Origin of the sequence: Candidatus Vagococcus giribetii (assembly GCF_017316185.1) — a bacterium.
In the GTDB taxonomy this organism is placed as follows: Bacteria; Bacillota; Bacilli; order Lactobacillales; family Vagococcaceae; genus Vagococcus; species Vagococcus giribetii.
In genome coordinates, this window is record NZ_JAFLVX010000007.1 from 1 (window position 1) to 94,661 (window position 94,661).

The window sequence follows — 94,661 nt, forward strand, 5'->3', positions numbered from 1 at the left end:
AAAGTTAAAACAGGTTGGATCAAATCGGTTGATTTTAACTAATTTTTTAGTTTAGGGTAGTTGTAGAATTAATTCGCCAATTGAGACATTATTATATGTGACAGATATTTATTTTGTTTACCCTTATTACTGATAAGAAAGAGAATAAATGAAAGATATACCTAATTACCTCGATAATATGTTTATAGAGGAACAGTTATACACGAGTATTTAAAATAGTTTATTTAGCTTGCTACAAAAAAATTAAAACCTGTTAGTAAGGAAGGCTTTAAGAAAGTAGTGTATATACTTTATCTAAGTGGCTAACTTAAAATTTGCAAATTAGAATAAAAAAATAGAAAGTAATAATTTATTACCTTCTATTTTTTTTATTTTAAANNATTTTAAAGAGTCCGCTGTCTCTTGTTTAAATTTTGTTTACGGTATAAAATAGACAACGATGATAGAAAAATCACTTGAGAATAGTGGTTTTAAAAGAAAGGATTGTTATTTGTTTGAAACAGAAGCTTAAAAAAATAAAAAATAGCCTATTCAAACGCTTTAAAAAAAGCAAATATTATTTTCCAATATTAAAAAAAATGTACACTGTAATGCGCATTGTACTACCAATTGATAAGAATTTAATTGTTTTTGAGAGTAATGTTGGAAAATCAATAGGGGATAGTCCTAAGGCTATATATGATAAATTACAAGAACTTGACTTACCTTATAAATATGTTTGGATTTATAATGGTTCAGACCCAATTTTTAATAATAATACTAAAACAGTTATACGACTGGGATTTAAATATTACTATTATTTAGCTAAAGCAGGTTATTGGGTAAATAATCAAAACTTTCCAACATATTTAGTAAAGAGAAAAAAAACAGTTTATTTACAAACTTGGCATGGTACTCCTTTAAAGAAAATGCAAAATGATTTAGACATTATTATTGGTAGAGATGCTACTTATCTAGAACGAGTCAACTTTGCTGTTAGTCAATGGGACTATTTAATCTCTCCAAGTAAATATGCTACTGAACATTTTAAAACAGCATTTAATTATCATAAAGAAGTTTTAGAAGTTGGTTATCCAAGAAATGACATATTTTATCAGGAAGAATCAATTCTTGAATTTACTAAAAATAAAGTTAGAAAAAGTCTGGGATTAGAAGGTGAATTTAGAAAAATTATCCTTTATGCACCAACTTTTAGAGATGATTCACTATCAAAATTTAATTTAGAATTAAATTTTGATCAGTTTACAGAAGAATTGGCCGATGAATATTTACTACTTGTTAGAGGTCATATGGCAACGGGGCAAAAAATTCAAATTCCTAAAAAATTTGAAGGAGATATATTGAACGTCTCTTCTTATCCAAATATTCAAGAATTATATTTGATTTCAGATTTGTGTGTTACTGATTATTCATCAGTTATGTTTGATTTTGCAAACACAAAAAGACCTGTACTTTTCTTTACATATGATTTAGATCATTATAAAGATAATCTTCGCGGATTTTATATGGATTTCATGGAAGAGGCTCCAGGTACTTTAGCAAAAACAACAGAGGAGCTCATAGAAGCAATAAAGAAATTAGAAAATAAACCGTTATCAGATAAGTATCAAAGGTTTTTTGATAAGTATTGTTATTTAGAAGATGGTAGAGCAGCTGAAAGAGTAATAGAAAAGGTGTTTGTTCCTGATTTAGCAAAAGTGAAACGTCTAGTGAAACCTAATGATATTCAAGAAGAAGCAAATGTAAATATTGATATGTCAGTAATAAACGATTCTTTTAGTATAGACATAGATAAAAGTAATAAATTGATTTTATGTAATGATACGCTTTCAATTTCTCTTCCTAATACTGGGAGTAGCTATGTGTTAAGTGAAAATGAACTTAATAATATATTCTCAGAAGATCAGGGGCAAGCAGTATTTATGATGGAGGGTCAAAAAGATTTTAATGTAGACAAATTTTTGTCAGAATCAATACTGTCTTTATCACTAAAAAATGATGTTTATTATTTATCAGTTAATCAGAAAAATAGACTAGTTGTGGATAAGAATCAAAGTCCTAATCTTACGGGGTATTATTTAAAGCATCGGGTCTTAAAAAATGAAATTACAGATGGTTATATTATATTTAATTTTGAAGCGATAACATTACAGAGTAAAAAGATTTGTATTAATCAAGTTTTGTGGGATAAACAAAGTAGAATTTTAAAAAAAGAAATGCTAGAAGAAGTTTTAACAGAAGAAATAAGTTCAGGTGTATATAAGCATACAGGGCAAGCGATTTTTGATAGAGGCGATTTATTAAATCTGTCTGAAGAAACAGAGATTTGTGAAGAAGAAATACTAGAGCTTTGTTTTGGTATTGAAATTATTGAAAAAAATAGTCAGCAAATTATTATCTGTGATCAATTTTGGTTAGATAAGGAAAATACGTATTCTGAAAAAATTGATCTTAATAATTTATATTGTCTGTCACTATTTTCTCCTGACGAACTAGGAAAGGCTATTTTAAAATTATCTTTTGTTTCAAAAAGTTTTTATAATAATCAAATTATAAATAATTCAGTAAATTTATCTAGCTATCTTTCTGATGTTAGCGAAATAGATGAAGTTCAAACGTTTTTCTATAAAATGAACTATTTAGGGCTTGCAAAACTGAAGCCTAATATTATATCAGCGATTGTTAAAAATGATAAGTTTGTACTGAAAAAACCACTAGTATTGGGTTCTTTGTATTTGAAAAATAAAGACTTAGAAAAAGAAATTTTGGTAAATGAAGTCGGTGATTATGAAATTAGTAAGAAAGATATTAATAGTGTGATTGGTATGTCAAACTCAATATCATTAGTTGATAGTAATCGACAACCTATTTCTGTAGATTTTTATAATCAATTATCAGGAGAGAATAGATTAGAATTATCAGGTTTAAAAAATAGTTATTATCTGTATAAAGGAATTGCTAATAATTTAAGAATCAGTAAAAACGTTCTTCCTTCGTATAAGAGCTATTATATAAACCATTCAACTGAAAAAATAACTTCAGATGGAACATTTTTTTCTATAGAGCTGACTGTCCGAACTCAGTTTTATGCGTTGGAGAGTGTTTTGGGAAGAGTTAAATTGAGAGGAACGAAAGTGTTTTCGGAAGTCAATGGTGAAGTTATTTCTACTAAACATCAAGTAAATGGATATGTTATTAATAAAGTCCGTTTAATATTCTCTGCAGAAAATATTTTTTCTGTAGCACGAAATGTAGAGAGTCGTTTATATAATTATGATATATTTGATTTTATGTTTTCTTTTACTTATCAGAATCAATCCGTGGATCCATTTGTTCTATATTTGAAGTTTGGCGATATAGTTGAAGAGACACTTCATTTACATTCTGATAATATGTTTTTATTCTTTTACCCAACACTTAGTGGTAATCTATCAGCAAAAATGACACTTATCAGTGAAGAAGTTTATGAATACTACATAAAACAAATAGATAGACACTCTAACTTCCCAGGAAATAAAAAATTAGTAGTATTAGTCACAGAGTATCCTCATAAAGCACAAGATACGGGATTAGCCTATTTTAAATATTTAGTAGATAATCATTCAAATAAGCTTGATGTATATTATCTAATTAGCACCATTACAAAAGATATCGACAATTTGGAAGGTTATATGGATAACGTGGTTTACTATAAATCTAAGGAACATATTGACGTTTTTCTAAATGCTGATATTTTAGCAAGTAGTCATGGAACTAACTATGCTTGTCCTGTAGTTGATAAAGTATCAAAAGTTATACTTCAAGAAAAATTTAAAGTTTTCTTACAACATGGAATATTAGGTGTCAGAGATATGACCCATTTATATGGAAAAAATGAAGATAATCCATTTACAAACTTGTTTGTGACAAGTTCAGAACGTGAAAGAAAAATGATAATTGAAGAATTTGGATATAAATCTAATGAAGTTGTATTATCAGGGCTACCTCGTTTCGATCGATTGTTTGAAAATTTAAATAAAAATAAAAGTAAATTAGATACAGTAATAATAATGCCTTCCTGGAGAGAGGGACTGGACAATAAAACTCTTGATGAATTCAAACAATCGCTCTTTTTTAAATCCTTTAATGAATTATTGACTAGTGAAGAATTAAAAAATTTAGCAGAGAAAAATAAAATAGCATTTAAATTTTATTTACATACTAATTTCCAAAAGTATACTTCATGTTTTACTTCTGATTTCATTGAAATATTAACTGAGGGGAAACAAACTGTACAAGATCTTCTTATTGAAAGTGATTGTTTGATTACAGATTATTCAAGTGTAGGCTTAGACTTTGCTTTAATGGAAAAGCCAATAATTTATTATCAATTTGATAGTGAAATAAAAAATTCAAGAAATGTATTAAATCATCATTTTTTCCCGGGTGAGATTAAACGAACAGTTCATGATATAGTAACAGAATTTGAATATCTTGTTAAACATCCTAAGATGAGAGAGCAACATCTTTCTAAACTAGATGATTTGTACTTATATCGTGATACACATGCAAATGATAGAATTTATGAGGCAATGATTAGAGAGTACAAGAACTATAAATAAAAGAATATTTAGTAATGTTTTTTTAGACTGATATACTTAAATAAGTTATCAGTCTTTTTTTAGGAATATAGGAAACTACATCCCTAAAAACAAGTAAATTATTAAAATATATCCTAGAAACAATAGGTTGTTTAAATAGTGAAATCAGTATAATATAAATAAGTTAGTAGTAATTATATAGGAGGCCTTTTTATGAAAAATCGAGATTATATCATACTCGTAAGTCAGTCTATTTTTTTTACAATAGGACTGTTATTTATCTTTGATGATAGTAAACCTTTTGAAGTAGCTTTTAAAAATAGCATGATGAAGAGTGGAGTATTATCAACAGTATTATTTTTAAGTTTTTTTTATATCTTATATACTAAAAAAACATTTTTTTATGAGATAAAGCTGTCTTTCATCCAGTGGTTAATTAGTTTATTCTTAGCATTTAATCAGCTTTTCAGAGTATCTTTACAATCAACTCAAAATTTAGATGTGATATTTAAATCAATACCAAATGTAATTGTAAGCCTAATAATTTTGTATACCTTTACTTTTATATTTAATACTATTCAAGGAGTCATTGAGAAGTTATTACAAAGAGAATATAGTCCGTTGGAATCCGAATCTAAAATAATGAATAAGTTTTATAAGAACCCTTTTCTATTCTCATTTATACTTATTATTATTTGTTGGATACCAATAATATTAATCAATTATCCTAGTATTTTAGTGGTAGATGCTTTTAGACAAATGCGCCAGTACTATGGTGAGGTTCCAATTGCTAATGCGCATCCACCAATTCATACAATAATGTTTGGTCTAAGTATTGATTTAGGTCGAAAACTTGGTTCAGCGGATTTGGGTTTGTTTTTAAGTAATGTTCCTCAGATTTTATTAACTGCAACTGGGTTTTCTTTAACAAGTGTAACATTAAAGCGATTGAGGGTTCCTAAATTTATACTATATATTAATCTCATTATTGGGTGTTTTAGCCCAGCTATTTTAGGAATGTTGATGGTCAGTACAAAGGATTTACTTTTTTCAAGTTCAGTTTTAGTTCTTTATAATATTGTAGTTCTTTATCTAATTATTGAAAATAAAAAAGTTAAAGATAGAGTATTCTACGGTATATTCTTTATTATTATGTCAACGCTAGTGATACTATTCAGAAAAAATGGAATTTTCATGATTTATCCAATACTTTTAATTTTTATGATTAAAACAATAATCAGTACTGTTAGTGTAATAAAAAATAAAGGTAAAGATAAGACAAGCATACTGATTTCATTGGGGGTTACTGTGATTCTGTTTATTCCGATTTTTCTTTCTCAAAAAATAGATAACGCACTGGAAATGAAGTATTCGATGGAAGAAGATGTGAAAAAAAGTGAGATGCTCTCAATTCCATTTCAGCAAACTGCACGCTATGTAAAAAAATATCCTGAAGAAGTTACTAGCTCTGAAGAGAAAGTTATTAGAAAAGTACTAGATTACGAGAACCTCGAAAAACTTTATGTACCACACGTCTCAGACAATGTGAAACGAACAAACCCGAGAGATACAACAAAGGAAGAATTTAGAGAGTACTTTATAACTTGGTATAAAATGTTTTTAAAACATCCAGAAGTATATGTTGAAGCTACAGCAAGTCAGAATTATTATATGTTTAGTTTTGAAAATCTGAATAATTATTATATGTATCTAGAAAATGGATATTATAAAAAGAAAAATGTTCCAGAGGGAGAGAAATATCAAGAGATAATGTCTAAATTAGGGATAACTCATAGAGATAATAAAATGGGAATTCAGGCTAATTTAGTTAGAGTATATAAAATGATTGATAGTATACCTATTTTGAATTTTATTAGTAATTTTTCTGTTTGGATTGTACTGTTATTATTAATGTTTGGTATTTCAATAAAGAAAAAATGTTATCAAACTTTACTATTAACAATTCCAATGATAATGCTTTTAGCAACGATATTTGCAGGTCCCATAATAAGAGGGTATGTGAGATATGGATTACCATTTATTTTAGTAGGCCCACTTTTAATAGGCATGTTATTTTTCGAAACGAATAAAGAGAAAAATAAAATAATTTTGTAAGTGTTATTAATGTTTAAGTCGTTTACTATAGTGTAATCATATATCTATAAATCATGAAATGAAGCTATTAATAAATTCATTTCATGGTTTTTAATTTTTTAGTGAATCATTCGATAGAAAAGACTATCTATTATAGAAATATTAGTTCTCCTTGTGAGAGATTAAGGTTTTATATAAATTCACTTTGAGTAAATATCATGCTATAATTAACAATGTTTTGATAACAAGTAACTTTAGATAATTATGAAATAGTTAAGGAGAATATTATGGCTTTTAACCAACAACATGAAGTTGATCGTAGAAGAACATTTGCGATTATTTCCCATCCGGATGCTGGGAAAACAACAATTACTGAGCAATTACTTTTATTCGGTGGAGCTATTCGTAGCGCGGGTACTGTAAAGGGTAAAAAAACAGGAAATTTTGCCAAGTCTGACTGGATGGATATTGAGAAACAAAGAGGGATTTCTGTTACCAGTTCAGTGATGCAATTTGATTTTGATGACAAACGAGTTAATATTTTAGATACACCTGGACATGAGGATTTTTCTGAAGATACGTATCGTACCCTGATGGCAGTGGATAGTGCTGTTATGGTGGTTGATAGTGCTAAAGGGATTGAGGCACAAACTAAGAAATTATTCCAAGTTTGTCGTATGCGCGGGATTCCAATTTTCACCTTCATTAATAAATTAGATAGAGATGGTCGTGAGCCATTAGATTTATTAGAAGAGTTAGAAGAAGTATTAGAGATTGATTCATATCCAATGAACTGGCCGATTGGTATGGGAAAAGGATTTGAAGGCTTATATGATATTTTCAACAAACGTGTTGAAGTTCATCGTCCAGAACGATTCGATGGTGAGAGATTCTTACCATTGAATGAAGAGATGTCCTTAGAGATGGATCATCCTTTAAAACAACTATCGATTTTTGATCAAGTTCAAGAAGATGTAGAATTATTACTAGAAGCAGGAAATGAGTTTTCAGAGGAAAAAATTGCTAAAGGTGAATTAACACCAGTTTTTTTTGGATCGGCTTTAACAAACTTTGGTGTAGAGACTTTCTTAGAAACATTTTTACAATTTGCACCTGCTCCTTCAGCTCATAAAACAAAAAATGAGGAAGAAGTTAGTCCTTACAGTGAAGATTTTTCAGGCTTTGTCTTTAAAATCCAAGCCAATATGAATCCAGCTCACCGTGACCGTATTGCTTTTGTTCGTATTTGTTCAGGTTCTTTTGAGCGTGGTATGGACGTGAAATTATCTCGTGATGGCAAAAAAATTAAACTAAATAATTCGACGCAGTTTATGGCGGATTCTCGTGAACAAGTTGAAGAAGCTGTTGCTGGAGATATTATTGGTTTGTATGATACTGGAAACTATCAAATAGGAGACACGATTTACACAGGTAAAGATAAAATCGAATTTGAAGATTTACCATCATTTACACCTGAATTATTTATGCGAGTAACAGCTAAAAACGTTATGAAGCAAAAATCATTCTATAAAGGATTAAATCAGCTAGTTCAAGAGGGTGCTATTCAGCTTTATAAAACCTATTTAACAGAAGATTTCATTATCGGCGCTGTTGGACAATTACAGTTTGAGGTGTTTAAACACCGTATGCAAGGTGAGTACAACACAGAAGTGATTATGGAACCAATGGGTACTAAAATCGCTCGTTGGATTGAACCAGAGCAACTAGATGAAAAGATGAGTTCAAGTCGAAATATTTTAGCAAAAGACCGTTTCGACCAACCATTATTCTTATTTGAAAATCAATTTGCAATGCGTTGGTTTGCTGATAAGTATCCAGAAGTTACGTTGAAAAGTTTGTTATAAAAAGCTTTATCTCAATGTAGGTTTAATTGATAGAATGGTTAAACAAATTTTAAAAGGCAACGAAGGTCGATCGACTTTAGTTGCCTTTTTTTCTATTTTGTTAATGCTATCTTATAATATGTAATTTTGAAAACAAGCAAAACAACAAGAAACCCTGTTGAAAAATAGCTTGATTTATCAACAGGATTTAGTGTATAGCCAAAAAAGGTTATACTGGTTCCACTTTTAATGAATTAAAAAGGATTAATGAATCAATTTTAGATTCACTAATCCTTAGTTTGTTAATGTATAATTCATGGTTTATATTTGTTTATAAACTGAAGGAGAGAGTAGTTTATTGATTTGTGGCATTAAATATTGATCAAATAAAATTGCCATAATAAGACTAGAAATAAAACTAATTGTAATAAAAGTAAAGAAATGAGAATTAACACCTAGATGAGTAAGAAGCATCATAGGGATTCGTTGAAGTGTATAAATACTAAATATGTGAGTTCCCAAGAAATGTAGAAAAGAATTATTCAAGCTAACTTTCATTGTGAATAATAAAATAAAAATCATAAAACAGCCCATCCAAATAGTATAATATTTAATATTATTAAATATTTCTGGTCTGGTTAAAACTGAAAGTAGTAATGTTACAGCAAGTATACTTAAATAAATAATATTGTTTTTTAAGTATTTTTCAATTTTTTTATATATCAGTGAGTAAAAAATACCAAAAGGATAGCAAATAATAGTATTGTATGTATATGCAGGTCTATCAATCCTCATAGAAATATAAACAACACCTATTGTTAGTAGTGTAAGTAAAAATAAAGATAACCAATTATTCTTGAGTGATTTGAAGCAGATAAGTGTGAAGAAATATAATATTATAATAGCTGTAATATACCAATTACTATTACCAATCGAACCCAATGTTGTCAAAGCAAATAAAAAGTTTTTGAGAGTTATTGTGTTACCAATAATCATATTAGTTAACAAAAATAAAAATACGGCAATGTCAACTTGTATAAATAATGTGATTATTTTTTTGGGAAATGTATTGAGGTAGTTATGTCCTTTTCGTTTAATACTTTCCATTACACCAAACCCAGAATAAAACAAAAAAGTTACAACAATTGCTTGATTTAGAAATGATGAAATGAAAAGAAAGGTGTCATGATATGGTCCTGATAAATTCATATAACTTTTGGCGTGAGACAAAAAAACAAGAAAAACAAAAATACCATTGATAGTTGTTGTTTGCTTTTTGTCTAAATAATTTGTAAAAATAGAGTCATTATCTATAAATTTAGCGTTTGCAAAAATAGAGATGACCAATAATAAGAATATAATTGACATGGTGAGATTCCTTTCGAGAAGTCTAAATGGTTTATTTGTTAGTAAAAATTTAAGACTAAAGATTACTTTTAGTTTAAATGATTAAGTATAATTAACTATTACATTATAGATTAGAGGAACAAGTGTAATCAAGATGGATTTCTTTAAAATATTGTTTTTTTTCAATATTTTTTGATATAGATGAAAAAGTATTCAGAGAAAAAGATTCGTACCTCTGATGGTGGCAAGAAAAATAGCCATGAGTAAATACATTTTAAGAATGTATACTCATGGCTATTAAAAATCGTAACCTCTTTTAAATTAGTCTTTTTAAACTACAGTTTTCTTTTTCACTGGTACCAACATTGAAATTTCAACGAGGCCTTTGCTTCGAATGATATCTAGATCTGAGCTATCAATGCCTCGACTGAGAATGACATTTAATACATGATCTACTTCAAAATCTTTTACTTCACGTGTCTTGTTCACAATAACAACCTCAATATGAGTATCGGCGATACTATGAACTACCAATGTCTTCCCTAAAGAGTAGACTTTGACATAGTTAGCATCTGTATTTTCCAATTGCTTAGAGACAAGCCTTGCATAGCTGTTAGTCACATCGATTAATTTCATTCTAATCACCTCTCCCTGTTATTTTCATAGACTCCTTCTATACTTCTATTATACCATAAAAAAACTGTTGTTAGTGAGATAACGCTTTTTCTTTTCTCTTTTAATACTAATTGATTTTTAATGTTTAATACAAATATAATATTGAGTAGGAAACAGGATTATTTACTTGAAACTACTATTTGATTTTCTTCTAAAGTAGCGACTAGATTTTTTTCAGTAGGGTTGTCTAGGTAGAAGTCTGCAATACCGTCTTCAATTTGTTCTTGGATCACTCTTCTCAAAGGACGAGCCCCCATTTTAGGGTCGTATCCAAGTTCAACTAATTTTTCTTTAACTTCCTTAGTTGCTTCAATATGAATGTCCTGATCTTTAAGCAAATGATTGACTTCGTTAAGCATAAGAGAAACGATACTTAGTAAGTTTTCTTTAGATAAAGGTTTGAATTCGATAATACCATCGAAGCGGTTAAGGAATTCAGGTTTAAAGAAGTTGGTTAATTGGCCTAAGACCGACTGACTTGAGCCATCTAAAGTAGCACCAAAGCCAACATTAGCCTCTATAGCACCAGTACCAGCGTTACTAGTCATAATGATTAAGGTATCTTTAAAGCTTACAGTGCGTCCTTTAGCATCTGTTAAACGACCATCTTCTAGAATTTGTAAAAACATATGCAAGACATCAGGGTGAGCTTTTTCAATTTCATCTAGAAGAACTAAGCTGTAAGGTTTTCTACGCACACGTTCTGTTAATTGACCAGCTTCTTCATAGCCTACATAGCCAGGAGGAGAACCGATTAATTTTGAGACACTATGTTTTTCCATATACTCACTCATATCAAAGCGAATCATGGCTTCTTTATCTCCAAATAATTCAAAAGCTAATTGTTTAGCTAACTCGGTTTTACCGACACCTGTTGGCCCTACAAATAGGAAAGAACCAATTGGACGATTCTTGTTATTTAAGCCAATTCGGTTACGCCTGATAGCACGAGAAACTTTATCAACAGCATCATCTTGTCCAATGACATGTTGCTTGATGTCGGTATCTAAATGTTTCATTTGTGTTTGTTCTTTTTCTTTTAACTCACCCACTGGAATCCCTGTCATTATTTCAACAACTTGTTCCATGTCCTCAATCGTCACAACAGGCATGTCTTCATCAGCCACTTGTTTTTCTTTTAAGTTGGTTAGATTTTTGACTTGGTCACGGTAGTAGGCAGCTTTTTCAAAGTTTTCCTCATTTGAGGCAAGTTCTTTTTGCTTTTCAGCTTCTGCTAGTCGTTCTTCAATGACTTTTGGATCTAATGATTGAATCGTTAGATTTTTCTTGGAACCTGTTTCATCGAGTAAGTCGATCGCTTTGTCAGGTAAGAAACGATCTTGGATAAAGCGGCTAGAAAGTTTGACAGCACCAAGAATGGCTTCTTCTGTATAAGTTACATGATGGAAGTCTTCGTAGCGTTTTTGAATTCCTTTTAGAATAGTCACTGTTTCTTCTTCAGTTGGTTCTTCTACTCGTACAGGTTGCATACGTCTTTCAAGAGCCGCATCTTTTTCGATGATACGATACTCAGAAAGGGTAGTGGCACCAACCATCTGTAATTCACCTCGAGCAAGAGCTGGTTTTAAGATATTACCAGCATCCATATTGCCATCTCCAGCACTTCCAGCACCAACAATTTCATGGACCTCATCAATAAAGAGGATGATTTGTGGATTTTCTTTTAACTCAGTGATGAGTTGTTGCATTCTTTCTTCAAATTGTCCTCTGATGCCTGTACCTTGAACTAAAGAAGCTACATCAAGACGAATGACTTCTTTGTTGATTAGTTTTTGAGGAACATTACCTTCAACAATTCTTAAGGCTAGACCTTCAATGACAGCTGTTTTACCCACACCAGGCTCACCAATGAGTACAGGGTTATTTTTAGTTCGCCTGTTTAATATTTCAATCACACGAGTAGTTTCTTCATCACGTCCAATGACTGGATCAATGTTTCCATTACGAGCTTCTTCAGTTAGGTTTTCACCAAACTCTTGTAAAAGAGATTGATGTGATTGATTTGGAGGCATAGGCGGTCCTATGCGACCTGTTTGTGTATTAGGAATTTGAGGGTCTTGTGTTTGTCTATTGTTTTGTTCTTGTAATTGGCGGAATAAATCATTAAGGGATCCAAACCCAAAAGGATCTTGACTCATGCGTTCTCTGTGTGCCATGTCTTCTTGCTGTTTGATTTGACGATAGCATTGTTGGCACAAGTCAATTTGTTTTTTCTGACCTTGAACACTTGTGTATAGATGAATAGTTGCTTCATTTGTTTGACAATTTTGGCAAAGCATAGATTCACGCTCCTTTGTTTTTTTATAAAGGTCGAGATTTATTGTTGACCTTTTCTGACCTTAGTTTATTATAACGCATTCTCATATTTACTTTCAAGAAATTACTCTTTTCTTCTATTAAATGTCAAGGATAGAAAAATAGACAAAAAATGATATACTATTAACATCAATTAAGAAGAAAGGAGGATTACCTAGCATGAATTCCTATACAGAAAAAATAGAAAGTTTATTATCAGAAGAAATCACAGAGTTAGTCGTTGAGAAAGACGAATTTTATCAATTTAGAGAAGCCTGGGTAGCCCATCCCAAAAAGAATATGATTGTGGGAGAAGCTAGTTTGGGTGGAAAAGTTATCTACCGAAAAGATAAGCAAAATTTATAAGAAAGTTTGTTATGATAACGATTTCTCAAAGGAAATAAGTTGTTTCTAGATTTAAAACATGGTATTCTTTATCATTGAAAGGGTTATTTTTTTTAAACGTAATATTGTTTTAAAAAAGGTAAACTCTCAAAATCAAATTCGATTACAGAGGAGAATGATTTATTATGGAAAAAAAAGATTTTCATGTAGTAGCAGATACAGGTATTCACGCACGTCCAGCAACTTTATTAGTTCAAACTGCAAGTAAATTTAGCTCAGACATCAACTTAGAATACAAAGGTAAATCTGTAAACTTAAAATCAATCATGGGCGTTATGTCTTTAGGTGTTGGCCAAGGTGCTGATGTAAGTATTACAGCTGAAGGTGCTGACGCAGTGGAAGCTATCGCAGCAATCGAAGAAACAATGAAAAAAGAAGGTTTATCAGAATAATGACAAAGCAATTAAAAGGTATTGCCGTAAGTGATGGTATTGCAGTTGCAAAAGCTTATCTTTTAGTTGAGCCAGACCTTTCATTTGAAAAAAAATCAATTGAAAACGTCGATCAAGAAGTTGCTCGTCTTGCTGATGCCCTAACACAATCAACAGCTGAGTTACAAGCAATTCGTGATAAAGCTGCTAAAAGTTTAGGTGAAGAAGAAGCGCAAGTGTTTGATGCTCATTTAATGGTACTTTCAGATCCAGAATTAATTGGTTCTGTTGAAGGAAACATTAAAGATAACAATGTTAACGCAGAATCAGCATTAAAAGAAGTAACAGATATGTTTATCGGTATGTTCGAAAGCATGGTGGATAATCCTTACATGCAAGAAAGAGCTGCTGATATTAAAGACGTAACAAAACGCATTATGAGTCATTTAGTAGGCGTTAAATTACCAGATTTATCAATGATTAACGAAGAAGTTATCATTGTTGCTGAAGATTTAACACCAAGTGATACAGCTCAGTTAGACCGTAACTTTGTCCGTGCCTTTGTAACAAACATTGGTGGACGTACATCTCACTCAGCTATCATGGCTCGTTCATTAGAAATCCCAGCAGTTGTAGGAACTAAAAATATCACAGAAGCAGTATCTGAAGGCGACATATTGGCTTTAGATGGTAGTTCAGGTGAGGTTATTGTTAATCCTACTGCTGAAGAAATTGCTGAATTCGAAAGTAAAGCGAAGGCTTTCGCTGAATTAAAAGCAGAATGGGAAAAATTAAAAAATGCTCAAACAGTAACAGCTGATGGCAAACATTTCGAATTAGCAGCTAACATTGGAACACCTAAGGATTTAGAAGGTGTTAATGGAAATGGTGGAGAAGCAGTTGGTTTATACCGTACTGAATTCCTATACATGGATTCACCAGACTTCCCAAGTGAAGATGATCAATTCGAAGCTTATAAAGCTGTTTTAGAAGGTATGAATGGTAAACCAGTTGTGGTTCGTACAATGGATATCGGTGGAGACAAAGAGTTACCATACTTGAAGTTCCCTGAAGAAATGAACCCATTCTTAGGTTACCGTGCTATTCGTATCTGTTTAGCAGAAGATGCTATGTTCCGTACACAATTACGTGCACTTTTACGTGCATCAGTTTATGGTAACTTACGTATCATGTTCCCAATGATTGCTACATTACAAGAATTCCGTGATGCTAAAGCAATGTTATTAGAAGAAAAAGCTAAATTAGTTTCTGAAGGTGTTGAAATTTCAGAAGATATCCAAGTAGGTATTATGATTGAAATTCCAGCAGCAGCAGTTATTGCTGACAGATTTGCTAAAGAAGTGGACTTCTTCAGTATCGGAACAAATGACTTAATTCAATACACAATGGCTGCAGACCGTATGAACGAACGCGTTTCTTACCTTTACCAACCATATAACCCTGCAATTTTACGTTTAATTAAAAACGTAATCGACTCAGCTCATGCTGAAGGTAAATGGGCTGGTATGTGTGGTGAGATGGCTGGTGATCAAACAGCTGTTCCATTATTAGTAGGTTTAGGCTTAGACGAATTTTCAATGAGTGCAACAAGTATTTTACGTACTAGAAGCTTAATGAAACGTCTTGATTCAGCTAAAATGGCTGAATTAGCTAACAAAGCAATCTCTGAATGCGATACAGCAGAAGAAGTTGTGGCATTAGTAGAAGCTTATACAGCTGAATAAAAAAGTTTGGAGAGGTTGACTTAATTTTAGTCAACCTTTCTTTTTGTTTTTTAATGGTGAGGAATATGTTATAATTAAAACTTGTAAACTCGGACTCTAGTAGGAGGAATTCCTCTGTTGTTTCGAGTATAGTGATAAACAAGGAGTGAAATAATGCTGAAGATTAACATGTTTTCTTCCGCTGACAAAGTGAAAGGCCAAGGAGTAGGCAGTGCCTATAACGAATTGGTTAAGATGTTGAAAGATAAATTTCCAGAAGAGTTTGAGATAAATATTAATCAATATAGTCAGTCAGACATCTCTCATTACCATACAGTTGATCCTTTTTTTTATGTATCAACTTTCTTTAAGAAAAGAAGAGGCGTTCGAATCGGTTATGTTCATTTTTTACCAGAAACATTAGAAGGTAGTATCTCACTTTTTGGTCCTTTTCAAGCCATATTCAACCGTTACTTGATTTCATTTTATAAGAGAATGGATCAATTAGTTGTAGTCAATCCTTCTTTTATTGAAAAGTTAGGTGAAGCAGGAATTGATACTAGCAAAGTAACTTACATTCCTAACTTTGTATCAAAAGATGTGTTTTATGAAGCAGAAGAATCTGATAAAATAAAATGGAAAAAAGAAGCAGGATTTAAAGAAGACGAGCTAATTGTCTTAGGATCAGGACAAATTCAACAACGAAAAGGTCTAGATGATTTTATTAAATTAGCCGAAGATAACCCCGATATCCAATTTGTTTGGGCAGGTGGTTTTTCATTTGGAAAAATTACAGATGGGTATGATCGCTATAAAAAAGTCTATGATAATCCACCTAAGAATTTGATGTTTACAGGAATTGTTGAGAGAAGCGAGTTAGTTAAATACTATAATTTAGCTGATTTATTTTTATTACCTTCTTTTAACGAGTTGTTTCCAATGTCTATCTTGGAAGGCTTTAATTGTGGAACACCTATTATGTTAAGGGATTTAGAGTTGTACCACTCTATTATTGAAGGTAGTTATATAAGCACACAAGACGTGGCAGATATGCAAGAAGCTTTAACTAAAATAAACAGAGACCGAGAGTTGCTGACACCTTTTAAAGAAAAATCTAGAAAACTAGGTCAGTATTATTCAGAAGAAAATGTGTCTCAACTTTGGTATGATTATTACCATCAAAATAGCCATAAATAAAAGGAGGCGAAGGTTGTGAAGATTGGTTTTTTTACAGATACCTATTTTCCACAAGTAAGTGGTGTTTCAACATCTATTAGAACATTAAAAGAAGAACTTGAAGCACTGGGACATGACGTTTATATCTTCACAACAACTGACCCCAATGTTAAAGAGTTAGAAAATCGTATTATTCGGATGCCAAGTATTCCTTTTATCTCATTTAAAGAGCGTCGTGTCATCATTAGAGGCATGTTGTATGCTTATTATGTGGCAAAAGATTTAGAGCTTGATATTATTCATACTCATACCGAGTTTGGTTTAGGCTTTTTAGGGAAACAAGTAGCTAAAGCTTTACGTGTTCCTTGTATTCATACATATCACACGATGTATGAGGATTATTTACACTATATTGCTAATGGAAAGTTGATTCGACCTATTCATGTGAAGCAGTTTTCTAAAGTGTATACGGCTCATTTGTCGGCTATTGTTTGCCCAAGTCAGCGAGTAGTGGATAAATTAACAGAGTACGATATCGAAGTACCTAAGTATATTATTCCAACAGGTATCGATATTTCAAAATTTAAAGCAGTGGAACAAACAGAAATTGAAGCAATAAAAAATCGTTTTGAGATAACGGATGAGCATTTGTTTTTACTTTCTGTTAGCCGTATTTCTTATGAAAAAAATATTCAAACTATTTTACAAGGGATGCCAGAAGTGATTCAAGAGTTACCTCAGGCTCGTTTAGTGATAGTTGGGGACGGTCCTTACAAAAAAGACTTAGAAGAATTAGTTGAGTCTATGAATCTGAGTGATTATGTCTATTTTTCAGGGGAGATTCCAAATGAAGATATATCAGCCATTTATCAGGCAGCAGATATTTTTGTGAGTGCTTCTGATTCAGAGACTCAAGGTTTGACTTACACAGAAGCAATGGCCGCTAAAACACAAGTGGTGGCAAAAGGGAATGCGTACTTAGATCCTTTGTTTGATGATTTAAGTTTAGGGCTGACCTATCCATCCAATGATGATTTTGCCCAAAGCTTGATTACTTATGCCAAAGAGAAACATCCGACGAATGAGGCTATTTTAAAAGAAAAGCTTTTTGAAATATCAAGTGTTGCCTTTGGACAGAATGTAGAACGTCTTTATGAAAAAATAATCAGTACCTATGTTGAAGTGCCAGAAGAAGAGTTGGCAGAGAACGAAGAGGACGAAGATGGTTTAAGTTCTTTGAGAATTTTTAGAAAATAAAGTATGAGGTAGTCTATGAATAAAAAAAATAGTATCTCCTTGGTAGTTGTTTTTTTACTTGGCTTTTTAGTAATTTGGAATGAATTACGCCAAGTAAATCTCAATGAATTTTTACTCGAAGTTACTAAGGTGAATTGGTATTGGATTGGTGTGGCGATTTTACTCATGCTAGTTCATTGGGGGATTGAAGCTAAAATCACTCAAACCTTTTTAAAGAAAACAAACCCAGAATATTCCATGAAAAATGCTTACCGGATTCCATTAATTCAACATCTGTTTAACGCGATTACGCCTTTTTCAACAGGAGGCCAGCCGGCTCAAATAGTGGCTCTTGGTACTTCAGGTGTTGATTATGGTGTAGCAGCTTCCGTTTCGTTGATGAAATTTGTGGTCTATCAAGTATGGGTAGTGATTAATTTTGTGGTGTGTCTAGTTTTTGGCTTTCAGTGGGTATCTACTAACTTCCATAAATTATCTTATCTGATTGTGTTAGGTTTTATCGTTCATTTTATCGTTGTTTTTTGTTTGCTACTAGTCATGTTTTGGCATAGTTTAGCACAAAAAATAGTAACGGGGACCTTTAATTTATTAAGAAAAATTAAGTTAGGGAGACGATTAGTCAAATACGAACCGACCGTTATGGAAAAGTTGGAAAACTTTTACGAACAAAGCCATGCCATGAAACAGGCACCAAAATTAATGGTGAAGACGAGTTTGCTAACGATATTACAATTAATCGTTTATTATGTTGTACCTTATTTTGTGTTACTAGCTCTTCATATTGAGGATGTTAATGTCTTTAAAGTTATTGTGTTTCATGCCTTTATTATTATGATTATTTCACTATTCCCAATACCTGGAGGCACAGGTGGTGCTGAATATAGCTTTAGTTTATTGTTTGGCACTTTTGTAAGTGTTCCAGGAAAATTAGTATTAGCCATTTTCCTTTGGCGAATTGTGACCTATTACTTAGGAATAGTCCTAGGACTTGTTGCCTTAATGGTAAAACCAACTAAAGAAATCAAAGAGCTTAGCTAAGAAGAGATTCTAAAAGTTAAGCTCTTTCTTATTGCCCTTCTTTTGTCTATAATGGATATATGACAAAAGAAGAGGTGAACCAAATGAAAAAAATAGGTTTTATTGGAACAGGTGTTATGGGTTCTTCTGTAGTGAAGCATTTATTAAAAGCAGATTATGAGGTAGTCGTGTATAACCGAACCAAAGCAAAAACAGATGAATTGGTTCAACTAGGAGCAGTGTGGCAAGAAACACCTAAAAAAGTGACTGAAGCCAGTGAACTTATTTTTACCATGGTAGGATTTCCTGAAGATGTGGAACAAACTTATTTTGGTGAAGAAGGTATTTTTGCAGCAGATGTGACTGGTAAAATAATGATTGATATGACGACTAGTACGCCGTCTTTAGCTAAAAAAATTGCTGACCGAGCTAAATTTAGCCGTGGGTTTGCGCTTGATGCACCCGTATCAGGTGGAGATTTAGGAGCTAAAAACGGAACGTTAACCACAATGGTTGGTGGTGACGAGGAAATTTTTGAGGAAGTTAAAGACATACTAGCTGTTTTTAGCAGCAAAGTTAACTTACAAGGAAAAGCAGGTAGTGGTCAACACACAAAAATGGCCAATCAAATCATGATTGCTGGAACTATGACTGGTATGACGGAATTATTAGTTTATGCAAAAGCAGCTAAATTAGATATTGAAAAGGTGCTAGATACAGTGGGTGGCGGTAGTGCTGCTAACTGGTCATTAACTAATTATGCCCCTCGAATCTTAAAAGAAGATTACACGCCAGGCTTTTTTGTGAAACATTTTGTTAAAGATTTAAATATTGCCCTAACAGAAGCAGAGAAAATGGGTATCGAACTTCCTGCAACAAAAGAAGCAAGAGACCTATATAATCAGTTAATGACGCAAGGTTTTGAAAATGATGGCACCCAAGCTCTCATTAAACTATGGTGGTCGTAAAAAAATATTTGAAAGTTTATTGAAAAAAATAAGTTTTTTGAATGCATGTTAGTCGTCTTTCTGTTACAATAAAGCAGAAGAAATTTGAAGGAGGCTAGCTCTATGAAAAATTCTAAACTATCGGCAATTATTAAACGTTTGAGCGCCATGGTAGAGGCAAACGATTCAGAGGTACAAGTTCGTCGTTTCGAACATGAAGGACAAGAGCGATGCATCGTAACATTTGACAGCAGTACTGAAATGTTCGAGTTAACAGAATCTGGTTCTCAACAAGTGTATCAATTTGATGACATTGATTTAGTAGCATTGGAAATTTTCGAATTATTACAAGATTAATGTGTATGATAAAAGAGAAGGGATGACTTAGGTGTCCCTTCTCTTTTTATATAGAGAGGATGGAGTGACTAAATGATCGAATTACCAGAATTATTTGAAAGACATATGACTTTAGGCAAACAAGCAGTTAAAGACGGCAACTTAGAAGAGGCCAGAAGTCATTTTGAAGATGCATACGGATTAAAAGATGATATGGAAGCTAATGTTTCTTTGGTTAACGTCTTAGTTGCTTTGAAGGAATACCAAGAAGCATATGATATCTTAAAAGAGAAAAAAAAAGTTTATTTAGAAGAAACGTCTTATCAAGGTATTTATTTTCAAGTACTCCTACATCTAAAGCTATTTTTAGATATAGAAAAACTATTTGTCAGCTATCAAGGTGAGGATTATGAGACACTAAAAAAAGACTATACCCTTGTAAGAGACTATCAGCTACTAACTAATAAAGAGTTTTATACTGAGCTAGTGACTTCTTTAAAATCCTTAGAAATAGGTCCTGTTGGAAGAGAGCGTGTTCTCTTAAACAAACTTAACTATTTACCTAAAAAAGAAGCAGTTGATGTGATTAAAGAGTTGCTACTGAGAGAAGACGTATCGATATTCATACGTTCAGGACTTCTGCAACACTTAGTTCAGTTAGAGTTATCAGAGCCGGTAATGATTTTGACAATCAAAGGTGAAAAGAAAGAAGTGATTCCTAAGGAGTTACCTCTTATGAAAGAGCTGTACCAGGATAATCAAGTCGTAAGTGGTTTACGTGCTTACTTTGAGCAAAATAATCCAAGCCTAATAGAAGAAATCGAAAAGATGTTAAAACTCTATCTTGGTTGTTTGTACCCGTTTAGTAATGACTTAATGAAACCAGAAGAAGAATGGTTGAATCTTTATAAGCTGAAATACGGTAATTTAAATAACGCAGACATCTCAAAAGAGGTTCTTTGGTTACAAGAAAAACTGGATAAAGAAGTATCTAGTTTATTATCTAATGGGTAAAGGAAGTCATTGAAAAAATGTTTACATTTTTAGGTCTTTAGTGTAAGATTGAAAGGTATGTTAAGGAATTAAAAAAATGACAAATAGATAATGTGGAGGTACATATTAATGTCTGCAAAATGGGAAAAAACAGGAACTAACGAAGGTACTTTAACTTTTGAAATCGCTGAAGAAAAAATCCAAGAAGGATTAACAGCTGCATTTAACAAAGTGAAAAAAGATATTAGCGCACCAGGATTCCGTAAAGGAAAAATTAACCGCCAAATGTTTAACAAAATGTACGGAGAAGAAGCATTATATGAAGATGCTTTAAATCACGTATTACCAGAAACATATAGTGCTGCAATCGATGAAGCTGGAATTGAGCCTGTTGCTCAACCAAACATTGATGTTAAAAGCATGGAAAAAGGTCAAGCATGGGTAATCACTGCTGAAGTAACTGTAAAACCTGAAGTAAAATTAGGTGAATACAAAAACTTAACAGTTCCTGCTCAAGACCGTGAAGTAACTGATGCTGATGTTGAAGCTAACTTAGCTTCAAAACAAGCTAGCCAAGCTGAATTAGTTATTAAAGAAGACGCTGCTGTAAACGGCGACACTGTTGTTATTGACTTTGAAGGATTCAAAGGCGAAGAAGCATTTGAAGGTGGAAAAGGTGAAAACTATTCATTAGAATTAGGATCAGCTTCATTCATTCCAGGATTCGAAGATCAATTAGTAGGAACAAAAGCTGGAGACGCTGTAGAAGTTAAAGTAACTTTCCCAGAAGAATACCAAGCTGAAGATTTAGCTGGACAAGATGCTATCTTTAAAGTAACTGTTCACGAAGTTAAATCAAAAGAATTACCAGAATTAGACGATGAGTTTGCTAAAGATGTTGACGATTCAGTTGAAACTTTAGACGAATTAAAAGCTAAAATTAAAGAAGAATTAACAGCAGCTAAAGAAGAAGCAGCTAAAAACGCTATCGAAGAAGCAGCTATTGCTAAAGCAGTAGAAAACGCTGAAATCGTTGAATTACCACACGTAATGGTTCATGACGAAGTACACCGTGGCATGAACGAATTCTTAGGTAACATGCAACGCCAAGGTATTTCTCCTGAGTTATACTACCAAATGACTGGTACAACTGAGCAAGATTTACATGTACAATTCGAAGGTGAAGCAGAAACAAGAACTAAAACTAACTTAGTGATTGAAGCAATCGTTGCTGCTGAAAACTACGAAGTAACTGACAAAGATATTGATGCTGAAATCAAAGATTTAGCAGCACAATACAACATGGACGAAAGTGCTGTACGTGGCGCTTTAAACAATGACATGTTAGCTCATGACATTAAAATGAAACGTGCTGTAGATGCAATCGTTTCATCTGCTAAAGAAGAAGCTTAATTTTAAGAATGTAAAGAGGTTGTGACAGAAGTGTTCAGCTTCAAGAAACAAAATGGAAATCATGAGAATCGCTTTTCGAATTTTTGCGAGTTCCCTTTATTTTTCGAAGCAGCTACTTCTGCAATACTGTTTATTCTAAAAAAAGGAGGCTGACTCATCAGAGTTAGTCTCCTTTTATTTTGTAAGGGAATATTAAGGAAACACCTTTTTTAATGCATAGAATAAATTGTTATGTTAGAATATACGGGATGACAACAAAAGGCTGATAAATAAGCTTTTGTTCAACAGGAGGGAAGTCTATGTACGACAATACAGATGAGAATAACGATGTGCGTTGTTCCTTTTGTGGCAAATCACAAGATGAAGTAAAAAAATTAGTAGCAGGCCCTGGCGTTTATATTTGTAATGAGTGTATTGATTTATGTAAAGAAATCATCGATGAAGAAATTCAAGAAGAAATCTCATCAGATTTAATTAATGTCTTAAAACCTAAAGAAATTTTAGAGATTTTAAATGAATACGTTATTGGTCAAGAGCGTGCGAAGCGTGTGTTGGCTGTAGCTGTTTATAACCATTACAAACGTGTCCAACAAATAGCTTTAAATGAAGAAGAAGATATTCAAGATGAAGTAGAACTTCAAAAAAGTAATATTTGTTTAATTGGACCAACAGGATCAGGTAAAACATTCTTAGCCCAAACACTAGCTAAAACATTAAATGTGCCATTTGCGATTGCAGATGCAACTAGTTTAACAGAAGCGGGTTATGTAGGGGAAGATGTGGAAAACATTCTGTTAAAACTACTACAAGCAGCTGATTACAATGTAGAAAAGGCCCAACGTGGTATTATCTACATCGATGAAATTGATAAAATTGCTCGTAAAAGTGAAAACGTGTCAATTACTCGTGACGTTTCAGGTGAAGGTGTTCAGCAAGCTTTACTAAAAATTCTTGAAGGAACAGTTGCTAGTGTGCCACCTCAGGGAGGACGTAAACATCCGCAACAAGAATTAATTCAAATTGATACAACAGAAATTCTTTTCATTGTTGGAGGAGCCTTTGCAGGAATTGAAAACATTGTTAAAGAACGTTTAGGTGAAAAAATCATTGGATTTGGTACAACGAATAAAAAACGTGACGAAGAAATCAGTATTATGTCACAAATTATTCCAGAAGATTTACTGAAATTTGGGTTAATTCCTGAGTTTATCGGTCGATTACCTGTCATTGCTTCATTAGAAAAATTAACTGAAGCAGATTTAGTTCGTATCTTAACTGAGCCTAAAAATGCCTTAACCAAACAATACAAGAAACTCTTGTCATTAGATGAAGTAGCTTTAGAGTTTACACCAGGAGCTCTTAATTCAATTGCTAACCAAGCCATTGAAAGAGACACTGGAGCTCGTGGGTTACGTTCGATTATTGAGCATGTGATGATGAATGTGATGTATGAAATCCCAACTCGTGAAGATGTGGAAAAAGTTGTTATCACAAAAGAGGCAGTTATTGGCGAAGGTCAACCAGAATTACAAATTAAAAAAGTTAGTTAATAACTATTAGCCAAAAATCCTACTCATAATTGAGTAGGATTTTTTGTTATGACTGAAAAAAAGGTTACCTTGTTGTTATAAAGTTTACTTTGTTTTGACAAAAAAGAAGACCCATGTAAAAAAAATCAATAAAAAAGAGATGTTTACCAAACTTTTACAAAGAACAGACATTATTTTTTACAATGACTTGTTACACTCTGTTTGTAATCAAAACAAACAAAGGAGATTTTCACAACTATGAAAAAAATATTATTGTCATTAACTACTGTCGGAGTTTTATTTACATTAGCAGCATGTGGTGGAGGTAATGGCACAAAAGATTCTGCTTCTTCAACAGGCGAAAGCAAAAAAGAATCAGGAGCTAAAACAGAACAAGTTTCAATTACTGCGGTAGGATCAACTGCGATTCAACCATTAGCAGAAAAAGTAGCAGAAATTTACATGACAGATAATCCTAACTACTCAATCACAGTTCAAGGTGGCGGTAGCGGTACTGGTCTGACTCAAGTATCAACAGGAGCTGTGGATATTGGTAACTCAGATGTGTACGCAGAAGAAAAAGATGGTATTGATTCAAGTAAAATAGATGATCACAAAATTGCAGTGATTGGTATTGCTCCTGTTGTTAACAAGGAAGCAGGCGTTAAAGATATCACTAGCCAACAATTAAAAGATATTTTCACTGGTAAAGTGACTAACTGGAAAGAAGTAGGCGGTAAAGATTTAGAGATTCAATTAATCAACCGTGCTGAAGGTAGTGGAACTCGTGCAACATTTGAAACATGGGCATTAGATGGCGAGAAAGCTGCTAAAGGTCAAGAACAAGATTCATCTGGAACAGTTAAAAAAATCGTTGCTGAAACACCAGGAGCTATTAGTTACTTAGCATTCTCTTACATTGATGATTCATTAACAGGATTAAGCATTGATGGCGTAGAACCAAAATACGAAAATGTTGTAGATAACAAATGGAAAATCTGGGCTTATGAGCATATGTACACTCAAAAAGACGCTAAAAAAGAAGTATTAGATTTTGTTGAGTACATGAAGAGCAAAGACGTTCAAGAAAATGTCATCAAAGAATTAGGTTATGTGGCTATCAGTGACATGAAAGTTGAACGTGATATGAAAGGAAACATTAAATAGTTTAAGGCATTTAAAAGCGTGTCCATTCTATGGTATAGTGTAAACAATTAACAAATGCTTGAGAAAGGGCGTGCTTTTTTATGAAAAAAATCCTAGTAGTGGATGATGAACCATCTATTACCACACTCTTAAAATATAATCTTGAAAAAGAAAACTTTGAAGTTGATGTTTGTCATGACGGGGAGGCTGCTATTGAGGCAGCCTTAACCAATGCCTATGATTTCATTATTCTTGATTTGATGTTACCGAAAGTAAATGGTTTTGATGTGACGAAAAAACTTCGTAAAGAAAAAAATGTGACACCTATTTTAATGCTAACAGCAAAAGACGAAACAGTCGATAAGATTATTGGTCTAGAAATAGGCGCAGATGATTATTTAACGAAACCCTTTAGTCCAAGAGAACTCATTGCACGTATTCGTGCCGTAGAAAGACGATTAGACCTAACTGGTGACAAAATTCCCGAATCAGCACCGATTGAAACAATTGAAGTCGGTGATTTGATTGCTTACCCGAAAGATTATCGTGTGACAAAAAATGGTGAAGAGTTAAACTTTACGAAAAAAGAATTTGAGTTATTGATTTATTTGATGGAACGTCAAAATCGGATTATCAGTCGAGATGAATTGATGACGTCAATTTGGCAAGATGATATGTATCACCTTTCAAGGACTGTGGATATTCATATTTCTCATTTGAGAGAAAAAATTGAAGATGATCCTAAAAAACCACAATATATTAAAACAGTGAGAGGATTTGGCTATAAATTTCAGGAGTTAGAAGAATGAAACAAGTATCAAAAAAACTAACACCTAAAATTATAGTTGCTTTAGTCATAAGCTTATTAGTAGGTGGGGGCATTTATACCACCTACTTTTTTAAACAGGAAGTGCTAAATCAGCAAAGAGAAAAGTTAAGTAGTGAAATTGATGTACTAATACCTTATCTTTTTGATGAAGGAGAACTGGTGCTAAATCCAGAAAAAATTGACGATAGTGTCAAAAATACGGGACGTTTGACTATTTTAGATAAAACAGGACAAATAAGATATGATAGCTCCCATAAAGAATTAGCCAAAGGAACCAGAGAAAAGCGCTCTGAAATTAAACAAATATTAGATGATGGGCAAACAGAAGGTTACGCTGTTCGTGACAGTACTACAGTCAATGAAAAGATGATTTATGTCGCTAAAGGCGTTTATTATCAAAACGAACTAGTCGGGATACTAAGGCTTTCTGAAAAATATGCAGGTGTTTCACAGCATTTAAAACAATTTCAACGTTATGTTCTGATTGCTTTAATCCTAGTGAGTATTGTGATATTGAGTTTATATTTTTACATTTTAAGACAAAGTAAAAAACCAATTCAGTTTATTCTCCCCATTTTACGAAATGCTATTAAAAACCCAGATGAAAAACAAACCGTTGTCGACGCACCAAGTGAATGGCAGGAGTTGTATCAAACCGTGTACGAATTAATGGATGAAACAAATTTACTTTATTACAAACAGTTACAAAATGAAGAAAAGCTTGCCTTTCTATTTGAAAACTTGGATATTGGTATTTTTATACTAAATGAAGAGTTAGAGTTGGTGTTAGCTAATGGTGTGACAGAACAATTGTTTAATTCCCCAAAACAATCGAAGCACTATAAAAATTGGTTCAATCACAAAAAAATGAGTCGCTTGATTCAAGAAGCTGCTGAAACAAAAGAACAAGTTCAAGGGGATATTCACATAAAGCATCCTAAAAATCATGATTTAAATGTGATTATTCGCATACTTGATTCTAATGTAACAGAGTATGTTGGTATCATTTATGATGTGACTGACATGAAGCAAATTGAGCAAGTCCATGAAGATTTTATTAGTAATATTTCCCATGAATTAAAAACTCCCACAACGTCAATAATAGGTTTTGCTGAAACCTTGTTAGCTGGAGCAAAAGATGATCCCAATGCTTCAGAGGAATTCATACAAATTATTGAGAGTGAAGGTAAGCGTTTATTGAGTTTAATCCAAAACATTATGATGTTACTCAAAACAGAAAAAGATATCTATTTGTTAGATACAGTGGTGAGTAACCCGGTTAATGTGGTGGAAGAAGAGCTAGAACGCTACCTGTACAAAATAACTGAAAAAGACATTCAAGTAACTTTTGATAGTTCCCTCACTCATCAAACAGAATTACCTGGAAATGCTTTTCAGTTAATTGTCAAAAATTTATTAGAGAATGCAGTAGAATACACGGGCAATGGCGATTCGATTTTCATTTACTTAAAAGAAATGGATGGAGATCTTGTCCTAACTGTGGAAGACACTGGTATTGGTATTTCTGAGGAAGATCGCAAGCGAATATTTGAACGTTTTTATCGTGTGAGTCAGTCTCGTCAGAGAAACACAGGTGGATCTGGATTAGGTCTATCAATTGTTCAACACTATACAGAAATTCTAGGTGGAACAGTAAAATTAACCAGTGATTTAGGCGAAGGAACTACAGTGATTGTTAGAATACCAATGAAAACGAAAGTAGATTGATGTCCCTCCATCAATCTACTTTTTTTAATTTTATTGTTGACAAATGTAAACAATGGAGTTAAACTACATTTGTAGTCTACAAGTGTAGTTTAATAAAGGAGGTAGTTATCATGAAACAATCAATGGAAATTATTACAGATGCAGAGTGGGAAATCATGCGTGTTGTCTGGGCATTAGGTGAAACCACAAGTTCAGAAATTATTGATGTATTAGAAAATAAAATGGACTGGAAACCCTCCACTGTTAAAACATTACTTTCACGTTTAGTGACGAAACATTATTTAGAAACAAGAAAAGAAGGCAAGCAATTTATCTACTATGCCCTTGTCAAAGAAGAAATAGCAGTTAATGGAGCGCAAAAAGAATTATTTGATAAAATCTGTCACAGAAAAATTGGTGGTTTGTTAATTCAAGCCATGACAGATCACGACTTATCACAAGCAGATATCGAAATAATGGAGTCTATACTAGCAAAGAAGAAAAAAACAGCGCCTGAAGAAGTACCTTGTAATTGTTTAAAAGGTCAATGTAGGTGTCAGGGATAAGGAGGAGAGACTAATGAGTGAATCAAAATTATTTGACATTGAAGGTATGAGTTGTAGCTCATGTGCGAGTCGTGTGGAAAAAGCAGTCCAAGAAGTGTCGATTGTCGAAAAGGCGAGTGTGAACTTTGCGACTGAAAAACTGCAGGTTACCTTTAAAGAAGGTGAAGAAGATGACAAGCGTTTAGCAGAAGTAGTCAAAGAAGCTGGTTACAACCTAATTTTGCCGACTACAATGACTTCTTTTGATATTGGTGGTATGACGTGTTCAACATGTGCGAGTCGTGTAGAAAAAGCAGTAGCAGAAATGAACGGCGTGACACAATCTCAGGTCAACTTTGGAACGGAAACGTTAGAAGTCGCTTTTGATAAATCATTAACTTCAACAAGAGATATTATTGAGAAAGTCAAAGAGACTGGTTATGAGGCGACTTTAGTAGCGGGCAATGAAGAACAAGCAGAAGAAAGAAAAGAACGCCATATTGAACAAATGTGGGCACGTTTTTGGCAATCAGCCCTCTTTACAGTCCCTTTATTGTATATTGCTATGGCAGATATGGTGGGATTACCTTTACCAGAGATGATTCACCCAATGGTTTATCCAGAGCGATTTGCTGTATTGCAACTTGTTTTAACACTTCCTGTTCTTGTGATAGGACGCTCTTTTTTTACTGTTGGATTTAAATCTCTCGTAAAAGGTCATCCTAATATGGATTCTTTAGTCGCATTGGGAACAAGTGCTGCTGTTTTGTATAGTTTATACGGAACGGTTCAGGTGTTTTTAGGCCAACCCCATTTTGCGATGAATCTCTACTATGAATCAGCCGGTGTCATTTTAACTTTGATTACACTTGGTAAGTATTTTGAAGCTGTTTCAAAAGGCAAAACATCAGCAGCTATTAAGAAGCTCATGACTTTGGCTCCTAAAACAGCTCGGGTAATGAAAGGAAATCAAGAAGTAGAAGTCGGATTAGATGAAGTTAAGGTTGGAGATATCATCTTGGTTAAACCTGGTGAAAAAATTCCAGTAGATGGTCAAGTTATTGTGGGTAGCAGCTCAGTAGATGAGTCCATGTTAACAGGAGAAAGTTTGCCAGTCACAAAATCAGTGGGAGACGAAGTGGTGGGAGCAAGTTTAAATAAGAATGGCTCTTTTCAATTTAAAGTAACAAAAGTTGGAGGAGACACGACTTTATCCCAAATTATTAAGTTAGTAGAAGAAGCTCAAGGTTCAAAAGCACCAATTGCTAAACTTGCTGACAAAGTCTCAGGAATCTTTGTTCCCATTGTTATGACTTTAGCCTTATTTTCTGGCTTGGCGTGGTATTTTTTAGGCCAAGAATCAGCCGTTTTTGCAATGAGTATTACGATTTCAGTTCTTGTGATTGCTTGTCCCTGTGCCTTAGGATTAGCAACGCCTACAGCAATTATGGTAGGAACAGGTAAGGGGGCAGAAAATGGTGTGTTGATTAAAAGTGGTGACGCCCTTGAAACAGCCTACCAACTAGATACGATTATCTTGGATAAAACGGGAACCATTACAGAGGGAAAACCAGTGGTAACGGATATATTAGTTGCTAAAGGTGTGTCTGAGGAAGAATTGTTACTATTAGCTGCTTCTGCTGAAAGTCATTCGGAGCATCCACTAGGTGAAGCTATGGTTCAATTAGCTAAAGAAAAAGAATTAAAGCTGTTAGAAACAAGCTCGTTTAACAACATTCCAGGGCACGGTATTGAGGTAGTGATTGATAATAGACAACTAATGATTGGTAATAAAGAATTAATGAATCAAAAAGAGATTGATTTATTAACCTTTGAAGAACAAGCAAATACAATCGCTGAAGCTGGTAAAACACCAATGTATGTGGCAAGAGAGTCTGACATTTTAGGAATTATTGCTGTGGCAGATACGATTAAGTCTACAAGTAAAGAAGCCATAAACAAACTTCAACGTATGGGGTTAGAGGTAGTGATGTTGACTGGAGATAATCAACGAACTGCTCAAGCTATAGGGAATGAGTTAGGACTAAGCCACATCTTAAGTGACGTGTTACCAGAAGACAAAGCCAGAGAAGTTAAAAAGATACAAAAAGAAGGTAAGAAGGTTGCTATGGTAGGAGACGGGATTAATGATGCGCCTGCTCTTGCTCAAGCTGATGTAGGACTTGCAATTGGATCAGGGACTGATGTTGCTATGGAGTCAGCGGATATTGTGTTGATGCGTAGTGATTTAATGGATGTTCCGACAGCTATTGAATTAAGTCGCTCAACTATCAAAAACATTAAAGAGAATCTCTTTTGGGCATTTTTATACAATGCCTTAGGAATTCCTGTTGCTATGGGTGTGCTACATCTTTTTGGTGGGCCACTCCTTAATCCGATGATAGCCGCAGCAGCCATGAGTTTTAGCTCTGTTTCAGTGTTACTAAATGCTTTAAGATTAAAAAGATTTAAACCAAGTAAATAAAAAATTAGGGTGGGTCAAAAGTCGTTTTGCTCTGAGTAACTGGAGGAATTAAGGGGCATTCGGCTTTTTATCCCCTGACTAATAAAGAAAATTAAGTGAAAAAAATGGCTGATTCGGATAGAATCAGCCATTACTTATTTAAAAAAGAATAAGGTTAGCGAGAAAAAAAGAGTGATAAATGTTGGTACTAAGTTGGTTACTACTGTTTACTTAATAGTTGAGCTTTTTGTTATGCAACTGTGTCAAATTTGAAAATTAACAGATGTTTCTTCTTTCAATTTTTGTTGGTACTTTAACAATTAAAGAACTTTTTCTTGAAAAATGGAATGCATAAACTCGCTAACCTTATTGGTAACTAGTAAGGAGAACCAAATTCCCACTTCCTTTACATTCTTACTGCCTAGATACATATAAACTTAAAACATTTAGTTGATTGATTAATCTGTGTTAACGTTGGAAATTTATATGCTCCTTACACATTATTTATACCATGATTCTAATAATAATGCAAGCGTTTACATCTAGGCGGAGAACTATTATAATAAAGGATACAAAAAAAGAAGCTAATCGAAATTAGCTTCTAAAAGTTCTTAATACCAACCGTTGTTCATCCAAAATGATTGAGCATTTTCCCATGAACCGTAACGATCTGCTACGTATTGATCTGCAACACGTTCTTGATTTTCTGGAGAGTAGTCTCCGTTTAAATAACTAGATGATAATTGGTAACGACCAATGTATTGACCGTTTGTTGCTGAATAGCTACCACTAGATTCTCTTTGAGCAATCCACTCTTTAGCACTAGATGAATTTCCAGTGTATGAAGAAGTTTCTGCGGGAGCTGAGTAAGTTTCTTGGTTAGCAGGTTCAGTGTAAGTTTCTTCTTGGTAAGTAGGCTCAACGTAGTTAGTTGGTGCAGCTACAGCTTGACCATCTGTTTTAATGTTTAATTCTTGTCCAACATGAATTAAGTCAATGTTTTTAATGTTGTTATCTTTAGCGATTGAGTTGATTAGGCTGTTGTCTCCTGTAATGCTTTGAGAGATAGTTGATAAAGTATCTCCAGATTTAACAGTATATAAAGTGTCCGCAAGTACAGTTGTTCCAAAAATGCCAAAGCCTAAAGCCATAGTAGTTCCTAGTAATATTTTCTGTAGTGATTTCATAAAAATAAAAATCTCCTTCTGTTTTAAAAAATTTTCGTCTCATCTGACGACAGAACATACTTTACCATCGATAAATATTTCGTAGGTAAAGAAATTTGTTTAATTTGATTACAGAGAAAGCTTTTTTGTAACATTGTGTCTCAATTAGAAATATTTAATGTAAGTGAAATGTTTTTCTGAAAACGCTAGGCAAGTTTTGGGTATTAAGTTACACCAAGATAATAAATGTATGATAAAATCAGTTATAACAAATAAATAGATTGAGATTTAAAGAGTGTTTTTATTTTTCGTATATTATAATAAAAATAAAAACAAATGATTTTAAGTGAATCAGTTATTCATTTATTACAAGGGTTACTAAGATTAGGGGAAAAGACATCAGTTTGTAGCGTAAAAAGATATGTTTTTTTGTGAAATCAGGCAAAAAAAGGGATATTTTTTTACTTTTTATGAGATAAATAGTGGGAAGGGGCTGTATTTTATGTTAGTAGATTCAAATTTACCTGTAGATCGTGATCGATTAAAGAATCGATTGATTCGTTTAGTCAAAGAAGATGAGGATATTTTGGGTTGTTTCTTTAGTGGATCAATTGGAACAAAGACAGAGGACAATTATTCTGACATCGATGCCCGAATTATTGTTAAAGACGGGATTAATTTAAAGAGAAAACAAGTTGGGATTATTCGTTCTATTGGTCAGTACTTGTTTATTGAAAAATTGGAAGAGAGAAGCTCAATTATTCATTATGATACGTTTATTAAGTTGGATTTATTTATCTACACAGTAGATGAACTAGAACCGAGTATTTGGATGAAGGAAATTAATATTGTTAAAGACTTTGGTTTATTAGAAGAACTATGCGAAAAGTCACAAAGATTAAGTTATTCTATTACTCAACGGGAGTTCGACCAATTACTTCACAGTTATTATGCGGATTACTTTGAACTGTATCGCTGTTGGAAGCGAGAGGAGTATAATTATTTAGAGCATTTAACTCTATCTATGAAGCATTGTTTGGTATCAATGTGGTATGTATCTAAAGGGTATGCACCAAATCCAGAGATGGACTGGGCTAAATACGAAGGACGAAAGACTAAATTATCCCATCTAGAAACGAATTTCATCTTGTCTTTCACACCTTGTCGTGTTGAAGACTTAGAGGAGTTCACTAAAAAAATCGAAATATTGGTTTTTGAAGCAGCAGAAAAGATTGCTACGTATAATCGTTTGTCTTTCTCTCAAGAAACCTTTAAAAAAGTGCATCGACGCATTTCATTTAGTCAAGAAGATGGAGATATTGAAATAAAAGAATAAAGAAAAGGGGGCTAGCATTTAGGCTAGCCTTCTTTTTTGCTTCATATGAAAGAGATTTGTACGGAGCAAATGTCTTTCAATCTTTTTATTTTTCTTTTTTGAAAAATCATAGTACAATATCACTAACAAAAAGTAAGAGGTGTAAGAAATGACAAACAAGCAATCAATTTCTCTAGGAGCAGTGACATTAAACGTTAATGATTTACGTAAACAAACAGAATTTTATCAAGAGGTAATTGGACTACATATAATAGAAGAAAGTCATCAAAAAGTATCTTTAGGAATTAAAGATACAAACACTATATTAGTTAAGTTAGAGCAGTTAGAGCCACTAAAACAAAGACAACAAGAAGCAGGTCTTTATCACTTAGCTTTTCTTTTATCGACAAGAAGTGACTTAGGTGGTGTCTTACGTCATTTAATCGAAATCAAAGCGCCAATTGAAGGAGCTGCTAATCATGGATATAGTGAAGCGTTGTATTTACATGACGTTGAAGGTAATGGCATAGAAATATACCGTGACAAGGATAGAAGTGAGTGGGACATAACATCAAGTGGTCGTATTATTGGCATCACAGAAGAGATGGATGTACAAGGTGTTTTGGCGGCTCGTTTAACGAGCTTAAACAAATTACCAGAAGGAACGGTTATGGGGCATGTCCACTTAACAGGTAGTGATTTTTTAGCTAATGAAACATTTTATAGAGATGTATTAGGGTTTGATTTAACAGATGATTTAGGAGGTCACGCTCGTTTCTTTGCTAAAGATGGTTATCATCATCAGATTGGTGTGAATAATTGGTTAGGTGACACCATTAGAAAAAGAGGCGAAAAGAGTCTAGGTATTAGTCAATATGAGATTATCTGGTATAATGTTTCAGATTTTGTTGAAACAAAGGCTCGTCTTGTTGAATCAGGGCAAACTATTGAAGAAAAATCAGATAACGAGTTCAAAATTAAGGATTCTAATGGTATTATAATACATATGGAGTTAAAAAAATAAGAACATAAGCGCCAACTTATGTTCTTAAATCTGTTACTTATTGAATACTTCTTGGGCAAGAAGATTTAAGTAATTCCATGGACGGTCGAAGTGAGGCTGGAAGAAGAAATCACTTAAGGCTAAATCTTCGACTGTCATTTTGTTTTGAATAGCTAAGGATAACGTATTTGCGGACTGAGTGATGTCATATTTAGACATTAACTGAGCTCCAAGGATACGTTTTGTTTGTTTGTCGTAAACAAGTTGCATCATGACTTTTTCTGTTGTGGGCATAAACTCAGGACGGTAATTGTCTTCCAGGTAAACGAAGTCAGCATCAATCGATTGGCTTAAGGCACTTTCAATTGTCATACCAGTTGAACCAATTTTCCAACCAAATAGATAAAGGCCAGACGTTCCTTGAGTTCCTCTATAAGCTAAGCGATCCTCTTTAATATTGGCACCAACTAGTAAACCTTGTCTAACAGCATTTGTTGCTAAGGGAATATAGCTAACAGAGTCAGTTGGATTGTAATGAACCACAGCGCTATCTCCTGCTGCAAAAATATCAGGGTTACTTGTTTTCATGTATTTATCGACAATAATAGCACCGTTTGGTAACATATCTACTTTATCTTTTAACAGTTCTGTTGAAGGTCTAAAACCAACACACATAATAACTAAGTCAGCTTCAAAAGTTTGACTTGGTGTATGAACATGAGTCACATTTCCTTCAGTATCCGCATCAAATGAGGCAACATTTTCGCCTAAAGCTAGTGTTACGCCTCGATTGACTAAGTCTTCTTCTAATTTATCTGTAAAGGATTGATCGAGGTATTTATTTAAAATACGTGGGAGACCATCAATTAGAGTGACATCTTTTCCAGATTCTACAAAGGCTTCAACTAACTCAATCCCAATATAGCCACCACCTACAACAACAACTTTGTTAGCTGTTTGAGATTTATTAATAATCTCATTGGCTTGATTGAAATTTTTACATAGTTGAATATTGTTTGATTCAATACCTGAGATAGGGGGAACAATTGGCCAAGAGCCTGTTGTCATAACTAATTTGTCATAAGTATTTGTTTCAATTTCTCCTGTTTGAAGATTTTTAGCTTGAACGGTTTTGTTCTCAGTATCAATGGCTATCACATCATGCTCCATTTTAAGTACTGCACCTAGAGACGCTAACTCTGTAGGGTTTGAATAAAAAAGATCGTTGGCATTTTTGACAACACCACCAACATAAAGGGCAATCCCGCAAGATAGAAACGACACGTTATCATTTCTTTCGTAAACAAGAACTTCTACATCCGACTCTTGTTTCAAAATATTTTTAACGGCTGATGTTCCTGCATGGGTACACCCGACTACGATGACTTTCATATTATTATCTTCCTCTCAAATGATTTATATCACAAATGATACATCAGTGATACCCATTGAATATAACAAAAGAGAAAAGCTTAATCGAACCTTATGCTTGTGAGTTACATTTAAAAAAAGAGGGTTTTTGATAAGATTTTTATCATGTTTGTGAAATAAATATTCAATGATTTCAAGGTATTGGTTCACTACTGAACGAAAAAATGCTTGTGAAAGGAATAATTTTCTTTTGTCATTTTTTATTTTATTTGACCTAGAAGGTGAAAATAACTGTTGAAAGGCTTAAACTAAGATATAATGAAAACGTAATAATTTATTCTTAAAATAGTTTGAAGGTAGGCGTTAGAATGCGGTATTTGATTGATAATTTTAAAAAAACTTGGGAGTTTATTCGAGAGACAAAATCATCTTATGTTGATATTTTATTGATGCATGGATTTTTAATGTTTTTCTTAACACCATTTCTTGTTAGTGCTACTCAGTTTATTCTCAGACAAGGTGGGATAGCGTATATTTCATACGATAACTTAGGTATGATTTTTAGTCAGCACCCCTTTGTCTTTTTAGGTCTTATTGGGATGTTGTTACTATTAGTAACATCAGTTTTCTTTGAATTTACTTTTTTATTACTGAGTGTGTATTTTATTAAGATAAAAAAGAAAATATCATTGAAGCAGTTGTTAAAGGGTACGTTGTTACAACTTAAAAAAATTCGTTTTGGTACATTGCTATTTTTCTTATTTTATTTCTTTTTAGTGCTACCTCTAAGTGGTATTAAGTTCAACTCTGAATTACTAGCAAAATTTCAAATCCCAGTCTTTATTTTAGATGTGATTTTTGAAAATCGGGTAGCGTTTATTGCACTATTTGTTTTGTTTTATTTGATATTGATCTACATAGCCATTCGTTTGATTTTTGCACTACCAGAAATGATTTTAAAGGATAAACCTTTTAAAGAATCTGTTAAGTTTTCTTGGCAAGAAACAAAAGGTAGTTTCTTAAGAATACTTAGTCAATTTGTGATTGTCATGGGAACTTTTGCCATTGTGTCAGGGTTATCGACAACAGTGATAATTTTAGTTCAAGATTTAATTGAAACAAGTGCACCTAAATATGCATTAGGTTCAGCTATTTTTCTAATGACTGCTCTACAAGTGGTATGGCTGATTAACTTAATTTTTTCAACTGTGGGAATTTTCTTTGTAACAATTGATAATTTAGGCGTAAGAAACTTCTTACCAGCTACTTTATCTTGGTATAAAGAAGAAACACCAAAGGAGCAAGCAAACTGGCAGAAACATCTTAAAAGTACTGGATTAGTAGTATTAATCATTGGACTAGTAGTGGTTGTAGGAACTTCTAATGCCGAGTTCTTAAGTAACCCAGCCTCAGTTAAACCAATTACAGTGTCGCATCGCGGAGTAGATAATAAAAATGGTGCTCAAAATACGATAGATTCTTTAATTAAGACAAGCACAGATACTCATCCTGACTACATAGAGATGGACGTCCAAGAAACAAAAGACCAACAATTTGTTGTGTTCCATGACTTTAATATGAAGAATTTAACGGGTGAAAATGTTAAACCAAATCAACTAACTCTTGATGAGTTAACAACTTTTACTGTTAAAGAAAATGGAAAAGAAGAACCTGTTGCCTCTTTTGATGATTACTTAGCTAAAGCCAACGAACTTAATCAAAAATTATTGATTGAAATTAAGCCTACTAAAGATGACTCACCTGAGATGATTGATAACTTTATTAAAAAATATGGTGATGATATCATTGAACATGGACACACTATCCAGTCTCTATCTTTTGATATTGTGGCTGAGCTGAAAGAGAAAAAGCCTGAGTTTGTTGTGGGGTATATTATGCCGTTTAGTGTTGTAGGACCACCTGAAGGAGATATGGATTTCTTTACTTTAGAGTACACAACCTTAAATTCAAACTTTATCGACTCAGCTAATGCCCAAGGAAAAGCAGTATATGCTTGGACGCCAAATGATGAAGATACTATGTCTCGTATGATGTTTTATGGAATTGATGGTATGATTACGGACCAAATGACTATTCTAAATAAAACAGTCAAGGACAATGAAAATATTACCTATTCAGATAAATTATTGTATTTTGTCATTGGAATTGGGTAGTTTAAACGAAATTATGAATGAGAAATGAATGCTGTGAGTGTTCATTTCTTCTTTTTTTTGTTAAGATAGGAAAGACTAAATATAGAAAGTGGCGATAATATGAAAGTACATCATGCCGAAATCGTGATTAGTGCCGTACAACCAGAACAATACCCAAAGACACAATTGCCTGAAATTGCTTTAGCTGGACGTTCTAATGTGGGTAAATCATCATTTATTAATACCTTAATCAATCGAAAGAACTTGGCTAGAACTTCTGGAAAACCGGGGAAAACCCAAACATTAAACTTCTACTTAATTGAAGATGCCTTACATTTTGTAGATGTACCAGGTTACGGATATGCGAAAGTTTCAAAAACAGAGCGTGCTAAATGGGGAGAAATGATTGAAACTTATATCACTCAAAGAGAACAGCTGAAAGCAGTTATATCTCTAGTTGATATGAGACATGATCCTTCAGCAGAAGATATCCAAATGTATGAATTTTTAAAATACTATAATATCCCTGTTATTGTAGTGGCAACAAAAGCTGATAAGATTAAGGGAAATCAATGGAACAAACATGAATCAGCTATTAAAAAGAAATTAAACTTTGACCCGAACGATGCGTTTATTGTCTTTTCATCTGAAACAAAAGAAGGAAAAGATAAAGCGTGGGCAGCTATTGAAAAATATTTATAAACTTAAAAACACTTAGTGAATTTCTTTATTTACTAAGTGTTTTCGTCTGTAAAAGTTNNTTATGATAAAAAAATGAGGTTTTTTTTATTTAAATCTTACTTTAAATGAAAATAGCATAACAATAGGTCGTAAACCCTTTGTTTATAAAGTGTGTTATATTAAAAAAATGTTATTTTAAACAAATTAGAAAAAAACACGATTGAAACATGACATAAAGTTGTATATAATCAAAAATGTGTTAAAAAGACACAGTTTTTATTCCGAATGTATTTTTTTGTCGGAAATTATTTTTATAAAAAACCAATAAACTGGTAAACGAATAACAAAAATAAAATAAAAACGGTTATTTTATTTTCGTTATTAGAACATCATGTTCTCTTTACGAAAAGTATAAACAAGCTATAATAAGTGTTTGTTCATAAAGTGTTCTTTTTTCGTAGATGTTTACCCAACAGAAAGGAAGAAGGAATATGAAGAAAATGAAGCACATTATGAAAGATGAGGAAGGTTTAACTTTAGTCGAGTTATTAGCAGTAGTTGTTATTATGGCGATTATCGCAGGTATTGCAGCCGTGTCTATTTCAAAAGTAATCCAAAGAACTCGTGAAGATGCTCAAGTGAGTAACGTTCAACAAATGTTAGCCTCAGCGAATTTATATGATATTCAAACAGAGGGTGGACTTCAAGGAAATGAGACATTGAGCAGTTTGAAGAAAGAAGGAACGATAAAATCAACTTCTTTTGCAACAAATCCTGAAAAAATCAAATTTAGCAAAGATGACCACGGGGTTATTTCGGTGGAAGTTGGGGAAGGAACTTTATTAGCTGGTAAGGAATCTAATAAAGAAGAGACATTTAATGAGGAAGAGTCAGCTTCAATTAAACGAACAGACTTATATCCTAAAGGCAATGACGAGTCAAAAGAATAAAAAAGATAAAAAAGAGAGGGCATAACATATGAAAAAAATGAAACGAATCATGAAAGATGAAGAAGGTTTAACTTTAGTTGAGTTATTAGCAGTAGTGGTAATTATGGCGATTATTGCCGGTATTGCAGCCGTGTCAATATCAAAAGTAATCCAAAGAACCCGTGAAGATGCTCAGGTGAGTAACGTCCAACAAATGTTAGCTTCAGCCAACCTGTATGATATCCAAGAAGAAAAAGGTATACCTAAAGAAGGAATTGCTTTAAATAAATTGAAAGAGAGTGGAAATATTAAGTCAACTTCATTTGCTGAAGAAACAGGTTTAACAGGTATTACGTTTACCAAAAACGAAGAAGGTGTTATTACTATTCACCTAGCTGCTAAAACTTTAAAAGCAGGTAAAGAAGATAATAAGCAAGCTGATTTTTCAGAAGAAGATTCTGCTTCAATCAAGAGAGAAGATTTGTTCGAAAAAAAAGGAACATCTACTGAGGGCGGAAAATAATTAATTAATTAATAATGAAATGAGGGTTTGGGGAGTTTCTGTAAAAAGACTACCAAGCCCTTCTTTTTTCAAATAGAAATGAGGGAATCGATGAGTATTAGTACAGCAGATTATATGTTAGTTTATGGATTATTGTTTATTTTAGGGAGTTGTTTAGGGTCATTTTTTATTTTAGTTGGTTCAAGAACAGCTAAAAAGCAGTCAATTGTCACGCCAGCGTCACATTGTTCATCATGTCAGACACCGTTGAAAATATATGAACTCATTCCAGTTTTTTCTTGGCTTTTTTTAAGAGGCAAGTGTCGTACGTGTCAAACTAAAATCCCTGTCAGTTATATATTATTAGAAGCTCTATCAGGGCTTGTTATGATGACTTCATGCTACTTATTAGCTTGGTCAACTGAGACCATTGTCGCCATGACATTTTACTATTTACTACTGACGATAACAATAAGTGACATAGAAGAACATAAAATCCCAAATGCTGTTCTTTTACCTTTCTTTATTATCGGCTTATTTGAAAGATTGTTAATATCTCCTACTTCAAATTGGTTTTTTAACCCTTTATTAGGCGTTATTTTCGGATTTGGTGTTATGTTCTTATTGGCCTACTTCAGTAAAGGAGGCATGGGTGGTGGTGATATTAAGCTACTAGCCGTCATCGGAGTCTTTGTCGGTCCAATCGGTGCTTTAATTACCTTATTTTTAGCAGCGTTCATGGGATTGTTCTATGCGATTTTTTCAGGAGCAGCCATGAAAAAAGGAACAAAAATTCCTTTTGGCCCTTTTCTAGCAATTGGAGCTTGGCTAGTTTACTTTTATTTTTCCAACCAATTAGCTACTCTACTAACATTATTTTAGGAACTACTAAGGAGGACATATGAACAAATTTATCGGATTAGATATTAAAAAAAATGCCATACGTTTTGCGTCTGTGAATAAAGCAGGTGAGCAAATTGTGGTGGATCAGTTTAATGAAACAGTTCTTGATGGTAATTTTTATAAACCAACAATTACGAATGAGAATTTTCTACAAAAAGAATTAATGACGTTATTCAAAGATAATCGAATCAAGCAGTGTCCAACAGTATACAGTGATTTTGGATTTAACTTGTTGATTAAAACAACGAAAATCGTCGAAGCATTGAATATGGACAAGGTTAGAGAAGCTATTTTTATGGAACTTGGCTCAAGTATTCAAGTTCCATTTAACGATATTACTTTTGATATATTGTCGGCTAAACCGACGGAAAAGCGTGAAAAAAGTGATGAATCAGATGCTAAAATGAAAAAAAGAAAAGCAAAAGAGATTGATAAGCGTGAGCAAGAAGTCAACGTAGTTATAACGAATGAGACGGATTTGATTTATGTTGGAGATGCCATTGAAACAACTAAGAATATTCCTTATGGAGTAGATATGTCAGCTCTTAGCTATCATCGCTTGTTTTCACACTTTTCCATGCAAAAGGTAAAACGAAATATGTATTTATTATTAGAGCTAAATTGTGGTGAAGCAATTGTTACAGTGATGAACAAAGGGGTGCCAATCTTCACTCAGTATGCGGAGTACAATCCTGATCATTGGCGTGTCAATATCGAAAATCAAGATCAATCTAATTGGTCCAATCAATGGACTTATGATGAAGTGTATGAGAAAAACAAATTGTTATCACTTATTGACAACATCAACCGGATAATAAATACCTTTTCGAATGTATCAAGTGGCTCAGGAATTAAGTATACCTTGTTAGTAGGAGATAATCCTTTAGTTGAAGAAGGCATTGCTTCCTTCTTATCTGAACATATTGATGTACCTGTGATTACACCTGAGTTAGCTATTGTCAATCAGAAGGGACAACAATTGCCTAAACGCTATTACAAAGCAGTAGGACTTTCTATGAAAAAAGAGGAATTCAAATGATCAATTTATTACCAAAAAAATACATTAAGAATAAAGCACCTCTAGCGATTGGTATTATTACAAGTATTTTATTTATTCTTGGCTTAGTCATTTTTAGTGTTCAGCTTTTTTTCTTATCTGGACAAATCAAACAGGCAGAAAAGACATTGGTCTTTGAAAAGCAGCAAACAGCTAAGTTAACTAATCAAGTAAATAAATTAGAAAAATCTCGTTCTTTATCCATCAAGGAAGAATTAATGGGAATTAAAGCCTCTCAATACGATGTGAACAAGATCATGAATACTTTTTCAAAGACTATGACAGATCATAAAATTAATGTCCTTAGTTACCAACTTGATTTCTTATCAGTTGATGGCTTAGATACAGATGGTGACTCACGAGAGTTTAATGAAGAAGGCAAAGAAATCATGAAAATTGATTTTGCTACAGAAGAAAGTAGCTTGGCAAAACTAGGTCAGTGTATAGAGGCATTCAGAGATGTTGAGTGGATTGACGATGCTAAGTTTGTGACAACATCAAGTAATGATTTGTATAATTCAACCTTGTACATGAATTTATTAGTGGAAAATCTTCCAACATTAGGAGGAAAGTAAATGTATGAAATTCGTTTTTTAAAGAAGCATAAAATTCTACTGGCTAGTATTATTGCTGGGGTATTAATTATTTTCCTATACGCCCAACTAGGTGTTCTAGGGAAACGTTATGAGCTAAAAAAAGAGTTACACGCTGACATCAGTCAGGAACAATTAGTTAGTGCGACTCTTAAAAAGAATAAAAAGAACCTTGAAAAAATGCCTGAATTAGTGAAGTCAAATGAGATTAAAGGATTTACCACCTCAGATGAAATCGCAAAAGAATTAACGACAATTGAAAAAAAATTCCAAGCAGTTAATGTAGACGTGATTAGTTTAACCATGGCTGAAGAGGATTACTTTAGAGATGAAAAAAGAAGTAACGAAGTTATTAGAAGAAAAGTAGTCACAATGGACGTGACAGCAGACACAGATAAGGATTTAGAAGCCTTTATTAAAGATATTGAGTCTAACAAACAACGTGTGGCTAAAATTAAATCAGTTGATTATAAAGCAAGCTCAGGAATTAACGAAGTTGCTGCAGCAACGATAGAGTTTTATATGTATTATGTTCAAATGGAAGACTAAAAAATAACAGACAGGATGGTGAAATGATGGAACGCAAGACAAGAAGAAAAGTAACTTTTGAAAAATTTTTCCTACAAATGGTTAATTTACCTAAAGAGGCCATTGAAAAAGCGAAGAAAATGAGTACTTTAGATAAGACTCAAGAAGAAGTGTTAATTGAGTTAAATTATATCACTGAAACTCAATTTGCAGAATTAGTAGCAATCTACACAGGTTTAGAACTACTTGATTTAGAACGTTTTGAACCAGCATCAGAAGCTCTTAGTTTAATTGAAAAAAATGTTGCTCAACAACATATGATTTTTCCTATTGAAGCCACTGATGACATGATAAAAGTAGCTATGTTTAATCCTTTAAATAGTACAGTCCTAAATGATATTCGTTTATTAACTCAGCGAAAAGTTGAACCCGTGATTGCTATACGTGAAGACATTAAAAAAGCTATTTTAGAGCATTATTCGACATCGAAAAAACTAGAAGATGCCGTTGAAATCAAAGGGAAAGCTGCGGTTACAAAAAAAGCTTCTATGATTGTCACCGATACAACGAGTTCCTCAGATGATGCACCTGTGGTTAAATTAGTTAACTCTATTATTGAAGAGGCCGCTGAACGAAAAGCAAGTGACATTCATTTTGATCCTTTAGATGATGAGATGTTAGTTCGAATCCGAATCGATGGCTCTCTAGTTGAATTAATGCGCATTAACTTATCGATTATGCCAATGGTTGTTTCTAGAATTAAAATTATGTCTGATTTAAACATTTCAGAAAGTCGTTTACCTCAAGATGGACGAGTGAGAATTCAAACGAAATCACATTTGCTTGATCTCCGGATCTCGTGCTTACCAACAATCCACGGGGAAAAGATTGTTATGCGTGTCATTGATTTATCTGGCGGGACGACTGATTTAAGTGATTTAGGTTTTTCTGATAACAACTTATCTGTTTTGAAAAAAAATATTCACGCGCCTTACGGACTTGTGCTAGTAACAGGACCAACAGGATCAGGAAAAACATCGACACTTTATTCTATTTTAAATGACGTTAATGACCCTGGAACGAATATTATTACTGTAGAAGACCCAGTGGAGCAGCAATTAGATGGTATCAATCAGGTTCAAGTTAACCAACAAATTGATTTAACTTTTGCTTCAGGTTTACGCTCGATTTTGAGACAGGATCCAAACATTGTTATGGTGGGGGAAATTCGTGATGCTGAAACAGCGGAGATGGCGATTCAAGCTTCCTTAACAGGGCATTTAGTATTGAGTACCCTTCATACCAACGATTCGATTTCTTCTATTATTCGTTTAATTGATATGGGAGTAGCCCCCTTTTTAGTATCAACAGCTCTTTCTTCAGTTGTTGCCCAACGATTAGTTAGACGTGTGTGTAAACATTGTGGGACTGAAGTGGAGCTAACGCAAAAAGAAAAAGAATTGTTTATGCGACATGACAGAGAATGTGAGACACAATTTGTTGGAAAAGGGTGTAATTACTGTAATTACACAGGCTTTGATGGCAGATTAGCGATTCAAGAAGTCTTGAAATTATCCAATGACTTGAGAGCTTTGATTTCAAATGAAATGGAGTTAGGAAAATTAAGAGAAGTCGCTATTAACAAAGGATTTAGTACCATGCTTGTAGATGGCTTGAGAAAAGTTGAAGCAGGTGACACTACTGTATCAGAAATTTTACATGCCGTAAAAGAAGTATAAAACCAAACAAGAAATGAGATGGAGGAATAGTATGAATGATGAATTAGCCTCTCTTTTAGAAGAATTAGAAAAAACCACATTGGAAGATTATTCAGTACCGAGTACTTCAAATGAGCCAGTCATCAAAGAGGACACACCAGTCCAAGATGAGGTCAGATATGTCAATTTAGAACAAGCTATATTGCCACAAAAAGGTGTAGACGACATCTTAATTAGAGCCATAAAAAAAGGAGCATCTGATGTTCACTTTGTTGTGCATAAATCTCCTGTGTACCGGATTCACGGAGAGTTGATTGATGACATTGAATTACCTGTTTTAACAGAAGATGATTGTATTCGTTACTCAAAAGAACTTTGTAATCAAGAACAATGGCAAACTTTTGAATCAGTAGGTGAGATTGACTTATCTTATGACATTAAAAATATGAGCCGTTTTAGGGTAAATGTTTTTAGACAACGCCAAGGTGTATCGATTGCGATTCGAATCATTCCGCAAAAAATACCAGAGTTGTCGTCCTTAAATCTACCACTTGTGTTAGAAGATATCATTGATAACCATCAAGGGTTGATCTTAGTTACTGGTCCAACAGGCTCTGGAAAGTCAACAACCATGGCTTCTATGTTGCAACATTTATGTCAGCACCGAAAAAAACACATTATAACTTTAGAAGATCCCATTGAGTATGTGTACGAAACAACAGGAAGTGTCATCAATCAACGCGAAATTGGTCATGACACACAAAACTTCCAAAATGCCTTTAGAGCATCTTTAAGGCAAGACCCAGATATTATTTTAGTTGGGGAATTGCGTGATTTTGAGACTATCTCGATTGCCTTGACTGCTGCTGAGACTGGACATTTAGTCCTAGGCACACTTCATACATCAAGTGCAGCAAGTTCTGTAGAGCGAATCATTGATGTGTTTCCTTCAATTCAGCAAGATCAAGTGAGAACACAATTAGCCGGAGCTTTAGTAGGTGTCATTTCACAACGTTTATTACCTAAAAGAGGCAATCAAGGTCGTGTGGCTATGACGGAAATTTTAATCAATGACAAGTCTGTTGCTAACTTAATTCGAACAGGTAAAACCCATCAAATTGATAATGTGTTACAGACAGGCCGAGATAAAGGCATGCATTCGATGGAATACTCGATTCAAAAAGCTTTAGAAAAACAACTAGTCGACTATAGTGCTGCCGAGTTGTTACTGAAGGGAGACTAGATAAGAGTGCCATTATATTATTATGAAACAAAAGACATGCATGGGAATTTCAAAAAAGGAAAAACTCGTGGTCAGTCTGTTGAAGAAGTAACAGACAAATTAAAAAGTAAGAAACTACGTGTAGTGAGTGTTGTTGAAGCACCAGAAACACTAGCCAATAAAGAAATCAAGTTGTTTAAAGAAAAAATAAAAAGCGATGCTTTAGTCAAGTACTTACAACAGCTTTCTATGTTAATCAATGCAGGAATTGGTATTTTAGAAGCTCACCGAATGTTGATTGAGGGAACGGAAGATAAAACCTTGAAAAAAGCTATCACAACTGTGACAGAAGGCTTAGAAGAAGGCCAAGCTTTTTCTGTTGCTTTAGAAGCACAAGGGGATTTATTTCCTCAGCTGATGATTAGCTTAATACGAGCAGCTGAATTGTCAGGTTCACTAGATGAGAGCTTGAAAAAATTAGCAACTTACTATGAAAAAAGAAATAAATCACGAAAGAAAATTATTTCAGCACTGATTTATCCCGCTATTTTATTACTGCTTTCATTAGGGGTTTCAGTTTTTCTGATGATTAGTATTGTGCCGATGTTTATTGAGTTATTTGAAGGATTTGATGCAGAGTTACCAAAAATCACACAAATTACAATGGCCATTAGTGATACGATTACTGAGAGATGGTGGTTATTGCTACTAGTTGGTATTGGTCTGTATGTTCTTTATAAAACAGCCATGAGAGTCCCAAGTCTTAGATACAAACAAGATGAGATTAATTTAAAAATGCCCTTATTTGGTCCTTTAGTTGCAATGGACAGCTTATCGTCTATTTTTAGTACGATGGCCAGTCTATTATCCAGTTCAGTTAAGTTTTCGAATGCTCTTGATTTATCTAGTGAAATTGTCTCAAATCAGGTGATGAAAAAAATCTTGATTGATTCAAAAATGACGATTGAACGTGGGGGAGCTTTAAGTGAGAGTTTTGAAGCTAGTCCGTATGTACCAATTCATACGAGTCAAATGATGCGAGTGGGAGAAACCACGGGGAATTTAGATGTCATGCTACAAAAGTTAAGTGATATTTATGAGGAAGAAGTGGATATGGTAGCAGAACGTTTAAAAACTATTTTAGAGCCAATGATTATTATTGTAATTGCGGTTTTAATTGGTTTTATCGTTGCGGCGATTATGATTCCAATGTTTTCAATGTATGATGCGATACAAGGGTAAACAAGTTAGACGAATACGCATCATTGGGGGAGCAGGTAGTGGTAAAACAACTTTGAGTAGAGAATTAAGCGAACTACTTCATCTACCAGTTATCTCTTTAGATCACTCGGCTAAAAAAGTCAAAAAAATGTCTACTCCTCAAGCCAAAAGCTATCTGTCAGAAAAATTATCTGAAGAAGCCTGGATTGTTGAAGGCGTACAGTCTTCAACTAAATACAAGCAAACAATTGTAGAGACAGACTTAGTTATTTTTTTAGATTATTCTTTGAGACTTAGAAGAAAGAGACTAATTAAGCGCTATGTGGCACTTAATTTTACTAAAACAAAATCTAAAAGAAATTGCACCTTAAAACAACTATATGTCTTATGCCAATGGAATCGGCAATTTGACGAAAAAAAACAAGATTTAAATCAAGTCCTTACTGAGAGTCAAGGCAATGTATTACGAGTGACAAATGAAAAAGATGTTTCTAGGGTATTAACAACAATCAATCAATTATTAAGAGAGGAAGTCGGTATGATGGATTTAACGAAATTAAATTTCTTTAATCGCAAAGCAGGAGAAAAGTATAAATATGAGTATAACTATGATGAAGATTACGATTATGACTATGATTATGATTACGACTATGATGAGATTGTCCCAACGCCACCAAAGTCAGAAGCAGTAGAATCAACTATGCCTATTATCGAGAAAAAAGTGTCTGTTGTTTCAACAAAAGAAGCAACGACTTCATTAGAAAAAGAAAATGAGCAGTTAAAACAAGAAGTGGCAGAGCAAAATGAATACATTAAAAAAATCATGTTAATCAAAAATAAAAGTGATTCAGCACTAGAGCAATTAAGAACTCATCTTGAAAGTGTGAGACAAACAAACGCTGACTTACAAGAAGAAGTAAGACAATTAGAAGAAGATAAAGCTAGTTTAAATCAAGAGTTGACTAATGAGAAAAATAAACCAGCTAAAGAAGTAGTTGCAAAAGAAACAACAACTCAATCAGAGGCAACAGGGAAAGCGGATTTTAATCAAGTTCTACTCCTTAAACACTTAAAAAATAGTCAAGAACAAGTGAAACAATTGGAAGAGCGATTAGGAAAAGTTGAACAAGAAATAGATGGATTGGATTTGAAATCAAATACAACTATTGTGAGAAAAAAAAGTTCAAAACAAAATAAGGTTAGCTAAACCTTAAAGGAGCTGAGAAAAATAGGTAAGAAAATCATTCAAAATGAGGACGGAATGGGGCTAATTGAAGTTATCGCATCTGTTGTCATGCTAGGTATCTTACTTCCAGGTGTTGCTTATCTATTTGTTTTCTCCCAAAGTGTTTTAAGAAGCAATCAAGCAAGGAGCGAGGGGATTCAAGTGGCTGAAGACATTAAACAAGTCCTTGAATACCGTTCGCAAACTCAAGATATTGCTGATTTAAATCGCTTAGCCATTGTAGAAATCAATGACAGTGTTACTTTAGATGAGGCGACACAAATGAGAAGAGATCATCTGATTATAGACAATACAGGTATTCAGTATGAGTCGAAAAATCTTCCACTGTATGGTGAAGTTCCAATTGAAGAAACAGATGGAGACAAGGGTGAGTTTTTACGAAAAATTAGTTACACAAAAGAAAAAGCATTGCCGGAGTCTCTTAATACAAGGGAAAATCAACTGTATATGGGTAATTATCTGACATGGAGTAAAGAAAAAAAAACGTATGAACCAACACCTTACTTAGTCAGAATTGATGTAGAAGATAGAGATAAACGAATCGAGGAAGCAGTGAATTTAGAGATTGGTGTTTGGGATGAACGAACAGGGTCTAAGTTGTACTCAACTGTTTATAAATGGGCGGTTAAATTTTAAAGAAGTAAGATAGAGGTGTGAATCAATGATGAAACGAATAATCTCTAATGAAGAAGGTATTACCTTAGTTGAGTTGGTCGCAGGACTAGCTTTACTAGGGTTAATTTTGATTCCTCTTGGAACCTTGCTTTCTTTTGCAGGAGATTCTGTGAAACTTCAAAGAGAACAAGCAGACATTCAAAGTACGGCTAACTTGATGGTTGCCCAGATGATAGCTATCTCTCAAAAAGAGGGGTTGTATGAACAAGCAGGGTACAGTGATTACGGGACACCAGCCTGGGAGCAAAAACACATTGTCAAAGTCAATGGTAGTGGTACGAATAAAGTGGAAGTCACAGATATTTTGGATAAAGATAACCAACGAAAAAAAACATATCAAATAAAGAATCCCAAAGTGAGTATTCATGTGGATCAGAAAAAAAATATCCATGACAATAGAAAGAATAACCAACTTCTTTCAAATTCACGGGATACTTTTACCATTCAAGAGTCTGTCGAGATTACCTTTAAAAAAGAGGGAAAAGAGGTATTCTCGCAACAAGTTGAGTTGGATTATCGAGATGAGAAAAAAGCAGTTGGTGAGATAGGAGGCGAGGGCTATTGGTAAAAAACTGGATAAAGGATGAAAAAGGATTTACCATGGTTCAAACCTTAGCGACATTAATGTTGATTAGTTTATTAGGACTAGGTTTAATTCTTTTAGGATTTCAAGTTTCTGAACAAATTACTGTCACTCAAGCCATTAGTCAACAAAAAAATTATAAAACCTTCGCTACTCAGGAAGCTAAAATAACTTTAGATAAAGAATTAGAACAGGTCTTTTCAGAAGAAAACCTGAAAAAAAATCCATTAGGCATGAATGATGGCATGTTAAGAAAGCTTATGACTGATTTTGTTAGGAACCATGAAGTATTAAATGAAGAAAAGTTTAAAAAGACTGGATCAGCTAGCTATAAAAACACCTTGAGTTCTTTCACTATCGAAAACATGGGAGCTTTAGTACCAGGTGAAGAAGAGGAACAAGGTTGGGAAGGACAAAGTCAAAGCTCAGTTAGTACAAATTATTATAACTACCGAGTAAGAATTCCTGTCAAAACAACCATTACTGAAAAAGAAAAAGAAACAACGTTAACAAGTGATTATTGCTATGAAGTTCAGTGGGAATCTAAAAAAGAAGGGGATTTAGTCTTAGAGACAGATATTTGGGGCAATATGTATTACCAAATCAATCGTCCTGGAGGTATTCAAAACTTATCAGCAGATACGGTGATGAGGAGAATGGCAAACATCTATCACATACAAGATGAAACCCCAGATTACCTGATTCCTTTTCCAGTTAAAGATGCTAATAATAAGGTGTTAAATGGAACCTTTGGGATTGAATCTCCTTTTGTAGCTGATGTGACAGATGGAAAAAGTGTGCTTAATAATGATGTCTCTCGATTGCAATTTGAAGGATCTCTTCTATTAGAAAATGGCTTTGATTTATCTGGAAACAAGAGTGATGCTCAACTGGTTACGAAGAATTTACTAGGATTAACCAATGCCTCAAATGGGATTAACGGCATAAGTCAAAGTGCTATTAAAAATCTATCCATAGATGCTAGAACTGGGTTATACATAAGTTTGGATCCGGAAAGTCGCTCTAGAGATGGTTCGGGAAAAAAAATAACGATTAACAATGACGGTCAATCACTTATAGAAACAACTAATTTAGTCATTAATCAAACCATTGATAGTAATAATCCTGATGTGGGAACGTATATCACAAGTGGTGAGATTCAGGTGGGGCCAACTCGAAATGAAACCACTGATTACCGTGAATATAAAGGAACTGCTGATACTAAAAATTTACAACGTCATGATTGGCATCAATACCAACAAGGAAATGCCATTATTAGTAATTCAAAAGTGGTATTGGACTCACAAACTAGTCGTAGCTCAGGTGTATCTGTTAATGTAGCAAATAATTTCATGTTAACAAATGCAGGCATGAGTGCTGATTTGGTAGAAGATAGTTTTTCTTACTTCCAAGACGAAGGTCGAGAGAAAATTAAGAAGCCTTCTGAATTGGTTTTACAAGGAAGAAATACTCATTTTAATGTAGAAGGATACAGCTATCTTGATGCTCCAAAAAGAAATCAACGTCCCTTGACAGGAGATGGCAATAACGAAAAACACATTTATATTACTAATCAAGGACTGAATAAAATCACCTTAAAAGACGGTAGCCAAATGGAATTAGGATTTACTGGGATAGAGACATTTACTTTAGAAAGTGGTCGAGATACGGTTTTTTCAGTGAAATTACTACCGGGTTTAGCTCTGTTTAATCCTTATTTTTTAGAGCAATCAGTGAGAAATAATCATCTAAATGGAAAAGTTGTGTTAGAAACGTACAACAAAGAAGATGCATCAAAACTAGCAGCTGAATTAGCCAGTAAACAAATTCCCTATAATGTCGTTAATTCTGTTAGCGGCAATTACAGTAATTGTGACAATGGTGTTGTAACTATTGTTGAAAATAGATCAGGTAACGTCCAAACACAGTATCAATATGTGACAAGGCAATTTAGCTATCTAACAGATGTGAAATACAAGTAAGAAGGAGGCCGTATGAAGAAAAAAATAATACTTTATTTAAGTGCTTTTTCTGTAGCAATCTTTTTTCTTTTAAGTTCTGGCTATTTTGTAAAAGCAAATAACATATTTGAGATTAACATTAAAAAAAATGGGCATACAAAGTTAAGTGTTTTGGAAGGAAAACAAACATTTTATACTTTATTGATGCCAAATAATTTACCAGACACGTGGCAAGCTAAAGTAGAAGCTGATGAAAGTTTAGGGGTATCACCTGATTTACTAGAAAATCTAAATGAGTTTGTTAAAGTAGAATCTCATCAGATGATAGATGGAAAAGATGTTATTACTTTTTCAAGTTCACAAGAGACTATTGAGCTTGGCATAACGGCGACTCAAAAAGCGCCTATGAATTTAGTTTTGACAATTGAAACAGAAAGTGGTGACTATTCTCATGAATTAATGATTACACCAACGGATAGTTCCCTTTTATCAGAAAGAAGTTCCATAGAGAAGATACCTCAAATTCCAGCAGAAGCTTTGGATATTGATTTATTTGACTATTTTGGTATTGTAGGTGACGCTAGTGTATCAAGTGAGTTTCCAAATACATTAATCCCAGTGCCTGATGCGACGTTTCAAAAGGGAGCTATGTGGAGCCAAAATAAAATTAATTTAAAACGTGATTTTTCAATGGAGATGTTTGTCTATTTACATGAGATGGAAGGTAATGGATTAGCAGATGGTATTACCGTCACGTTGCATAATGATCCTCGTGGTGTCAAAGCGATTGGTGGGGCAGGAGCAGGGATTGGAGCGTATCCAATCAATGGACGTAATTCAAGTGCAGAAGAAAAGAAATACATTGAAAATGCGATTTCAGCCGAATTTGATCCTCATCTAAATGAGGGGACTTTAGATGATTATGATAGTCATCCAAACATTGATGGCAAACCCCATATTGCAGTTGTGCGACCAAAGCCACAAGAAGAGATGCGTCAAGAAATATCTAGGTCTCATGCTGAATTTGGCATGCCTATTACTCATATTGATTTTGATGTACCTCACTGGAATGTGGTAACCACTTATTGGACAGCTTCTGAAGAAAAATTGAGAATCGGTTTTGAAGAACTTCAACCAAATGGTAGTTATGTTGAAACAGCTGTGATTGAGTCTCATCTTGAAAATCATGAGGAACTTTTTGGTGGCGATTATGTACACTGGGGAGCAACAGGTTCAACAGGTGAAAATAAAGGTGCTTACTATATTGCTATGAAAAAAATGCCTGAGATTGATTTAGGAGAACCAGTGACAGACGTGATTAATTTATCTAATAATGAAAAATTTGGTGATGTTGGTAGTAATAGTGAGACTGTTGTTGAAGAGGGAGATGAAGTTGAATACCGCTTAACTCATGTAATCGATGGAAACAACACTATTGCGAAATTAAAAAATTACCGAATTGAAGATGAATTACCTAAAGGCGTTACCTACATACCAAACAGCACAACTTATACACATTATAATATCGATACTGGTGAGCTTCTTGGTAAAGGGAAAATATCAGATGACTATTGGAATAAGAATAAGCTAGATTATGTGATGGAAGAAGAAGTCAAAGAAGATTCTGAGATAGTGATTCACTATCAAGCAGAGTTTAACTCATCCTCATATAAAAAAGAAGAGCTTCCTAATAGTTGGGCCTATACGACGACCAATGGTTTTGGACAAAAGTCAACAGAAGCAACTTTAATAAAAGAACGAACAAAGTATGAAATAACAGAACAATTTGTGGACAATGAAACAGGAGCAGAACTAAAAAAAGAAGAAGAGAGTCTAGTAGATATCAGTAAAAGTGGCAAAACCTGGTTTAAAAGAGAGCCAGAGTACATTGAAGGTTATGAATTAGAAAAATACACGTATCAGACGAAAGACGATATCAAAGAAGTTGAAGTGACAGGTGACGATCTGATTAACTTTGAGCTTACAGATGATACTGAAATCGTGTATTATTACCGTTTAGCGGATTTCTCTCCGCGGATTAACTTAAGAACAAAAAACAATAAGTTATTAATTCACTATAGAAATGTTGATCAACTACATGTTTTTATGAACGATGAGATGTACAAAATCATTGATGTTGAGACAAAAATGAGTGATGAAACACTTACCCTTCCTTTAAGAGTGGATAGTGATCGAACTAAAATCTCAGTTCAAGGAAAACTTGAAGGAGACAATGTGGTCAATGCAAGTTTGAATCGAGATAAAAAATAAAAAAATGATTCCATTTAGTTGGAATCATTTTTTTTATCGTCTTTAAAAGTGACAGTTGCTTGATTAATATCAACTTTGAATTGAGTACTAGTGTTTATTGCTTTATCGTTTTCTTTTTTGTCAGGATCAATGGCAAATTCTTCAAATAATTTTTCTAAACTATCTTTCTTTTTAAATGTTAAGCCCATGTTGAACACATCCTTATTTTTTTAATATCATACCACATGTTACTGGTTTTTATAAATGTATTGATTAGGTTTATTTCGGTAAGCCTCAAATGCAGTTTCTTCTCCTAAAACCCAATCGGCTAAAGTCTTCCCAATGACAGGACCAGTGGTTAAGCCAGAAGAACCAAGCCCACTCGCAACATATAAGTTGTCTAAATCTTGAACTTCACCAAAGAAAGGAGAAAAATCCGATGTATAAGCTCTTGTTCCTACTCTAATTTGGTGAATATCTTCTTGGCTAATAGCAGATAAACTGGCTTCTGCTTGTTCTTTTAGGTTGTTAAGGAGTGCCTCATCAGGCTTTAAATCATATCCACTGTCGTTCTCATGAGTGGCTCCAATTAATATTTTTCCATTGTCAAAAGGGATAATATCAGTTTCACCAACAGGCATAATCACTGGCCAATTGGTTGTATCAATAGACGTTTGAAGTTCAATGAGTTGTCCCTTTTGAGGTCTAACATCAACAAAAAAATCGAGAGGACGAAGTAAATCACCTACCCAAGCACCACAGGCTAAAATCAATTGATCAAAGCTATGAATCAATCCATTTGCGTGGATTTGCCACTGGTTGTTGTCATAGCTAATGCGAGTCACTTGTTGGTTTAAATAAGTATTGCCCATTTTCTCAAGTTGATTGATGAGAGAAGTTACCAATTTAGCGCCGTCAATTTTAGCTCCTCCTGAAACAAATAGGGCATCATCATCAAGTAAGAGATTGGGAATGACATCTTTAACTTCTTTTTCAGTAAGAGGAAGGATATTACCTATTTCTGGAGCGTCTACTTTTCGCTCAGTTGCTAGCTTTGTTAGTTTACTTAATAAGCTAGGTGTTTTTTTATAGAGAATGGTACCTGTTTGTTGGTAAATGTCGTGAACTGGCTCGTACTGGCTTAAGTCAGCCATCAGAGTTTGATAAAATTTAGCTCCTTCTTTTGCTAAAAAATACCACTCTTTATTACGACGTTGTGATAACCAAGGTGAGATGATCCCTGCCGCCGCAGATGTGGCTTGTCCTGTTCCTTCATCAAAAAGGGTTACATTTTGGTGGTTTTTAGATAGGTAGAAAGCGGCTGTTGAGCCAACAATTCCACCACCTATGACTGCGATTTTTTTTGTCATTAGTTATAGCCTCATTTAATTTATTAGTCATTATAGTATAGCAAAAAAACTAGTGAGCACCAAGGCACACTAGTTTTTCTCTGGAGGATAGACATCCTCGTAGGGTTCTACATGGACATCTATATCAAAAATACCAAAAGTTTCTTTTAGATGTTTTTCCATCTTATCTACAATGTCATGACTTTCTCTTACGGTTAGTTCTGGATTCATCTTAACAGTCACATCTAGAAAAATATTAGCACCCAGAGTTCTTGCTCTTAGAACAGGAACAACACGAATATCAGGTATCTTTAAAATTTCTTCTTTATAAGCAACTAGCTTTTCCTTATCAAAACCATCAGATAGGTAGAAGGTACTCTCTTTAAAAATATCAAAGGCTGTTTTTAAGATAATCAAAGCAATAACAAGAGCCGTCACCGTATCTAGCCAAGCTAGATGAAAAGAAGCTGTAAAAACAGCAATAGCAGCACCAAGACTTGTTAGCATATCGCTAAAATTATCTTTTGATACGGCTGTAAGAGAACTACTATTGTATTTCTCACCTAGTTTTTTATTGTAAAGATAAACTAAATACATGACAACTGCAGAAAAGATACCTACAACAGCTGCGATGGGTTCAGGTTGTTGAATATTTTTATGAATGAGAGACTCAACAGCATTTTTTAACACTTCAAACCCAACAAAAAACATAACAAATGAGGTAAGAAGACTCGCAACGTTTTCGGCTTTCCAATGACCGTAGCGGTGCTCATTATCAGCAGGTTTGCGTGATAAACGTAATCCAACAAAAATAGCTACTGAGGCGATGGTGTCAGTGAAGTTATTTAAACCATCTGCAGAAAGAGCTTTTGAATGAGCATAACTACCTATTCCTAGTTTTAAAATCGCCAGGATAACATAGGCAACGATACTGACAATGGCACCTTTTTCAGCTTGTTTTAATTCAGCACTTCTTTTTGACATGACTTATTCGACTCCTTTTTTATAACTGAATGAAAGTATAACAGAGGAAAAGGGATTTAGAAAAGAGGGAAAATAATTATTAAGCTCTCCTAAAAATCCTCTAAGGGCAACAGTAAAGATCACATAAAAAAGGAATCAAAGATACGCATAATCTTTGATTCCTTTTAGTTTTATTTAGACTTTAGAATGAATTGGGACACCATTGATGTTGTTGACCGTTGATAAGTCAATTCTTTCATCATAAGAAGAATCAGTCCCCACAATCGAGAAGTTCAAGTAAAGATCTTCTCCTTGATATACTAATTCAAAAAAGTCGATATCTGTATAAACGTAGCGTTTTGTGTTGTTGTAAACAACTATTAAGGTACCTTTCTCCATATATAGGGGAGACATAAGTAACTGATTGGTCACGTCTGTTAAAGATAATTTTTTTCTAGGCATATAGTCTTCACTCCTTTTCAAATAGTTTAGCATAATCTCTAAAGAGTAAAAAGAAAAACTAGAATAATTTAATAAACATATTTGGTTATTTTATCGAATTGCTAAAAGGATAGCTTTTCTATCTTATCAAAAGCTTCTTTTAAGACATCTAAGTTTTGAGTGGCCGCTAGACGAATGTAGTTGTCACCAGCATCTCCAAAAGCTTTTCCTGGAATGACTAAAACTTGTTGTTCTTCTAATAGTTTTAAAGAAAAATCCATTGATGTTAAGCCTGATTTAGAAATATTGATAAAGGCATACATACTTCCCTTTACAGGATGGATAGAAAGAAAGGGAATAGACTGAACGCGTTGCTCAATATACTCTAAACGTTCTTTAAAGACAGAGACTACCTCAGGGACTAGAGTTTCATAGTGATTAAGTCCAAAAATACCAGCTCGTTGTGAAGGACTTGGAGCAGAAAAAGTAATGTCTTCATTAAGTAGCTTACAAGCAGAATTAATATAATCAGGTGAAATCATATAACCAATTCGCCAACCTGTCATAGCAAAAGCTTTTGAAAAACTACTAAACGTAATCGTATGATCGGGGGCATAAGTTGCCATTGGAACAAAATTATCGTAAAAACTAAAAGCTTCATAGACTTCGTCAGAAAGAATGAAGAAATCATGTTTGATAGCTAAATCAGCAATTTGCTTTAGGGTATCATTTGAAAATACAGCACCAGTAGGGTTGTTTGGTGAATTAATAATCAAGGCCTTTGTTTTTGGCGTAATTGCTTGTTTAAGAATATCGATGTTGATTTGAAAGCCATCTTCTTCATAAGTTGGAATGGTGACAGGTGTGCCACCTGCCTCGATGACTTGTGTTTTATAGCAAGAGAAGAAGGGTTCGTGAATAATCACTTCGTCTTCTTTATCTAATAATACTTGTAGTGTTAGATACATACCTTGAAGAGCCCCAACTGTTGCTCTAACTTGATTGGGCTTAAAAGTTAAGGCATATTGTCTTTGGTAAAAATCAAGGACACTATTAATGAATTCAGGGCTTCCGTCTGATGCTGTGTAGTGTGTGTGACCTGCTTTAACATCATTGAAAGCAGCCTCGATAATGCGTTGGTTAGTGATTAAATCAGGATCACCAATGGAAAGATCAAGTAAACCATTCATTTGACTTGCCATTGTTGTAAAATCCATTAGGATATTTTCTTCAGGTTGTTGATAGAATGTAGATAAGTAAGTTGAATTCATAGGGTTCCTCCTTCAATTAATACTAAAAAACAAAGGTCTAACACCTTTGTTTTTTAGTATTATAACACTTTACTTAAGAAGTCTTGTGTTCTTGGGTTTTGTGGGTTTGAAAATATATCTTCAGGCGTTCCTTCTTCTTGAACAATCCCTTCAGCCATAAAAACCACTCGATCTGCTACTTCTTTAGCAAATCCCATCTCATGGGTCACAACTACCATAGTCATCCCTTTTTTGGCTAAATCTTTCATAACTGTTAAGACTTCACCAACCATTTCAGGGTCTAGAGCAGATGTGGGCTCATCAAAAAGCATTACATCTGGACTCATAGCTAGAGCACGAGCAATAGCCACACGTTGTTGTTGCCCACCAGATAATTGAGAGGGAAAACTATCTGCTTTATCTTTTAAGCCTACGCTATCTAATAAATCAAGAGCTGTTTTTTCAGCTGTAGCAGGGTCTTCACCTTTCACTTTAATGGGACTAATGGTTAAGTTTTCTAAAACGGATTTGTGTGGGAACAAGTTAAAACTTTGGAACACCATTCCCATTTTTTGACGAAGTTGATTGATATCTGTTTTAGGATCCGTTAAATCTGTCCCTTCAAAATCAATCACACCAGTTGTTGGTGTTTCTAGTAAGTTCAAACATCTTAAAAAGGTACTCTTTCCACTTCCAGAAGGACCGATGACAACGACCACTTCACCTTGATTAATGGTCATGTCGATTCCTTTTAAGACAGTATTTTTATTAAATGTTTTGGTTAATCCTTTGATATTAATCATTGGCAGCCATTCTCCTTTCAGCAACACCTAAAAGTCTAGACAGTGAAAACGTTAAGACGAAATAAATAAGTGAAGTAATCATTATTGGTAGGAATGGCTTAAAGCTAGCACCTTGTACCACACCAGATTGGAACATTAATTCGGATACTCCGATAACAGAAACAACAGAAGATTCTTTAATAACAGTCACAAATTCATTTCCTAGAGCAGGTAAAATATTTTTAATTGCTTGAGGGAAGATGATGTGACGCATAGCTTGTGTATGATTCATACCAAGAGATCTGGCAGCTTCCATTTGACCTGTGTTAACAGCATTGATACCTGCACGAACAATTTCTGCCACATAAGCCCCACTGTTTAATATAAGGGCTAAACAACTTGCTGACATAGCGCTCAACTCAAGACCAATCACATTTGAACCAAAGAAGACTAAGAAAATTTGAACGAGTAAAGGAGTTCCTCTGACATATTCGATGTAAACAACAGCAATTCCTTTTAATAATTTATTAGAAGATAATTTCATAAGAGCAAGAATTGCACCAAAAATCGCACCAAAGAATACACCAACTAAAGCAAGGAAGACTGTATAAACAGTTCCCTTTAAGTAATAAGGGGCATATTTTTTAAAGAATGATTCCTCAGTAAACATTAATTCATAAGCATCTTCTTTGTAACCAGACATCAAATCTTGGTCTAATACTTCATTGATTGATTTGTTAATAGCATCAGCAAATTCAGTTGAATCTTTAGGAATTGCAACAGCTGTTTGTTTTGTCCCATCTTCAAATTTAATATCTGAAAAAGCTAATTTAGGGTTTTGAGATAGGTAAGCTTCAGCAACAGGTCCTTCAATGACTGCTGCTTCTACTTTTTTATTTTGCAATTGTAAGACAATGTCAGGCATACGCTGTAAAGAGACCGTATCAGCGTGTAATTCATTTGTTGCTAATTCTTCTTGAGTACTTTGTTTTTGAGCACTTACTTTTAAGCCTTCTAGACTGTTAATGTCGTTGTATTTATCCGCATCTTCTTTTCGAACCACTACTTTTTGTTCAACAGTCATGTATGGGTCTGAAAAATCTACTTCTTTCAAACGCTCAGGGGTAGGGGACATACCAGAAATAATCATATCGATTTTCCCTGTTTTTAAGGCACCAATTAGAGCGTCAAATCCGTATTCTTCAATTTTTAATGTCACACCCATGTCATCTGCAATCTTTTGAGCGATATCAATATCCATACCAACAATCTTATCTTTTCCATCTACAGTTGCATGAAATTCATAGGGAGCATAGTCGGCTGAAAGACCAACTGTTAAAACTCCTTTGTCTTGAACTTTCTGTAACGTAGGATCACTACTTGTTGCTTGGACAAGACTTTGCCCGAAAAAACCAAAGACAACAATCATTGCAATGGCTAATTGTTTTTTCCATTTATTTATCATAAAAGCACTCCTTCAAAATTTGTCGATGTTAGAAGTATACATAAAAAATGTATAATATTCAAGATTAAAATGAATATTTGTATAAAATTAGAAAAAATCGTTGAAATTTATGCATAAAAAGGCTATTGTATGATTAATTCAAACAAAGGAGACATTTCAATCATGAAAGAGACGTTAATTGTAAGAGGTGCCCCTCAAGAGTACATTTGTGAGGTAGGTTCATGGAATCAGTTGGAAACACATCTATTAAATAGAAACCTAAAACGGGTATTGGTTTTAACTGGAACAAAATCCTGGGAAGTTGCTAAACATTATTTTCCAAAGCTAACGCAAGTAGAACTTATTTTTGAGCATTATCAAAATGAGTGTTGTTATGATATAAGAGATTACTTTATAGAAGTAGTTGAAACGAAACAATTAGATGGTATTATTGCAGTCGGTGGTGGGAAAGTACTAGATTTAGGTAAATTAGTTGCTTCAGAGATGAAAATTCCTTGTATTTGTTTGCCAACATTAGCCTCAACATGTGCAGCTTATACACCTGTTAGTATTGTCTATAACGATAAACACGAAATGATAGATATGTTATTTTTCTCTCAAAGTATTAGTCTAACTTTGATTGATCCACAAGTGTTACTACATTCACCAAAGGATTATTTAGTGGCAGGAATTGGAGACACATTAGCTAAATGGTATGAGTCAGATCCAATTCTTTCTAATATGACAGATTTATCTGTGGAGGTAGAGATTGCTAGATTTGCAGCAAAATCTTGTCAGAAGAATTTATTAGATGAAGGAAAACAGGCGATTTTAGATTTAGAGAGCCAAACCTTGTCACCTTCTTTTATTAAGGTAATTGAAACCAACATTATGTTAGCAGGGATGGTAGGTGGATTTGGGGATAAATACGGTAGAACTTCTGGTGCTCACAGTATTCATGATGCACTAACGCATATTCCAGAAACAGCAAAACAACTGCATGGTAATAAAGTAGCTTATGGTATTTTAGTACAACTTGGATTTGAAGAAAAATGGGAAGAGGTCAATCAACTACTACCTTTTTTCACTGATTTAGGCTTACCAATTAGCTACCAAGAACTTGGTTGTACAAACCAAGATATGGAGAAAGTCGCAAGACTAGCTTCAAAAGATGAGTTTATGTCTTTACTTCCTTTTGAGGTAAGTGAAGAGATGATTATGACTTCTATTAAACGATTAGAAGCTATGAGTCTTTAATTGAAAGCGTGCATCAAGCTTTTAATTAAAGACAGGGATTGTCCCTGTGGAATATTGACTTTAAGACTATTTGTTGTTACTATTATTGACATAAGCAATAGGCAGATTGGATAGTGACATTTAGTTGGCTAAACCTAATTTTTCTAAAGACGAGGCATGTTTGTACTCTTTTTTAGAAAGGTTAGGTTTTTCTTTTTAATCTGCCTGAAGTAAGTTTTGTGAGTTGTTTCAAACAATTAGTCACACAATAAAATTTATGGAGGTATTAGGATTTATGGGATTTAGAAAAGATTTTTTATGGGGCGGCGCAACTGCTGCGAATCAATGTGAAGGCGGATACGATAAAGGTGGCCGTGGTTTAGCTAACGTGGATTTAGCACCAACAGGTAAAGACCGTTTCCCTGTTATCACAGGTGAGATGAAAATGTTTAATTTTGATGAGGACCATTTCTATCCAGCTAAACAAGCGATTGATATGTACACTCACTTTAAAGAAGATATTGCCTTATTTGGTGAAATGGGCTTTAAAACATACCGTTTATCAATTGCTTGGAGTCGTATCTTCCCTAAAGGAGACGAAACTGAACCAAACGAAGAAGGTCTACAATTTTATGAAGATTTATTCAAAGAATGCCGTAAATACGGGATTGAGCCATTAGTAACAATTACTCACTTTGATTGCCCGATGCATTTAGTTGAAACATACGGTGCTTGGAGAAGTCGTGAATTAGTTGGTTTTTATGAAAACTTATGTCGCGTTATCTTTAACCGCTATAAAGGATTAGTTAAATACTGGTTAACATTCAACGAAATCAACATGATTTTACATGCGCCATTCATGGGAGCAGGTCTTTACTTTGAAGAAGGGGAAAACAAAGAGCAAGTGAAATATCAAGCAGCTCATCATGAGTTAGTGGCAAGTGCTATTGCAACGAAAATCGCTCATGAAGTTGACCCAGAAAACCAAGTGGGTTGTATGTTAGCAGCAGGAACAAACTATCCATATACACCAAAACCAGAAGATGTGTGGGCAGCTAAAAAATCTGACCGTGAAAACTACTTCTTTATTGATGTTCAATCTCGTGGAGAATACCCAGCGTATGCTTTAAAAGAAATGGAACGTAATGGTATTAACATTCAAATGGAAGAAGGAGATAAAGAGTTATTAAAAGCTCATACAGTTGACTTCATTTCATTCTCTTACTATTCATCACGTGTTCAAACAACAGATGCAGAACTTTTAGAACAAACAGCAGGAAATATTTTTGCCTCAGTTAAAAACCCATATTTAGAAGCAAGTGAATGGGGATGGCAAATTGATCCACTAGGACTACGTGTGACAATGAATGATTTATACGATCGTTACCAAAAACCATTATTTATCGTAGAAAACGGCTTAGGAGCTGTTGATACACCTGATGAGAATGGTTACGTTGAAGACGACTACCGTATTTCTTACTTAGCAGAGCACATTCAAGCGATGAAAGATGCTGTTGAATTAGACGGTGTTGATTTATTAGGTTATACAACATGGGGATGCATTGACTTAGTAAGTGCTGGAACAGGTGAAATGAAAAAACGTTACGGCTTTATCTACGTTGATCGTGACAACGAAGGTAATGGAACTCTTAAACGTACGAAGAAAAAATCATTTGATTGGTATAAACAAGTGATTGCTACAAACGGAGAAGATTTAAGTAACAAGTAATTTTTTAAGAGACTATTTTTATTAGTCTCTTTTTTACGGGTGAAATAAAAACGTTTACAAACAGGGGAGAAAATAAAGATGAAAAAAACAATAACAGTATTAGGAATGTTATCATTAAGTGTTTTACTATTAGGAGCTTGTGGGTCAAATAAAAAAGAAGAGGCAACTCAACCAAAGAAAAATGATGAGTTAACTTTATACGTTGTTAGACATGGTAAAACAATGCTCAATAGCACTGACCGTGTTCAAGGTTGGTCAGATGCAGTTTTAACAAAAGAAGGCGAAGAAGTAGTTAGCTCAGCTGGTCGAGGATTAGCTGATGTTGATTTCCAAAATGCTTATAGTAGTGATAGTGGTCGTGCTGTTCAGACAGCTGAATTGATTCTAAAAGAAAATAAAACAGCATCTAAATTAGACGTTCAAAAAGATCCAGGACTAAGAGAGTTTAACTTTGGTACCTATGAAGGTGACTTAAACCATACAATGTGGAATGACATAGCCAAAAATCAAGGAGTGACACCTGAAGAATTTTTGAAAAACATGACACCAGAATCATTTGCTAATAGTGTAGCTGAAATCGATAAAGAAAAAAATAAAGATGGTAAAAATTGGCCAGCAGAAGATTATGCGACAATTACAACAAGGTTAACGAAATCAATTGATGCTATTGTAGAAAAAGAAATGGAACAATCAGGTAGTGGTAATGTATTAGTTGTTTCTCATGGACTAAGTATTACAGCCTTACTAGATACTATGTTTGATGATTTTAAGATGCCAGAAGGTGGTATTAAAAACGCAGGAGTGTCTGTGATTAAAGTTAAAGATGGAAAATATACGTTAGAGTCAGTCAATGATACGAGCTATATTGAAAAAGGGAAACAATAAAGACAATTATTTAAAAAGATAGAGTCAGTGAAAATTATCACTGGCTCTATCTTTTTTTAAAATTGTAAAGTAAATAATACCAAGGGCTCATCAGAGTCATTTTTTACATTATGATTCGTAAAAGAATCTAAATAAATAGCGTCACCTTCTCTAAGTATTTGTTGCTCATCTGTTAGTTCGATGGTGGCTTCTCCACTGATAATATAATTAATCTCAGTTAGATTATGAGAAATCAATTGACCACTAGAAGAAGAATGAGCATCGATAATAATTTTAGAAGCAATCATGTTATCAGAGTGAATAGGCGTATTAAACAAGGTGTGATAATAGGTAGCACTAGATTGCCACGGTTGGTATAGTGTTTCTTTTGGTTCTCTAAATATTTTGTATCCCTTGTGTGTTTCAATGCCAGTTGAATGATTCACATCATCATGACTAGCAAGGAGAGAAGCAACTTCAATCTCAAGTACATCACAAATTTTTCGTAAAGCTTCAATAGAGGGACGATTAAGTCCACGTTCAATTTGAGATAGAAAACTTGCTGTGTAACCTGTTTTTTCACCTAAAGTTGCTAAAGTCATGTGTTTTGATTTTCTGATTTCTTTAAGATGTTTGAAGTCCATGAGAGATATCCTTTTCAAAAAATAAATTTAATTCCTTAAGATATTATGGCTTAAAGTCGTTTTAATTTCAATTAAATGGGAGTTAACTCATTTAAAGCTCATTTTTTTCTCATAAAACTATTGACTTAGAGTTAAATACGGCTTACTATTATTAACAATTAGTTAATAAATAAATAAAATTTAACAATTTGTTAAAAAGGAGTGGTTGTATGAAAATTACTAAAGTGAGTGTGTCATCAAAAGCGATTAAATTGAAATCCCCTTTAATCATCTCTCTTGGAACAATTGAATATGCGATGAGTGCTGTGGTTAAAGTGGAAACAGATGAAGGGATTGTTGGGATTGGTGAAGGAGCGCCTGGTATTTTAATTACAGGTGAGACTTTGGAAGGCACAGTGGCGTGCATCAAGGAAATAGGTAAAGCGATTGTTGGAAGTAACCCTCTAGATTTTGAAAAAATTTATTTTTTAATGAATGGTGTTGCTGCACATGCGCCTTCAGCTAAAACAGCCATTGATATTGCGATTCACGATATTATTGCTAAAACAGCTAATCAATCAATTGCCCAACTGTTCGGTGGCTACCGTGAGTCGATTGAAACAGATATGACGTTAAGTATTGAAGAACCACAAGTCATGGCTGATAAAGCAAAACAGCATGTTACTGATGGTTTTGATACCTTAAAAGTAAAGGTTGGAATGGACGAACAACTAGATGTAGAGCGTATCAAGCAAATAAGAAAAACAGTAGGCTCTGGGGTAAAACTTCGACTAGATGCCAATCAAGCGTGGCATCCTAAACAAGCGGTTCAAATGATTGACCGTTTAAGCGAGTACGATATTGAATTAGTTGAACAACCAGTAAAAGCTCATCAATTGGAAGGGTTAAAATTTGTTCGAGATCATTCGAAGGTTGCTATTATGGCAGATGAAAGTTGTTTCACAGCAAAAGATGCTTTACGTTTAGTACGAATGGAAGCTGTTGATTTTGTGAATATTAAGTTAATGAAATGTGGTGGGCTATACGAAGCTGCTAAGATTAGTTCCATCTGTGAAGTGGCAGGCGTTGAATGTATGATTGGATGTATGGCAGAAGAAACCAATATTGCTATTACAGCGGCAGCACATTTAGCAAGTGGTCTTAAAAATATCACTCGTTGTGATTTAGATGCTACATTTGGCCTAACAGAAGTTGTTTTACCAGGTGGCGTGTCACTTGAAGCAAGTAAAAATATTAAAGTAAGTCATGAGATTGGTTTAGGAATAGGAGGTTAGGTGATTGAAATATGAGTTGAGTTATTTAAGTGTTCCCTTACCAGAAGATGTTTTGAAGCTGAAACTTTATGGTGATTTTAAAGGAGCAAATGAGTTAATTGATTTTTTAATGCAAAAAGAAACAACACCAAAGGCTCTAAAAAAGCGACTTGAAATTGAAAAAGATGTACTAGGTATGATGGGAATAAACGAGTACCCTTATTCATTTGAGGAAGCGACTAATATGATGGCTTTAGACATTAAAGAGTTTTCTAACGATGAGTTGGTGGTGCTAAAAAATACAGGTAAAGTGGATTGGATTTATGTAGATGGGGAAGTGAAATTTCAACGTCGCTTTTTAGATAATCTCTTTAAAACCCAAGCTAGTTATAGTGAGCGCCGTTTATCGACTGAGGACAATGCAGTTGAGACATTGAGACAACAAGAATTAGATGAAAATGTTGTCTTAATGAAAGAACTCGGTGGCCGTAAAGCTGAAATTATCATTAAGTCTTCTATAAAAGTAAAAAAAGAGTATGAGCGAGTAGGGGAGAAAGTGAAAGTCTATCTACCAATTCCTCAAGCTTGTACGCAACAATCAGAGATTACTATTATCAATACGTCTCCTGAAGCCACTTTTATTGCACCAGAAAATGAAACGCAACGAACTATGTACTTTGAAACGGTGTTAGAAGCAGATCAAGTGTTTGAAGTGACTTATAGTTATGTGCATACAATGCCTTACCGAGAACTTGACCCAGAGAAAGCTCAACCTTGTGATATCTCAACCGATTTAGAAGAAGTATTGCCTCATATGGCATTTACTCCTTACTTGAAAGAATTACTAGAAGAGATTTTAGAAGAAGAAGACAATCCGATTATTCAAGCTAGAAAGATTTTTGATTTTGTGACGACAAAGGTTAATTATTCTTTCATGCGTGAGTATTTTACGATTGATAATATTTCAGAATATGCAGCAGTTAATTTAAAAGGAGATTGTGGTGTTCAGGCTATACTTTTCATTACACTTTGTCGTATGTGTCAGATTCCTGCTAAATGGCAATCTGGTTTATACGTGTCTAGTCACTATACAGGATGTCATGATTGGGCTCAGTTTTATGTGGCTCCTTATGGTTGGGTTCATGCTGACTTATCATTTGCAGGTGGTGCATATCGAAATAAAAAATACGATAGATGGCAATATTATTTTGGTAATTTGGATATTTTTCGTATGGTGGCTAATTCAGAGATTCAACAAAATTTTAATCCACCAAAAGCAGAACTTCGAGCAGATCCAATTGATAATCAACGTGGAGAATTTGAGTATGAGGGACAGGGATTACCTTATGCTTATTTAGAAGTTAATCAAGAGTTAAAGGGAATGAAGCTATTAGATTAATAAAATAAGGGGTGTGTTAAGTATGAAAAAGAAGCAGTATTTAAAGTTAGGTATTGTTATTATGGGGACGCTTTTGTTAGCGAGCTGCGGAAATAAAGACGATGGGAAGAAAGAAAAAGCAAAAGAAAGTGCCGCAACAGCTACTCGAACAATTAATTTAATGGAACAAACAGAAATCGGTTCACTGGACACTATTTTTACCCAAGATGAGGCGAGTGTTAACTTACAAGCTAATGTGTTTGAAGGGCTATACCAATTAGATGGAAAAGATAATATCTTACCTGCTATTGCTAAAGAGCTACCAGAGATTTCAGAAGATGGTAAAACTTACACGATTAAATTAAGAGAAGACAGTAAATGGACGAATGGGGATCCAGTAACTGCTCACGATTTTGTTTTTGCTTGGCGCAAAATGGCGAATCCAGCTAATCAGGCCAATTATTTTTTCTTATTAGATGGTACTGTCGAAAACGGGACAGCGATTATCAATGATGAAAAGAAACCAGAAGAATTGGGGATTGAAGCAAAAGATGATTATACCTTAGAAATTAGATTAGAAAAACCAGTTGCTTACTTTACTTCTATGCTAACGTTCACACCATTCTTCCCTCAAAATGAAAAATATGTTGAGGAGAAAGGAAAAGCATACGGAACTTCAAGTGATAACATCGTTTCAAATGGAGCCTATATCATTAAGGATTGGAACCAAGCTTCTATGAGTTGGAATTTAGAGAAAAATCCAGATTATTATGATGTGAAAGAAGTTAAAAACGACAAACTCCACTTTGAAGTTATTAAAGAGTCGAATACAGCGTATAACTTGTTCGAGTCAGGTGAGTTGGATATGGCAACAATAAGTGGAGATTTAGCTGTTAATAACAAAGAAAATCCGAATTTTGAAGCTGTACAAACATCAAAAATTTATTATTTAAAACTCAATCAACTTCGAAATGGCAAGCCAACTTTATTTGCTAATGAAAATGTGAGAAAAGCAATTGCTTATGGTTTAGACAAAGAAGCGCTAGCAGATCAAATCGTAGCAGATGGTTCTAAGGCAATTTATGGTTATGTACCATATGGTTTCGTATCTAACCCAGAGAGTGGTGTTGATTACCGTGAAGAAGCAGGTGATGTGGCTAAAACAGATGCTAAAAAGGCAACAGAGTACTTAGAAAAAGCGAAAAAAGAATTAAATGGTGAAGTTAAAATGGAGTTTCTATCAAAAGATGGGGATAGTGACAAACGAATTGCTGAATACATTCAAGGCCAATTAGAAGAAAGTCTTCCGGGATTAAAACTTGATATTAAAACAGTTCCTCAACAAAATAGTATTGAGTTGACTAAAAAAGGGGACTACGAGTTAGCTATGGGGACTTGGGCACCAGATTATCAAGATCCAACTTCATTTTTAGGCAATCTAATTACAGGTAATAACAGTGCTTATAGTAATCCAAAATTTGATGAGTTAATGGCAGACGCTGCGAATAAATATGGGAACGATCCTGTTAAACGTTGGCAAACATTAATGCAAGCTGAGAAAGTAATGGTGGAAGATGACGCTGCAATTGTGCCTTTGTTCCAACAATACAGAGGTCAATTAGTGAATGATAAGTTATCAGGTATTACGCGTCATTTATTTGGTTCTACTATGACATATAAAACATTAATCATTGAAGAATAAGAGGTTTTAATCAACAAATGAAGTCGATAATAGTCTTAATCACGGAGGTTAAAGGTGTGATTAAGACTTTATTTTTTGTTTGATTAATAGAATAGACCAATTGATAAAAAATATCTTTTTTGCTTTTTAAATTAACTTTAAATGAGATTAAGATTAAAAATAGGTTGCTTTATTCTAATTTTTAAGCTAAACTATCATTTATAACTAAAAAGGGGTTTGATAGTATGAATTACAAAAAGATGTTCGGGACATTGGTTTTGTTAAGTTCAGCTGTGTTATTAGCAGCTTGTGGTAGTGATAAAAAAAGTGAGAGCAAGGACTCATCAAGTAAAGATGGGGCAAAGACTGAACAAGTAGCAAAATTTGGGATTCCTCAAGAAATTGCTAGTTTAGACCCAGCAAGAGCTACAGATAAAGTTAGTTTTGGTGCTCTTAACCAGATTTATGAAGGTTTATATCGTATGGATGAAAATAACAAACCTACTCCAGCAGGGGCTAAAGAATTAGCTGAAGTCAGCAAAGATGGTTTAACGTATACACTAAAATTACGTGAAGAATCAAAATGGACAAACGGTGAGCCTGTTATGGCTAAGGATTATGTTTACGCTTGGCAGCGAGTGGTTGATCCAGAAACGGCTTCAGAATATGCCTACTTAATTGAAAGCGTAAAAAATGGGAAAGAAATTATGGCAGGAAATAAAAAGCCAACTGATTTAGGAATTGAAGCAGTCGGTGATTATGAGTTAAAAATTACCTTAGATAATGCTATTCCTTACATGGATTCCTTATTAGCCTTTCCAACGTTCTTCCCTCTAAATGAAAAATCAGTTGAAGGATTTGGTAAAGATTTTGCAAATAAGAGTGAAACAGCTATTTACAATGGTCCATTCACCTTAGCAGACTTTGATGGACCAGGTTCAGATGTTGAGTGGAAATACGTAAAAAATGAAGACTACTGGGACAAAGATGCTGTGAAAATGAAAGAAGTTCAAGCTACAGTGGTTAAAGAAGCATCAACTGCGTTAAACCTTTACGAAGATGGTCAATTAGATGATGTGATTATCACTGGTGAATTAGCTAAACAATATGCAAATGATCCTGGATTTGTCGGAGATAAAGATGGTCGTGTGGTTTACTTAGATACAAACAAGAAGAGTAAAAAAATTGGTTTTGATAATGTGAACTTAAGAAAAGCTTTATTTTATTCAGTAGACAATGAGACTATTGTTAATACAGTTCTTGGAGACGGCTCAACAGCTGTTAATGGTATTGTGCCAAGTAGTTTAGCAGTGAATCCAGAAACAGGCAAAGACTTTGTAGAAGAGTCTGGAAAATACAAAACGTTTGATGAGAAAAAAGCTAAAGAGTATCTAGAAAAAGCTAAAAAAGAGTTAAATCAAGAAACGTTTAGTTTTGATATTTTAACAGATGACAATGACTCAACGAAGAAATTAGCTGAGTATTTACAAGGGTCATTTAAAGAGGTCTTGGGAATTGAAACAACAGTAACAGCAGTAACAAAACCAATTCGTTTAGACCGTACAAGTATTGAAAAAAATGATTTTGATTTAGTTGTAACGGCATGGGGAGCTGATTATTCAGATGTTAGCTCATTCTTAGATCTATTTGTGACAGGAAATGCTTATAACCGAGGTGTCTACTCAAGTGAAAGCTATGACAAATTGATTGATGAAGCTCGTACAACGAATGCAACAAAGGAAAATGAACGTTGGCAAAATTACCTGGACGCAGAAAAAATTCTTTTAGAAGAAGATGCAGCGATTATTCCAGTGTATCAAGTAGTTGAAGCTCATTTAAGAAATCCAAAAATGTCAGGCTACATTAGCCATAGTGCAGGAGCTTCATATGAGTACAAGTTTTTAGAGATGAAAGAATAAATAAAAGTTGACGGCTTAAATAAAGTTTGTTATTGTAACTAACAACAAATAAATTAATGGTCTGAGTAAATGTATTGAAAAGGAAAGTAATGACTAAGGATATTCAAAGAGAGTCTCGGTTGGTGAAAAGAGATAATGGAATTAGTGATGAAAATGGCCTTTGAACAGATAGGTTGACTAAAATGAAACCTATACGGGGGTGCCTGTTAACGCACAAAGGTATGATAGTACCGGAAAAAGCAGGCGCTTTTTGATGAAAAGGTGGTAGCAAAGATAGAATCTTTGTCCTTTAACAGGGCAAGGATTCTTTTTTTATACTCTTTTTAACACTTTACTGACCGAGAAAAGGGAGATTTGACAATGAAAAAACGTATTTTATTAGGCAGTATTGTGGGGCTATCTTTGATCTTAAGCGCTTGTAGTGGGGGAGATGCTCAAAGTAAAGAATCAAAACAAAGTGAAGCAAAAACAGCAGAAGTGCAACAAATAGCGATTAGTACACCGGCACCAATTTCCACACTGGACACGACTCAGACAACAGATAAAAATACGTTTACTATGGTCCAACATTTGTACGAAGGCCTAACTAGATTTGATGATAAGACTAATCCAGTTCCAGGTATCGCTAAAACGATTGATGTGAGTGAAAATGAGAAAGAATACACCTTTACTTTAAGAGAAGATGCTAAGTGGAGCAATGGAGATCAAATTACAGCTCATGATTTTGAGTATGCATGGAAAAAGTTACTGAATCCTGAAACTCAAGGGCCTAATGCGTATCTACTTGATAATGTGGTAAATGGTTTAGCTGTTAGAAATGGTGAAAAAGGAATTGACGAGGTTGGCTTCAAAGCAACTTCTGATAGTGAGTTTAAAGTAAATCTTGAACACCCTCAACCTTCTTTTTTATCAGTAATTGCCATTGGTTGGTTGGCGCCTCAGCAGCAAGCCTATGTTGAGTCAACAGGAAAAGACTACGGTAGCAATTCAGAGAAGCTCTTGTACAATGGTTCGTTTATTTTAACCAACTGGGATGGCACAAGTGATACCTGGACTCTTGAGAAAAATCCTGAATATTATGCTCAAGAAGAGGTTAAATTAGATAAAATTGATGTCCAAACTTTAAAAGAAGAGAATACAGGGATTAACCTATTTGAAAATCAAGAATTAGACCTAGTCCGAATTAGTGGTCAATACGTGGCTCAATACAAAGACACACAGAGTTATGTGACTTATTCAGATGTGGCTAATAGTTTCTTAGATTTTAATAAAGAGAAGGATTCACCTTTAGCAAATCTTGATTTGAGAAAAGCTATTGCTCTAGCGATTGATAAAAAAGCCTTAACAGAAAATGTGTTAGCTGATGGGTCAAAACCTTTAAATGGTTTAGTACCGGCCAATCTATATGCTAATCCAGAAACGAAAGAAGATTTTAGAGCCTATTCAGGTGAGTATTTAACTTACAACAAAAAAGAAGCACAAGGCTATTGGAAAGAGGCTCAAAAAGAGTTAGGTAAAGAATTAGAGATTCATTTGTTGGCAGCAGATACAGATCAAGGAAAGAAAGTATCTGAATATATTCAAAGTCAATTAGAAGAGACATTACCTGGCTTGAAAATTTCAGTAAACTTACAACCTTCTAATAATGTGAACCAATCTAGACGTGACAAAAATTATGAGTTATCCCTATCAGGTTGGATTGCAGGAAGTAGTGAAATTGATTCTTATTTCAACCTTTATGCAACAGGTTCATCATATAACTATGGCAACTACAACAATGAAGCGTATACTAAACTTGTACTAGATGGTAAAACAACTCATGCCAGTGATAGTAATAAACAATTTGAAGATTACAAAAAGGCAGAAGATATTTTACTAGAACAAGACGTAGCTCAAGTTCCTATTTACCAAAGTGCTTCAAATTATTTAGTAAATCCTAAATTAGAAAAAGTTGAATATCCATTATATGGAGGTTACTTTTTCTTAAGAAATGCAGAAATAGTTGATTAAGAAGGAGAGAGAGAAATAAATGAAAGACAAGTTATTAGAAAGATTTATCCAGTATGTCAAAATCAATACACGCTCAGATGCAGGGAGTTCGAGTATTCCGACAACACCTTCTCAAGTTGATTTTGCCTATATCCTAAAAAGCGAGCTCGAAAGAATTGGTTTATCACGAATTCACTACAATGAAGCAAATGGCTTTTTAACAGCAGTACTGCCTAAAAATGCTGAAAACTACCCGAGTATTGGTTTAATTGCTCATTTGGATACAGCAGACTTTAACGCAGACAACATAAATCCATTGATTCATCACAACTATGACGGGCAAGATGTTTGTCTTAATGAAGCAGAGCAGATTGTTATGAAGGTTAGTGAGTTTCCAAATCTAAAAGATTATATCGGACAAACCCTCATTACAACAGACGGGACGACCTTATTAGGCGCTGATGACAAAGCAGGAATTGTTGAAATTTTAGGAGCTATTGATTACTTTATAGAACATGAAGACGAAGCTCATGGTGACATTTGGGTGGCTTTTGGACCAGATGAAGAAATCGGTCAAGGGGCAGATCACTTTGATGTTAGTCAGTTTCCTGCTGATTTTGCCTATACCATAGACAGTGGTCGAATCGGCCATTTTGAATACGAGACCTTCAATGCTGCTCAAGCAACGATTGAGATTGATGGGACAAGTGTCCATCCTGGAACTGCTTATGGCATGATGGTTAATGCTATTAAAGTGGGAAATGAGCTAGATCGTCGCTTGCCACAAGATGAGGTACCAGAAAAAACACGAGATCGTGAAGGATTTTATTTACTACATGATTTTCTTGGTAGCATTGATCAAGCTAAGTTAGTTTATATCATCAGAGACCACGATAAAGAGTTATTTGAACAACGTAAACATCATTTAGTTGCTTTAGTGGCACAATTAAATGAAGAGCTAGATCGACCAAGAGTAACCATTGAGTTAAAAGATCAGTATTATAATATGAAGGAAATTATCGAAAAAGATATGCGCTCCGTTGATTTAGCTATTAAAGCAATGGAGAAATTAGGTATTAAGCCAATCATTACACCGTTTAGAGGTGGGACAGATGGTTCTAAAATTTCTTTTATGGGATTACCCACACCAAATATTTTTACAGGTGGAGAAAACTTCCATGGGCAATATGAATTTATCACCTTAGAAGCTATGGAAACAGCAACGCAGACTATTATTGAAATAATCAAAGAAAGTAAAGAATAAACGAAGTAGAGGTTGACTAAACTGTCAGCCTCTATTTTTTTATAAAGAATTATTTAGTAACAAAAGTTTTTTGATTTGTCTTATTTTTTAATTAATTTAAATGTGAAAAAATTATTAAAAGGGTTGAAATTATATAGATAACATTGTACACTCAATACGTAAGTTAGTTAAAGAAATCACAATCTTTGGAGGAGATATCATGAAAAATAAAGTATTTAAGACGTTAACTGCAAGTCTTGCTGTTATGTTTTTATTAACAGGCTGTGGTGGTAATAAGAAAGCAGATACAAAAGAAAGCACTAAAAAATCATCAGAATCTAGTACAGAAGTAACGACTGGAGCATCTGAAAAGGGTTATACAGATCCTAAAGACATGAAAGATGAGTATGACATTATTATTGTTGGTGCTGGTGGAGCAGGTATGTCAGCAGCTATTGAAGCTAAAAATGATGGTAAAAACCCAGTTATCTTTGAAAAAATGCCTGTTGCAGGTGGTAACACACTTAAATCTTCAAGTGGAATGAATGCATCAGAAACAAAATTCCAAAAAGAACAAGGTATTGAAGATAGCAATGATAAGTTCTATGAAGAAACTTTAAAAGGTGGACATGGAACAAATGATAAAGAATTATTGCGTTACTATGTAGATAATTCAGCTTCAGCTATTGATTGGTTAGATTCTATGGGAATCAAATTAAACAATTTAACTATTACAGGTGGTATGAGCGAAAAAAGAACTCACCGTCCTGAAGATGGTTCTGCTGTAGGTGGCTATCTAGTAGATGGGTTAACTAGAAACGTATTTGAAAAAGAAATTCCTTTATTTGTTAATGCTGATGTAACAGAAATTACTGAAAAAGATGGTGCTGTTTCAGGTGTTAAAGTAAAAGTTGAAGGAAAAGAAAAAGAAATTAAAAGTAAAGCAGTTGTTGTGACAACTGGTGGTTACGGTGCAAACCCAGAGATGTTAGAAGCAGGTCGACCAGACTTGAAAGGTTATGTAACAACTAACTCTGAAGGTAGTACAGGTGACGGTATCAAGATGATTGAAAAATTGGGTGGACAAACAGTAGATATGGATCAAATCCAAATTCACCCAACTGTTCAACAAGATAATGGTATTTTAATCGGTGAAGCAGTTCGTGGAGAAGGTGGTATCTTAGTTTCTCAAGAAGGAAAACGATTCGTAAACGAAATGGATACTCGTGATAATGTATCTGCTGCTGAAAATAAATTAAAAGAAAAATCTGCTTACTTAGTCTTTGATTCAGGTGTTAAAGAACGTGTGAAAGCAATTGAATTCTATGAAAAACAAGGATTTGTAACAAAAGCAGATTCTGTTGAAGCTTTAGCAAAAGAGTTAAAAATCGATGACAAAGCCTTAACTGAAACAGTTGATACTTGGAACAAAGCGGTAGCTAATAAAAAAGATGCAGCTTTCAATCGTGAAACAGGTATGGATAATGCGTTAGATGGTAAAGAATACTACGCTATTAAAATCGCACCTGGTATCCATTACACTATGGGTGGTGTGAAAATCAACTCTAATACAGAAGTGTTAGATAAAGATGGCAAAGCAATCCCTGGTTTATTTGCAGCAGGTGAAGTAACTGGTGGATTACATGGCGAAAACAGAATTGGTGGCAACTCAGTAGGTGACATTATTGTGTTTGGTCGTCAATCAGGTAAACAATCTGCAGCTTTTGTTAAATAATCAATTATTAATTTATAAAGAGTCTAGCCTATATTGGTTAGGCTCTTTTCTTATGCGAAAACAATCCAAATTAGCAAAACGACTTTTGAGCAACCCTATTTATTTGTTATGATAAGTAAAAAGGAGTGTGTTTATGAATTATCAAGAGTATTTATTAGTTTGTTTAATGGAAGAATGTGGAGAAGTACAACAAGCAGCTGCTAAACTTTTGCGATTTGGCAAAGAAGATCATCACCCTGATAATGAATTGCTGACAAATGAAAAAGAATTACTTATCGAGATGGAACAATGTCTAACAGTATTTAAACTCTTAAAAGAAGAAAAAATTATTAACTCACTATCAATAGAAGAAACACAAGCAATAGACAAGGAAAAGCGTGAGAAATTAGCCTATTACATGAACTATTCAAGGGACGTAGGAAGATTATCTTAAACAGATAGGTGCCTTTTGTTTGTATTTTTGATACACTATCAATACAGTATAACTAGTGTATTTATGTAGGAGGAAACCAATGAAGCGAATTGACCGAGTCTATCAATATGTAAAAGAAGAAACACAAGCTATTGACGCACCTGATTTTGGCGAAGTTATAGGAGTAACAACTAATCAAGTCGCTGACAATTGTGATATACAACGAAGCAATGCGAGTAAGGATTTAAATAGTTTAGTTAGAGAAGGATTAATTGATAAAATTGATGGACGCCCAGTGAGATATGTCTGTAAATCTGTCTTTCGTCATAAGCCATTATCTAAGCACGTTGAAAGCTATTTGGAAACTGAACCAAAAAAAGAAGTGAGTAAGAAGGATCGATATACATCAGATGATATTTTTAAACGAGTTGTAGGTGCTTACGGTAGTATGAAAAACTCGACAGAGCAAGCTAAAGCAGCTATACTTTATCCGCCAAAAGGGTTGAATTGTTTAATTATTGGTCCTACTGGATCAGGTAAGACCTTTTTTGCTCACACGATGTTTCAATTTGCGAAACAAAATCAAGTCATTGACCGAAAAAAAGAGATGGTTGTTTTTAACTGTGCAGATTATGCGAGTAACCCAGAGTTATTAATGAGTCACTTGTTTGGTCATGTTAAAGGGGCTTTTACAGGAGCTGATCAAGAAAAAGAGGGAGTTATCAGTTTAGCCAATGATAGCTTTTTATTCCTAGATGAAATTCACCGATTACCACCTGAGGGTCAAGAGATGATTTTTTACTTCATGGATAATGGAACCTTTGCTAAATTAGGGGAAACTCAAAAAACACATCATGCCAATGTGCGAATCATTTGTGCGACGACAGAAGATCCGAGTTCGGCCCTGTTAAATACCTTTGTTCGTCGAATACCAATTACCATTCAACTACCCAATTTTAAAGACCGAACTGCTAAAGAAAAAATTGATTTGGTCAAAATGATGATGGCAATGGAAGCAAAACGTATTCAGCGAAAAATTGTTCTTTCAGAAGATGTGATTAAAGCTTTAATTGGTAGCGTCTCTTATGGGAATGTAGGGCAATTGAAATCCAATGTCCAGTTGGTAACAGCTCAAGCTTTCTTAAATCATATGGAGAAAGATGAAATTAATATGATTTTAGATGAGCTGAATGATGGGATTAAAGAAGGTCTCATTACCTTAGCTCATGACCGAGCAGCTATGGCGGAGTTGACGTCATTACTAACACCTCAGATGTCTATTTCGCCTAATACACCTCTAGAGATTTTTGAAGAGGATTCCTACGAGTTGCCTTATAATCTCTATGAAATTATAGGGGATAAGGCCGCTGTATTGAAGGAAGATGGACTAACCCAAGATGCGATAAATCATTTTATTTCAACCGATATTAATGTGCATTTGAAATCATTCTACCGAAATCACGGGTTTACTTTTGATACAGAAAGTAAATTAACTGAAATCATTGATGAGCGTATTTTAGCTACAACTAGAAAGATTTATGAATATGCTAAAGACGTACTGGCTTATGATTTTCAAACCAATTTTCTTTATGCCATGGGATTTCATATTAGTTCTTTTTTAAATAGGCTGAAAAGCCATCAAGAATTACCTCATGGCAATAATGAAAACATTGAAAATATGGTTGCTCACTACCCAGAAGAACGTGCCGCAGCTAAGCAGATTAAAGAAATAATAGAAACTGATTATCAAGTAGAAGTTCCTTTATCAGAAGTGAATTATTTGACTGTGTTACTTGTTTCTTTAAGAGAAAGTAAAGCAGATGGTAGAATTGGAATTGTCGTTGCAGCCCACGGTAACAGCACTGCTACTAGTATGGTACAAGTGGTAACACAACTCTTAAAAGTGGATAATTTACGTGCAGTAGATATGCCTTTAGAGATGAAACCAAAAGAAGCCTTTGAGAAAATAGTAGAAGAAGTCACCTCTGTTAATGAAGGTAGTGGGGTGATGCTTTTAGTTGATATGGGCTCATTAAGTACTTTTTCAGATGATTTAAAGACCCGAACAGGGATTGAGGTTAAGACCATTGATATGGTTACGACAGCAGTTGTCCTAGAAGCCGCTAGAAAATCCAGTTTACTGGATACAACACTCTCAGATTTATATCATTCAATCTCCAATTTCCATGGGTATACCATGGGAGAAGTTCAAGAGCCAGTGGTAAAAGAAGTAGATAAGTATTTAATGAAAGATAAAGCAATTGTTGCTATTTGTGCTTCTGGAAAAGGAACAGCTCAACGAATGAAAGAGTTGATTGATCGATATTTATTGTCTCATTTAGAAACTGACATTGAGGTTTTTCCAATTTCTGTTGTGGAGATGAGTGACAAAATTAGAGAAATCGAAAAAGATTATCATATACTAGCCACCACTGGTATTAAAGATCCGAAAATTCAAGCCCCTTTTATTTCTATGGATGTCTTATTCTCAAATGAAGGTTCTAAAGTTATCGAACAAGTTATTCATGAAGAGTTTGAAGGTGTTGACTCTGATTTATCTCTAGAAAAAGCACAAGAACTCTGTTTTGAGTACTTAAAGGAGAGCTTTACTTTCATTAATCCAGATAAGTTAATGATGCCTTTGTGGGATTTTGTGGATAAAATTGCCACATTATCTGGTATTAAGCCGGAAGAATCATTCTATATTAACTTATGTTTACATACAGCAGGGGCTATCGAAAGAGAACTGCGAATGGATACTTTATCTACAGAGGTAGAAGATATTTCTTTAATGAAGGATAATGAGTTGTATCGAAGAATAATTCCAGCCTTTGATTGGTTGAAACAAACATTACAAATTGAATTTAGTGAGAGTGAACAATACTTCATTTTAAAAATCATTGAGAATGAAATGAATAAATAATGTGTTTTAATACAGTAAGAATACACACGTCTAAGAGATACAGTGTATTCTTACTGTATTGTTTTTTAGTGTATCCTATCTGTATTGTGTGTTAAACCTTGATATATTAAGGTTTTATTAATAAGAGAAGAAAAAAATAAAGTTGGCACGGAAATTGCTTATATAATTGTGTGGAAGTTATACTGTTTTTTTAGTATGTTTTCATTAAAGTAGTTGACGAGTTTTAGGAGGTTTTTTTATGAGCATCGACATACGTTTAGCACGTATTGATGATCGCTTGATTCATGGTCAGATCACAACGGCTTGGTCCAAACAAGTAAGTATTAATCGTATCCTTGTTATTAGTGACGAAGCAGCAGCTAATCCATTAAGGAAAGTGCTGCTAAAACAAGCTGCTCCAGCAGGGATACACGTCAATGTATTGAGTGTATCGAGAATGATGGAAGTTTCTAAAAGCCACATCTTAGATGGAGAAAAAATAGCTATGCTTTTTACAACTCCAGTTGATGTGGAAGCGTTAGTAAGAAGTGGTATGACATTTGAAAGTGTTAATGTAGGAGGCATGAGTTTTTCTTCGGGAAAAAAAATGCTAACGAACTTTGTTTCAGTAGATGATCGAGATGTGGAAGCATTTCTTTATTTAGCTGAGCAAGGCATTGAGCTAGAAATTAGAAAAGTCCCTGCAGATCATAGACTGAATTTGATGGAAGCTTTAAAGAAGCAGAATTTCATTTAGCTTTAAAGAAATGCTCTATATTATAGTAGAAATTTTCTTTTAAGATAACTAATAAAAAGGTAGGAGGTAAAAGAATGGTAGGAATTATCCTAGCAAGTCATGGTGAATTTGCCACTGGTGTTTTACAATCAGCTTCAATGATTTTTGGCGAGCAAGAAAATGTTGCAGCAGTAACATTAATGCCCTCAGAAGGACCTGAAGATGTTAAACGTAAAATGCAAGAAGCAATTAACAGCTTTGACAATCAAGATGAAGTATTATTCTTAGTTGATTTATGGGGTGGTACTCCGTTTAATCAAGCGAGTAGTTTACTCGAAGGGCATAAGGACAATTGGGCAATTGTTGCTGGTATGAATTTACCAATGATTATTGAAGCTTACGCGTCTCGTTTTTCAATGGAAAGTGCTCATGAAATTGCTAAGCATGTGTTAACAACAGCTAAAGAAGGCGTTAAAGTAATGCCAGAAGAATTAGAACCTGCTGTTGTTGTTAGTGAAAGTAAAGAAAGTACTAATGCAGGGCGTCCAGGAAAAATGGATTACGTATTAGCTCGTATTGATTCTAGACTTTTACATGGACAAGTAGCAACTGCTTGGACAAAAACAACAGGACCAACTCGTATCATCGTTGTATCTGATGCTGTAGCAAAAGATGAGTTACGTCGTAAATTAATCGAACAAGCGGCTCCTCCAGGAGTAAAAGCTCACGTTGTACCGATTGATCATATGATTAAATTAGCTCAAGATGATCAACATTTTGGTGGTCAAAAAGCATTATTATTATTTGAAACACCACAAGATGTATTAGCAGCTGTTAAAGGTGGCGTTCCATTAGAGACAGTTAACGTTGGTTCTATGGCACACTCAACAGGTAAAGTGCAACCTAACAAAGTATTAGCTTTTAACCAAAATGATATTGATACATTTAAAGAGTTGAAAGATGCAGGAGTTTCTTTTGATGTACGTAAAGTACCAAGTGACTCAAAAGGAAACATGGATGAAATTCTTAAAAAAGCACAAGAAGAAATTAACAAACATTAATACGTTATTACAAAAGGAATGGAGGAATTATTACCATGGATTTAAATTTTATTCAAATAATCTTAGTGATTATCGTGGCATTTTTAGCTGGTGTTGAAGGTATTCTTGACCAATTTCATTTCCATCAACCAGTTATTGCTTGTACGTTAATCGGTTTAGTAACAGGCAACCTAATCCCTTGTCTTATTTTAGGTGGTACCTTACAAATGATCGCTCTTGGTTGGGCAAACATTGGTGCTGCCGTAGCTCCCGATGCTGCTTTAGCATCTGTTGCATCAGCTCTTATTTTAGTTTTAGGGGGAGAAGGCGAAGCTGGAGTTCAAACAGCGATTGCTTTAGCTATTCCTTTAGCTGTAGCAGGTCTTTTATTAACAATTATTGGACGTACATTAGCAACTGCCTTCGTACATTTAATGGATGCAGCGGCTAAAGAAGGTAATATTAGAAAAGTTGAAATGTGGCATTTATTAGCTATCGTTATGCAAGGTTTACGTATTGCAATCCCTGCAGCTTTAATTTTAGCAATTGGTGCTGAACGAGTAAGTGGTGTATTAGCATTAATGCCAGTTTGGTTAACAGAAGGTTTGGCTATCGGTGGTGGAATGGTAGTAGCTGTAGGTTATGCTATGGTTATTAACATGATGGCTACAAGAGAAGTATGGCCATTCTTTGCTATTGGTTTTGTGCTTGCAACAGTAACACAAATTACATTAATGGGACTTGGTGCAATCGGTCTTGCTTTAGCGTTAATCTACTTAGCGTTATCAAAACAAGGTGGATCAAGTAACGGTGGTGGAACAAATACAGGAGACCCTGTAGGCGACATCATCGATAACTATTAGGAAAGGGGCGAACTTTAAAAATGTCAGAAAAAAGAATTGAATTAACGAAAAAAGATAGAATCTCGACTTGGTTACGTTCAACTTTCCTACAAGGTTCTTGGAACTATGAACGTATGCAAAATGGTGGTTGGGCATATACAATGATCCCAGCGATTAAACGTTTATACAAAACCAAAGAGGAACAATCAGCAGCATTAACTCGTCACTTAGAGTTCTTTAATACACATCCATACGTAGCTTCTCCAATTATTGGGGTAACTTTAGCTCTTGAAGAAGAGCGTGCTAATGGCGCACCTGTTGATGATGTAGCTATCCAAGGGGTTAAAGTTGGTATGATGGGTCCTTTAGCTGGTATCGGTGACCCTGTTTTCTGGTTTACAGTTAAACCAATTTTAGGAGCTTTAGCAGCATCTCTTGCAATGGCAGGAAATATCTTAGGACCAATCATTTACTTTGTTGCTTGGAATGCTATTCGTATGGCATTTACATGGTATACTCAAGAATTAGGTTACAAAGCAGGATCTAAAATTACTGATGACTTATCAGGTGGTATTTTACAAGATATTACTAAAGGTGCTTCAATTCTAGGTATGTTTATTTTAGGATCCCTAGTAAATAGATGGGTGTCCATTGGATTTACACCAGTAGTTTCTGAGGTTAAGTTATCTGAGGGAGCATTTATTAACTGGGATAAACTTCCAGAAGGTGCTGAAGGTGTTAAACAAGCTTTAATTCAACAAGGTCAAGGTTTATCCCTTACTGATACTAAAGTAACAACATTACAAGATAACTTAGACATCTTAATCCCTGGATTAGCAGGATTACTATTAACATTCTTCTGTATGTGGTTATTGAAGAAAAAAGTATCTCCGATTGTAATCATCTTAGGATTATTCGCTGCAGGTATTGTCTTACATTTATTAGGAATTATGTAAGAATTACTTATTCATTTTTTTAATTAGGTTGGGGGAGAGCGTTTGTGGTTCTGTCCCAACCTTTTTATGTATGACATAATAGGTATCAAAATTAAACTATGATACAATAAAAGAAAAATTAGAAAAGAGAGTTAAGCAATGGTTCAATCAATTAACACAAAAGTCGATTTAGTGGAGAGTGCTACTTCTTTTTTAGGATTTACTGATTATGGTAAAATCATGATTGGTGATAAAGGGTTTGAATTTTTTGATGATCGAAATGCCAAAAATTTCATTCAAATTCCTTGGGAAGAAGTTGACTGTGTTGTTACGTCAGTCATGTTTAAAGGCAAGTGGATTCCAAGATTTGCGATAAAAACAAGAAAAGACGGCACATTCACCTTTTCAACCAAAGACCCTAAAAAAGTATTGCGTGGGATTAGAGAGTATATTAATCCTGATAAGATTGTTAAGTCTCTAAGCTTCTTTCAAGTAATCAAACAATCTGTTTCAAATCTATTTATTAAAAAGAAATGAAAATCATCTCATTTGGAGGTGGTTTTTTTATTTGCCTCTTTTTTGTTTTTATAAAATGAAAACGTCTACAAATCCCTATAAATATAAATACTTTAGACAAAACAATAAAAATATTATTCGTGTTTTACTAGAAAACGACTAAAAATAAGTTGCAATATAATGAGTTTTCGTTTACTATTATGAGTATATTCTAATTTAGTTCTAATTTAGTTCAGAAGATAAGGGGGAAGTTTTAATGAAGACAAAAAAATGGTTGTATGTTGGTTTATTATCAACAGTTGTTCTGGGACTTGCTGCATGTGGTGGCGGAGGTGGCAACGCTAAAAAAGATGAGGCTAAGCCTGCTGAAAGTAGTTCAAAAGCGTCTGGTGATGAGACAATAGCAGATGAGCAAATCTTTACTGTCAACGTGTTACAAGAAATGCCCTCAGCGGACCTTTCTCTAAACACAGACGTTATCGGTTCTGTTGCTTTAAACAACGTGTATGAGGGTATCTATCGTTTAGGTGAAAGCCAAGAGCCTGAGCCAGCTGGTGCCACAGAAAAAGCAGAAGTGAGTGAAGATGGTTTAACGTATAAAGTGAAATTACGTGAGGATGCAAAATGGTCTGATGGTAAGCCCGTAACAGCTAAAGATTATGTCTATGGTTGGCAACGTACGGTAGATCCTAAAACAGCTTCTGAATATGCTTATTTACATGAAATTGTAAAAAATGGAGCAGCTATTACAGCAGGAGAAAAACCTGTAGATGAGTTGGGTATTAAAGCAGTCAGTGATTATGAATTAGAAATCACATTAGAAAAGGCAGCACCTTATTTTGACTATTTACTAGCTTTCACGACATTCATGCCACAACGTCAAGACATCGTTGAAAAATATGGCAAAGAATACACAACGTCAAGTGAAAAAGCAGTTTATAATGGTCCATTTACTTTAGCTAATTTTGATGGACCAGGTACTGATACAGAGTGGTCATATGTGAAGAACCCTGAGTATTGGGATAAAGATACGGTAAAATTAGATGAAATTAAAGTTAGCGTAGTGAAGGAAGCTTCGACTAGTTTAAATCTCTTTGATGATGGTCAAGTAGAGGAAATTCAATTATCAGGTGAGTTAGCACAACAAAAAACTGGAGACCCACAACTACATATTGAAAAGAAAGCTTCTGCTCGATATTTAGAATTAAACCAACGAGAAAAAGACTCACAATTTAATAATGAAGATTTACGAAAAGCTTTATCTTATGCAATTGACCGTGAATCATTAGCGAATCAAATATTAGCCGATGGTTCTGTACCAGCTAAGGGATTAGTACCAACTGATTTAGCTCAGTCACCGAAAGGGAAAAAAGATTTTGCGGAAGAAGCTAGCGGGGATATTGGTTATGATAGTAAAAAAGCCAAAGAGCATTGGGCGAAAGCTAAAAAAGATTTAGGTAAAGACAAAATTGAAATTGATATTTTAGCTTCAGATAATGATTCAACTAAAAAAGTCCTTGAATTTTTACAAGGATCTTTACAAGAAGAACTTCCTGGATTGAAGGTTAACCTAAGTCCAGTACCATTTAGTGTTCGTTTGGATCGCTCAAATAAAGGTGATTTTAGTTTAGTATACGGTGGCTGGATTGCGGATTACCCGGATCCAAGTAGTTTCTTAGATCTATTTGAAACTGGTAATTCTTATAATCGTGGTCATTACTCAAATCCTGAGTTTGACAAAAATGTTAAAGAAGCAAGTACAACAAATGTTAATAACCCAGAAAAGCGTTGGGATAACATGATTAATGCTGAGAAAATCATTAAAGAAGATATGGGGATTATTCCAGTATTACAAGAAGCAGAAGCTCATTTACGTTCTGAAAAAGTAAAAGGAGTAGTTGCTCACCCTGCTGGAGCAATGTATGACTACAAGTGGGCGTACAAAGTTAAATAGGGAAAGCTAGAAAGAGTATCAACTAAGAATAATAGTGTTCTTAGTTGATACCTTACTTTATAAAAAACTATTATCTTTTTGATTTTTCAAAGTTTAGATAGTTTATCTAAAGAAAAGAAAGATTTGTGTTGTTGGTTAAAGGAAATAAAAAATCCTATAACAAACTTGTTATAGGATTTTTTATATTAAACAAATAGGGCTAAGACAAAGCTAAGTACTAATAAAGTACCGCCGACTACTAACCAATAGGTTGGCTTTTTCTTAAAGATTTGAGAAAAAGGAATATAGTCTTTCGGTTCGTTTTTTCTTCTTCGTTGAATGAGTTGTTTCATGTTTTTTTGAAAGAAATCAAAAAAACCAGAAGACAAGATTGAAATACCTGCTCCAATAACGATAAAAACCAATGACACCATGAAAAAGCTATCAGAAAGGTTTCTTAGAGTTACTTCTTGTTGAATGATTAAATTAAATAAGGGAACACCTAAGATTAAGACACCTAGGCTGATACAAATTTTTTTTGAGACTGTCATAAAAAATATCCTTTTCTATTAAAATTGATAAATTAACTCTAATTCATTTATATAAAGATGTCAAAAGATTTAAAAGGGGGAAAAATAAATGAAAAATTTTGCAAAGTTTTTTTTAAAACGTGTAATGTTCATGCTAATTACATTATGGTTAATTTCAACAATTACATTTTTCTTGATGAAATTACTACCAGGTTCGCCTTATGCCAACCAAGAAAAGCTATCACCAGAACAAATTCAAATTTTGAATGAACAAGCAGGACTTGATAAGCCTGTGATTCAACAATACGGGATTTATATGGGAAATCTAGCCAAAGGAGATTTTGGGACAAGTTTCCAATTCAAAAATCAACCTGTATCTAAATTATTAAAAGAAAGAATCGGACCGTCACTTCAATTAGGGATTCAAGCTATTATATTTGGAACACTTGTAGGGATTATTCTAGGAGCTATTGCTGCTATGAGGCAAAATACGTGGGTCGATACACTAGCTACTCTGGTCGCCATACTGGGAAGGTCCATACCGAACTTTGTGTTTGCCGTTCTTCTCCAGTATGTGTTCGCTATTAAATTAGGTATTTTACCAATTGCTAAGTGGGATCAAGGATTTATTTCCACTATTTTACCAACCTTAGCCTTAGCTATGTCACCTTTAGCTGACTCGGCTCGTTTTATTCGAACAGAGATGGTTGAAGTATTAAGCAGTGATTATATTGAACTTGCAAGAGCAAAAGGATTAAGTCGAACACAAGTTGTATTTAGACACGGACTTAGAAACAGTTTGATTCCTCTTATTACGTTATTAGGACCTTTAGCTGTTGCGTTAATGACAGGTTCTCTTGTTGTTGAAAACATTTTTGCAATACCAGGAATTGGGGAGCAATTTGTTAAGTCGATTATGACAAATGACTATCCAACAATTATGGCCGTAACTATTCTATTTTCAACTATGTTAGTAGTTGTTATTTTAATTGTTGATTTACTTTACGGTATTGTGGATCCAAGAATCCGCGTTTCAGGAGGTGGCAAAGACTAATGGAAAGATTAGATATTAACAACATACCAAAAGAAAAATTTGAACCAATTTCGATTGATGATAATTTGGATCGCGAAAAAATTAGTGCGCCGTCTCTAAACTTTTTACAAGACTCTTGGAGACGATTGAAAAAAAATAAAGGTGCTGTTATTTCTTTAGTCCTTTTAATTATTATTAGTGTTTTAGCGTTTGGTTCAATCTGGGTATCACCTCATGATCCTACAAAACAAAATCCTAAACACATTAACTTACCTCCAAGAATTCCAGGTATTAGTATTGATGGGTTTAACGGGACAGCTGTTGTTGGTGGGAATCGAGTAGATAAATACGAGCAAGCTAAGGTACCAGATGATGTAAATTATTACTTAGGAACAGATGGCTTGGGACGTGATGAATTATCTCGTTTACTAATGGGAACAAGAATGTCTCTTATTATTGCCTTTGTAGCAGCATTTCTTGACTTAACCTTTGGGGTTATATACGGAATGATATCGGGCATGAAAGGCGGGCGAACGGATAACGTCATGCAGCGGATATTGGAAATTTTATCTGGTATCCCGAACTTAGTTGTGATGATTCTAATGTTAACCATCTTTAAACCGGGTATGATGTCGATTATTTTAGCGATGATTATTACAGGGTGGATTACGATGGCTCGGATTGTACGGGCGCAAACCTTGAAAATTAAAGATCAAGAATATGTACTGGCAGCGACTACCTTAGGGGTGTCAAAACCTAAAATTGCTTTGAAACACGTTTTACCAAATATTTCTGGTGTTATCATTGTTCAAATGATGTTTAGTATTCCTTCAGCTATTTTCTTTGAAGCCTTCTTAAGTTTCATTGGGTTAGGTTTAACACCTCCAACAGCTTCACTAGGAACACTTTTAAATGAAGGATATAAAACGTTTAGATTTTTACCTCACTTAATGTGGGCTCCAGCGATTACGTTATCAGTTATCATGATTTGCTTTAACTTATTAGCAGATGGCTTGCGTGACGCTTTTGACCCGAAAATGAATGATTAGGATGGTGATGACAAATGGAAAAAGTATTAGAAGTTAAAGACTTAAATATTTCGTTTGATACTTTTGCTGGTAAAGTTCACGCCATTCGTGGTGTTAATTTTGACTTACATAAAGGTGAAACGTTAGCGATTGTAGGGGAATCTGGTTCAGGAAAATCAGTAACAACTCGTACAATCATGAGACTTTTGGCGAATAATGCCAATATAGATGAGGGACAAATTCTCTTTAAAGGAGAAGATTTAGTCCACAAAACAGAAAAACAAATGCAATCTATTCGTGGGAAAGATATTGCGATGATCTTTCAGGATCCGATGACTTCACTTGATCCAACGATGAATATTGGTAATCAAGTCGCTGAATCATTAAGAAAGCATCGCAAAATTTCTAAAAAAGATGCTTTAGACCGTGCTCTAGATTTATTGAAATTAGTAGGTATTCCTAATGCTGAAAAACGATTAAAAAATTACCCACATCAATTTTCAGGTGGGCAACGTCAACGGATTGTTATTGCTATTGCTTTGATTTGTTATCCAGAAGTGTTGATCGCCGATGAGCCAACAACGGCATTAGATGTAACCATTCAAGCTCAAATTATTGATTTGATGAAAGACATCCAACAGAAAATTCAAACTTCTATTATTTTTATTACCCATGATTTAGGGGTAGTAGCTAATGTGGCTGATAGAGTAGCAGTAATGTATGGTGGACGAATTGTTGAAATTGGGACGTCAGATGAAATATTCTATAACCCACAACACCCTTATACATGGGGGTTATTAAGTTCAATGCCAACCCTTGAGACGAGTAACGAAAAACTTTACGCAATTCCAGGGTCACCACCAGATTTATTAGACCCACCAACAGGAGATGCTTTTTATCCTCGAAATGAATTTGCTATGCAGATTGATACAGAAGAAGTACCACCATTCTTTGATGTGTCGCCTACTCATAAGGCAGCGACTTGGTTATTAGCGCCTGGAGCTCCAAAGGTAGTGCCTCCTGCTGAAATTGTTCGACGAAGAGAAAAATACAAAGGACGTTTTGATGCGTAGAAAGAGGTGGGAATGATGGAAGCAACACAAGAAAAGAAATTACTATTAGAAGTGAATAATTTAAAGCAACATTTTAACGTTGGACGAGCTGATGAAGTAAAGGCCGTCGATGATATTAGTTTCTCTATTTATGAAGGAGAAACATTTGGTTTAGTAGGTGAGTCAGGTTGTGGTAAGTCAACAACGGGTAGAAGTATTATTCGTTTATACCACCCAACCAGTGGAGAAATTAAATTTGACGGGGAAGACGTGGCAAAAATCAAAGGACGTAAAGATTTAAGTCAATTTAGACGTGACGTTCAAATGATTTATCAAGATCCCTATGCTTCTTTAAATCCTCGAATGAAAGTTAAGGATATTATTGCTGAAGGGATAGATGTTCATGGTCTTGCTAAAAATGAGGAAGATCGAACTAAGCGAGTGAATGACTTATTAAAAACAGTAGGTTTAGATCCAAGTCACGGAACTCGTTACCCTCATGAGTTTTCTGGTGGTCAACGTCAACGGATTGGTATCGCAAGAGCCTTAGCAGTAGAACCAAAATTTATCATCTGTGATGAACCTATTTCAGCTCTTGACGTGTCTATTCAAGCTCAAGTAGTTAACTTATTACAAGAGCTACAGGAAAAAGAAAAATTAACTTATTTATTTATTGCCCATGACTTGTCTATGGTGAAATATATTAGCGACCGTATTGGGGTTATGTATTTTGGTAAGTTGGTAGAAGTAGGAACAGCTGCTGAGATTTATAACTATGGTCTTCATCCTTATACTGAAAGTTTACTTTCAGCGATTCCTTTACCTGATCCAGATTATGAACGTGAGCGTGTGCGTATTCTTTATGATCCTGTGATGAATGATGGTAAGGAACGATTCTTACGAGAAATCGCTCCAGGTCACTCTGTTTATTGTAGTGACGATGAAGTTGATATGTATCAAAAGAAACTCTCCCAAAAGAAAGATCAGTAGATAATTCCCCCATCTGCTGTTTCTTATAAATGAAAAAGACTGATTCTTAATTGAATGAGTCTTTTTTGCTTGAAGTCACTTTTCTTGTGAAATCAATTAAACCATGGTTTATTTATAGAAACGAGGTTAAAGTAACGTTGACGTAAAATTGCTAAACCTACCACATTTTTTGATAATATTATATAGATAAACGAACCTATAATGAACTGGGATAGTAGCTTATTTAGATGGTTTATCAGTAAAAAAACTAATATCATGAGTTATGTTATCACTCAATGTTCTTTGATTCGTAACAAATATTCATAAATAGCTCTATTTTTTTATCAGATTTTTCACAACCTTAAGAAAAGTTTGATAAGGCGGGTTTTTTAAAAAAGAGGTATAGTATGAACATAGAAGGAAATAACTAACTAACTTTAATAAATCGAATATAGAAAATATAGGGGGAAATTGTGATGAAAACAATTGGATATGTATACGCATCTAGCGAAGAAAGCTATGTAAAAGAACAAATAGAGGGATTAAAAAGCGTTAATATTGAAACAGTAACAGTTGAAGAAGAAATGAATGAAGGTATTAGTCAAAATGATGATGTCTTAAAAGAAATTGTTGCAACTTTAGGTTCTGGGGACGAACTAGTTGTTTATGAATTACGCTGTTTAGGAAAATCAATTATTCAATTAGCTGAATTTTTAGCTGAATTAAAAGAAAAAAACATACAATTAGTTGTGGTTAAAAAAGGAGCAGCGTACAGTGACATTGATGATGCACCTTACGTAGAAATGATCCTAAAAATCGCTGAAATGGAAAAAATGATTATTCGCGAAAGAACAACTAAAGGACTACAAGAAGCTCGCCGTAAAGGTCGTGTTGGTGGTCGTCCAAAAATTTCTGAAGAAACGATTGAACAAATTAGATTTTTATACAATAACAATCGCTACACATTGCGACAAATTGCTGAAGAGTGTAATATCTCTTTAGGAACTGCGTATAAATACGTACAAGAAAGATAAATTAAAAGACTGAGATGTTAGTAAATGCAATCACTAACATCTCAGTCCTTTTTTATTTTAGTTGTTCAAAATCATTGAAATATTGATGATAGCCTAAGTAAGAAGCAATCATTGTAGCAAATCCAGTTGTTGAAATTAACATAAACATTACAACAATTTGATAACGAATAGCAGTAGTAGGATCAATCCCAGCAAACATTAAACCACTCATCATACCCGGTAAACTAACTAAACCAACTGTTTTGGCACTATCAATACTTGGTTGCATAGCTGTTTTAATACTTTCCTTAATAATAGGAAGAGTTGCTTGCTTTTTAGTCGCTCCTAAGGCAAGTTTTTCTTGTACTTGTTGACGTTGATCAGTGAATTTTGAATTCATCGTACGATATCCAACACCAATCGCTGTCATGGCATTACTAGCAATCATTCCAGTGATTGGAACAATTTGAGAGGGCGTCCATTTTAAGGTACCAGAAAGCAGTAGAACAGTTAAAGAGAGAAAAGTCCCCATACTAATGGCAGCAAGAGAAATTTTAAAGCCATTTTCTAAATGTTTAGCTCTTTTGCCTGCGTTATATGCGGCATTAAAAATAATAAATAAGACCATTAAGCTTGTTACGATGGCATTGTCTAATTTAAAGATGGCGCTTAAAACATAACCGATAATGAATAATTGAATAACCGTACGAATTGCAGCAATGAAAATATCTTTTCCTAAGCCAAGTTTTTCTTTGTAATCAATTAATAAAGCAATAAATACCAAAGCACTGGCAAAAAGTAATGATAGATTTGAGATGTTTAAACTATTCATGAGTATCCTCCTTTAGTCGACCTTCTTCAATTACAAGTTGTCTTGGAGAAGATAAAAATTCGCTCTTATCATGAGTTACCCATAAGACAGTTAGATGGTCCTCTTGGTTTAACTTGACAATCATTTCCTTAATAATCCGACTATTTTCTTCATCTAAGGCACTTGTTACTTCGTCGAGTAGTAATAACTCAGGTGGAAATAGTAAGTTTCTAACAAAGGCAACGCGTTGTTTTTCTCCACCAGATAAATCAGTGACTTTTTTATCGATAAAACTTTTATCAAGTTGGACGCTTTCTAATAATGTAATCGCTCTAGATTCATCAAATGTTAAGTTACGAATCTCATAAGGGAAAATCAAGTTGTCCTTAACGGTTTCCCCAAACAAAACTGGATTTTGAAAAAAGTATGAAACGTCTTTACGATAGTCAGTGGGTGAGTAATCTTCGATTTTCTTTTCTTTGAAAATAATCTCTCCACTTGTTTTAGGAATCATTGTAGCAATTAATTTAAGTAAAGTACTTTTACCACTTCCTGAAGGACCACTAATGGTGATTAGCTCTCCTTTTTTGACGTCAAATGATATATCTGACAGAATGCATTTTTCTTCAGTTGAAAAATGCAGGTTTTTTATAGATAAAAATGTATCGTTCATATTGCTCCTCCTTATCATATCAATTTATACTATCATAGAAGTTATTCTCTATCTTTTAATGTGGCTTAACCGATAGTGAGAATCATAATCAATTGAAAAATGGCCTTTTCTTACAATTAAATAGGAATTAATAGAGAAAAAGAAGAAAAAAGTCACTAATATGTTGAAAGTCAAGCGGTGATAGAGTAGGATATCAAAGAAGGAATAAAAATAAATAAGTGAGGGATACCATGGAAACAAAAAATGAGCGTCCTATTGTCATTGGCGTGACAGGTGGTTCTGGTAGCGGAAAAACAAGTGTTAGTCGAGCTATTTTAAACGCATTGCCAAACCATTCGATTCTGCTGTTTGAACAAGATTCGTACTATAAGGATCAAAGTCATCTTTCATTTGAAGAGCGACTAAACACAAATTACGATCACCCATTGGCGTTTGATACTGATTTATTAATCGAGCACCTAAAAGATTTGATGTGTTATCAAAGCATTGATAAACCTATCTATGATTACGAAGCGCATACAAGATCAACAGAAGTGGCTCACCAAGAACCAAAAGAAGTAATTATCTTAGAAGGTATCTTAATCTTAGAAGATGAAAGACTAAGAGATTTAATGGATATTAAAGTTTATGTAGATACAGAAGATGATATTCGTATCATTCGTCGTATCAAACGAGATATTGAAGATCGTGGTCGTTCATTAGATTCAGTGATTGATCAATATTTAAGTGTTGTTAAACCAATGCATTCTCAATTTATCGAGCCAACGAAGAAGTATGCTGATGTCATCATACCTGAAGGTGGCAAGAACCAAGTTGCCATTGATTTATTAACAACTAAAGTTAGAAGTATTTTAGAAAATTAATTAGTATATAGGAGGAATTAACATGAGTCAATTTCCACAATTAAATTTAGAAGCAAGTAAAGTAACAGCAACAATCAAAACAAACCGTGGTGATATTAAAGTTGCTTTATTCCCAGAACAAGCACCTAAAACAGTTAAGAATTTTATCGAATTAGGTAAAAAAGGTTATTATGACGGTGTTATCTTCCATCGTATTATCCCTGATTTTATGATTCAAGGTGGAGACCCAACAGGAACAGGCATGGGTGGAGAAAGTATCTACGGAGAAAAATTTGAAGATGAGTTTTCACAAGAAGTATTTAACTTACGTGGAGCTTTATCAATGGCTAACGCTGGACCAAATACAAATGGAAGCCAATTCTTCATCGTTCAAAATCAAAATGTCCCAGCTAATATGCTAGGTCAATTAGAAGGTGCTGGTTTTCCAAGTGAAATCATTGAAGCATACAAAAACGGTGGTACACCATGGTTAGATTTCAAACATACGGTGTTTGGACATGTTATGGAAGGTATGGATGTTGTTGATGAAATGGCCTCTGTAAAAAGAGACGCTCAAGATCGCCCATTATATGATATTACAATCGACGCAATCGAAATTAACGAGTAAAAGATTAAGGACATTTTCTGTCCTTAGTCTTTTTTTATGTTAAAATATGTATGATTTGAATGGAGCTGATAGGATGGAATATAAAATCGGAATGGTTATCAATGGAAAAATAACAGGTATCCAGCCATACGGAGCCTTTGTATCATTAGACAATAACCAGCAAGGACTGATTCATGTGTCAGAAGTGAAGCATGGATTTATTAAAAATATTGCAGATGAATTAGAAGTTGGTCAAAAAGTAACAGTTAAAATCATTGATATTGATGAATATACTCAAAAGATTAGTTTATCCCTCAGAGTGTTACAACCTGCACCGCCAGTAGCTTATAGAAAGAAAAAATTCTTCACGAATAAGAATAAAAAAATAGGTTTCGCAACGATTGAAGACAAATTAGATGAATGGATCGATGAAGCTTTAAAAGAAACATTGTAAAGTAACAGATTTTTTTCAGAAAATATGGTATAATTAAATTTGTCGAAAATTAACACGTTAAACATTAAAACTTAAGAGGTGGAATATGTTGGAACAAGTAAAAGTTGCTGGAACAGTTATTCTTAATCAAGAAGATGGACATAAAAAATTTCTTGTTAAAAAAGAAAACAGCCAAGTAGAGTTTGTTATGACAAAAGTAGATAATGAATACACAAGTTTAGCTTGTATATTAAATGAATTCAGAGATGAGGTTCATCTGGATACGAGTAGCATGGAACTAGTTGAGTTAACTAGTGTGTATTTTGGAGAGTTGAAAATGCCACTTTTTGTTTTTAGTTTAGATGAAGACAAAGATGATCTTAATATAGAAGAAAATGTTTTTTCTTGGGAAGATCCTAAAACCTTAAGAGAAGTCTTGAAGAATTTCGAGATTAGTGGAGTACCATATTTAAGTTGAAAAAATTGCTAAGTTTTAGTTGACTTAGCTTTTTTTATTTGTTACTATATAAAAGTTGTTTGATATTGATTCGTAACAAATTGTAACGAAAAAGAAATTCAAAAAACATGTTGACACATTATTGTAATCATGTTATTATTATTGAGTTGGAAAAACAACAACTGATAGATCTTTGAAAACTGAA

General features: G+C 34.1%; 80 protein-coding genes. 64 read left to right on the plus strand and 16 right to left on the minus strand.

Annotated features, from left to right (window positions below; genetic code table 11):
* Window positions 1–494 precede the first annotated feature (494 nt).
* The 3 genes from DOK76_RS02130 to DOK76_RS02140 all read left to right on the plus strand — a co-directional run bounded on the left by DOK76_RS02130 (window position 495) and on the right by DOK76_RS02140 (window position 8,539).
* On the plus strand, window positions 495–4,601 hold the full coding sequence (locus DOK76_RS02130) for a CDP-glycerol glycerophosphotransferase family protein (protein WP_206964652.1): 4,107 nt from the start codon (window positions 495–497) through the stop codon (window positions 4,599–4,601).
* A gap of 192 nt (window positions 4,602–4,793) precedes the next feature.
* Complete coding sequence (locus tag DOK76_RS02135; protein WP_206964653.1) at window positions 4,794–6,695, plus strand: DUF6020 family protein; 1,902 nt, start codon at window positions 4,794–4,796, stop codon at window positions 6,693–6,695.
* A 266-nt stretch (window positions 6,696–6,961) separates the two neighbouring features.
* Window positions 6,962–8,539, plus strand: coding sequence for a peptide chain release factor 3 (locus tag DOK76_RS02140; protein ID WP_206964654.1), 1,578 nt, complete (start codon window positions 6,962–6,964; stop codon window positions 8,537–8,539).
* A gap of 300 nt (window positions 8,540–8,839) precedes the next feature.
* On the opposite strand, the gene DOK76_RS02145 is transcribed toward DOK76_RS02140, so the two are convergent.
* The 3 genes from DOK76_RS02145 to DOK76_RS02155 all read right to left on the minus strand — a co-directional run bounded on the left by DOK76_RS02145 (window position 8,840) and on the right by DOK76_RS02155 (window position 12,840).
* Window positions 8,840–9,886, minus strand: coding sequence for an acyltransferase family protein (locus DOK76_RS02145; RefSeq protein ID WP_206964655.1), 1,047 nt, complete (start codon window positions 9,884–9,886; stop codon window positions 8,840–8,842).
* A 309-nt stretch (window positions 9,887–10,195) separates the two neighbouring features.
* A complete protein-coding gene (locus tag DOK76_RS02150; protein WP_206964656.1) occupies window positions 10,196–10,501 on the minus strand; it encodes a DUF1827 family protein in 306 nt (101 codons plus the stop codon).
* Between the two features lie 158 nt (window positions 10,502–10,659).
* Window positions 10,660–12,840: an ATP-dependent Clp protease ATP-binding subunit gene (locus DOK76_RS02155; RefSeq protein ID WP_206964657.1), complete on the minus strand. Its 2,181-nt coding sequence runs from the start codon at window positions 12,838–12,840 to the stop codon at window positions 10,660–10,662.
* A 196-nt stretch (window positions 12,841–13,036) separates the two neighbouring features.
* Between DOK76_RS02155 and ykzS the strand changes: the two genes are divergently transcribed.
* The 16 genes from ykzS (at window position 13,037) to DOK76_RS02235 (ending at window position 30,736) form a co-directional block, all read left to right on the plus strand.
* On the plus strand, window positions 13,037–13,222 hold the full coding sequence (ykzS, locus tag DOK76_RS02160) for a protein YkzS (RefSeq protein ID WP_206964659.1): 186 nt from the start codon (window positions 13,037–13,039) through the stop codon (window positions 13,220–13,222).
* A gap of 164 nt (window positions 13,223–13,386) precedes the next feature.
* Window positions 13,387–13,653: a phosphocarrier protein HPr gene (locus DOK76_RS02165; RefSeq protein WP_206964661.1), complete on the plus strand. Its 267-nt coding sequence runs from the start codon at window positions 13,387–13,389 to the stop codon at window positions 13,651–13,653.
* Window positions 13,653–15,377 carry a phosphoenolpyruvate--protein phosphotransferase gene (gene ptsP, locus DOK76_RS02170; RefSeq protein WP_206964663.1) on the plus strand — a complete coding sequence of 575 codons (1,725 nt, stop codon included), beginning with the start codon at window positions 13,653–13,655 and terminating at the stop codon, window positions 15,375–15,377. Before DOK76_RS02165 ends, ptsP begins: the two co-directional genes overlap by 1 nt.
* 153 nt (window positions 15,378–15,530) lie before the next feature.
* Window positions 15,531–16,553: a glycosyltransferase family 4 protein gene (locus DOK76_RS02175; RefSeq protein WP_206964665.1), complete on the plus strand. Its 1,023-nt coding sequence runs from the start codon at window positions 15,531–15,533 to the stop codon at window positions 16,551–16,553.
* A gap of 15 nt (window positions 16,554–16,568) precedes the next feature.
* Window positions 16,569–17,789 carry a glycosyltransferase family 4 protein gene (locus DOK76_RS02180; RefSeq protein ID WP_206964667.1) on the plus strand — a complete coding sequence of 407 codons (1,221 nt, stop codon included), beginning with the start codon at window positions 16,569–16,571 and terminating at the stop codon, window positions 17,787–17,789.
* 15 nt (window positions 17,790–17,804) lie between these two features.
* Window positions 17,805–18,827, plus strand: a complete 1,023-nt coding sequence (locus DOK76_RS02185; RefSeq protein ID WP_206964668.1) for a lysylphosphatidylglycerol synthase transmembrane domain-containing protein — start codon at window positions 17,805–17,807, stop codon at window positions 18,825–18,827.
* Window positions 18,828–18,910: 83 nt separating this feature from the next.
* The gene (locus DOK76_RS02190; RefSeq protein ID WP_206964669.1) at window positions 18,911–19,774 is read left to right on the plus strand and encodes an NAD(P)-dependent oxidoreductase; all 864 of its coding nucleotides are present in this window, start codon (window positions 18,911–18,913) and stop codon (window positions 19,772–19,774) included.
* Between the two features lie 102 nt (window positions 19,775–19,876).
* A complete protein-coding gene (locus tag DOK76_RS02195; RefSeq protein WP_206964670.1) occupies window positions 19,877–20,110 on the plus strand; it encodes a YkuJ family protein in 234 nt (77 codons plus the stop codon).
* 72 nt (window positions 20,111–20,182) lie between these two features.
* Entirely contained in the window at window positions 20,183–21,103 is a 921-nt protein-coding gene (locus DOK76_RS02200) for a YfgM family protein (protein ID WP_206964671.1), read from the plus strand.
* Between the two features lie 108 nt (window positions 21,104–21,211).
* On the plus strand, window positions 21,212–22,495 hold the full coding sequence (gene tig, locus DOK76_RS02205) for a trigger factor (protein ID WP_206964672.1): 1,284 nt from the start codon (window positions 21,212–21,214) through the stop codon (window positions 22,493–22,495).
* Window positions 22,496–22,794: 299 nt separating this feature from the next.
* Complete coding sequence (clpX, locus tag DOK76_RS02210) at window positions 22,795–24,045, plus strand: ATP-dependent Clp protease ATP-binding subunit ClpX (RefSeq protein ID WP_206964673.1); 1,251 nt, start codon at window positions 22,795–22,797, stop codon at window positions 24,043–24,045.
* A 237-nt stretch (window positions 24,046–24,282) separates the two neighbouring features.
* Window positions 24,283–25,191, plus strand: a complete 909-nt coding sequence (locus DOK76_RS02215; protein ID WP_206964675.1) for a phosphate ABC transporter substrate-binding protein PstS family protein — start codon at window positions 24,283–24,285, stop codon at window positions 25,189–25,191.
* Window positions 25,192–25,271: 80 nt separating this feature from the next.
* A complete protein-coding gene (locus DOK76_RS02220) occupies window positions 25,272–25,979 on the plus strand; it encodes a response regulator transcription factor (RefSeq protein ID WP_206964677.1) in 708 nt (235 codons plus the stop codon).
* Window positions 25,976–27,727, plus strand: a complete 1,752-nt coding sequence (locus DOK76_RS02225) for an ATP-binding protein (RefSeq protein ID WP_206964678.1) — start codon at window positions 25,976–25,978, stop codon at window positions 27,725–27,727. The genes DOK76_RS02220 and DOK76_RS02225 overlap by 4 nt, the downstream gene beginning before the upstream one ends.
* A 110-nt stretch (window positions 27,728–27,837) precedes the next feature.
* Window positions 27,838–28,272 (plus strand): CopY/TcrY family copper transport repressor, encoded by a 435-nt coding sequence (locus DOK76_RS02230; protein ID WP_206964679.1) that lies wholly within the window; start codon window positions 27,838–27,840, stop codon window positions 28,270–28,272.
* Between the two features lie 13 nt (window positions 28,273–28,285).
* Window positions 28,286–30,736: a heavy metal translocating P-type ATPase gene (locus tag DOK76_RS02235; protein WP_206964680.1), complete on the plus strand. Its 2,451-nt coding sequence runs from the start codon at window positions 28,286–28,288 to the stop codon at window positions 30,734–30,736.
* A gap of 590 nt (window positions 30,737–31,326) precedes the next feature.
* On the opposite strand, the gene apf is transcribed toward DOK76_RS02235, so the two are convergent.
* A complete protein-coding gene (gene apf / locus DOK76_RS02240) occupies window positions 31,327–31,902 on the minus strand; it encodes an aggregation-promoting factor (RefSeq protein ID WP_206964681.1) in 576 nt (191 codons plus the stop codon).
* A 481-nt stretch (window positions 31,903–32,383) separates the two neighbouring features.
* On the opposite strand from apf, the gene DOK76_RS02245 reads away from it, so the two are divergent.
* Together DOK76_RS02245 and DOK76_RS02250 are read left to right on the plus strand one after the other, a co-directional pair.
* Window positions 32,384–33,217 (plus strand): hypothetical protein, encoded by an 834-nt coding sequence (locus DOK76_RS02245; RefSeq protein ID WP_206964682.1) that lies wholly within the window; start codon window positions 32,384–32,386, stop codon window positions 33,215–33,217.
* Between the two features lie 148 nt (window positions 33,218–33,365).
* On the plus strand, window positions 33,366–34,220 hold the full coding sequence (locus tag DOK76_RS02250) for a VOC family protein (RefSeq protein WP_206964684.1): 855 nt from the start codon (window positions 33,366–33,368) through the stop codon (window positions 34,218–34,220).
* Between the two features lie 33 nt (window positions 34,221–34,253).
* Here the strand turns inward: DOK76_RS02250 and DOK76_RS02255 are convergent, their stop codons facing one another.
* The gene (locus DOK76_RS02255) at window positions 34,254–35,591 is read right to left on the minus strand and encodes an FAD-dependent oxidoreductase (protein ID WP_206964686.1); all 1,338 of its coding nucleotides are present in this window, start codon (window positions 35,589–35,591) and stop codon (window positions 34,254–34,256) included.
* 347 nt (window positions 35,592–35,938) lie between these two features.
* Here DOK76_RS02255 and DOK76_RS02260 point away from each other — a divergent pair, with 347 nt between their 5' ends.
* The 16 genes from DOK76_RS02260 (at window position 35,939) to DOK76_RS02335 (ending at window position 53,813) form a co-directional block, all read left to right on the plus strand.
* A complete protein-coding gene (locus DOK76_RS02260) occupies window positions 35,939–37,744 on the plus strand; it encodes a glycerophosphoryl diester phosphodiesterase membrane domain-containing protein (RefSeq protein WP_206964688.1) in 1,806 nt (601 codons plus the stop codon).
* Window positions 37,745–37,843: 99 nt separating this feature from the next.
* Window positions 37,844–38,425, plus strand: a complete 582-nt coding sequence (gene yihA / locus DOK76_RS02265; RefSeq protein WP_206964689.1) for a ribosome biogenesis GTP-binding protein YihA/YsxC — start codon at window positions 37,844–37,846, stop codon at window positions 38,423–38,425.
* A 470-nt stretch (window positions 38,426–38,895) separates the two neighbouring features.
* Entirely contained in the window at window positions 38,896–39,354 is a 459-nt protein-coding gene (locus DOK76_RS02270; RefSeq protein WP_242542176.1) for a prepilin-type N-terminal cleavage/methylation domain-containing protein, read from the plus strand.
* Window positions 39,355–39,382: 28 nt separating this feature from the next.
* Complete coding sequence (locus DOK76_RS02275; protein ID WP_206964691.1) at window positions 39,383–39,856, plus strand: pilus assembly FimT family protein; 474 nt, start codon at window positions 39,383–39,385, stop codon at window positions 39,854–39,856.
* 90 nt (window positions 39,857–39,946) lie between these two features.
* Window positions 39,947–40,717, plus strand: coding sequence for a prepilin peptidase (locus DOK76_RS02280; RefSeq protein ID WP_206964692.1), 771 nt, complete (start codon window positions 39,947–39,949; stop codon window positions 40,715–40,717).
* A gap of 19 nt (window positions 40,718–40,736) precedes the next feature.
* Entirely contained in the window at window positions 40,737–41,777 is a 1,041-nt protein-coding gene (gene pilM / locus DOK76_RS02285; RefSeq protein ID WP_206964693.1) for a type IV pilus biogenesis protein PilM, read from the plus strand.
* Complete coding sequence (locus DOK76_RS02290) at window positions 41,774–42,370, plus strand: PilN family protein (protein ID WP_206964694.1); 597 nt, start codon at window positions 41,774–41,776, stop codon at window positions 42,368–42,370. Before pilM ends, DOK76_RS02290 begins: the two co-directional genes overlap by 4 nt.
* Window positions 42,371–42,937, plus strand: coding sequence for a hypothetical protein (locus DOK76_RS02295; RefSeq protein ID WP_206964696.1), 567 nt, complete (start codon window positions 42,371–42,373; stop codon window positions 42,935–42,937).
* Between the two features lie 26 nt (window positions 42,938–42,963).
* On the plus strand, window positions 42,964–44,655 hold the full coding sequence (locus tag DOK76_RS02300; RefSeq protein WP_206964697.1) for a GspE/PulE family protein: 1,692 nt from the start codon (window positions 42,964–42,966) through the stop codon (window positions 44,653–44,655).
* A 31-nt stretch (window positions 44,656–44,686) separates the two neighbouring features.
* Entirely contained in the window at window positions 44,687–45,877 is a 1,191-nt protein-coding gene (locus DOK76_RS02305) for a type IV pilus twitching motility protein PilT (RefSeq protein ID WP_206964698.1), read from the plus strand.
* A 6-nt stretch (window positions 45,878–45,883) separates the two neighbouring features.
* On the plus strand, window positions 45,884–47,098 hold the full coding sequence (locus tag DOK76_RS02310; protein WP_206964699.1) for a type II secretion system F family protein: 1,215 nt from the start codon (window positions 45,884–45,886) through the stop codon (window positions 47,096–47,098).
* Complete coding sequence (locus DOK76_RS02315; protein ID WP_206964700.1) at window positions 47,079–48,284, plus strand: P-loop NTPase family protein; 1,206 nt, start codon at window positions 47,079–47,081, stop codon at window positions 48,282–48,284. Before DOK76_RS02310 ends, DOK76_RS02315 begins: the two co-directional genes overlap by 20 nt.
* Window positions 48,285–48,338: 54 nt before the next feature.
* Window positions 48,339–48,959, plus strand: coding sequence for a hypothetical protein (locus DOK76_RS02320; protein ID WP_206964701.1), 621 nt, complete (start codon window positions 48,339–48,341; stop codon window positions 48,957–48,959).
* Window positions 48,960–48,984: 25 nt separating this feature from the next.
* Window positions 48,985–49,566, plus strand: coding sequence for a hypothetical protein (locus DOK76_RS02325; RefSeq protein ID WP_206964702.1), 582 nt, complete (start codon window positions 48,985–48,987; stop codon window positions 49,564–49,566).
* Window positions 49,560–51,563: a hypothetical protein gene (locus DOK76_RS02330; protein WP_206964703.1), complete on the plus strand. Its 2,004-nt coding sequence runs from the start codon at window positions 49,560–49,562 to the stop codon at window positions 51,561–51,563. The genes DOK76_RS02325 and DOK76_RS02330 overlap by 7 nt, the downstream gene beginning before the upstream one ends.
* Window positions 51,564–51,575: 12 nt before the next feature.
* Window positions 51,576–53,813 (plus strand): lectin-like domain-containing protein, encoded by a 2,238-nt coding sequence (locus tag DOK76_RS02335; RefSeq protein WP_206964704.1) that lies wholly within the window; start codon window positions 51,576–51,578, stop codon window positions 53,811–53,813.
* Between the two features lie 14 nt (window positions 53,814–53,827).
* Here the strand turns inward: DOK76_RS02335 and DOK76_RS02340 are convergent, their stop codons facing one another.
* From DOK76_RS02340 to DOK76_RS02370, 7 genes are all read right to left on the minus strand, one after another.
* The gene (locus tag DOK76_RS02340; protein ID WP_206964755.1) at window positions 53,828–54,001 is read right to left on the minus strand and encodes an SPJ_0845 family protein; all 174 of its coding nucleotides are present in this window, start codon (window positions 53,999–54,001) and stop codon (window positions 53,828–53,830) included.
* A 39-nt stretch (window positions 54,002–54,040) separates the two neighbouring features.
* Window positions 54,041–55,162 carry an NAD(P)/FAD-dependent oxidoreductase gene (locus DOK76_RS02345; RefSeq protein ID WP_206964705.1) on the minus strand — a complete coding sequence of 374 codons (1,122 nt, stop codon included), beginning with the start codon at window positions 55,160–55,162 and terminating at the stop codon, window positions 54,041–54,043.
* Window positions 55,163–55,231: 69 nt separating this feature from the next.
* On the minus strand, window positions 55,232–56,125 hold the full coding sequence (locus tag DOK76_RS02350) for a cation diffusion facilitator family transporter (protein ID WP_206964706.1): 894 nt from the start codon (window positions 56,123–56,125) through the stop codon (window positions 55,232–55,234).
* A gap of 174 nt (window positions 56,126–56,299) precedes the next feature.
* Window positions 56,300–56,566, minus strand: a complete 267-nt coding sequence (locus DOK76_RS02355; protein ID WP_206964707.1) for a hypothetical protein — start codon at window positions 56,564–56,566, stop codon at window positions 56,300–56,302.
* A 101-nt stretch (window positions 56,567–56,667) separates the two neighbouring features.
* The gene (locus tag DOK76_RS02360; protein ID WP_206964709.1) at window positions 56,668–57,816 is read right to left on the minus strand and encodes a pyridoxal phosphate-dependent aminotransferase; all 1,149 of its coding nucleotides are present in this window, start codon (window positions 57,814–57,816) and stop codon (window positions 56,668–56,670) included.
* A gap of 59 nt (window positions 57,817–57,875) precedes the next feature.
* Window positions 57,876–58,598 carry an amino acid ABC transporter ATP-binding protein gene (locus DOK76_RS02365; protein WP_206964712.1) on the minus strand — a complete coding sequence of 241 codons (723 nt, stop codon included), beginning with the start codon at window positions 58,596–58,598 and terminating at the stop codon, window positions 57,876–57,878.
* Window positions 58,591–60,039, minus strand: coding sequence for an ABC transporter substrate-binding protein/permease (locus tag DOK76_RS02370; RefSeq protein ID WP_370590079.1), 1,449 nt, complete (start codon window positions 60,037–60,039; stop codon window positions 58,591–58,593). The genes DOK76_RS02365 and DOK76_RS02370 overlap by 8 nt, the downstream gene beginning before the upstream one ends.
* Before the next feature lie 165 nt (window positions 60,040–60,204).
* Here DOK76_RS02370 and DOK76_RS02375 point away from each other — a divergent pair, with 165 nt between their 5' ends.
* From DOK76_RS02375 to DOK76_RS02385, 3 genes are all read left to right on the plus strand, one after another.
* Window positions 60,205–61,278 carry an iron-containing alcohol dehydrogenase family protein gene (locus tag DOK76_RS02375; protein ID WP_206964715.1) on the plus strand — a complete coding sequence of 358 codons (1,074 nt, stop codon included), beginning with the start codon at window positions 60,205–60,207 and terminating at the stop codon, window positions 61,276–61,278.
* Between the two features lie 274 nt (window positions 61,279–61,552).
* Window positions 61,553–62,986 carry a 6-phospho-beta-glucosidase gene (locus tag DOK76_RS02380; RefSeq protein WP_206964716.1) on the plus strand — a complete coding sequence of 478 codons (1,434 nt, stop codon included), beginning with the start codon at window positions 61,553–61,555 and terminating at the stop codon, window positions 62,984–62,986.
* Between the two features lie 78 nt (window positions 62,987–63,064).
* Window positions 63,065–63,871 (plus strand): histidine phosphatase family protein, encoded by an 807-nt coding sequence (locus DOK76_RS02385; RefSeq protein ID WP_206964717.1) that lies wholly within the window; start codon window positions 63,065–63,067, stop codon window positions 63,869–63,871.
* A gap of 56 nt (window positions 63,872–63,927) precedes the next feature.
* Here the strand turns inward: DOK76_RS02385 and DOK76_RS02390 are convergent, their stop codons facing one another.
* Window positions 63,928–64,494 (minus strand): helix-turn-helix domain-containing protein, encoded by a 567-nt coding sequence (locus DOK76_RS02390; RefSeq protein ID WP_206964718.1) that lies wholly within the window; start codon window positions 64,492–64,494, stop codon window positions 63,928–63,930.
* 209 nt (window positions 64,495–64,703) lie between these two features.
* Here DOK76_RS02390 and DOK76_RS02395 point away from each other — a divergent pair, with 209 nt between their 5' ends.
* The 15 genes from DOK76_RS02395 (at window position 64,704) to DOK76_RS02465 (ending at window position 85,029) form a co-directional block, all read left to right on the plus strand.
* Entirely contained in the window at window positions 64,704–65,768 is a 1,065-nt protein-coding gene (locus tag DOK76_RS02395) for a dipeptide epimerase (protein WP_206964719.1), read from the plus strand.
* Between the two features lie 4 nt (window positions 65,769–65,772).
* Window positions 65,773–67,146 (plus strand): transglutaminase-like domain-containing protein, encoded by a 1,374-nt coding sequence (locus DOK76_RS02400; RefSeq protein ID WP_206964720.1) that lies wholly within the window; start codon window positions 65,773–65,775, stop codon window positions 67,144–67,146.
* Between the two features lie 22 nt (window positions 67,147–67,168).
* The gene (locus DOK76_RS02405) at window positions 67,169–68,827 is read left to right on the plus strand and encodes a peptide ABC transporter substrate-binding protein (protein WP_206964722.1); all 1,659 of its coding nucleotides are present in this window, start codon (window positions 67,169–67,171) and stop codon (window positions 68,825–68,827) included.
* Between the two features lie 224 nt (window positions 68,828–69,051).
* Window positions 69,052–70,725, plus strand: a complete 1,674-nt coding sequence (locus DOK76_RS02410) for a peptide ABC transporter substrate-binding protein (RefSeq protein WP_206964724.1) — start codon at window positions 69,052–69,054, stop codon at window positions 70,723–70,725.
* A gap of 360 nt (window positions 70,726–71,085) precedes the next feature.
* Window positions 71,086–72,735 (plus strand): peptide ABC transporter substrate-binding protein, encoded by a 1,650-nt coding sequence (locus DOK76_RS02415; RefSeq protein WP_206964725.1) that lies wholly within the window; start codon window positions 71,086–71,088, stop codon window positions 72,733–72,735.
* Window positions 72,736–72,754: 19 nt separating this feature from the next.
* Window positions 72,755–73,978 (plus strand): peptidase T, encoded by a 1,224-nt coding sequence (gene pepT, locus DOK76_RS02420; RefSeq protein ID WP_206964726.1) that lies wholly within the window; start codon window positions 72,755–72,757, stop codon window positions 73,976–73,978.
* A 199-nt stretch (window positions 73,979–74,177) separates the two neighbouring features.
* Window positions 74,178–75,692: a flavocytochrome c gene (locus DOK76_RS02425; RefSeq protein WP_206964727.1), complete on the plus strand. Its 1,515-nt coding sequence runs from the start codon at window positions 74,178–74,180 to the stop codon at window positions 75,690–75,692.
* Window positions 75,693–75,825: 133 nt separating this feature from the next.
* The gene (locus DOK76_RS02430; protein ID WP_206964728.1) at window positions 75,826–76,125 is read left to right on the plus strand and encodes a hypothetical protein; all 300 of its coding nucleotides are present in this window, start codon (window positions 75,826–75,828) and stop codon (window positions 76,123–76,125) included.
* A gap of 79 nt (window positions 76,126–76,204) precedes the next feature.
* Entirely contained in the window at window positions 76,205–79,027 is a 2,823-nt protein-coding gene (locus DOK76_RS02435; RefSeq protein ID WP_206964729.1) for a sigma-54-dependent transcriptional regulator, read from the plus strand.
* Window positions 79,028–79,265: 238 nt separating this feature from the next.
* On the plus strand, window positions 79,266–79,763 hold the full coding sequence (locus DOK76_RS02440; RefSeq protein ID WP_206964730.1) for a PTS sugar transporter subunit IIB: 498 nt from the start codon (window positions 79,266–79,268) through the stop codon (window positions 79,761–79,763).
* 74 nt (window positions 79,764–79,837) lie between these two features.
* Window positions 79,838–80,803: a mannose/fructose/sorbose PTS transporter subunit IIA gene (locus tag DOK76_RS02445; RefSeq protein ID WP_206964732.1), complete on the plus strand. Its 966-nt coding sequence runs from the start codon at window positions 79,838–79,840 to the stop codon at window positions 80,801–80,803.
* A gap of 35 nt (window positions 80,804–80,838) precedes the next feature.
* Complete coding sequence (locus DOK76_RS02450) at window positions 80,839–81,645, plus strand: PTS mannose/fructose/sorbose transporter subunit IIC (protein ID WP_206964734.1); 807 nt, start codon at window positions 80,839–80,841, stop codon at window positions 81,643–81,645.
* Between the two features lie 20 nt (window positions 81,646–81,665).
* On the plus strand, window positions 81,666–82,580 hold the full coding sequence (locus DOK76_RS02455; RefSeq protein WP_206964736.1) for a PTS system mannose/fructose/sorbose family transporter subunit IID: 915 nt from the start codon (window positions 81,666–81,668) through the stop codon (window positions 82,578–82,580).
* Window positions 82,581–82,718: 138 nt separating this feature from the next.
* Window positions 82,719–83,096 (plus strand): DUF956 family protein, encoded by a 378-nt coding sequence (locus tag DOK76_RS02460; protein WP_206964738.1) that lies wholly within the window; start codon window positions 82,719–82,721, stop codon window positions 83,094–83,096.
* A gap of 235 nt (window positions 83,097–83,331) precedes the next feature.
* On the plus strand, window positions 83,332–85,029 hold the full coding sequence (locus tag DOK76_RS02465) for a peptide ABC transporter substrate-binding protein (protein WP_206964740.1): 1,698 nt from the start codon (window positions 83,332–83,334) through the stop codon (window positions 85,027–85,029).
* 185 nt (window positions 85,030–85,214) lie between these two features.
* Here the strand turns inward: DOK76_RS02465 and DOK76_RS02470 are convergent, their stop codons facing one another.
* Window positions 85,215–85,559, minus strand: coding sequence for a DUF3899 domain-containing protein (locus DOK76_RS02470; RefSeq protein WP_206964742.1), 345 nt, complete (start codon window positions 85,557–85,559; stop codon window positions 85,215–85,217).
* Between the two features lie 88 nt (window positions 85,560–85,647).
* Here DOK76_RS02470 and opp3b point away from each other — a divergent pair, with 88 nt between their 5' ends.
* The 5 genes from opp3b (at window position 85,648) to DOK76_RS02495 (ending at window position 90,654) form a co-directional block, all read left to right on the plus strand.
* Complete coding sequence (opp3b, locus tag DOK76_RS02475; protein ID WP_206964743.1) at window positions 85,648–86,592, plus strand: oligopeptide ABC transporter permease; 945 nt, start codon at window positions 85,648–85,650, stop codon at window positions 86,590–86,592.
* Entirely contained in the window at window positions 86,592–87,620 is a 1,029-nt protein-coding gene (gene opp3C / locus DOK76_RS02480; RefSeq protein ID WP_206964744.1) for an oligopeptide ABC transporter permease, read from the plus strand. The genes opp3b and opp3C overlap by 1 nt, the downstream gene beginning before the upstream one ends.
* A gap of 14 nt (window positions 87,621–87,634) precedes the next feature.
* Window positions 87,635–88,672, plus strand: coding sequence for an ABC transporter ATP-binding protein (locus DOK76_RS02485; protein WP_206964745.1), 1,038 nt, complete (start codon window positions 87,635–87,637; stop codon window positions 88,670–88,672).
* A gap of 15 nt (window positions 88,673–88,687) precedes the next feature.
* Window positions 88,688–89,641, plus strand: a complete 954-nt coding sequence (locus DOK76_RS02490) for an ABC transporter ATP-binding protein (protein ID WP_206964754.1) — start codon at window positions 88,688–88,690, stop codon at window positions 89,639–89,641.
* Between the two features lie 455 nt (window positions 89,642–90,096).
* Window positions 90,097–90,654 carry a recombinase family protein gene (locus tag DOK76_RS02495; RefSeq protein ID WP_206964746.1) on the plus strand — a complete coding sequence of 186 codons (558 nt, stop codon included), beginning with the start codon at window positions 90,097–90,099 and terminating at the stop codon, window positions 90,652–90,654.
* 52 nt (window positions 90,655–90,706) lie between these two features.
* Here DOK76_RS02495 and DOK76_RS02500 read toward each other — a convergent pair whose 3' ends face one another.
* Together DOK76_RS02500 and DOK76_RS02505 are read right to left on the minus strand one after the other, a co-directional pair.
* Window positions 90,707–91,465 carry an ABC transporter permease gene (locus DOK76_RS02500; protein ID WP_206964747.1) on the minus strand — a complete coding sequence of 253 codons (759 nt, stop codon included), beginning with the start codon at window positions 91,463–91,465 and terminating at the stop codon, window positions 90,707–90,709.
* Window positions 91,458–92,117: an ABC transporter ATP-binding protein gene (locus DOK76_RS02505; protein WP_206964748.1), complete on the minus strand. Its 660-nt coding sequence runs from the start codon at window positions 92,115–92,117 to the stop codon at window positions 91,458–91,460. Before DOK76_RS02505 ends, DOK76_RS02500 begins: the two co-directional genes overlap by 8 nt.
* 230 nt (window positions 92,118–92,347) lie before the next feature.
* Here DOK76_RS02505 and udk point away from each other — a divergent pair, with 230 nt between their 5' ends.
* The 4 genes from udk to DOK76_RS02525 all read left to right on the plus strand — a co-directional run bounded on the left by udk (window position 92,348) and on the right by DOK76_RS02525 (window position 94,477).
* Complete coding sequence (udk, locus tag DOK76_RS02510) at window positions 92,348–92,980, plus strand: uridine kinase (RefSeq protein ID WP_206964749.1); 633 nt, start codon at window positions 92,348–92,350, stop codon at window positions 92,978–92,980.
* A 22-nt stretch (window positions 92,981–93,002) separates the two neighbouring features.
* A complete protein-coding gene (locus DOK76_RS02515; protein ID WP_206964751.1) occupies window positions 93,003–93,587 on the plus strand; it encodes a peptidylprolyl isomerase in 585 nt (194 codons plus the stop codon).
* A 73-nt stretch (window positions 93,588–93,660) separates the two neighbouring features.
* Window positions 93,661–94,020 carry a S1 domain-containing post-transcriptional regulator GSP13 gene (gene yugI, locus DOK76_RS02520; RefSeq protein WP_206964752.1) on the plus strand — a complete coding sequence of 120 codons (360 nt, stop codon included), beginning with the start codon at window positions 93,661–93,663 and terminating at the stop codon, window positions 94,018–94,020.
* Window positions 94,021–94,108: 88 nt separating this feature from the next.
* Entirely contained in the window at window positions 94,109–94,477 is a 369-nt protein-coding gene (locus tag DOK76_RS02525) for a hypothetical protein (RefSeq protein WP_206964753.1), read from the plus strand.
* Window positions 94,478–94,661 lie beyond the last annotated feature (184 nt).

Bases quoted from the DNA above. Each gene is read 5' to 3' on its own strand.
- DOK76_RS02135 (WP_206964653.1), top strand. From the start codon at position 4,794: ATGAAAAATCGAGATTATATCATACTCGTAAGTCAGTCTATTTTTTTT.
- DOK76_RS02140 (WP_206964654.1), top strand. From the start codon at position 6,962: ATGGCTTTTAACCAACAACATGAAGTTGATCGTAGAAGAACATTTGCG.
- DOK76_RS02145 (WP_206964655.1), bottom strand. From the start codon at position 9,886: ATGTCAATTATATTCTTATTATTGGTCATCTCTATTTTTGCAAACGCT.
- DOK76_RS02150 (WP_206964656.1), bottom strand. From the start codon at position 10,501: ATGAAATTAATCGATGTGACTAACAGCTATGCAAGGCTTGTCTCTAAG.
- DOK76_RS02155 (WP_206964657.1), bottom strand. From the start codon at position 12,840: ATGCTTTGCCAAAATTGTCAAACAAATGAAGCAACTATTCATCTATAC.
- ykzS (WP_206964659.1), top strand. From the start codon at position 13,037: ATGAATTCCTATACAGAAAAAATAGAAAGTTTATTATCAGAAGAAATC.
- DOK76_RS02165 (WP_206964661.1), top strand. From the start codon at position 13,387: ATGGAAAAAAAAGATTTTCATGTAGTAGCAGATACAGGTATTCACGCA.
- ptsP (WP_206964663.1), top strand. From the start codon at position 13,653: ATGACAAAGCAATTAAAAGGTATTGCCGTAAGTGATGGTATTGCAGTT.
- DOK76_RS02175 (WP_206964665.1), top strand. From the start codon at position 15,531: ATGCTGAAGATTAACATGTTTTCTTCCGCTGACAAAGTGAAAGGCCAA.
- DOK76_RS02185 (WP_206964668.1), top strand. From the start codon at position 17,805: ATGAATAAAAAAAATAGTATCTCCTTGGTAGTTGTTTTTTTACTTGGC.
- DOK76_RS02190 (WP_206964669.1), top strand. From the start codon at position 18,911: ATGAAAAAAATAGGTTTTATTGGAACAGGTGTTATGGGTTCTTCTGTA.
- DOK76_RS02195 (WP_206964670.1), top strand. From the start codon at position 19,877: ATGAAAAATTCTAAACTATCGGCAATTATTAAACGTTTGAGCGCCATG.
- DOK76_RS02200 (WP_206964671.1), top strand. From the start codon at position 20,183: ATGATCGAATTACCAGAATTATTTGAAAGACATATGACTTTAGGCAAA.
- tig (WP_206964672.1), top strand. From the start codon at position 21,212: ATGTCTGCAAAATGGGAAAAAACAGGAACTAACGAAGGTACTTTAACT.
- clpX (WP_206964673.1), top strand. From the start codon at position 22,795: ATGTACGACAATACAGATGAGAATAACGATGTGCGTTGTTCCTTTTGT.
- DOK76_RS02215 (WP_206964675.1), top strand. From the start codon at position 24,283: ATGAAAAAAATATTATTGTCATTAACTACTGTCGGAGTTTTATTTACA.
- DOK76_RS02220 (WP_206964677.1), top strand. From the start codon at position 25,272: ATGAAAAAAATCCTAGTAGTGGATGATGAACCATCTATTACCACACTC.
- DOK76_RS02225 (WP_206964678.1), top strand. From the start codon at position 25,976: ATGAAACAAGTATCAAAAAAACTAACACCTAAAATTATAGTTGCTTTA.
- DOK76_RS02230 (WP_206964679.1), top strand. From the start codon at position 27,838: ATGAAACAATCAATGGAAATTATTACAGATGCAGAGTGGGAAATCATG.
- DOK76_RS02235 (WP_206964680.1), top strand. From the start codon at position 28,286: ATGAGTGAATCAAAATTATTTGACATTGAAGGTATGAGTTGTAGCTCA.
- apf (WP_206964681.1), bottom strand. From the start codon at position 31,902: ATGAAATCACTACAGAAAATATTACTAGGAACTACTATGGCTTTAGGC.
- DOK76_RS02245 (WP_206964682.1), top strand. From the start codon at position 32,384: ATGTTAGTAGATTCAAATTTACCTGTAGATCGTGATCGATTAAAGAAT.
- DOK76_RS02250 (WP_206964684.1), top strand. From the start codon at position 33,366: ATGACAAACAAGCAATCAATTTCTCTAGGAGCAGTGACATTAAACGTT.
- DOK76_RS02255 (WP_206964686.1), bottom strand. From the start codon at position 35,591: ATGAAAGTCATCGTAGTCGGGTGTACCCATGCAGGAACATCAGCCGTT.
- DOK76_RS02260 (WP_206964688.1), top strand. From the start codon at position 35,939: ATGCGGTATTTGATTGATAATTTTAAAAAAACTTGGGAGTTTATTCGA.
- yihA (WP_206964689.1), top strand. From the start codon at position 37,844: ATGAAAGTACATCATGCCGAAATCGTGATTAGTGCCGTACAACCAGAA.
- DOK76_RS02270 (WP_242542176.1), top strand. From the start codon at position 38,896: ATGAAGAAAATGAAGCACATTATGAAAGATGAGGAAGGTTTAACTTTA.
- DOK76_RS02275 (WP_206964691.1), top strand. From the start codon at position 39,383: ATGAAAAAAATGAAACGAATCATGAAAGATGAAGAAGGTTTAACTTTA.
- DOK76_RS02280 (WP_206964692.1), top strand. From the start codon at position 39,947: ATGAGTATTAGTACAGCAGATTATATGTTAGTTTATGGATTATTGTTT.
- pilM (WP_206964693.1), top strand. From the start codon at position 40,737: ATGAACAAATTTATCGGATTAGATATTAAAAAAAATGCCATACGTTTT.
- DOK76_RS02290 (WP_206964694.1), top strand. From the start codon at position 41,774: ATGATCAATTTATTACCAAAAAAATACATTAAGAATAAAGCACCTCTA.
- DOK76_RS02295 (WP_206964696.1), top strand. From the start codon at position 42,371: ATGTATGAAATTCGTTTTTTAAAGAAGCATAAAATTCTACTGGCTAGT.
- DOK76_RS02300 (WP_206964697.1), top strand. From the start codon at position 42,964: ATGGAACGCAAGACAAGAAGAAAAGTAACTTTTGAAAAATTTTTCCTA.
- DOK76_RS02305 (WP_206964698.1), top strand. From the start codon at position 44,687: ATGAATGATGAATTAGCCTCTCTTTTAGAAGAATTAGAAAAAACCACA.
- DOK76_RS02315 (WP_206964700.1), top strand. From the start codon at position 47,079: ATGATGCGATACAAGGGTAAACAAGTTAGACGAATACGCATCATTGGG.
- DOK76_RS02320 (WP_206964701.1), top strand. From the start codon at position 48,339: ATGGGGCTAATTGAAGTTATCGCATCTGTTGTCATGCTAGGTATCTTA.
- DOK76_RS02325 (WP_206964702.1), top strand. From the start codon at position 48,985: ATGATGAAACGAATAATCTCTAATGAAGAAGGTATTACCTTAGTTGAG.
- DOK76_RS02335 (WP_206964704.1), top strand. From the start codon at position 51,576: ATGAAGAAAAAAATAATACTTTATTTAAGTGCTTTTTCTGTAGCAATC.
- DOK76_RS02340 (WP_206964755.1), bottom strand. From the start codon at position 54,001: ATGGGCTTAACATTTAAAAAGAAAGATAGTTTAGAAAAATTATTTGAA.
- DOK76_RS02345 (WP_206964705.1), bottom strand. From the start codon at position 55,162: ATGACAAAAAAAATCGCAGTCATAGGTGGTGGAATTGTTGGCTCAACA.
- DOK76_RS02350 (WP_206964706.1), bottom strand. From the start codon at position 56,125: ATGTCAAAAAGAAGTGCTGAATTAAAACAAGCTGAAAAAGGTGCCATT.
- DOK76_RS02355 (WP_206964707.1), bottom strand. From the start codon at position 56,566: ATGCCTAGAAAAAAATTATCTTTAACAGACGTGACCAATCAGTTACTT.
- DOK76_RS02360 (WP_206964709.1), bottom strand. From the start codon at position 57,816: ATGAATTCAACTTACTTATCTACATTCTATCAACAACCTGAAGAAAAT.
- DOK76_RS02365 (WP_206964712.1), bottom strand. From the start codon at position 58,598: ATGATTAATATCAAAGGATTAACCAAAACATTTAATAAAAATACTGTC.
- DOK76_RS02375 (WP_206964715.1), top strand. From the start codon at position 60,205: ATGAAAGAGACGTTAATTGTAAGAGGTGCCCCTCAAGAGTACATTTGT.
- DOK76_RS02380 (WP_206964716.1), top strand. From the start codon at position 61,553: ATGGGATTTAGAAAAGATTTTTTATGGGGCGGCGCAACTGCTGCGAAT.
- DOK76_RS02385 (WP_206964717.1), top strand. From the start codon at position 63,065: ATGAAAAAAACAATAACAGTATTAGGAATGTTATCATTAAGTGTTTTA.
- DOK76_RS02390 (WP_206964718.1), bottom strand. From the start codon at position 64,494: ATGGACTTCAAACATCTTAAAGAAATCAGAAAATCAAAACACATGACT.
- DOK76_RS02395 (WP_206964719.1), top strand. From the start codon at position 64,704: ATGAAAATTACTAAAGTGAGTGTGTCATCAAAAGCGATTAAATTGAAA.
- DOK76_RS02405 (WP_206964722.1), top strand. From the start codon at position 67,169: ATGAAAAAGAAGCAGTATTTAAAGTTAGGTATTGTTATTATGGGGACG.
- DOK76_RS02410 (WP_206964724.1), top strand. From the start codon at position 69,052: ATGAATTACAAAAAGATGTTCGGGACATTGGTTTTGTTAAGTTCAGCT.
- DOK76_RS02415 (WP_206964725.1), top strand. From the start codon at position 71,086: ATGAAAAAACGTATTTTATTAGGCAGTATTGTGGGGCTATCTTTGATC.
- pepT (WP_206964726.1), top strand. From the start codon at position 72,755: ATGAAAGACAAGTTATTAGAAAGATTTATCCAGTATGTCAAAATCAAT.
- DOK76_RS02425 (WP_206964727.1), top strand. From the start codon at position 74,178: ATGAAAAATAAAGTATTTAAGACGTTAACTGCAAGTCTTGCTGTTATG.
- DOK76_RS02430 (WP_206964728.1), top strand. From the start codon at position 75,826: ATGAATTATCAAGAGTATTTATTAGTTTGTTTAATGGAAGAATGTGGA.
- DOK76_RS02435 (WP_206964729.1), top strand. From the start codon at position 76,205: ATGAAGCGAATTGACCGAGTCTATCAATATGTAAAAGAAGAAACACAA.
- DOK76_RS02440 (WP_206964730.1), top strand. From the start codon at position 79,266: ATGAGCATCGACATACGTTTAGCACGTATTGATGATCGCTTGATTCAT.
- DOK76_RS02445 (WP_206964732.1), top strand. From the start codon at position 79,838: ATGGTAGGAATTATCCTAGCAAGTCATGGTGAATTTGCCACTGGTGTT.
- DOK76_RS02450 (WP_206964734.1), top strand. From the start codon at position 80,839: ATGGATTTAAATTTTATTCAAATAATCTTAGTGATTATCGTGGCATTT.
- DOK76_RS02455 (WP_206964736.1), top strand. From the start codon at position 81,666: ATGTCAGAAAAAAGAATTGAATTAACGAAAAAAGATAGAATCTCGACT.
- DOK76_RS02460 (WP_206964738.1), top strand. From the start codon at position 82,719: ATGGTTCAATCAATTAACACAAAAGTCGATTTAGTGGAGAGTGCTACT.
- DOK76_RS02465 (WP_206964740.1), top strand. From the start codon at position 83,332: ATGAAGACAAAAAAATGGTTGTATGTTGGTTTATTATCAACAGTTGTT.
- DOK76_RS02470 (WP_206964742.1), bottom strand. From the start codon at position 85,559: ATGACAGTCTCAAAAAAAATTTGTATCAGCCTAGGTGTCTTAATCTTA.
- opp3b (WP_206964743.1), top strand. From the start codon at position 85,648: ATGAAAAATTTTGCAAAGTTTTTTTTAAAACGTGTAATGTTCATGCTA.
- opp3C (WP_206964744.1), top strand. From the start codon at position 86,592: ATGGAAAGATTAGATATTAACAACATACCAAAAGAAAAATTTGAACCA.
- DOK76_RS02485 (WP_206964745.1), top strand. From the start codon at position 87,635: ATGGAAAAAGTATTAGAAGTTAAAGACTTAAATATTTCGTTTGATACT.
- DOK76_RS02490 (WP_206964754.1), top strand. From the start codon at position 88,688: ATGGAAGCAACACAAGAAAAGAAATTACTATTAGAAGTGAATAATTTA.
- DOK76_RS02495 (WP_206964746.1), top strand. From the start codon at position 90,097: ATGAAAACAATTGGATATGTATACGCATCTAGCGAAGAAAGCTATGTA.
- DOK76_RS02500 (WP_206964747.1), bottom strand. From the start codon at position 91,465: ATGAATAGTTTAAACATCTCAAATCTATCATTACTTTTTGCCAGTGCT.
- DOK76_RS02505 (WP_206964748.1), bottom strand. From the start codon at position 92,117: ATGAACGATACATTTTTATCTATAAAAAACCTGCATTTTTCAACTGAA.
- udk (WP_206964749.1), top strand. From the start codon at position 92,348: ATGGAAACAAAAAATGAGCGTCCTATTGTCATTGGCGTGACAGGTGGT.
- DOK76_RS02515 (WP_206964751.1), top strand. From the start codon at position 93,003: ATGAGTCAATTTCCACAATTAAATTTAGAAGCAAGTAAAGTAACAGCA.
- yugI (WP_206964752.1), top strand. From the start codon at position 93,661: ATGGAATATAAAATCGGAATGGTTATCAATGGAAAAATAACAGGTATC.